Source organism: Aeromonas sp. MaB10011B, assembly GCF_017939325.1.
Classification (GTDB): domain Bacteria; phylum Pseudomonadota; class Gammaproteobacteria; order Enterobacterales; family Aeromonadaceae; genus Aeromonas; species Aeromonas caviae.
Map to the genome: position 1 here is coordinate 1 of NZ_JAGKRK010000020.1, position 87,121 is coordinate 87,121.

At 63.6% G+C, this 87,121-nt stretch carries 79 protein-coding genes; 43 read left to right on the forward strand and 36 right to left on the reverse strand.

Going from position 1 to position 87,121, the window contains the following annotated elements; all coding sequences use genetic code 11:
* On the reverse strand, nt 1-897 hold an 897-nt coding region (thiI, locus tag J9893_RS07655), incomplete at its 3' end, for a tRNA uracil 4-sulfurtransferase ThiI (protein ID WP_210621914.1).
* A 164-nt stretch (nt 898-1,061) separates the two neighbouring features.
* Here thiI and J9893_RS07660 point away from each other — a divergent pair.
* Nucleotides 1,062-2,021, forward strand: coding sequence for a hypothetical protein (locus J9893_RS07660; RefSeq protein ID WP_041212808.1), 960 nt, complete (start codon nt 1,062-1,064; stop codon nt 2,019-2,021).
* A gap of 88 nt (nt 2,022-2,109) precedes the next feature.
* Here J9893_RS07660 and pbpC read toward each other — a convergent pair whose 3' ends face one another.
* The 3 genes from pbpC to J9893_RS21940 form a co-directional block, all read right to left on the reverse strand.
* On the reverse strand, nt 2,110-4,518 hold the full coding sequence (gene pbpC, locus J9893_RS07665; protein ID WP_210599953.1) for a penicillin-binding protein 1C: 2,409 nt from the start codon (nt 4,516-4,518) through the stop codon (nt 2,110-2,112).
* A complete protein-coding gene (locus J9893_RS07670) occupies nt 4,484-9,328 on the reverse strand; it encodes an alpha-2-macroglobulin (RefSeq protein WP_246875530.1) in 4,845 nt (1,614 codons plus the stop codon). The genes pbpC and J9893_RS07670 overlap by 35 nt, the downstream gene beginning before the upstream one ends.
* A 330-nt stretch (nt 9,329-9,658) precedes the next feature.
* On the reverse strand, nt 9,659-9,793 hold the full coding sequence (locus J9893_RS21940; RefSeq protein ID WP_010674281.1) for a hypothetical protein: 135 nt from the start codon (nt 9,791-9,793) through the stop codon (nt 9,659-9,661).
* Nucleotides 9,794-9,884: 91 nt separating this feature from the next.
* Between J9893_RS21940 and J9893_RS21615 the strand changes: the two genes are divergently transcribed.
* Genes J9893_RS21615 through J9893_RS07695 form a run of 6 tightly spaced genes read left to right on the forward strand, consistent with a single transcriptional unit; the run spans nt 9,885 to nt 14,919 of the window.
* On the forward strand, nt 9,885-10,460 hold the full coding sequence (locus J9893_RS21615; protein ID WP_246875527.1) for a hypothetical protein: 576 nt from the start codon (nt 9,885-9,887) through the stop codon (nt 10,458-10,460).
* Nucleotides 10,424-10,921 carry an AI-2E family transporter gene (locus tag J9893_RS21620; RefSeq protein WP_246875528.1) on the forward strand — a complete coding sequence of 166 codons (498 nt, stop codon included), beginning with the start codon at nt 10,424-10,426 and terminating at the stop codon, nt 10,919-10,921. The genes J9893_RS21615 and J9893_RS21620 overlap by 37 nt, the downstream gene beginning before the upstream one ends.
* A 4-nt stretch (nt 10,922-10,925) precedes the next feature.
* The gene (locus J9893_RS07680; RefSeq protein ID WP_210599951.1) at nt 10,926-12,443 is read left to right on the forward strand and encodes a TolC family protein; all 1,518 of its coding nucleotides are present in this window, start codon (nt 10,926-10,928) and stop codon (nt 12,441-12,443) included.
* Nucleotides 12,436-13,452, forward strand: coding sequence for a biotin/lipoyl-binding protein (locus tag J9893_RS07685; RefSeq protein WP_210599950.1), 1,017 nt, complete (start codon nt 12,436-12,438; stop codon nt 13,450-13,452). The genes J9893_RS07680 and J9893_RS07685 overlap by 8 nt, the downstream gene beginning before the upstream one ends.
* 8 nt (nt 13,453-13,460) lie before the next feature.
* Nucleotides 13,461-14,489 (forward strand): DUF2955 domain-containing protein, encoded by a 1,029-nt coding sequence (locus J9893_RS07690; protein WP_124813577.1) that lies wholly within the window; start codon nt 13,461-13,463, stop codon nt 14,487-14,489.
* A 1-nt stretch (nt 14,490) separates the two neighbouring features.
* Entirely contained in the window at nt 14,491-14,919 is a 429-nt protein-coding gene (locus J9893_RS07695) for an ion channel (protein WP_029314329.1), read from the forward strand.
* A 108-nt stretch (nt 14,920-15,027) separates the two neighbouring features.
* On the opposite strand, the gene J9893_RS07700 is transcribed toward J9893_RS07695, so the two are convergent.
* On the reverse strand, nt 15,028-16,716 hold the full coding sequence (locus J9893_RS07700; protein WP_210599949.1) for an FAD-dependent oxidoreductase: 1,689 nt from the start codon (nt 16,714-16,716) through the stop codon (nt 15,028-15,030).
* A 133-nt stretch (nt 16,717-16,849) separates the two neighbouring features.
* On the opposite strand from J9893_RS07700, the gene J9893_RS07705 reads away from it, so the two are divergent.
* From J9893_RS07705 to J9893_RS07715, 3 genes are all read left to right on the forward strand, one after another.
* On the forward strand, nt 16,850-19,789 hold the full coding sequence (locus J9893_RS07705) for a GGDEF and EAL domain-containing protein (RefSeq protein WP_210599948.1): 2,940 nt from the start codon (nt 16,850-16,852) through the stop codon (nt 19,787-19,789).
* A gap of 75 nt (nt 19,790-19,864) precedes the next feature.
* Entirely contained in the window at nt 19,865-20,707 is an 843-nt protein-coding gene (gene pflA / locus J9893_RS07710) for a pyruvate formate lyase 1-activating protein (RefSeq protein ID WP_010674272.1), read from the forward strand.
* A 94-nt stretch (nt 20,708-20,801) separates the two neighbouring features.
* Nucleotides 20,802-21,443: an energy-coupling factor ABC transporter permease gene (locus J9893_RS07715; protein ID WP_041215455.1), complete on the forward strand. Its 642-nt coding sequence runs from the start codon at nt 20,802-20,804 to the stop codon at nt 21,441-21,443.
* 58 nt (nt 21,444-21,501) lie between these two features.
* On the opposite strand, the gene J9893_RS07720 is transcribed toward J9893_RS07715, so the two are convergent.
* From J9893_RS07720 to J9893_RS07735, 4 genes are all read right to left on the reverse strand, one after another.
* Nucleotides 21,502-22,194 (reverse strand): ABC transporter permease, encoded by a 693-nt coding sequence (locus tag J9893_RS07720; protein ID WP_043156313.1) that lies wholly within the window; start codon nt 22,192-22,194, stop codon nt 21,502-21,504.
* A gap of 3 nt (nt 22,195-22,197) precedes the next feature.
* Nucleotides 22,198-22,938, reverse strand: a complete 741-nt coding sequence (locus tag J9893_RS07725; protein ID WP_010674269.1) for an ABC transporter permease — start codon at nt 22,936-22,938, stop codon at nt 22,198-22,200.
* Nucleotides 22,939-23,043: 105 nt separating this feature from the next.
* Nucleotides 23,044-23,817, reverse strand: a complete 774-nt coding sequence (locus J9893_RS07730; protein ID WP_010674268.1) for an ABC transporter substrate-binding protein — start codon at nt 23,815-23,817, stop codon at nt 23,044-23,046.
* Between the two features lie 65 nt (nt 23,818-23,882).
* Nucleotides 23,883-24,653: an ABC transporter ATP-binding protein gene (locus J9893_RS07735; RefSeq protein WP_210599947.1), complete on the reverse strand. Its 771-nt coding sequence runs from the start codon at nt 24,651-24,653 to the stop codon at nt 23,883-23,885.
* Nucleotides 24,654-25,185: 532 nt separating this feature from the next.
* Between J9893_RS07735 and J9893_RS07740 the strand changes: the two genes are divergently transcribed.
* Nucleotides 25,186-26,088, forward strand: coding sequence for a lysine exporter LysO family protein (locus J9893_RS07740; protein ID WP_041215456.1), 903 nt, complete (start codon nt 25,186-25,188; stop codon nt 26,086-26,088).
* Between the two features lie 82 nt (nt 26,089-26,170).
* Here the strand turns inward: J9893_RS07740 and iadA are convergent, their stop codons facing one another.
* Together iadA and J9893_RS07750 are read right to left on the reverse strand one after the other, a co-directional pair.
* Entirely contained in the window at nt 26,171-27,301 is a 1,131-nt protein-coding gene (gene iadA / locus J9893_RS07745; RefSeq protein ID WP_210599946.1) for a beta-aspartyl-peptidase, read from the reverse strand.
* A 58-nt stretch (nt 27,302-27,359) separates the two neighbouring features.
* Entirely contained in the window at nt 27,360-28,139 is a 780-nt protein-coding gene (locus J9893_RS07750) for an ABC transporter substrate-binding protein (protein ID WP_210599945.1), read from the reverse strand.
* A 65-nt stretch (nt 28,140-28,204) separates the two neighbouring features.
* Between J9893_RS07750 and J9893_RS07755 the strand changes: the two genes are divergently transcribed.
* Together J9893_RS07755 and J9893_RS07760 are read left to right on the forward strand one after the other, a co-directional pair.
* Nucleotides 28,205-28,528 carry a hypothetical protein gene (locus J9893_RS07755; protein WP_042015941.1) on the forward strand — a complete coding sequence of 108 codons (324 nt, stop codon included), beginning with the start codon at nt 28,205-28,207 and terminating at the stop codon, nt 28,526-28,528.
* Nucleotides 28,525-29,136 (forward strand): ACP phosphodiesterase, encoded by a 612-nt coding sequence (locus J9893_RS07760; protein WP_119196757.1) that lies wholly within the window; start codon nt 28,525-28,527, stop codon nt 29,134-29,136. The genes J9893_RS07755 and J9893_RS07760 overlap by 4 nt, the downstream gene beginning before the upstream one ends.
* 37 nt (nt 29,137-29,173) lie before the next feature.
* Here the strand turns inward: J9893_RS07760 and J9893_RS07765 are convergent, their stop codons facing one another.
* From J9893_RS07765 to arsC, 3 genes are all read right to left on the reverse strand, one after another.
* A complete protein-coding gene (locus J9893_RS07765) occupies nt 29,174-30,244 on the reverse strand; it encodes a linear amide C-N hydrolase (RefSeq protein WP_053093358.1) in 1,071 nt (356 codons plus the stop codon).
* Nucleotides 30,245-30,492: 248 nt separating this feature from the next.
* Nucleotides 30,493-30,867 (reverse strand): DUF2069 domain-containing protein, encoded by a 375-nt coding sequence (locus tag J9893_RS07770; protein ID WP_049637104.1) that lies wholly within the window; start codon nt 30,865-30,867, stop codon nt 30,493-30,495.
* On the reverse strand, nt 30,864-31,214 hold the full coding sequence (gene arsC, locus J9893_RS07775) for an arsenate reductase (glutaredoxin) (RefSeq protein WP_049637103.1): 351 nt from the start codon (nt 31,212-31,214) through the stop codon (nt 30,864-30,866). Before arsC ends, J9893_RS07770 begins: the two co-directional genes overlap by 4 nt.
* A 60-nt stretch (nt 31,215-31,274) precedes the next feature.
* Here arsC and J9893_RS07780 point away from each other — a divergent pair, with 60 nt between their 5' ends.
* Complete coding sequence (locus J9893_RS07780; protein WP_210599944.1) at nt 31,275-31,754, forward strand: TlpA disulfide reductase family protein; 480 nt, start codon at nt 31,275-31,277, stop codon at nt 31,752-31,754.
* A gap of 133 nt (nt 31,755-31,887) precedes the next feature.
* Here the strand turns inward: J9893_RS07780 and J9893_RS07785 are convergent, their stop codons facing one another.
* A complete protein-coding gene (locus J9893_RS07785; protein WP_223918331.1) occupies nt 31,888-33,342 on the reverse strand; it encodes a M48 family metalloprotease in 1,455 nt (484 codons plus the stop codon).
* A 127-nt stretch (nt 33,343-33,469) separates the two neighbouring features.
* Here J9893_RS07785 and J9893_RS07790 point away from each other — a divergent pair, with 127 nt between their 5' ends.
* From J9893_RS07790 to J9893_RS07800, 3 genes are all read left to right on the forward strand, one after another.
* The gene (locus J9893_RS07790; RefSeq protein WP_141116471.1) at nt 33,470-33,730 is read left to right on the forward strand and encodes a sulfurtransferase TusA family protein; all 261 of its coding nucleotides are present in this window, start codon (nt 33,470-33,472) and stop codon (nt 33,728-33,730) included.
* Nucleotides 33,731-33,752: 22 nt separating this feature from the next.
* The gene (locus J9893_RS07795) at nt 33,753-34,823 is read left to right on the forward strand and encodes an AI-2E family transporter (protein WP_029314318.1); all 1,071 of its coding nucleotides are present in this window, start codon (nt 33,753-33,755) and stop codon (nt 34,821-34,823) included.
* Between the two features lie 174 nt (nt 34,824-34,997).
* Nucleotides 34,998-35,807: a MipA/OmpV family protein gene (locus tag J9893_RS07800; protein WP_234657437.1), complete on the forward strand. Its 810-nt coding sequence runs from the start codon at nt 34,998-35,000 to the stop codon at nt 35,805-35,807.
* 66 nt (nt 35,808-35,873) lie between these two features.
* Here J9893_RS07800 and J9893_RS07805 read toward each other — a convergent pair whose 3' ends face one another.
* On the reverse strand, nt 35,874-36,680 hold the full coding sequence (locus tag J9893_RS07805; protein WP_210599943.1) for an alpha/beta fold hydrolase: 807 nt from the start codon (nt 36,678-36,680) through the stop codon (nt 35,874-35,876).
* A gap of 118 nt (nt 36,681-36,798) precedes the next feature.
* On the opposite strand from J9893_RS07805, the gene ppk2 reads away from it, so the two are divergent.
* The gene (gene ppk2 / locus J9893_RS07810; RefSeq protein ID WP_010674253.1) at nt 36,799-37,629 is read left to right on the forward strand and encodes a polyphosphate kinase 2; all 831 of its coding nucleotides are present in this window, start codon (nt 36,799-36,801) and stop codon (nt 37,627-37,629) included.
* A gap of 127 nt (nt 37,630-37,756) precedes the next feature.
* Here ppk2 and ugpC read toward each other — a convergent pair whose 3' ends face one another.
* The 5 genes from ugpC to yejK form a co-directional block, all read right to left on the reverse strand.
* Nucleotides 37,757-38,893 carry a sn-glycerol-3-phosphate ABC transporter ATP-binding protein UgpC gene (gene ugpC / locus J9893_RS07815; RefSeq protein WP_041212788.1) on the reverse strand — a complete coding sequence of 379 codons (1,137 nt, stop codon included), beginning with the start codon at nt 38,891-38,893 and terminating at the stop codon, nt 37,757-37,759.
* A gap of 71 nt (nt 38,894-38,964) precedes the next feature.
* Nucleotides 38,965-39,855, reverse strand: coding sequence for a maltose ABC transporter permease MalG (gene malG, locus J9893_RS07820; RefSeq protein ID WP_010674251.1), 891 nt, complete (start codon nt 39,853-39,855; stop codon nt 38,965-38,967).
* A 12-nt stretch (nt 39,856-39,867) separates the two neighbouring features.
* A complete protein-coding gene (gene malF / locus J9893_RS07825; RefSeq protein ID WP_049637099.1) occupies nt 39,868-41,523 on the reverse strand; it encodes a maltose ABC transporter permease MalF in 1,656 nt (551 codons plus the stop codon).
* A gap of 73 nt (nt 41,524-41,596) precedes the next feature.
* Nucleotides 41,597-42,778 (reverse strand): maltose/maltodextrin ABC transporter substrate-binding protein MalE, encoded by a 1,182-nt coding sequence (gene malE / locus J9893_RS07830; RefSeq protein WP_041212786.1) that lies wholly within the window; start codon nt 42,776-42,778, stop codon nt 41,597-41,599.
* Nucleotides 42,779-43,173: 395 nt separating this feature from the next.
* Nucleotides 43,174-44,223, reverse strand: coding sequence for a nucleoid-associated protein YejK (gene yejK, locus J9893_RS07835; protein WP_182954235.1), 1,050 nt, complete (start codon nt 44,221-44,223; stop codon nt 43,174-43,176).
* Between the two features lie 73 nt (nt 44,224-44,296).
* Here yejK and J9893_RS07840 point away from each other — a divergent pair, with 73 nt between their 5' ends.
* The 10 genes from J9893_RS07840 to hdfR all read left to right on the forward strand — a co-directional run bounded on the left by J9893_RS07840 (nt 44,297) and on the right by hdfR (nt 57,488).
* On the forward strand, nt 44,297-44,524 hold the full coding sequence (locus tag J9893_RS07840) for a YejL family protein (RefSeq protein ID WP_039038627.1): 228 nt from the start codon (nt 44,297-44,299) through the stop codon (nt 44,522-44,524).
* A gap of 43 nt (nt 44,525-44,567) precedes the next feature.
* Nucleotides 44,568-46,415: a DUF3413 domain-containing protein gene (locus J9893_RS07845; protein ID WP_041212785.1), complete on the forward strand. Its 1,848-nt coding sequence runs from the start codon at nt 44,568-44,570 to the stop codon at nt 46,413-46,415.
* A gap of 249 nt (nt 46,416-46,664) precedes the next feature.
* On the forward strand, nt 46,665-48,833 hold the full coding sequence (locus tag J9893_RS07850; RefSeq protein WP_104452732.1) for a TonB-dependent hemoglobin/transferrin/lactoferrin family receptor: 2,169 nt from the start codon (nt 46,665-46,667) through the stop codon (nt 48,831-48,833).
* The gene (locus tag J9893_RS07855) at nt 48,833-50,875 is read left to right on the forward strand and encodes a prolyl oligopeptidase family serine peptidase (RefSeq protein WP_182954244.1); all 2,043 of its coding nucleotides are present in this window, start codon (nt 48,833-48,835) and stop codon (nt 50,873-50,875) included. The genes J9893_RS07850 and J9893_RS07855 overlap by 1 nt, the downstream gene beginning before the upstream one ends.
* 29 nt (nt 50,876-50,904) lie before the next feature.
* A complete protein-coding gene (locus J9893_RS07860; RefSeq protein ID WP_182954250.1) occupies nt 50,905-53,316 on the forward strand; it encodes a proprotein convertase P-domain-containing protein in 2,412 nt (803 codons plus the stop codon).
* A 50-nt stretch (nt 53,317-53,366) separates the two neighbouring features.
* On the forward strand, nt 53,367-54,734 hold the full coding sequence (locus J9893_RS07865) for a DUF1566 domain-containing protein (protein ID WP_103858821.1): 1,368 nt from the start codon (nt 53,367-53,369) through the stop codon (nt 54,732-54,734).
* Entirely contained in the window at nt 54,731-55,288 is a 558-nt protein-coding gene (locus tag J9893_RS07870; RefSeq protein WP_043155288.1) for a DUF1566 domain-containing protein, read from the forward strand. The genes J9893_RS07865 and J9893_RS07870 overlap by 4 nt, the downstream gene beginning before the upstream one ends.
* Before the next feature lie 194 nt (nt 55,289-55,482).
* Nucleotides 55,483-55,965: a serine protease inhibitor ecotin gene (eco, locus tag J9893_RS07875; protein WP_010674240.1), complete on the forward strand. Its 483-nt coding sequence runs from the start codon at nt 55,483-55,485 to the stop codon at nt 55,963-55,965.
* Nucleotides 55,966-56,256: 291 nt separating this feature from the next.
* Entirely contained in the window at nt 56,257-56,613 is a 357-nt protein-coding gene (locus J9893_RS07880) for a DUF413 domain-containing protein (RefSeq protein ID WP_010674239.1), read from the forward strand.
* Nucleotides 56,613-57,488, forward strand: coding sequence for an HTH-type transcriptional regulator HdfR (gene hdfR, locus J9893_RS07885; protein ID WP_039038620.1), 876 nt, complete (start codon nt 56,613-56,615; stop codon nt 57,486-57,488). The genes J9893_RS07880 and hdfR overlap by 1 nt, the downstream gene beginning before the upstream one ends.
* A gap of 114 nt (nt 57,489-57,602) precedes the next feature.
* Here the strand turns inward: hdfR and tyrA are convergent, their stop codons facing one another.
* The 6 genes from tyrA to glpT all read right to left on the reverse strand — a co-directional run bounded on the left by tyrA (nt 57,603) and on the right by glpT (nt 65,629).
* Nucleotides 57,603-58,742 (reverse strand): bifunctional chorismate mutase/prephenate dehydrogenase, encoded by a 1,140-nt coding sequence (gene tyrA / locus J9893_RS07890; RefSeq protein ID WP_048207358.1) that lies wholly within the window; start codon nt 58,740-58,742, stop codon nt 57,603-57,605.
* Nucleotides 58,743-58,860: 118 nt separating this feature from the next.
* Nucleotides 58,861-59,934: a 3-deoxy-7-phosphoheptulonate synthase gene (locus tag J9893_RS07895; RefSeq protein ID WP_010674236.1), complete on the reverse strand. Its 1,074-nt coding sequence runs from the start codon at nt 59,932-59,934 to the stop codon at nt 58,861-58,863.
* A 360-nt stretch (nt 59,935-60,294) separates the two neighbouring features.
* On the reverse strand, nt 60,295-61,374 hold the full coding sequence (gene glpQ / locus J9893_RS07900) for a glycerophosphodiester phosphodiesterase (protein WP_103243388.1): 1,080 nt from the start codon (nt 61,372-61,374) through the stop codon (nt 60,295-60,297).
* A gap of 102 nt (nt 61,375-61,476) precedes the next feature.
* Nucleotides 61,477-62,964: a glycerol-3-phosphate dehydrogenase gene (glpD, locus tag J9893_RS07905; protein WP_039038617.1), complete on the reverse strand. Its 1,488-nt coding sequence runs from the start codon at nt 62,962-62,964 to the stop codon at nt 61,477-61,479.
* A gap of 449 nt (nt 62,965-63,413) precedes the next feature.
* On the reverse strand, nt 63,414-64,172 hold the full coding sequence (locus J9893_RS07910; RefSeq protein ID WP_010674233.1) for a DeoR/GlpR family transcriptional regulator: 759 nt from the start codon (nt 64,170-64,172) through the stop codon (nt 63,414-63,416).
* Nucleotides 64,173-64,273: 101 nt separating this feature from the next.
* On the reverse strand, nt 64,274-65,629 hold the full coding sequence (gene glpT / locus J9893_RS07915; RefSeq protein WP_041212777.1) for a glycerol-3-phosphate transporter: 1,356 nt from the start codon (nt 65,627-65,629) through the stop codon (nt 64,274-64,276).
* A 490-nt stretch (nt 65,630-66,119) separates the two neighbouring features.
* On the opposite strand from glpT, the gene J9893_RS07920 reads away from it, so the two are divergent.
* Together J9893_RS07920 and glpK are read left to right on the forward strand one after the other, a co-directional pair.
* Nucleotides 66,120-66,968 carry an MIP/aquaporin family protein gene (locus J9893_RS07920; protein WP_039038615.1) on the forward strand — a complete coding sequence of 283 codons (849 nt, stop codon included), beginning with the start codon at nt 66,120-66,122 and terminating at the stop codon, nt 66,966-66,968.
* A 54-nt stretch (nt 66,969-67,022) separates the two neighbouring features.
* Nucleotides 67,023-68,525, forward strand: coding sequence for a glycerol kinase GlpK (gene glpK, locus J9893_RS07925; RefSeq protein WP_010674229.1), 1,503 nt, complete (start codon nt 67,023-67,025; stop codon nt 68,523-68,525).
* Between the two features lie 181 nt (nt 68,526-68,706).
* Here the strand turns inward: glpK and J9893_RS07930 are convergent, their stop codons facing one another.
* On the reverse strand, nt 68,707-69,609 hold the full coding sequence (locus J9893_RS07930) for a LysR family transcriptional regulator (RefSeq protein WP_041212776.1): 903 nt from the start codon (nt 69,607-69,609) through the stop codon (nt 68,707-68,709).
* 168 nt (nt 69,610-69,777) lie between these two features.
* On the opposite strand from J9893_RS07930, the gene J9893_RS07935 reads away from it, so the two are divergent.
* The 5 genes from J9893_RS07935 to J9893_RS07955 all read left to right on the forward strand — a co-directional run bounded on the left by J9893_RS07935 (nt 69,778) and on the right by J9893_RS07955 (nt 73,476).
* Nucleotides 69,778-70,164 (forward strand): DUF6404 family protein, encoded by a 387-nt coding sequence (locus tag J9893_RS07935; protein ID WP_010674227.1) that lies wholly within the window; start codon nt 69,778-69,780, stop codon nt 70,162-70,164.
* A gap of 26 nt (nt 70,165-70,190) precedes the next feature.
* Nucleotides 70,191-70,556: a VOC family protein gene (locus tag J9893_RS07940; protein WP_182954261.1), complete on the forward strand. Its 366-nt coding sequence runs from the start codon at nt 70,191-70,193 to the stop codon at nt 70,554-70,556.
* A 153-nt stretch (nt 70,557-70,709) separates the two neighbouring features.
* Nucleotides 70,710-71,000 (forward strand): putative quinol monooxygenase, encoded by a 291-nt coding sequence (locus J9893_RS07945; RefSeq protein ID WP_041212774.1) that lies wholly within the window; start codon nt 70,710-70,712, stop codon nt 70,998-71,000.
* A gap of 67 nt (nt 71,001-71,067) precedes the next feature.
* Nucleotides 71,068-71,871 (forward strand): 2,5-didehydrogluconate reductase DkgB, encoded by an 804-nt coding sequence (gene dkgB / locus J9893_RS07950; RefSeq protein WP_041212773.1) that lies wholly within the window; start codon nt 71,068-71,070, stop codon nt 71,869-71,871.
* Between the two features lie 435 nt (nt 71,872-72,306).
* Nucleotides 72,307-73,476, forward strand: coding sequence for an MFS transporter (locus J9893_RS07955; RefSeq protein ID WP_010674208.1), 1,170 nt, complete (start codon nt 72,307-72,309; stop codon nt 73,474-73,476).
* 63 nt (nt 73,477-73,539) lie between these two features.
* On the opposite strand, the gene J9893_RS07960 is transcribed toward J9893_RS07955, so the two are convergent.
* The 3 genes from J9893_RS07960 to J9893_RS07970 are packed head-to-tail and all read right to left on the reverse strand — an operon-like array spanning nt 73,540 to nt 76,380.
* Entirely contained in the window at nt 73,540-73,653 is a 114-nt protein-coding gene (locus J9893_RS07960; protein WP_010674207.1) for a CydX/CbdX family cytochrome bd oxidase small subunit, read from the reverse strand.
* A gap of 28 nt (nt 73,654-73,681) precedes the next feature.
* Complete coding sequence (gene cydB / locus J9893_RS07965) at nt 73,682-74,809, reverse strand: cytochrome d ubiquinol oxidase subunit II (RefSeq protein WP_041212772.1); 1,128 nt, start codon at nt 74,807-74,809, stop codon at nt 73,682-73,684.
* Entirely contained in the window at nt 74,809-76,380 is a 1,572-nt protein-coding gene (locus J9893_RS07970) for a cytochrome ubiquinol oxidase subunit I (protein WP_048207353.1), read from the reverse strand. The genes cydB and J9893_RS07970 overlap by 1 nt, the downstream gene beginning before the upstream one ends.
* Before the next feature lie 120 nt (nt 76,381-76,500).
* Here J9893_RS07970 and J9893_RS07975 point away from each other — a divergent pair, with 120 nt between their 5' ends.
* Nucleotides 76,501-77,949 (forward strand): PLP-dependent aminotransferase family protein, encoded by a 1,449-nt coding sequence (locus J9893_RS07975; RefSeq protein WP_182954283.1) that lies wholly within the window; start codon nt 76,501-76,503, stop codon nt 77,947-77,949.
* A 26-nt stretch (nt 77,950-77,975) separates the two neighbouring features.
* On the opposite strand, the gene J9893_RS07980 is transcribed toward J9893_RS07975, so the two are convergent.
* Both J9893_RS07980 and J9893_RS07985 read right to left on the reverse strand, forming a co-directional pair.
* A complete protein-coding gene (locus J9893_RS07980) occupies nt 77,976-78,434 on the reverse strand; it encodes a GNAT family N-acetyltransferase (RefSeq protein ID WP_010674203.1) in 459 nt (152 codons plus the stop codon).
* Between the two features lie 159 nt (nt 78,435-78,593).
* Nucleotides 78,594-79,244, reverse strand: a complete 651-nt coding sequence (locus J9893_RS07985) for a tellurite resistance TerB family protein (protein WP_042015902.1) — start codon at nt 79,242-79,244, stop codon at nt 78,594-78,596.
* Nucleotides 79,245-79,417: 173 nt separating this feature from the next.
* On the opposite strand from J9893_RS07985, the gene J9893_RS07990 reads away from it, so the two are divergent.
* The 3 genes from J9893_RS07990 to J9893_RS08000 all read left to right on the forward strand — a co-directional run bounded on the left by J9893_RS07990 (nt 79,418) and on the right by J9893_RS08000 (nt 80,613).
* A complete protein-coding gene (locus J9893_RS07990) occupies nt 79,418-79,885 on the forward strand; it encodes an acyl-CoA thioesterase (protein WP_010674201.1) in 468 nt (155 codons plus the stop codon).
* Nucleotides 79,886-79,969: 84 nt separating this feature from the next.
* Entirely contained in the window at nt 79,970-80,125 is a 156-nt protein-coding gene (gene rsmS / locus J9893_RS07995; RefSeq protein WP_010674200.1) for a pleiotropic regulatory protein RsmS, read from the forward strand.
* 20 nt (nt 80,126-80,145) lie between these two features.
* On the forward strand, nt 80,146-80,613 hold the full coding sequence (locus tag J9893_RS08000; RefSeq protein ID WP_102948229.1) for a GyrI-like domain-containing protein: 468 nt from the start codon (nt 80,146-80,148) through the stop codon (nt 80,611-80,613).
* A gap of 16 nt (nt 80,614-80,629) precedes the next feature.
* On the opposite strand, the gene J9893_RS08005 is transcribed toward J9893_RS08000, so the two are convergent.
* On the reverse strand, nt 80,630-81,472 hold the full coding sequence (locus tag J9893_RS08005; RefSeq protein WP_113070668.1) for a LysR substrate-binding domain-containing protein: 843 nt from the start codon (nt 81,470-81,472) through the stop codon (nt 80,630-80,632).
* Nucleotides 81,473-81,588: 116 nt separating this feature from the next.
* Here J9893_RS08005 and J9893_RS08010 point away from each other — a divergent pair, with 116 nt between their 5' ends.
* The gene (locus J9893_RS08010) at nt 81,589-82,098 is read left to right on the forward strand and encodes a nucleoside deaminase (RefSeq protein WP_041212766.1); all 510 of its coding nucleotides are present in this window, start codon (nt 81,589-81,591) and stop codon (nt 82,096-82,098) included.
* Nucleotides 82,091-83,323, forward strand: a complete 1,233-nt coding sequence (locus J9893_RS08015; protein ID WP_049636792.1) for an MFS transporter — start codon at nt 82,091-82,093, stop codon at nt 83,321-83,323. Before J9893_RS08010 ends, J9893_RS08015 begins: the two co-directional genes overlap by 8 nt.
* Before the next feature lie 86 nt (nt 83,324-83,409).
* On the opposite strand, the gene rluF is transcribed toward J9893_RS08015, so the two are convergent.
* Nucleotides 83,410-84,423, reverse strand: a complete 1,014-nt coding sequence (rluF, locus tag J9893_RS08020) for a 23S rRNA pseudouridine(2604) synthase RluF (protein ID WP_010674196.1) — start codon at nt 84,421-84,423, stop codon at nt 83,410-83,412.
* A 571-nt stretch (nt 84,424-84,994) separates the two neighbouring features.
* Between rluF and gdhA the strand changes: the two genes are divergently transcribed.
* Nucleotides 84,995-86,338 (forward strand): NADP-specific glutamate dehydrogenase, encoded by a 1,344-nt coding sequence (gdhA, locus tag J9893_RS08025; protein ID WP_041212764.1) that lies wholly within the window; start codon nt 84,995-84,997, stop codon nt 86,336-86,338.
* Nucleotides 86,339-86,481: 143 nt separating this feature from the next.
* On the forward strand, nt 86,482-86,685 hold the full coding sequence (locus J9893_RS08030) for a DUF3955 domain-containing protein (protein ID WP_049636791.1): 204 nt from the start codon (nt 86,482-86,484) through the stop codon (nt 86,683-86,685).
* A gap of 136 nt (nt 86,686-86,821) precedes the next feature.
* Here the strand turns inward: J9893_RS08030 and J9893_RS08035 are convergent.
* A partial coding sequence (locus tag J9893_RS08035; RefSeq protein WP_193550747.1) for a zinc ribbon domain-containing protein occupies nt 86,822-87,121 on the reverse strand: 300 nt, incomplete at its 5' end.

An 87,121-nucleotide genomic window follows, 5' to 3' on the forward strand; every position in this document is an offset into this window, starting at 1 on the left:
GGTGAGGGTCTGGCTGGAAACCTGGCCAACGCACTCGCCGGTCACCAGGGCCGGGATCTGGAACTCGTCGGCCACCTTGGCAGCGGCACGCATCATCATCCGCTTGAGCACCACCCCCATCTGGCCGTTGTCGATCTTCTCGAGGATCTCGGCCACCACGGGCTCGAAGTCCACCGCGGTGAAGCGCACCCGGTGGGAGGAGCCGAAACGGTTCCACAGGTGATAGGCCACCTGCTTGACGCCGATCTCGTGAGCCGCCCCACCCAGATTGAAGAAGCAGTAGTGCACCCGGCAGCCGCGCTTGATGAACTGGAAGGAGGCGACACCCGAGTCAAACCCGCCGGAGAGCAAGCTCAGCACATCTTCCTGGGTGGCGATGGGCATGCCGCTCAGCCCCTGGTGGATGGCGCTGACGATGAAAAGCTCCTCGCCATCGATCTCGAGGTTGATCTTCACATCCGGGTTCTTGAGGCGCACACCGTTGCTCACGCAGTGCTGGTTCAGACCGCCGCCCACGTAACGTTCAATCTCCAGCGAGGAGAATTCGTGCTTGCCGTGGCGCTTGGCACGCACGCAGAAGGTCTTGCCCTCGAGCTGATCACCCCAGACGGCTTTCACCTGCTCGAAGATGTCGTGCAGGTCGGTAAACTTGCTGGCCTGCACCTCGAGGAAGGCCTGAATGCCGGGGATGCAGGCCAGGGCTTCGATGGCCTGCTCGCGGAACTGGTCATTGCGGGAGCTCACGATCAGCTTGTCCCAATCCATCCGCACCCGGGCATCGTCGTCGAAGCGGCGCAGGACATTGCGGATATTGCCCTGCAGGATCTTGATAAAACGCTGGCGAACCGACTTGCTCTTGATGGTGATTTCAGGGAACAGCTTGATAATGAACTTCATGGTAATGACTCGGGTGGCCTTGATTTAAGGGCGCGAATTATATCAGAACTTTGTGACCAGCGCCTACTGCATGAGCGGCCGCTCACATTCCCCCACGCAAAGTTTGCCGCATCCGGGCAATCATGCGTATATTCCCACCCCTGCATCCTGGCAACACAGCATCCATGAAAACCCATATCTACTACCCCGGCATGGAGGTACGCGACGAGCTCTGGCTCAAGTTTGCCCTGCTCTATCTGGAGCGGCTCGCCTTCGTCTTCACCGTCAGTGAGAAGAGCGGTCTCACCGCCCTGCTGGAGACCCTGCGCCAGCAAACCGACCTGCTGGCCGAGCCGCCACGACCCGCCTTCTTCGCCCATATCACGCCCCAGGTCGAGAGCCAGATTGCCGGCCTGGTCGCCCCCGACTTCGTGCGTCACAAGGTGTTTGGCAACAGGGAGCTCATCGCCCGCTGGCGTTCAGCCCCCAACCACGACTGCTTCTGCCCGGCCCAGGCGGGACTGGAGCGGCTGCACGGGTTTTGTCTGACCCACGGCTTTGCGACGCAGGATGAAGGGGGGATCAGAATGGCGCGCCGCTTTGCCAACCTGCTCTCCATGCGCCTCGCCCGTGAGTGGGCACTCGCCAATGACGGGGCGCTTATTACCGATCACGACTATCTCGACCGCCTGCTTCACCTGCTCGAATCCCGCTACCACAATCGCGGCGGTCAGGATTGCTTCCACCTCGAGATCCCGCTGCAAGTGCCCACTCACCTGGCCGACATCCCGTTTGCAGAGCTCATTGCCCTGCGGGGGCGAAGCGGCTTTCGTCAGCAGCTCGCCGAGTTCCATCAGGCCCTCGATGCCCTGCTCGCCATGCTGGGCAGCGGCTACGCCGAACCCGCCGTGTTGACCCGCTTCGAGCAGGCCCAGCAGGGGTTCACACCCTTGCTGGGACCCGAGACCGTCACCCTGCCGCTCACCACGCTCGTCAGTACTGGCTTACCGGCCATGGCGATGATCCACCACCTCAAGGGGAGTCACCCACAGAGCGACCTGGTGTTTCATCCCATCAAGAAGAGCCACTTCCACCAGCGCAAGAGCCGGCATTTCTTCACCCGGCTGGGGCAGGTCAAGCCCTGACTCCCCGCCTCTGCCGGGGAATCGACAATCAACTGACGGCATCGGGACCATCACCGATGCCGTCAATATTCTGGCGCTCACCACGCCCTCAGGAGGGGTTTTCCAGCCGAAACTCGATGCGATCGCTGTTTCCCGCCTCATCCACCACCACCAGCTGATAGCGGCCCGCCTTGCTCACTACTTGATCCCCGTCCCAGCGCAGCCGCTGCCCGTTGAGAAACCAGGCCGGCTTGCCAACTCCTCCCAACACCCTGGGCTGCAGCCGATAGCGCTGGCTGCGAATAAGATTGCCCTCCCCCAGCGCCAGGATGCGAATGGGGGCCTGCAGCTCGGCGCTCTGTCCCTCCCCTGCACACCTACTTGCCAGCAGCGCCTGACGTCGCTCGCCGGGCGTGCGCCACGGCTCCAGCGACAGCGGCCACAGGGCCCGAAAACCGGATTGCGCCGCATCGGGGCAGCGTGTCAGCGTCGGCTTGCCCGCAACGGTCAGTGCGACCTGGCGCAGCGGCGAGGGCCAGTCCATGGGATCTGGCAAGGTGGGGGGATCGCGCCCTTCCAGCAGCCAGGCGCTCTGGCGCTGCAAACAGGTCTCAGGCAGGGTCGCGCTCACCCTGCGCCCCAGCGGCCAGCAGATCTCCGCTTCGCTGACCGTGTTGGGCTGCATCGGCAGAGGGCTGTTGTCAGCCAATCGCGAGTAAACCGAGAGCAGCAGCGGCACCGCCGCGCTCTGGCCGTAAAAACCGGGCATGGGGGTGCCGTCGGGGCGCCCAAGCCAGACGCCTATGGTCCAGCGACCGGAGACCCCCATCGCCCAGCTGTCGCGATAGCCGTAGCTGGTGCCGGTCTTCCAGGCCAGCCGGTTGACCCGGCCGGTCGCCTCGCTGGCAAAGGGCTGATCAGCCCGTCCCTGCGCGCTCAGGATCTGCCAGATGATCCAGGCTGCCCCCGGGCTCAGCAAGGGGCGCGACACCGCCTGCTGCCCCGCCAGCCAGACCGGCATTGCCACCTGCCCCTCCCGGGTCAGCGCACTGTAGAGCGCCACCAGCTGCTCGAGCCGAATGCCCGCCGCCCCCAGCGCTATGGCCGGATTGGGTTTGTCGGAGAGCGCCAGCCGCACCCCGGCGTTGTCGAGCCGGCTGACCAGCTTGTCGGGCCCGAGCGCCTCCAGCACCTGCACCGCCGGCACGTTGAGGGATTGCTGCAGCGCCTGAGCCAGCGTCACCGGCCCCTGAAAGGCGCCGGAAAAGTTGGCGGGGCGATAATCAGAGCCCAGCCTTGGCGCATCGGAGAGCAGGGAGGCCGAGTGCACCAGCCCCTCGTCCATGGCCAGACCGTAGATAAAGGGCTTGAGGGTGGAGCCGGGGGAGCGGATCGCCTGCACCATGTCGAGATAACCGTGGCGGCGCAGGTTGCCATATTCGGCGCTGCCCACATAGGCGCGCACCGCCATGGTTTTGTTATCCACCAGCAGCAACGCCGCTGAGGTCTGCTCCGGGAAGCGGCGGATATAGCTCGCCACCCGCCCCTCCAGCCAGCGCTGCAGATCGCCATCGATAGTAGTGTGCACCAGCGCCCCAGCCTGATTGTCGGCGGCGAGACGGGAAAAGAGCGGCGCCTCCATCGGCGTGAAGTGGCCGCGGGCCAGCACAGGCTCGATGCGTCCCTCCAGCCACGCCTGCTCGGGCCAGACACCCTGCGCCACCAGCCGATGCATCACCTTGTCACGGGCGGCGCGGGCCCGCTCGGGGTGGCGGTCCGGCCGGTTGCGGCTGGGGGCCTGCGGCAGCACCGCCAACAGCGCCGCCTCGGCATAGGTGAGCTTGGCCGCGCTCTTGCCGAGATAGGCAAAACTTGCTGCCTGCACCCCCTCCAGGTTGCCGCCAAACGGCGCCCGGTTCAGGTAGACGGTGAGCAGGGTGCGCTTGTCATGGTGCCACTCCAGCTGCAGCGCGCGCGCCATCTGGCGCAGCTTGCCGGGCACGCTCCTGTGGTAGGGCTCGATGAGGCGGGCCACCTGCATGGTGAGGGTCGAGCCGCCCGACACGGCACGCCCATAGCGCAGCCACTGCCAGACCCCGCGCACCATGGCCACCGGATTGACCCCGGGATGGCGCCAGAAGTAGCGATCCTCGTAGCCCAGCAGCGCCTCGGTATAGCGGGGGGAGACCTGCTCCAGGGTCACGGGGTAGCGCCACACGCCGCTGGTATCGGCAAAGGCGCGCAGCGGCCGCCCCTTCATGTCGAGCACCACCCGCGCATAGGCGGGGTCGAGTGGCGGCGGCGGGAAAATCCGATCCAGCACCAGCAGCGACAGAAACAGGGCGGCTGCCCCCAGCACCGAGAAGCGCAGCCAGCGTGGCAGACGGCTCAGTCGGTGGCGGCAAATGCGGCCACCGTGACACAGTCGCAGCCAGCCGCGCCGCCAGAAAGTGAGCGTGCGAACCCGCTCAAGGGAGGGTTTGTTACTCAGAGATACGCACCTCGTGGATATCCTCACCCACAGCCCGCAGCTCGGGGCGGTACATATCCTCCACCTGGGTTGGCGGCACCTGATAGCGACCCGGCGTCACCGCCCGCATCAGGTAGACCAGTTGCTGGTTGCTCCCGGCGCTCAGATCCAGCGCCGCCGTGTAGCGGTCGTCGCGAAACTCCTGATGCTTGAGGTAGTCGTTCCACTCGCTCTGCCACGCCGGTTTCCCCTCGATGGAGAGCTCTTCGAGCTTGATGCTGTTGCCAAGGGCCGGGTTCTCCAGCTCAAAGCCGGCGGGCACCATCTCCACCAGCAGGGCATCGGGCACTACCGATTCACTGCTGACGTTGAGCCGCACCACCACCAGATCGCCCACCTTCACCTTGATCGGGTCAAAACGCTGACCGTCGCTGTTGAACCAGCTGCGGGTCACGCTTATCCCCTGACTCAATCTGGTAGGAGCCTGTTCGGGGTAGCCGACCAGGGTGCGCTGCACATAGAGGGATCCCTTGCCCTCGTTGGTGACGGCGCTCGCCGCCAGTGCCTCGGGGGCACCCTGCTGCAGCGGAACCGAACCGCTCAGGGATCCACTGCCAAGAGAGGAAGCCACCTTGGCCTGCCAGTCGACGGCCGGATCGACGCGGGCGAGTCGCAGCAGGGCGAGCCGCTCCTGGGTGCTGAGCCACTGACGATGGGCCAGGGTATCGGCCACCTTGGCACTGAGGGCCGGCCAGCGCTCCGCAGCCAGCTTGTGCTGGCGCAGCAGAGCGAGCTCGAGTGCCTGATCGCGCAGGGGGGAGCCGTAATCCCCCAGATAGTCGTCACCGCGCTCGGTCGTCAATGCCCTGCTGAGGGCCTTGGCGGCGTTCTGTTCATCTCCCATGGCCGAGAGGGCCAGCGAGAGGTGCAAGAGCGGCAAGCCGGAGCGAGCGTGATCAGCCTGCTGCTCCCAGATAAGGCGCAGGGTAGCGAGCGGCGCCTTGCCCACCCGGGCCAGTACATAGGCGCTGTAGGCCTGATAGGCCAGCCGGCTGTGCTCGGGGGCACTGCTCCAGCGCTCGCCGTACTGACTGTCGGTGAGATAGCTTTGCAGCCGGTTCAGCGCCTGATTGAGCATCGCCTCCGGCACGGAGTCGCCCGCCTCCTTGCGCGCCAGCAGATAGTCAGCGGCATAGGCGGTGAGCCACTGCTCCTCGTCGGAGCGACCATCCCACAGGCCAAAACCACCGCTGGGCAGTTGCAACCGCTGCAGCCGTTGCAGCAGGGCGCGTTGCACATCCGCCTCGCTCGCCGCTTTCTTGCCCTCTGCGGGTTTGCGCCAGACGGCCCGCTCATCGGCTGTGGTCAGCAAGTAAGGCCAGGCACGGGACAAGGTCTGCTCCAGACAGGCATAGGGGTAGTCGGCCAGCGCCTGCCACTGGGCTGCCGGATCCCAGGGGGGAGTGCCGGAGAGGCTGAGCAGCCCCTGCAGGTTGGCGCGATCCAGCCCGGCCAGCTCAGCTGGCGCAAAAGCCATCTCTTGGCCGGGGGCCAGCATCTGGTAGCGCTGGCGAGTCTCGGCCGGCCAGGGGGAGCGCAGCGGCAAAGTCCAGTCGCGGCTGATGGCAAAACCCTTGCCGCTGGCCGCCAACTGCAGGCTTGCCACACCGCTCGCCCCGGTCACGGTGAGCGGCAGGGTCAGCCACTGCTCCTCACCATTTTTAAGGGCAAGGGTGCTAGGCAGCTCACCGTTTGCTTTCAGCCCGCCATTGAGGGTCCAGGCAAGGGAGAGGGTCTGATCCTCGCCGCTCATATTGCGCAGCTGTACCAGCGCCCGGGTCTCATCCCCTCTGGCGCCAAAGCGCGGCCAGCCGATCTCGGCCACCAAGGGCGCCACTACCTTGACGGCGCGCTCGGCCTCCCCGACTTGCTGTTCGTTCCAGGCCAGCGCCATCAGCGCCAGTTCGCCGTTGAAGTTGGGCAGCTCGAGCGGGATCACCGACTTGCCCTGCTCGTCAAAACTCACCTCGTCGCTCCACAGTGCGGCTATCTCGACCCGGCTCTCCAGCGCGCCGCCCTTTTTCAGCGGCGCCCGGTCACCCCCGTAGTTGAGGCGGGCCAGCTTGCCATCCTGTGGCGGGATCACTTGGCCGTAGTTGTCGAACAAATCCTGGGCGAAGCGCTTGCGACCAAAGAAGATCTCGAACGGGTCGAGGGGTTTATAATCGCTGATATTGAGCACACCCCGATCCACCGCCGCCAGCACCACCCGCCCCCGACTGTTGGGAGTAGAGGTGGCGATCACCTCCAGCCGGGTAAGCGGCACCGCTTTGTCCGGCGCGCTCAGGGTAAGCGGAAGACGGCGTGCTTCCCGATCCAGGGTGAGCGGCACCAGACCGACCGAGCGCAGGCTTTGCACACTCTTTTGGCTCACCGGCTTTGAGTCACTGTCTGGCGCGGCAATCTGGGCCGAGATATGCAGATCATGGCGCTGCCACTCGGGGCTGACCGGGATCTCGAACTCGCCGCGGGCATCCTTGGCATCGCCACCGGCCCCCTTGAGCTCGATGCGCTGCCACCAGCGCAGGCCGTCGCCATCTTCCACCAGCAGCAACCCCTTGCCGGGGCGCGGGGCAACCAAAGTCACTTTGGCCTTGTCACCCGCCTGATAGGCGCGCTTGTCGAGGGTGATGGCGATCTTGTCAGGCCGTGCCTGCTCCCCACCGCCGCCCCAGGCGTAGCTGCCGATCTCTACCCGCAGGCTGGATTGATGGCCCTGACTGTTCTCCACTTCCAATCGATACCAGCCCGCCGCCAGTTGCAGCGTGAGCGGGGTCGGCCCCTTGCCATCCAGCTGCAGGGTCTGCTCCTGCTCCAGATAGGGCTGGCTGTTGAACTCGTACTTCCACCCCTCCCCATCGGCGTAGTGCCAGTAGTAGTCGCGGTACTCGTTGATGAGGCGCACCTTCACCGCCCCCGCCACCGGCTGGCCTTGCTCATCGAGGTTGAGGATCTGGAAGGGGAGCGGCTTGCCCCCTTCCACCCGATCCGCCACAAAATCGGCCTTGAGCGCCGGCCACTGGCTGCCCGCGGGCCAGCCATACTGGGTGCGACTGCGATTGACGGCGCGACCGCCGGGCTCGGAGAGCGACACCCGATAGGCCGCCTCCAGCGGCCCGAGGGCGCGCACCCCGTCGAGCTCATCAGCTAACGAAAACGTCCCCTGCCCCTGCGCATCCAAGGTGAGATTCAGCGGCTCGAGATCCCTGGCCTGCTCGGCGAGCAGCACATCACCCAGCGTGAACTCCTGCCACTGGGTAAAGGGCATGGTGGCGCGGCTGATTTTCACCTCCACCTTCGCCTTGGTGGCACTCGCAGGTGCGCCGTAGAGATAGTCCCCTTGCAGCGGCAGGGTGAGGGCGGCGTCCAGACTCGTCACTTCCCCATCCGGCCCCTTGCCAAGCTGCAGTTTCAGCCGCTCCGGCAGAAACTCCTCCACCAGAAAAGGCCACTCGAAGCGGCTACCGGCGGCGGTCTTGAGGTTGATGGTCCAGCGCCCGAGCGGCGCATCCTCCGGCAGACGCAGGCCGTAGTGGGCCGCGCCCAAATTGTCCGGCAGCAGGCGCTTTTGTTCGAGCAGCTGGCCGTCCGGCTGTTTCACCTCCAGCTCCACCGCCATGCCCGGCAGCAGCTGACCATCCTGCCCTTTTAGCAGGATCTCGCTGTCGAGCCGCTCGCCGGGGCGATAGAGGTCGCGTCCGCTGAACAGATAGAGCTGCTGGGCCTGCCAGGGCTGGGTGCCGAGATCGAAGGTGGAGAGATCGAGGGCCGCGCCATCGAGGCGCAGCACCGCCAGATGGTTGCCCTGCTCGGCCAGCAGCAGGCGAGCCCCCTGCACCTGATCGAAACGGCGGTGACCTTGGGGGTCGGTGGTTTGCACCTGTAGCCGGTTGCCCTTCTGGTCGAGCAGGGAGAGCTGCACATCCTTGAGGGGGTCGGCGCTGGCCAGGGAGCTGACGAACACCTCCAGCTCATCGCGGTAACGGCGGGCACTGAGCCCCATGTCGCTCACCGCAAAGTAGGTGGTCTCCTTGCGCCAGTCGTAGTTGCCAAGGGGGGACATTACCGCAAAGTAGACGCCAGCCTCCGCCAGCTGCGGCTCCTTCACATTGATAAGGCGGGTCTCGCGCCGGTTGGCATCGAGCTCCAGGGCGTAGCGGCCGCTAAATACCCGCTTAGCCCGCTTGGTGATCTGTTCAAGCTCCCAGTTGCCCATGCCGGCACCGGGGCGATACTCGGCCAGGAAACGGGGCAGGTATTCGGCATCGACCCGAAAGAAGTCGATATTGACCTCGTCCACATTGACCGCGCTGATGGGCAGGCGCAGCTCGTCGCGCAGCGGCAATACCATGCCGCTCGCGGTAAACGACGCCCCCGCCTCCAGCGGTCGAGTCTTGAGGGTCCAGCGCTGGGGGGATGGGCCCAGCCCAGCCTTGAGGCTCACCTCGTAGCTCTTGTCGGGTTGCACGTTCGGGAAATAGAGGGTGCGGCCATCGTCGGCCAGAATCCACTCCCCCTGCACCTGCTTGCCCCCTTCACTGACAGAAAGCCAGCTCTGCCAGTTTGCCTTGGGCACCAAGGGGCCGGAGAAGACCAGCGCCAGCGCCGGGGCATCCCGATATTGGCGAGCATTGGCTTGCACCACGGAGGCGGGCGCTCCCGCCTCCTGCCGGGCCATCGGTTCTGTCGTCGGCAACTGGCTGGCAGGCTTGTCGGGGCCGCAACCAGCCAGCAGCAGCGCCGCCAGCCAGGCCACACGGGGAAGACGAGTCACGGGGCAGGAGAGAGAGAGGTGCATGGTGTTCATCCCGGGTTGGATCGCCGCAGCGCAGGAGCCAATAGAATAAAGCGTCACTCCCGGGAACACCAACTGCCATATCGGGCGGCATCGGCCAACAGAGATGGGCGCATCGCCTCGAACGGGAGCGCGTCGCCCCGTGAACCGCGAGGTTTATTCGAGACCCTGCATGCGATCTCCTGTTCCATGAAAGAGGATTGTCGTGATTTTCTGAACCCAGGCTAAACCGGGCACCACTGTTCACTTGTGCGTGATCGGGCCATTCATTATTCTCGGCCCTGCTCAACGCAGGCCTTCCAATCAACGACATATCAAGCAGATAAATTTTTTTTAAGCCTTGAACACCTGTGCCATACATAACGTGCAGGTGCGCTCGATGTATGCCTCAACCATTGAAAACAAACTTATTAATTGTCCATCGACCAGAATGCCGACCTTGAGTTCACACAGGGTCAGCGGGGTCATGCATGCATCCATCCCTCTCTGGAGTCATATCAGCATGGAAAATAACGATCTGTCCCTCGTCGAAAAAAGATTGGTTGCCCGATTCCTGGACATGTTCATCAAATTTGGTCTTATTCTGGCGCTAGGCTCGTTCTGCTTCACCGTGTTCTCCCCTTTCATGAACATGATGCTGTGGGCCCTGATCCTGGCGGTCACCCTTTACCCCCTCCATCAGCGCTTTGCCGCCAGACTCGGGGGAAAACAGGGTCAGTCGTCCACCCTGCTGGTCCTGCTGGGCATCCTGCTCATCGTGGCCCCCACCGTTGCCATGCTCGGCTCCCTGGGTGACAGCGTCAGCGCCCTGATGGACAAGGTGAACAACAACACTCTGGTGATTCCGGCGCCTTCCGCCGACATCGCCAGCATCCCGCTGATCGGTGCCAAGCTGCACGCCTTATGGACCAAGGCATCCGTGGATCTGCCGAGCCTCCTCATCAGCTACAAGCCGCAGCTCGGCGACATGGCCAAGCAGACTGTCGCCATGCTCGCCAGCATGGGGGCGGCCTGCTGGGCTTCGTCGCCTCTTTCATCGTGGCTGGCATCATCATGGCCTGGGGGGCACCGGGTGCCATCAGCGCCGAGCGCATCGCCATGCGCATCACCGATGAGCGCAAGGGCCTCGCCCTGACCAAGCTGTGCACCAGCACCATCCGGGCCGTGGCCATGGGGGTCATCGGGGTCGCCTTCATCCAGGCCCTGCTGGCTGGCGTCATCATGTCCCTCGCCGGGATCCCGGCGGTCGGGATCTTCTTCATCCTGGCGCTGATCCTGGGTATCGCCCAGGTCCCCGTCATCCTGATCACGGGACCGGCCATTGCCTTCATGTGGATGGCGGGGGATCACGGCACCCTGCTCAACGTCATCTACTCAGTGCTGCTGGTCGTGGCCGGCATGGCCGACAACGTGCTCAAGCCCCTGCTGCTGGGGCGTGGCGTCGATGCGCCCATGCCGGTAGTGCTGCTGGGGGCCCTCGGCGGCATGGCCACCAATGGCATCCTCGGCATGTTCATCGGTGCCACCCTGCTCTCCATCGGCTATCGCATCTTCATGGCCTGGGTCAACGACGGTCTGGCCAACGCGGAAAAATAACCCCATGGCCGACGCACTTTCTCTCCTTCGCCCCCTGTTTGCAGGGGGCACCTGCCTGCTGCTCGGTGCCTGTACTCTGCTCGGGCCCGATTATCAGGCCCCCGGTGTCGAGGAGATGGCCAACTGGCACAGCGCCAGCGAGGGTCAGCAGGCGGTGACGGTGACCGACTACCGACGATGGTGGGACAACTTGCACGATCCCGTGCTGAGCGCCCTGGTGGAGGAGGCCTTCCTCAAGAATCCGGACGTGCGGATCGCCGGCCTGCGGATCCTCGAGGCCCAGGCCCAGCTTGGCATCGCCGAGAGCCTACTCGGCCCCCAGGCGACGGTGGGAACGGCAGAATTCCTCCAGGCAGGTCAGACCCGGGGCGGCCACAGCAGCGCGGGCAACAGCTACGGCGCCGGCTTCAACCTCGGTTGGGAACTTGACTTCTGGGGCAAGTTCCAGCGCGGAGTCGAGGCGGCGGATGCCAGCTATTTCGCGACCCTGGCCCAATATGACGACATCCAGGTGTTGATGGCCGCCCAGGTGGCCCAGCTCTATGTGAGCATCCGTACCCTGGAGGCCAGGCTCCAGATTGCCCGGGAGAATGCCCGCATCCAGCGGCGCAGCCTGGAGATCACCGAGCGACTGTTCAAGAGCGGCAACAGCGCCGAGCTGGACGTGCAGCAGGCCAGGACCCAGTACCTGGGCACCCTGTCCGGCATTCCCCAGCTCGAGACCAGCCTGCGCCAAAGCCAGAACGCCCTCTCCACCCTGCTCGCCCGCGCCCCGGGTCCCCTGCCCGAGATGACCACCAACACCGGCAGGATCCCCCAGGGCGAGCTGGCCCTGGTCACCGAGATGCCCGCGGATCTGCTGCGCCGCCGTCCCGACGTGCGGGTGGCGGAGCGCCAGCTGGCCGCCCAGTCGGCCCTCATCGGGGTGGCCGAGAGCGAGCTCTACCCCTCCATCACCCTGCTCGGCACCCTGGGGGTCAACGCCACCAATGGCGAGAGCGGCACCTTCTCCTGGGCCGTCGGTCCTTCGCTGAGCTGGAACCTGCTGGATCAGGGACGGCTCGGCAACCAGATCCTGGTGCAGGACGCCCGCTTCCAGCAGCTGCACGAACGCTATCGCGACAGCGTGTTCAAGGCGGCCCGCGAGGTGGATGACGCGGCGGTGGCCTACGCCAACGGCCAGGAGGAGATCGCCCTGCTGACCCAGACCGGCGAGGCCGCCCGTCGCTCCCTCGAAATCGCCAACACCCAGTACCGCGAGGGGATGGCGGACTTCCAGCGGGTGCTCGACTCCCAGCGTGCTCTGTTCAACCAGCAGGAGCGCCTGGTCAACAGCCGCGGTGCCCGGATGCGCGACCTCATCACCCTCTACAAGGCACTGGGTGGCGGTTGGGAACAGGGGCGCGAACGTCCCCTGGTGACCCCCAAGGTGGAGGCTCAACTGCGCACGCGCGCCGACTGGGCCCCCCTGCTCGACGCAGCCCACTCCCCCATGACACAGAAGGCAAACTCCCATGACTGACACAGCCTCTCCCGGTCAGGCCAGCCGCGGCGCCACCCTCGGGCTGCTGGCCGCGATCCTCCTCCTGCTCATCTGGTATCTGCTGGCGGACAGGTTGACCCCCTACAGCTCCCAGGCCCGGGTGCAGGCCTTCGTGGTTCCCGTCGCCGCCGAGGTGGCAGGCCAGATCAAGCGGGTCTATGTCCACGACAATCAGGACGTGGAGGCTGGCGCCCCCCTGTTCGAGATCGATCCCGAGCCTTATGACATCGCCCTGGCCAAGGCCAGATCCGACTACCAGACGGTGCTGAGCGGCGTCAAGGCGAACACCGAAGGGGTCAAGGCGGCCGAGGCTTCCCTGATGGCCATGCGCGCTGCCTACGACAACGCGGCCAAGGATGCCGAGCGCCAGGAGCGGCTCTATCGGGAAGATCCGGGGGCCATCTCGGTGCGTCGCCTGGAGGTGGCCCAGGCCAGCCGCGAGACCGCCAAGAGTCAGGTGGCGGCGGCCGAAGCCGACGTTCGCCGCACCATCGAGGCCGCCGGGGCGAGCGGCGATGACAACTCCCAACTGCTCAGTGCCCGCTCGGCGGTGCACAAGGCCGAGCTGGATCGCCAGAACACCCGCGTGGTGGCGCCGGGTCGGGGGCTCATCACCGACTTGAGCACGGATGCGGGCCAGTTTATCGGGGCCGGCGCCCCGGCCATGACCCTGATCGCCATCCTGCTCGACAGCCTGCCTGGACAGCTGTTCGAGGGGAAAGTCCGCAGCGTCGGCTACGGGGTGGGCGATGGCAAGAACCAGCCCGCCGGTACCCTGCCCACGGTGGACAACAACCGCGACTGGCTGCGCCAGGCCCAGCGTTTCCCGGTCAAGGTCGCCTTCAAGGGCGACGACTTTCCACCGGTCGAGGCGCTGCGGATCGGTGGTCAGGCCGACGTACTGGTCTACACCGGCGAGAGCGGGGTGATGCACCTCCTGGGGACGCTCTATATCCGCCTGATGAGCCTCTTCTCCTTCCTCTATTGAGGTACCAGATGCATAACGCCGACAAGGCTGTACTGCGCATTGGCACGGGCATCGGGCTCGCGACGGGGATCTGTTACGGCCTGGCGCTGCCCATGCCCCACCTCGGGGTCATCATGGCCTGGGTGGTGCTGTGCCGACCCGGCGAGCCGCTCAGCCTTGGCAAAGGGTTGCTGGGTGGCGCTCTGCTGCTGGCCGTGATGGTCGGCGGCGTGCTGCTGGTGCCCCTACTGACCCACTATGCCCTGGCGGCCGTGCTGCTCGTCGCCCTGCTGCTCTACCTGCTGATGCAGCAGGCGATGGCCGGCAAGGGGGCCGCCGCCATGCTGCTCATCATGGCCATCACGGTGATCCCGGTGGCCGGTCTCATCGAGCAGTCCCTTGCCATCGCCCTTGCCCAGATGATGGGACTGGGGATCCTGATAGGCACCCTGGTCAACCGCCTGGCCCACGCACTCTTCCCTCCCCTGCCGGTGGCCGGAGCGGCGGCAAGACCGGTGCCATTGCCCCCCGAACATCCCGAGCGGCTGGCGCTGCGCGCCGTCGCCATGGTACTGCCGATGTGGCTGCTGGCCCTCGGCAATCCGGCGTTCTACATTCCGGCGGTGATGAAGACGGTGACCCTGGCCCAGCAGAGTACCTCCCTCAACGCCAGACAGGCGGGCCAGGAGCTGGTGCTCTCGACCCTGATGGGCGCCCTGCTGGCGTTCGCACTCTGGCTCGGGCTCAGCCTCTGGCCCTCGCTCCTGATGCTGGTGCTGATGCTGGCCCTGATGACCCTCTGGCTGGCGCGGCGCCTGGTGCGGCTGGTGGCGGGGCGTTTCCCGCCATCCTTCTGGAGCAACGCCTGGATCACGGCGCTCATCCTGTTTGGCCCGGCCATCGAGGACAGCGCCACCGGCAAGGATGTGTGGTTGGCGGCCGCCATGCGTTGCGGCCTCTATCTGGTGGTGGCCGGCTATGGCTGGCTCTGTATCTTGCTGCTCGAACAGTGGTGGCCAGTCGGCCGCCCACTGGCAGAAGCCAAGCTAGGAGATTGATATGTTAACGATTTTTTTGGTCGGCATCCCGGTGATCCTGGTCAACATGCTGCTGCAATCCCTGGTATCCGTCTGGTGCATCCGCTTCTACGTCAAGCGATTCAATCGACGCGAGGGGGCCCTGGCCGGCATGCTGGCTTTGTTTGGCATCATCACTCTGGTGATGCTGGGCAACCTGGCCCAGATCGGCGTCTGGGGCGGGCTCTTCCTGTGGCTAGGGGAGTTCGATACCCTGCAGGAGGCCGTCTATCACTCCGGGGTCAACTTCGCCACTCTGGGCTATGGCGACATCGTCATGAGCCCGCAGTGGAAGCTGCTCGGCCCCCTGGAGGCGGTCAACGGTGCCCTGATGATAGGCCTCTCCGGCGCCTCCATGCTCGCGGTCTTGCAGCACCACATTCGCAATCAGCTCGCTGACAGCCCCCCCTGAGAGCGAGGGGCCACCTGCGGCAACCCCGTGCGGCAACAAAACGGGCCACTCACTGGAGTGGCCCGTTTGCATACAGAGTGATCAATCGGGCCATTTCAGCCACAGGATCTACTCGGCGATCACCGTCTGCCAGGTCTTGAAGCCGCCGGAGAGGTTCTTCACCTTGAAGCCGTGCTGGCTCAGCAGGCGACAGGCCACGTGACCGCGCAAACCCACCTGGCAGCTGATGAGCAGCTCTTTATCCCTGGGCAGCTCATGGAGGCGGCCGCGCAGCTCATCGAGGGGGATGTGCAAGGCGCCCGGGATGCGACCAAGCTTGTCGAGTTCGGGGCCATTGCGCACGTCCAGCACCTGCTGATGGGGGTGGCGAGCCTGCACCTCGGCTGCGTGGCAGAGCAGGGTATCCCCCTTCAAGTGGTTGCTTGCCACAAAGCCCGCCATGTTGATCACATCCTTGGCCGAGCCGAAGGGCGGTGCATAGGTGAGCTCCAGATCCTGCAGATCAAACACGGTGAGACCGGCGCGCTGGGCCACCGCCAGCACGTCGATGCGCTTGTCTACCCCGTCCTTGCCGATGGCCTGGGCGCCGTAAATCTTGCCATCGGGGGCAAACAGCAGCTTGAGGCTGACCGGGTGGGCACCGGGGTAGTAACCGGCGTGGCTGCCCGGGTGGACATAGACCTTCTCGAACGGCAGCCCCAGCTGCACCAGCCGCCTCTCGTTCAGCCCCGTGCTCGCCACCGCCAGATCGAACAGCTTGCAGATGGCGGTCCCTTGCGTCTTCTTGTAGGTTTCACTTCGCCCCAGCATGTTGTCGGCGGCGATGCGCCCCTGGCGGTTGGCGGGGCCCGCCAGCGGGATCAGCACGGACTCGCCGGTGACAAAATCGATCTCCTCCACCGCATCCCCCACCGCGAAGATGCAGGGATCCGAGGTACGCATCCCGGCATCCACTTTGATGCCGCCCCGCGGTCCCAGCTCCAGCCCCGCCTTGGCGGCGAGCAGCGTCTCGGGCTTGACGCCGATGGCGAGGATCAGCAGCCCGGTATCGAGCCGGGTGCCATCACTCAAGGTCAGGCGTAATCCACCCCTTTGTTCTGTGGCCACGGCAGCGGTTTTTTCCGCCAGCACATCCAGGCTCTCGATGGCCGAGAGGCCGGTGCGCAGGCGCAGATCGATGCCCTCCTCCCGGATACGGGCATGGAGCAGGTTGGCCATCTCTTTATCCACCGGCGCCATCACCTGATCGGAGAGCTCAAGCAGGGTGACATCCAGCTTGCGCTGGTGCAACGCCTCCATCATCTCCAGCCCGATGAAACCGCCTCCCACCACGGTGACGTGGCGCGGCTGATCGTGCGCCAGCGCCGCCAGAATGCGGTCCATGTCGGGAATATTGCGCAAGGTGTGCACACCCGGGCTGTCGATGCCGGGGAACGGAGGCCGGATGGGGGCCGCACCCGGGCTCAGCAGCAGCACGTCGTAGGCTTCGCGCCGCTCTTCGCCGGTCAGCAGGTTGCGCACCAGCAGGCTCTTGCCGGCCCTGTCTATCTCGATGACGTCGTGAAACACCCGCACATCCACGTTGAACCGGCGCTTGAAGCTTTGCGGTGTTTGCAGCAGCAGGGCATCCCGATCCGGGATATCCCCCCCGATATGATAAGGCAGACCGCAGTTGGCGAAGCTCACGAACTCGCCCCGCTCGAACATCACAATCTCCGCCTCTTCGCTCAAACGGCGGGCACGGGCGGCGGCGGACGCCCCCCCGGCCACACCACCCACAATCAGGATCCGTTTCATCTGCAAGACTCCACTCAACAGGAAATGGCCAATAAATTAGACTTATCTAATTTAGAATTCAATGAATTTTGTTTGCCACGGATTTGCAGTATTCTTGCCCTCCGACAATTGCTCAACAGGATAGTGTCAGTTCATGTCGTCTACCGCGCTCAGCCATCTTCCGACCGCCAGCCAGGCGCCCCTGTTTTTCCGCCTGGATACCCGTAGTCAACGGCTGGTCGCCCTGACCGATGTGATGCAGACGCCGCTCCACTGGCTCGACGAGCCCCGCAGTGCCTGGCCGGCCCAATTGCCGGACGCCCTGCGCCAGCCCATCGAGCAGCGGCTGGCCAGCGGCAAGGGGGGCAAGCTGGTGCTGCGCTTTGACGCTCTCCTCTGGCACATTTCCCTCTCCCACGAGCAGGACGCCTTCTGGCTCATCTGCCTGCAGACCCAGTCCCAGGAGAGCGCCGCCAGCCTGTCCCTGCAACTGCCGCGCCTGAGCCAGATGGCCAGCCAGCAGCAGTATGACGCCATGCTGGAGAGCCTCAAGGAGTGCCTTGGGGCCGATCGCCTGATCCTCTGGCACTACCAGGCCCATGGCGCCCTGGGCGGCGAGCAGCTGACCCCGGTGTTCACCCTGGGGGTGGACGCGCTCGGTGCCATTCGCGGAGACAGCCGCTACATCCGGGCCCTGCGCGCCCGGGGCGCCCTGAGCTTCTCGGAGGCGGCCCACCAGCCCATGCTGAGCCAGCACTACTATCTTGCCGATGCCAATGTCTGCTCCCGCCTGGACGGCGCCTTGCTGGAACAGGAGAAGCTCATCGGCGTGCTCAGCCTGGAGTATGCCGAGAGCACCCTCATCAGCGATGACACCCTGCAACTGGTGCGTCATTGCGCCCGCTTGCTCGGCCACTGGCAGCCGGACCCCGTGACAACCGACGCCCCGGACCTCGCGCCTCCCCCGGGGCTTGCCAACCTGACCGGCAACGATTACTGCCGCGCCCTGCTGCGCTGGGCCATGGGCCTGAGCGGTGCCCACAGGGGCTGGATCGGCGAGTTTCAGCCTCGCGGTCAGGATCTCTGGCTCATTCCCCGCTGCGTGGTGGAGGGGGATGCCTTCGCCGTCGTCAAACCCATGCCCATGGACATCGGCCCGGGCCGGGAGATCTTCCAGCACGGGCAGAGTCTCTACGTGGAAGATCTGGCCCTGCGCTATCCCCAGTCCAGCCAGCTGCTGGCCCTCGACGCCAAGGCCTATGTCGGCATCCCCTTCCCGGGGCCAAACGGTCTCCCCCTGGGGCAGCTCACCCTGCTGCTCGCCACCCCTCTGGCCGATCCCGCGCCCCTGCTGGACGTCCTCTACGAACAGCGCGAGCGGGCCGCCAGCGAGTTGCAGCGCCTGGCCAATGACGATGCCCTGCGCCTGGCCGAAGTGGCCTTCAACACCCACGACGGCCTGCTGGTGATGGATCACGGGGGCATCATCCTCAAGGTCAATGCCTCCTTCAGCCGCATCACCGGCTTTGCCAGCGAGGAGATGCTGGGCCTGCACATCGACGCCCTGAGGCCCACCTACTATGGCGACACCCTCAAGGAGGATGTGATCGCGGCGGTCAACCGGCAGGGATACTGGCTCGGGGAGGAACAATGCCTGCACAGGGAGGGACACCTCTTCCCGGTGCGGCTCATGGTGAGCGGGGTCAAGGACGAGGAGGAGGAGATCAGTCACTTCGTCTGCAGCTTCCACGACATCACCCAGGAGAAAGAGACCGCCCGCCACATCGAGCGCCTCGCCTACTACGACGACCTGTGCGATCTCTACAACAGGCGCAGCCTGACCGACATCATGCAGCGCACCCTGCAGGCCCCGAGTGGTCAGTGGGGGGCCCTGCTGCTGCTGGATCTGGACAACTTCAAATCCATCAACGACTCCCTCGGTCACGCCTGCGGCGATCTGCTGCTCCAGGCCGTGGTGGTGCGACTCAAGTCCCTGCCCCAGGAGAACCTGGTGCTCGCCCGCACCTCGGGTGACGAATTTGCCCTGCTCTTCACGGCGCTGGGCCAGGGCTATATCACCGCCAAGATCCTGGCGGAGCACTTTGCCCGGGAGCTGATGGGGATCTTCCGTGCCCCCTTCGACATCGGCGATCACAAGCTGCACTGCAGCGCCTCCGTGGGGATCAGCCTGTTCAGCGATGACGACAAGGATCACCTTGTCCTGATGCAGCAGGCCGATACCGCCGTTCACATGGCCAAGCGTGCGGGCCAGGGCAACCATATCTTCTTCAGTGAAGCCATGGCGGAAAAAGAGAAGAGCAAGCTTTCTCTCAACAACCAGCTGCGCGATGCCCTGCGCAACAACGAGCTGGTGCTGCACTACCAGCCCCAATACCGGGTCGACAACGGCACGCTCTCGGGCATAGAGGCGCTGCTGCGCTGGCAGAAGGCCGACGGCACCATGGTGCCACCCGGGGAGTTCATCCCCATCGCCGAGGAGACCACCCTGATCCAGGAGATCGGCTACTGGGTGATGAAGACCGCCTGCGCCCAGTACAGCTTCTGGCTCAACAACGGCCTCGCCATCCCCCATCTGTCGGTCAACGTCAGCGCCCGCCAGTTCCACACCGCCGGTTTCGTGCAGCAGGTGGAGTACATTCTGCGGGACACCGGGGTGCCCCCGTCGCGCCTGTTGCTGGAGATCACCGAGTCCGTGGTGCTGGAAAACCGGCTGGAGAGTATCGCCAGGATCCGCCAGCTCAAGGCCCTCGGCCTGCTCATCTCCATCGACGACTTCGGCACGGGCTACTCGTCCCTGGCCTATCTGCGGGATCTGCCCGCCGACGAAGTGAAGCTCGACAGAAGCTTCATCCAGACCCTGGTCCACAGCGAACAGGACAAGGCCATCGTCAAGGCCATCCTGGATCTCGCCCGGGTGTTTCGTTTCACCGTCACCGCAGAAGGGGTGGAGGAAGAGGAGCAGCTCGCCGTGCTCAAGGCCCTGGGATGCCAGCATTATCAAGGCTTCCTCACCAGCCGGCCGCTCCCCGTCAAGGCACTGGAGAGCCTGCTGGGTGCCACCCCTGCGGGCTAAACTGGTAGGATTTATAGGGCTTTCTGTCATAAAATAACGACCGCTCGAACCTTGTCCGCACCATTGGAGTCGTCTATGTCAGTCATTAACCGGATCCCCGCCGTTGAATCCAAGGGACCTGCCACCCCCGGCACGCAGCGGATCCCGACCGTTGAAGCCAGCGACACCGGCACTACCGACATCATTGGCCGGATCCATTCCGTCGAGACCTGCGGGACCGTCGACGGCCCCGGCATCCGCTTCATCGTGTTCATGCAGGGCTGCCTGATGCGCTGCAAGTATTGTCACAACCGGGACACCTGGGACACCCAGGGCGGCCGCGAGGTCACCGTGCCCGAGCTGATGAAGGATCTCACCAGCTATCGCCACTTCATGAATGCCTCCGGCGGTGGCGTGACCGCCTCCGGCGGCGAGGCCATGCTGCAGCAGGAGTTCATCGCCGAACTGTTCACCGCCTGCAAGGCCCAGGGGATCCACACCTGCCTGGATACCAACGGTTTCGTGCGTCACTACGACGAGTTGCTCGACCGGGTGCTGGACAACACCGATCTGGTGCTGCTCGACATCAAGCAGATCAACGACGAGAAGCACATTCCCCTCACCCACGTCAGCAACAAGTACACCCTGGAGTTCGCCCGCTACCTGGCCTCCCGCGGTCAGACCATGTGGATCCGCTACGTGGTGGTGCCCACCTGGTCCGACGATGACGAGAGCGCAGAAGGACTCGGCCAGTTCATCGCCGAGCTGGGGGAGTGCGTCGAGAAGGTGGAGCTGCTGCCCTACCACGAACTTGGCAAGCACAAGTGGGACGTGCTGGGAGATACCTACGATCTGGTCGGCATCAAGCCCCCCAGCAAGGAGACCATGGACAGGGTCCAGGGCATCCTTGGCAAGTATCACCCCAACGTGAAGTATTGAGACAGGAGGCCGCCCGGCAGAGGGCGGCCTCTTTTCATTGCGCCGGCGTTCGCCACCGCGCCATCACCGACAGCCGCATCCGGGGGAACCGCTCATGAGTGAAGGACAAGTCGCCGCCCTCCTGCTCTGGCTGGTGCTGCTCGCCTTCAGTCTGAACGCCTCCCTGCTGCGCACCCTTGGCGCCCACCCGCTCTATCAGCATCTTTGCCTCGGCGGCGCCATCGTGCTGGTACCGCTGTGGACCTTGCGGGCCGGGTTGCACGAGGGGCTCGAGATCCACTTTCTCGGCCTCACCAGCCTGACCCTGTTGCTGGGCTGGCGCCTCGCCCTGCTCGCCCCCTGCCTCACCCTGCTGCTCCTCGCTTACTTCGGGGTCATCCCCCTGGCCGACATCGGCTGGCAGGCCCTCATCGGCGTTGCCCTGCCGGTGGCCACCAGCTGGCTGCTGTTTCTGGGGAGCTGGGCCTGGCTGCCTCGCCACCTCTTCGTCTACCTGTTCGTGGCGGCATTTCTCGGGGGGGCGCTGAGCATCTCGGCCAAGGTGATCGCCAGCGCCCTGCTGATGGGGGTGAGCGGCACCTACTCCTGGCACACCATCAGCGCCGACTACCTCTCCATCTGGCCGCTGCTGCTCTTCCCCGAGGCGCTCCTCAACGGCATGACCATGACCCTGCTCGCCGTCTATCGCCCCCACTGGGTCAACACCTTCTTCGACAGGGAGTACCTGGGGCGCTGAGCCTGCCCGTGATCCATAAAAAAAAGCCCGCAGTTGCGGGCTTTTTCTCTGCTGGCAGTCAGACGCTGCGCGGGCGCAGGTGGGCATGCCAGCGGGCTTCCCACTTCTTGAACAACCAGACGATGACGAAGGTGAGCAGCATGTAGAGCAGACCTGCGGTCAGGAACGCCTCGAACGGGCTGTAGTAGCGGGAGTTGATGATCCGCGCGGCCCCCGTCAGATCGACGATGGTGATGATGCCCGCCACCGCCGACCCCTGCAGCATGAAGATCACCTCGTTGCTGTAGGCCGGCAGCGCACGGCGAAACGAGTTGGGCAGGATGATGCGGGTGAGGGTCTGCCAGCGGGTCATGCCAAAGGCGCTTGCCGCTTCTATCTGCCCCTTGGGCATGTTCATCACGGCGCCGCGCACTATCTCGGCGGTGTAGGCGCCGGTGTTCAGAGTGAACGCCAGCAGGGCACAGAACCAGGCTTCCGAGAAGAGGGTCCAGGCCGCACTGTTCTTGAGCCACTCCCACTGGGCGGCACCGTAGTAGATGATGAAGAGCTGCACCAGGAGCGGAGTGCCGCGAAAGAAGTAGATATAGGCCCAGATTGGCCCCTTGATCAACCAGTTGCGGCTGTTGCGCAGTATGCCCATGGGCACCGCCAGCATGAGTCCCAGCATGAGCGAGGCGGCCACCAGCCAGATGGTGGTATAGAGACCCTCCCAGTAGGTGGGCCACTCCTTGAGAATGATCGAGAAATCCATGGCTTACCTCGTCTTGATGGCGTAGTGACGCTCGGCCCACTTGAGCGCCGAGGTAGAGACTGCGGTGAAGACCAGGAAGATCAGCGCCACCGCCATGTAGAAGGTGAAAGGCTGCTGGGTCGAGCCAGCCGCGAGCGACGCCTTTCGCACCATGTCATCGAGCCCGATGATGGAGACCAGGGCCGTGGTTTTCAGCAGCACCAGCCAGTTGTTGCCAAACCCGGGCAGGGCGTGGCGCATCATCTGGGGAAAGAGGATCCGCACAAAGACCTGGCTTGCCCGCATGCCGAAGGCACGGGCCGCCTCGAGCTCCCCCTTGTCCACCGCCAGGATGGCGCCGCGGAAGGTCTCGGTCATGTAGGCGCCGAAGATGAAGCCGATGGTGGCGACCCCGGCCGCAAACGGGCTGATGTCGATGTAATCGGGCAGCAGGGAGACCCACTCCTGGTTCGGGTTGCTCGCCAGCAGGTGGTTGTTGTAGGCCTCGTTGACCCAGGTGCAGATCCCGTTGATGAGCACCTGGCCACCGAAGAAGAGCAGCATCATCAGCACCAGATCCGGGATGCCGCGAATGACGGTGGTGTAGGCCGCCGCGATGCCGCGTGCCCACTTGTAGGGAGAGAGCTTGGCCAGGGCCCCCAGCATGCCGAGCACCAGGGCTAGCAGCAGGGAGGCGAGCGCCACCTCCAGGGTGATCCAGGCCCCCTCCAGCAGAGAGGTTTCGTATCCTTTCAAATCAAACATATGCAATGCAGCTCCATCGCAATCGGGCCCGTCACTCCCAGCGGAAGGCAACGGGCCCGATGACTACTGACGGGATCAACCTGTCGTTGTTCGCCTGACGTCGGCTTACTCGCCGTACACGTCGAAGTCGAAGTACTTGTCGTTGATTTCCTTGTACTTGCCATTGGCACGCAGGGCCAGGATGGCGGCATTGAATTTCTCTTTCAGATCCTTGTCAGCCTTGCGCACCGCGATGCCGGCACCCTCGCCAAACCACTTGGGATCGGTCAGTTTCGGGCCGATGAACTCGAAGGCATCGCCCCCTTCCTTCTTCAGCAGGCCGTCGCTGATGGCGGCGGAGTCGGCCATCACGTAATCGACACGGCCGGATTTCAGATCGAGGTAGGCTTCATCCGCAGTGCCGTAGCGCTTGATGGTGGCGTTGGGGAAGTTGTCGGTGATGTAGGTATCCATGGAGGTGGCACGCTGCACGGCGATGGTCTTGCCGTCCATGAAGGCCTTGTCGAGCTGGATCTCGGTCCCTTTCTTGGCGGCGAAGCGCGCCGGGATGTGCTGGTACTTCTGGGTGAAGTCCACTTTCTTCTTGCGCTCTTCGGTGATGTCCATGGTGGCGATGATGGCGTCATACTTGCGCGACAGCAGCGCCGGAATGATGCCGTCCCAGTCCTGCTTGATCAGGGTGCACTTCACCTTCATCTCTTCGCACAGGGCGTTGGCGATGTCGATGTCGAAGCCTTTCACCTCGCCGCTCGGCTCGGTCCAGGAGAAGGGGGGATAGGCCCCTTCCACCCCGATCCGCACCTCTTTCCACTCCTTGGCCATCAGGCTACCGGAACACAGGGCCGTCATCACGGCAGTCGCCAGCATCAGCTTGTTCATGTATCTCTCCTTGATAAACACGTCGATCGTTGAAAGTACGGATGGTTGAAATTGAATCCCGTCCATCAATAGATGGACGAGATGAATTGCTTGAATCGCTCCGACTTGGGATGAGCGAAGATCTCCTTGGGATTGCCCTCCTCCTCCACCCGCCCCTGATGCAGGAACATGACCTTGTTCGACACATCGCGGGCAAACGACATCTCGTGGGTCACCACCATCATGGTACGCCCCTCTTCCGCCAGCTCGCGCATCAGCCCAAGGACCTCCCCCACCAGTTCAGGGTCGAGGGCCGAGGTAGGCTCGTCAAACAGCATCACCTCGGGCTCCACCGCCAGCGCCCGGGCGATGGCGGCCCGCTGCTGCTGACCGCCGGAGAGGTGACCGGGATAATAGTCGCGACGCTCCCACAGCCCCACCCGGTTGAGCAGATGCTCCGCCTTGGCGATGGCCTCGGCACGGGGCACCTTGAGCACCTGGATGGGCACTTCGATGATGTTCTGCATGATGGTCATGTGGGACCAGAGATTGAAGCTTTGAAACACCATGGCCAACCGGCTGCGGATGCGCTCCACCTGGCGCATGTCTTCCGGCAGGCGTTCGCCGGAACGGCTGGTTTTCATCCGGATCAGCTCCCCATGGAGGGAGACGCTGCCCGATGAGGGGGTTTCAAGCAGATTGATACAGCGTAGAAAGGTCGACTTCCCCGAACCCGAGGAGCCGATGAGGGAGATCACATCCCCCTTGTGGGCCGTCATATCGATGCCCTTGAGCACTTCGTGGGTGCCAAAATACTTGTGCAGATCACGAACTTCCAGTGCGGCAACTTCGCTCATCCATTACAACCTTGTCTGTCCCTAGACGCCGCTTCGGCGTGACTCCACCATCGTCCATTTAACAAAACGTTAACCGATGGCAACCTTCAGCGAAAATATCATTGAGGTAGTGAAAAAACAATACAGAACCGAGGTATTTGGTGTTTTATCTGTATTTTTATTGGCCTATTGAGTATTTTTCAGCACTTTGTCTGCATAAAATCCATTTTTTGTCGCACCTTCCCTACCGCTCTTTTATACCCGCAGCGCACTGGTAGCAAGCATATTTCACCATATCCGCCAGATGTCACCCCAAAGGACTTTATTCACCCGGGCAGATTCCCCTTCTCTCGTCATTTCATGGGGATGAAATTGATTTCTCAGGTGATGTGGCCCTCTTTCCCCGTTTGCGTACAGAGCCGACTGTCATCAAAAAACACAACAATATGATAAAAAAGTCCCGTATGGGCCATGCTGATGCACAGATCCGTGACACAGGTGCAACAAGTCGTGATAAGGTGCCGTTTTTCCACGTTTTGTGATCGAGGCCCCGATGTTGCTCAATGTGTTGCTGATCCTGCTGCCGCTCGTGATCGGCTATCTGGTTCCCCTCTCTTCCGCCCGTCTGATCAAGCTGGTCAACCAGTCCCTGGGCAAGATGGTCTACCTCATCCTGTTCCTGATGGGTCTGGGGCTGGCCTATGTGGAGAACCTGGGCAGCAACCTGGCAGTGATCTTCAAGGTGGCAGGGGTGATGCTCGCAGCCATTACCCTCTGCAACCTGCTGGCCCTGTGGTGGCTGGACAAGCGCAGCCCCCCCACCCACGAGGCCAGTGACGGCAAGATGCCGAGCAAGCTGCACCTGTTATGGGAATCCCTCCAACTCTGTTTCGTGGTGCTGGGGGGCGTCTTGCTGGGGCTGGTAGTGGACTTGCGCGCCCTGCCCATCGACAAGTTGAGCGAGTGGGCCCTGATGCTGCTGCTCTTGCTCATCGGCATCCAGATGCGCAACTCCGGCATGCGCCTGCGCCAGATCCTGCTCAATCCCTGGGGCATGAAGATCGCGCTCACCGTCATCCTCAGCAGCTGGCTCGGCAGCCTGCTGGCCGCCCAGCTGCTCGGCATGCCCTTTGCCCATGGCCTCGCGATGAGCTCCAGTTTTGGCTGGTATTCGCTCTCCGGCATTCTGGTAGCGGACAAGCTGGGCCCGGTGCTGGGCTCCGCCGCCTTCATCAACGATCTGGGGCGCGAGCTTATCGCCATCCTCATCATCCCGGTGCTGATGCGCCGCCACCCCAGCGCCGCCATCGGCTACGGCGGCGCCACGGCGCTGGACTTCACCCTGCCTGTCATCCAGAAATCCGGCGGCATCCAGGTGGTGCCGGTGGCCATCGTCTCCGGCTTTATCCTGAGCCTGCTCGGCCCCATTCTGATCCTGGGGTTCCTGGCCATCTGAACCCCATGGCACGACAAAGCCCGGCACTGCTGCCGGGCTTTTTGTTGATGAACTGAGCGGGCTGGATGACAGGCGCCGGTATTCAGGTGCGCCACCGACCCCCACTCATCACCCGCTCGATGGCGAACGTATCAGGATCGATCAGCAGCAGATCCGCATCCTGCCCTACCCCCAGAGTACCCTTGCTCGCAAGCCCCAGCGCCCTGGCCGGATTGGCCGTCACTACCGCCAGTGCCGTCTCCAGCGCCACCCCCTTGCCGCAGGCCGCCACCACTTCCTGCCACAGGCTCCCTATCTGGCCGCAGCGCAGCTCGATGAGTCGCCCCTCGCCGTCAAAGCGCGGCAGACTGGCGTTGGCGTCCGAACTGAAGCTGATGCGATCCACGGGCACGCCGGCCGCCAGCAACGCCACCAGGGCGTCGGCCGCGAGCCGCTCCCCGTCATCCAGCAAGTCCGGGAAGCTCGACGTGGTGAGGTCGACCCAGCCGCCTGCCCGACCCCACTCGATGGCCTCGGCAAAGAGCCAGGTATTGCGGTTGCAGTGGGTGGGGTAGAGCTGGCGAAGCGGTATGTCGGTGTCATCCCGCAACGCCCGCAGGGGCGCCAGCGCCCCGCGGCCATCCCCCAGGTGAAAGAAGCTGACGCCACTTTTGCCCGACAACAGCCCGGCCACCCGCGCCTCGCTCGCCAGCCGCGCCAGCTCGTCGTGGGTGGGGGCGCTGGATCTGTGATCGCTGATGGCCACCTCCCCCACCCCCAGCACCTCGGGGATCAGCATGATGTCCGACTCCACCGTGCCGGTGAGGGTCTTGACCGGCAGGTGGTAGGAGCCGGTGTACATGAAGGCGCTCACCCCGGCTTCTCGAAACTCGCGCACCTTCCCCAGCACCTGGGCCGGGCTGCGGGTCAGGCTGTCGGTGCCGAGCGCCGCCACGAGCGTGGTGACCCCCGCCGCAAGGGCCTCCCTTGCCGAGAGCTCCGGCGTGCGAAAGCCGAAGCCTCCCTCGCCGCCGCCTCCCGTGATATGGGCGAGCGGGTCAACCAGTCCGGGCACCAGATAGCGGCCGCCAGCGTCCACCCGCGTCAGTGGCCAGTCGACCGGAACCGTCAGCCCCTTGCCCATCCAGGCGATGCGGCCATCCGCCACCAGCAGATCCTGCTGGCCGAGCGGGGCCGGACTATGGATCTGTGCACCCTCGATCAGGGTCAACATGGGGTCTCTCCTTGCTGCATGAAAAAGGAGGGAGCAGGCTCCCTCCGACTGTTACCCATCAACCGCCATAGATATCGTACTTGAAGTACTTCCGGTTGATCTCCTGATACTTGCCGTTGGCGCGCAGGGCCTTGATGGCGTCGTTCAGCCTGGCTCTGAGATCCTGATCCCCCTTGCGCACCGCGATCCCCATGCCGTCGCCAAACCATTGACGGTCGGTCAGGGCCGGCCCCACATAGTCGTACTTGTCGCCCCCTTCCTTGCCAAGCAACCCCTGTTCGATGGCCGAGGCGTCGGCCAGCAGGGCCAGCACCCGTCCCGCCTTCAGGTCGAGGTAGGCTTCATCGGCACTGCCGTAACGCACTATGGTGACGCTGGAGCCGAAGTTGTCGGTCAGGTACTTGTCGTGGGTGGTGGCCCGCTGCACGCCGATGCGCTTGCCCGCCATCCCTTCCGGCGTCAGCGTCAGTTCGGTGCCCCTGGCCGCCACGAAGCGGTTGGGAATGTGGGCATATTTCTCGGTGAAGTCGACCTTCTTGCGCCGCTCGTCGGTGATCGACATGGCGGCGATGATGGCGTCGTACTTGCGCGACAGCAGGGCCGGGATCATGCCGTCCCAATCCTGGGCCACCAGCTCGCACCTGACGGCCATCTGCTGGCACAGGGCGTTGGCAAGATCGATGTCAAATCCCTTGATCTCTCCGGACGCATCGGTCCATGAGAAGGGTGGATAGGCCCCCTCCACGCCAAAGCGTACCGTCTTCCACTCCTTGGCGGTGACGGGGGCGGCGAGCAGACAGGCAGCAACAAGGGCTGACAGGGTCAGTGTGGTCTTCATCGTGAGTACTCCATTACATAAAAAGCGCACAGGCGCGGTCAAGGCATCGCAGGCAGAGGCAAGCGATGGCCAACAAACGGCAAATTGCAGATGAGCGGGATTACGCCGCCATGGGCGTCAATGAACTGCTCCGGGGCCTCGACCTATTCGTCGAACCACTCGGAGAGATAGAAAGGCTTGAAATAGAAGGCCAGAAAAAAGCCTCTGGCTTTGCGCATCATGGTGATTTGTCGCGTCCTGTGACAAAGATGGCAAGCACCTTACCACGCCTCAAATTTGCCCGGCAAGGGGACTTGGGGATGAAACATCCTGCCCATGGTCAATCCGGCCACGATTCGTTAGGCTCGGATCACCCGTTCACGCCCAGGCACGCGAGCCCCATTCCATGAATTTTCTCGCCCACCTCCATCTGGCGGCCCATACCGGCAGCTCCCTCACCGGCAACCTGCTGGGGGACTTCATCAAGGGCCCGCTGCCGACGGGTCTGGCTGACCACTTCGACGAGGGGATCTGGCTGCACCGCAAGATAGACGCCTTCACCGATGCCCACCCGGCCCATCGGGCCGCCGTGGCGAGCTTCGAGGCCCCCTGGCGCCGCTTCGGCGGCATTGTGGTGGACATGCTCTACGATCACTGGCTCAGCCAGCACTGGCAGAGGTTCAGCGCAGCCCCCCTGCCCCACTTTCTGGCGCAGAGCTATGGTCAGCTTCTCCTGGATCATCACAGCCTGCCACAGGGCCTGCCGATGGCCCTGCGGCGCATGGCCGAGCAGGACTGGCTGGCCTCCTACCAGTACCGGGAAGGGGTGGGGGCGGCCCTCAACGGCATCGGTCGTCGGCTGCGCCGCCCCGTGCCGCTCGGGGAGGCGCTCCACGCCCTGGATCAGGCTCGCTGGACCGAGGCCGAGCACGCCTTCCTGCACTTCTACCCGGAGCTGATGCGCTTTTGCGAGGCGCAGATCGCCGCCCACCGCACTGCCACCTCATCCCCACCATAAAAAACGCCCCGAGCGGGGCGTTGTCATCGGGGGACGCTCAGGCCTTGGGGCTGGCCGGCAGGAAGCGAAACGCCTTGGCCGGGACGAATTTCTCCGCCGTCTCCCCCGCATAGAGCTGCTGCTCGGTCAGGGGCAACTTGCGCACCGGGGCCCCCGCGGTGAGATCCAGCTTGTCCATGCTCACCCAGAAGGTGTTGGGCAGATGGGTCAGCTCGAAGAAATAGCGGCGATGCTGCTGATCCGCCACGCTGCGCCACAGGGTGGTGGAGATGTTGGGCTGATCCGGGGTGCTGATCCCCATGGGTACCGAGACATTGCGCATCACGCTCATTACCCCGGCCACCGCCTCGTTGGCCTGGTCGGTCTTTGGCAGGGTCTTGATGTAGAAGGAGGCGCGGGCAAAACGGTCCGCCGAGCGGTTGGTGCCGGGCAGCATGGTGAGACCGCCAATCTCCTCCCAGTAGTCGTTGAGGGCCAGTTGCTTGTCAAAGGTCGGCGAGTTGGTCATCACCTGATAGCTGCGGTCGTGGTAGATCTGCAGCTTGCCCCCCACGTACTGGAAGATGGCGGAATCGCCGCTCGCATCGGAGAGGGAGAGGTGCAGCTGGCCCGGCTTGCCATCCGGGGTCAGGGTGGTCACCACATAGAACTCGTCCTTCGACAGGGCGGCGACTGCCTCGGCCACGGTGGCGAAGTTGTCCAGCGCGTACTGGGCCCAGAGCGAGATGGAGAGAGTCTTGCGCGGATCCTTGTCGCTCGGGGTCACATACTCGGACTCGGTCAGATAGAGGAGGTTGGCCACCAGCCCCTTCTCGTTCATGCCGTCGGCAGTGCCTGCATCGAAGCCTGCCGCCACCACGGAGCCGTAGCGCGACGTCCACGTCATGGAGTGCGCACCAGCCTCCCCTTCCCGCGCGATGCCACGGGGCAGCGCCCAGAGATTGGTCGGCATGGCGCTGCGCCAGTCCATGGTACGACCGGTCACCACCAGCGCCCCCTCCCCCTGATAGACGGCGCGGGTACAGGCATCGGCGAGGGAGCTGACGGAGAGGGAGAAGGTCAGGGCCAGCAGGGTCTTGTGCAACAGGGGGGAACGCAGGATTGTCATATGGATCACTCGAGTCTGGTGAAAACACAAGCATACCCCTTTTTGCATAACAGGGGCTGACTGAGACTGGCAAGCCAGGTGACAGATCTGCCAACAGAGGCACTTCCCTGCCAATCAGCGATCAATATCCATAAATTAATCAAAGAGATAAGCAAGCCACTTCGGGGCGATACCGCCAGATGCCATTCGCTGGCTTGCGTCGATTTCAGACACATTCCCTGCCCGCCAGCAGGCGGACAGGGAGGGGCTCAGCCTTCCTTCTTGCGGATACTCAGCCCCAGCTCGCGGCCGCGCAGGCGGGCATAATAGATGGTGCCCACAAACGCCAGGGTGGTGAGCACCAGCTCCACCACCGCCAACCACCGCTCCCCCTCATCCGTGGTGATCATGGTCAGGGCGTGCAGGAAGTAGGGCATCAGCACGAAGTTGCCCCAGGCGTGGGTGTAGGGATTGCCCTGCACTATGCCCTTGAGGGGGAAGAGCAGCGGCACCGTCCAGATCACCGGCAACAGCCAGGGGGCGAGATCCGGGTGGGGCGAAAGCCAGAGGTGCCAGAGCAGCACCCAGGCCAGCAGGCCGAAAAAACCGGCCAGGGTCAGCAGACGGGCGAAGCGGGTGCTCACTTGAGGATCTCCAGCACCTGCTCGGGCGGACGGCCGATGCGGGCCTGCCCGTTCTTGATGACGATGGGGCGCTCGATGAGCTTGGGGTGCTGGTGCATGGCACGAATGAGGTCATCGCCGCTCACCTCGCCGAGCCCCAGCTCCTTGTAGAGATCTTCCTTGGTGCGCATCAGCTGTCGGGGATCCGTGAAGCCAAGCTGATTCAGGAGGGTGCGGATCTGTGCCTCGCTCGGGGCCTGCTCCAGATAGAGCACCACCTCGGGGGCGACCCCGTGCTGTTCCAGCAAGGCCAGGGTTTCACGGCTCTTGGAGCAGCGCGGATTGTGGTAGATTTGGGTCTCGCTCATGATAACTCCCTGATTAATCGCAAGATGGGACAAGAAATGGCGCTATTGTAGGGGAAACGGATGGTCAGGGTAAGCGGGAAGGCTATGGAAATGAAACGGATCTGTTGGCTGATTGTGGCAACCCTGCTGGGGGCCTGCAGCCCGGCACCCGACTTCACCGACGGCGCGGGAAAGAAGGTCAGCCTCGCGGATCTCGGTGGCAAGCCGCTGCTGGTCAACTACTTCGCCCCCTGGTGCGCCCCCTGCCTGCGGGAGATGCCCCTGCTGGCAACATTGCACCAGGAAGGTCAGATCCGGGTGATCGCCATCAACTATGACCCCGCCTCCCCCGCCGAACTGACCGAGCTGGCACGGCGCCACGCCATCAGGGTTCCCCTGATGATCCCGGATGACGGCGCCCGCCTCCCGTTCCCAAGGCCCGGGGCGCTGCCCACCAGCTATCTGCTCGATGCCAGGGGCACGCTGCTGGAGACCCTGGTGGGGGAGCTGGACGAGCAGAAGCTCGCCGAGATAAAACGCCGCGTGGCGAGCGCCCCATAGCAGAGCGATCCATCACTCTCATTTCTTCATCATCAAGATGCGTTGAAACCGATGAAAGGCCCTATTTTAGCCTGCAAAACAAGGCGGGGTGCCCCCAAAGGAGCACCCCGCCTGCCATCAACCCGCTCCTGACTCAGCCCTTGAGGCTGTCCAGATCCTTCTTGGCCCGCTCCAGCTGGGTGATACGCGCCTCGATGCGGGCCAGGGTCAGCTTGTCACTGGTGGTGCCCCGCGCCACGATCAGTTCGTCGATGGCCGCCTGGTAGTCCCCGCGCAGGGAGAGGGTCTCCGCCCGTGCCATGTGCAGGTCCGTCATTCTGCCCGCCTTGCGGTAGGCGTCCGACAGCAGGCTCCAGGCCAGGCTGTTCTCGTCGTGTTCACGGGCATAAGGGTCCAGGATGGCGATGGACTTCTTGTAGTTGCCCCCCTCCAGATAGGCGTTGCCGAGGTTCACCACCACCACCTCGTTGTCCGGCATCCGGGTGCGGAAGCGCTCCAGTCTGGCGATGGCCTGGGCGCTGCGCCCCTTGGCGAGATCGATGTCGGTCAGGGCATCCACCACGAAGAGATCCTCCGGGTGACGGGTCGCCAGCTCCTGCATCAGGGTGTCGGCCTCGTCGGTGCGCTTGAGCTGCAACAGGGCCAGCGCCTTGCCATAGATGGCGGCATCCTTGAGGGGGTAATCCCCCTTCTGCAGGCGGCTGTCGAAGTAGGTGAGCAGCGCCTGGGGCGTCTCGGTGCCATAGCGCACCTGGATGCGCACCTTGGCCAGCCAGAAGTCCAGGCTCGGCGGCAGGGCGCGCGCGCCATAGCTCCCGGCCCGGGCACGGGCTTCGCTGATCCGGGTCTCCGGCAGGGGGTGAGTCAGCAGCATCTCCGGCGGCTTGCTGGCATAGCGGTACTCCGCCGCCAGCTTCTGGAAGAAGTTGGCCATGCCCATGGGATCGAACCCGGCGTCATACAGCGTCTTCATGCCGATGCGATCCGCCTCGTATTCGTTGTCCCGGGTGTAGTTGATGGCCGACTGCATCGACAAGCCAAGCGTGGTCTGCAAGGCCGCGATGCCGGCGGTGGGGTTGATCACCGCGAGTGCAATGGAGCCCACCAGGCCGGCCAGGGTCATGGCGGAGCTGCTCGCCTGTGCCTCCATGTAACGGGCGATGTGACGCTGGGTCACGTGGGTGATTTCGTGGGCCAGTACCGAGGCCAGCTCGCTCTCGCTCTCGGCGTAGAGGAAGAGGCCGGTGTGCACCTTGACCCGGCCACCGAGAAAGGCCGCCGCGTTGATGCTGGGATCATTGATGAGGAAGAAGGTGAACGGGAAGCGCACCCCGTCGGCATTGGTCAGCAGCCGCTGGCCCAGATCGTCGATGTATTCGTTGAGCACGGGGTCATCGATGATGGGCAGGCCCGCCCGGGCAAAACGCATGAAGGCGTTGCCGTAGCGCACCTCCTGCTCGATGGGCAGTGCGGCGACCCCGGCGGTACCGATGTCGGGCAACTGGTTGCTCCCCTGGGCGTGGAAGGTCGCCCCCATCAGGGTGACCAACAGGGGAAGCGATGCTATCAGGGGGGAAAAACGTGCCACGTTATCTCTATCTCCAATCAGACCCCAGCGGGCATCGGCAGAATACCCTTGCCATTCAAGGCCCACAAGCGTTGTTTCATCCTCTCATCACGGCCATAATGACCGCCACGCACGCGATGGAGTTCTCATGGAACAGCTCGACCTGACCCCCTGGCGTTGTCCCGAGCCCCTCATCCGGCTCAAGCTCTGGTTGCGCCAGGCCCGGCCCGGTCAATCCGTGTGCATCCAGCTCGGGGATGCAGGCTCCCGGCAGGACATTCCCGCCTATCTGCGCCGTCAGGGTCATCAAGTCCAGACCCGGGAAGAGTCAGCTGCCCGCCTCTCCCTGCTGCTCGTCGTCGCCCGTCCCCCCCGGGACGCCCCCGAGCCCATGCCACCCACCCCGTGAGCCGCCATTCAAGGAAGCCTCGATGTTAGATGTATTGAAGCGCTGGTATCAGACCCGTTTTTCCGACCCCGATGCCGTCACCCTCTTCCTGCTGCTGGTCTTCTGCTTTGCCGTGCTCTGGCTGTTTGGGGATCTGCTGGCACCGCTGCTGGTGGCCCTGGTGATGGCCTATCTGCTGGAGTGGCCGGTGAGTCGCCTGCAACGGGGCGGCCTTTCTCGCACCGTCGCCACCAGCCTGGTCCTGCTGCTGTTCATCACGGTGACGACACTGATGCTGCTGGGCCTCATCCCGACGCTGGTGAGCCAGGGGGTCAACCTGGCCAAGGAGGCCCCCGCCATGCTGGCCCATGCCCAGGACTATGTCCGCACCCTGCCGGAAAAATACCCCGAGATCATCGACGTCAGCCTGGTGGAGACCATCATCGACAACATTCGCCAGCGCATCCTGACCGGCGGTGAACAACTGGTGAGTGCCTCTTTGAGCTCCCTCATCAACGTGGTGGCCATCCTCATCTACGCCATCCTGGTGCCCCTGATGGTCTTCTTCATGCTCAAGGACAAACAGGTGCTGATGGGGGGCCTGCGCCGCTTCCTCCCCCGCAACCGCACCCTGGTGAACCGGGTCTGGGTGGAGATGAACGACCAGATCATCAACTACATCCGCGGCAAGGTGATCGAGATCGTCATCGTCGGCATCGCCACCTATGTGCCCTTCGCCCTGATGGGATTGCGCTACTCCGCCCTGCTGGCGGTCGCGGTGGGCTTCTCCGTGCTCATCCCCTATATTGGCGCCGCCGCGGTGACCGTGCCAGTGGCCATGGTGGCCCTGTTCCAGTGGGGGCTGACCCCCGACTTCGCCTGGCTGATGGTGGCCTATTTCGTGATCCAGGCCCTCGACGGCAACCTGCTGGTCCCCCTGCTCTTCTCCGAGGCGGTCAACCTGCACCCGGTAGCCATCATCATCGCCGTGCTGGTGTTTGGCGGTCTGTGGGGCTTTTGGGGCGTCTTCTTCGCCATTCCCCTCGCCACACTGGTCAAAGCGGTGCTCAACGCCTGGCCCAAGCGGGAAGATCTCCCCCGCCCCGCCCCCTGACCCTGGCAAGGGGCGAGGCCGGGTCTCGCCCCTTCCAGATACCGGCCACCAGCAGCACCTCCGTGACGCTGGCTCATGCTTGCCTTGTCGGGTTTAATTGAAAGCCGACATCCGTTTGACTTGCTACGCAGGTCTGATTCGTTACCACTGCCTACCCACCGACAAGGATCTGTCATGCCCCCACTCCCTGCCCTGCGCCATGCCTCTCTGGGTGCCTTTCTGGCACTGCTGTTCTGTTCTCCCGTCCGGGCAGACCTCGATATCGGGGCCCTCAGCGCCTTCTCCAGCGACAGCCCTGACAGCCCCATTCCCAAGGGGCTGGTGCTGGGCGGGGCCGTCATCGGCGGTCAGGCCCGTTACCAGCACCAGGACGACACCCTGATGCCCATCCCGGGGGCCCTCTATTTTGGTGACAACCTGATGTATCTGGGGGATCGGGCCCGCTACTACCTGAGCCGCAATGGCAACCTCTCGACCTATGCCTTCGGCCGGATGCGCTTTGGCAACCTGGACCCGGACGACGACCCCTTCCTCCATGGCATGGAGAAGCGCAAGGGGCAGTTCGAAGCGGGGTTCGGGGCCGATCTCATCACTCCCTACGCCCTCTGGAGCGTGCGGGCCACCACGGATGTGACCGGCACCAGCAACGGTCAGGAGCTGATGCTGTGGGCCAACTTCCCCATCATCCGCGGTCCCCTGCTGCTGATGCCGGGAGCCGGCGTGATGCTGCGCAGCCACAACCTCGCCAACTACTACTTCGGCGGTGTCTCGCAAGACGAAGCGAGGGCGGACAGGCCGGCGTGGAACACGGGCACCACCCTCTCCCCCATGGTCTCCCTCATCGGCAGCTATCGCTTCAGCGCCAACTGGATTGGCGGCTTTGGCATCAACTACGAGCGCTACGACGACGACATCGCGGACAGCCCCATCGTCCAGCATCAGGGAGAACCCTATGCAGGCTTCGGGGTGGGCTACATCTGGTAGCCCCATCCGGACTGGGCAACAAAAAAGGAGCCCATGGCTCCTTTTTTACGGCTATCCGGCGCAGCGTCACCCTGCCACTTCGGCGAGAAATTCGGCGAGCACCTGGTTGATGAACGCGGGATTCTCCAGGGTCGAGATGTGACCGGCCCCCGGGATCTCCCTGAACGGGCACCCCAGCACCTCGGCCATCAGATACCCCTCCAGCACAGGGCGAGCCTTGTCCTCGCACCCCGTCATCACCAGTGCGGGCAGCCTCATCTCTTCGAGCCAGTCGATGCGCTCCTCCCGGGTCACGAAGCTGCGCCCCACCGCCACCAGGCTCGCCACCTTGTCGGCGGGCCATTGGGCCAGCCGGGCCTTGAAACCGGCCATCAGGGCCGCGTCCGGTTGATGGGCGAAGAAGAGCGGCGCCACCTGATCGGCGATGGGCGCAGGCACGGCGCCGACCTGCTCGATCATCGCCAGCATGCCGAGATAGCGCTCGCAGGTGATCTGGGGTTCAAGGCCGACGAAGCAGTCCATCAGCACCAGGCCCTTGAGGCGAGCAGGCGCCATGCGCGCCAGCTCCACGCCCCACATGCCACCGATGGAGAGCCCCACCAGCACGCACTCGTCGATGCCGAGGGCATCGAGCAGCACCAGGTGATCCCGGGCCAGGGTCGCAAGGGTGCAGGGCCCCTCGGGCAGCACATCGGAATCCCCGTGACCCCAAAGCTCGGGCACGATGCAGCGATACTGCCCCTTGAGGGCCTCGATTTGCGGTGCCCACATGGCACTGTCCCACAGGTAACTGTGGCCAAAGAGCAGTGCCGGACCCTGCCCCTCGTCCCGATAGGCCATGCGGCGGCCCGCTATCTCCATAAACTGCTTCATGTTTTCTCCTGTTGCCAGCGGCTGATGAGGCGGCAGTGTAACACGCCACCCTTGGCAGGGGTGCCCGCCTGGTGCAAGCTGGAGAGACTCACATCGAGGAGTCACCAAGGAGAGGATGATGGCCAAGGAAAAGAGCAAGAAACGCCCCCGTCTGGACAAGAAGACCTACGAACATCACCTAGCCCACCTGCAGGAGGAGCTGGTCAAGTTGCAGGAGTGGGTCAAGCAGGAGGGGCTCAAAGTGGTGGTGCTGTTCGAGGGGCGCGACGCCGCGGGCAAGGGGGGCGTCATCAAGGCGATCACCGAACCCCTCAACCCCCGGGTCTGCCGGGTCACCGCCCTGCCCGCCCCCTCGGATCGGGAGCGTACCCAGTGGTACTTCCAGCGCTACGTTGCGCACCTGCCCTCGGCGGGCGAGATGGTGCTGTTTGATCGCTCCTGGTACAACCGGGCCGGGGTCGAACGGGTGATGGGCTTTTGCAGCGACGACGAGTATCGCGAATTCCTGCGTGCCTGCCCCGAATTCGAGCGGATGTTGATCCGCTCCGGCATCACCCTCATCAAATACTGGTTCTCGGTCAGCGACGAAGAGCAGGAGAAACGCTTCAAGGAGCGCATCAACACTCCCATCAAGCGCTGGAAATTCAGCCCCATGGATCTGCAATCCCGCTCCCGCTGGGTCGAGTATTCCCGCGCCAAGGATGACATGTTCACCTACACGGATACCGAGGATTGCCCCTGGTTCGTGGTGGACGCCGACGACAAGCGCCGCGCCCGCCTCAACTGCATCTCCCACCTCCTTGGCAAGGTGCCCTACGAGGCGATCCACTACGAGCCCATCACCCTGCCTCCCATCAAGACCGAAGGGTATGAGCGCCCTCCGCTCACCAGCCAGCACTTCGTGCCGGACGTCACCGCCGCCCTCGAGTCAGACAAGCACGGACAGTGACGGGCCCCGGCCAGCCGCACCCGCTGGCCGGAACCCGGGCCTCGGATGACGGGCAATAAAAAGCCGGTCTTGCGACCGGCAAAAGGCATTGAACGTATAGAAAGGAAAACCTGGCACTCTCGCCCTCTCAGGCGCGGATATATTTGGCCGTGCGCGGGAACGCCTGCTCTTTGGCATCGAACAGGTAGCAGGCTTCGGCCGGGATGCCGATGCTGTACTCCTGGCCGGTGGCCACGTCGATGTCGGAGCTCGCCTTGACGGTAAAGTCGTGACCATCCACGTCCATGTAGACGAAGGATTCTGCCCCCAGGTGTTCGGCTACCTGCACCACGCCGCTCACGCGGCTGTCGGCATGGGCATGACCCAGCGGCACCAGGTGCTCGGGGCGAATGCCCAGCTCCACCTTGTCACCCACCGCGCCGCGACGGGCATCCACCCGGGCACGCACGGTATCGCCGGAGGTGAGCTTGACCACGCACTCCTGCTCGCCGATCTCCACCAGCTCGCCCGCCAGGAAGTTCATCTTGGGGGAGCCGATGAAGCCCGCCACGAACTTGTTGTCCGGGTTGTGGTAGAGCTCGAGGGGGGTGCCGAACTGCTCCAGGTTGGTGGCCGCCTCGCCCTTGAGCGGGCTCAGCACCACGATGCGGTTGGCCAGCGTCATGGCCTCCACCTGGTCGTGGGTCACGTAGATGATGGTGGAGTTGAGCTCCTTGTGCAGCTTGGCGATCTCGATACGCATCTTGACCCGCAAGGCGGCGTCGAGGTTCGACAGCGGTTCGTCAAACAGGAACACCTGCGGCTGCTGCACGATGGAGCGGCCGATGGCCACCCGCTGACGCTGACCGCCAGAAAGGGCCTTGGGCTTTCTGTCCAGCAAAGGCTCGAGACCCAGGATCTCGGCGGCGCGCATCACCCGCTTGTGGATGTTCTCCTTGTCCATCTTCTTGAGCTTGAGGCCAAAAGCCATGTTCTCGTAGATGTTCATGTGCGGGTAGAGGGCGTAGGACTGGAACACCATGCCCACGTTGCGCTCCACCGGCGGCACGTCGTTCATGTAGCGCCCGCCGATGGTCAGCTCGCCGCTGGTGATGTCTTCCAGACCCGCGATCATCCGAAGCAGGGTGGACTTGCCGCAGCCGGACGGGCCGACGAAGACGATGAACTCCCCTTCCTTGATGTCGAGGTTGATGCTGCGCAGGGTGTCCTTGTGGACAGCCGGGTCGTAATTTTTGCGAACGTTGTTGAGTACTACTTCAGCCATGTCGAGCTCCGCTCTTGAATCTTTGCAAATCGTGATGACGGGGGGAGCCAGCTCCCCCCGGCCATGAACCGTTAACCTTTCACGCCGCCTGCGGTCAGACCGCCCACCAGCCAGCGCTGGGCGAGCAGGAAGACGACCGTGATGGGGAAGCCTGACAGCACGGCGGCTGCGGCGAAGTCACCCCACAGGTAGTTCTGCGGATAGAGGTACTGCTGGGCCCCGACCGCCAGGGTCAGATTGTTCACATCCTGCAACAGGATGGAGGCCATGGGCACCTCGGTGATGGAGCCGATGAAGGCCAGGATGAACACCACCGCCAGAATGGGCACCGACAGGGGCAGCAGGATCAGGCGGAACGCCTGCCACGGAGTAGCGCCATCGATGGCCGCCGCCTCCTCCAGGGAAGAGTCGATGGTCTCGAAGTAGCCCTTGATGGTCCAGACGTGCAGGGCAATGCCCCCCATGTAGGCCAGGATCAGGCCGCCGTGGGTGTTGAGACCCAGCCAGGGGATGTAGTCACCGATCTTGTTGAAGAGCGCGTAGATGGCCACCAGTGCCAGCACCGCCGGGAACATCTGGAAGATCAGCATGCCCTGCAGGATGGTGGACTTGCCACGGAACCGCAGACGGGCGAAGGCGTAGGCACAGGTGGTGGAGAGCACCACTATCATCAGGGCGGTGATGCCCGCCACCTTGATGGAGTTCCACAGCCAGGTCAGCACCGGGAACGGCGGCGGCGTGATGCTGCCATCGGCGTTGGTGATGGACATTCCGAGCGCCAGCTTCCAGTGATCCAGGGTCGGATTGGTGGGGATGATCTCCCCCACCGAGAAGTTGCCGTTACGGAACGAGATGGCGATGACCATGATCAGCGGGAAGATGATCAGTGCCAGGAAGCCCCACATCACCAGGTGGGTTGCCCACACCCGGTATTTGACTGATTTGGGTTGTACGATTGCCATGTTGAAGCCTCCTTACAGTTGCTTGTCGGCTTTGGACAATTTCAGGTTGAGCAAGGCCAGCGCACCCACGATGAGGAAGATGGCGGTGGCGATGGCACTGGCCAGACCGTAGTCCTGACCACCCGAGCCCTGGAACGCGATCCGGTAGGTGTAGCTCACCAGCAAGTCGGTGGTCCCGGCCGGCGTGGTGGCCCCGATGATGTCCGGCGCCCCGTTCGTCAACAACTGGATAAGTACGAAGTTGTTGAAGTTGAAGGCAAAGGATGCAATCAACAGCGGTGTCAGCGGCTTCATCAAGAGCGGTACGGTGATCTTGAAGAAGTTCTGTACCGGCCCCGCCCCGTCCATGGCAGACGCCTCGTAGAGATCTTCCGGAATCGCCTTGAGCAGGCCCATGCAGAGGATCATCATGTAGGGGTAACCGAGCCAGGTGTTGACGATGAGGATCATCACCTTGGCCAGGAAGGGATTGGTGTACCAGTCCGGCTTGATGCCGAAGGCCGCTTCCAGGAACAGGTTGATTTCACCGAAGTTCTGGTTGAACAAGCCCTTGAACACCAGGATGGAGATGAACGCCGGTATCGCATAGGGCAGGATCAGCATGACCCGGTAGAAACCACGCCCCCTGAGCTGCTCCCACTGCACCAGACACGCCAACACCATGCCAATCGCCAGGGTGAACGCCACCGAACAGGCGGAGAAGATCACGGTCCAGACGAAGATCTGCATGAAGGGACTCTGGATACCCGGGTCCGTCATGATGCGCATGAAGTTTTTCCAACCCACGCTCACCACGAAACCGGGGGCAATGCCCTTGCCGACGAAGTGACCTTCCGCATCGATGTACTGGTAGAAGCCGGTGTCACCGTTGGGCTGCATCAGCTCGCCGCTCTGGTTGTCACGCAGCAGGTTGCTGTCCTTGATCATGACGCCGGACTTGAGCACGGCGCCGTCGACCAGCTGGGTATAGAGCTGTTTCTGGGCGGCGAACTTGCGCAGGCTGCTCAGGGTCAGATGGATATTGCCTTCGGGCAGTACCACATCCAGGGCACTCAGGTGGGTGCGGTGATCGACGATGGCACGAATGGGTGCCGCCTTGTCGGTCGCCTCCCCGGCCAGGGGTTGCAACTGAACAACCTGGGGCTCGTCACGGACCCGTCCTTCACGGACGGCCAGGGTACGCGCCTTGTTGTTCAGCAAGGTAAGGGGTTGACTGATAAAGGATTGGTCGTCCTGTTTCAGCAGCAGCTGAAACTGATTGTTCTCACCACCCAGGAGGGTGAAATCGAATTCACCGCCGGTCACCTTGTAGGTTTTTTTCAGATGGTAATCCCGTGCCTGCTCAAGGGAGAGCAAGTTGGATCCCGAATAGTTGGTGAAGGCGATGCCGATCGTGTAGGCAAGAGGGAAGATGATAAAAACAACCATGCCTGCCACACCGGGGAAAATATAACGGTGGGCATAGGTCTTCTTGTTCATGAAGACATAGAGACCGACGGAGACGACCACCAGATCGAGCAGGGCAAATACCCACTCGCCGCTGGCATACATCATCACGGCCGCATAACCATTAAGCACTGCGATCAGTGCCGCCATGGTCCATTTCAGCCAGACGTACTTGTCTTTCTTCGGACCGGCATAGGATTCGATAGAAGGTACTACTTCCATGCCAATTAACCTTTATTGCGCCAAGAGAGATTGAGAGAGTGGGAGGCCCGAAGGCCTCCCGGGTAGTGCATGCTTACTGGACGATACGCTTGGCAGCGGTATCCAGGGCTTCGTCAACACCCTGACGGCCAGAGGTGATGTTCTTGAGGGCGGTTTCGAAGGAGGACCAGAAACGGCTCATCTCGGGCACGGACGGCATCGGTTCGCCGTTCTGGGCGTTCAGCATGGTGGCCTTGATGTTGGGGTCGGCTTCCAGGGTCTTCTGGAAGGACTTCAGGGCCACGGCACCCAGCGGCTTGTCGGCGTTCATCGGCGCCAGACCGGCATCGGTCAGCAGGTAGTTCTCGAGGAACTCGATGGCCAGATCCTTGTTCGGGCTGGCGGCGTTGATGGTGGCACCCAGTACGCCAACGAAGGCCTTGGCGGGCTTGCCTTTCAGGGTCGGCAGCTGGGCTACGCCATACTTGATGCCGCTCTTGTCCAGGTTGCTCCAAGCCCAGGGACCGTTGATCATCATGGCCACTTCGCCCTTGTTGAACTTGGCGTCCATCACACCGTAGTCAATGCCCTTCTCCAGGTGACCGGATTTGATCATCTCGGAGATGTAGCCGACGCCGGCCTTGGCACCTGCGTTGTTCACGCCGGTGTCTTTGACGTCATAGCCGGTGGCGGTCTTCTTGAAGGCGTAACCACCGTTGGCAGCCACCAGGGGGTAGCTGAAGTAGGGGGTGTCATAGGCCCACATGATGGCGCGCTTGCCATTTTTCTTCAGGTCTTCGTCGATCTTGGCGATCTCTTCGAAGGTCTTCGGCGGGTTGGGCAACAGATCCTTGTTGTAAATCAGGCTGACGGCTTCTACCGCGACCGGGTAGCCATAGGTCTTGCCATCGACGGTCATGGCATCCCAGGCGAATTGCTCGAACTTGGCCTTGGTGGCGGTATTCGGGGTCACGGGAACCAGCAGACCGGACTTGACCCACTCACCGTAACGGTCGTGAGCCCAGAAGAAGATGTCCGGGCCGTTGCCGGTGGCGGCGGCTTGCTGGAATTTGACTTCAACCTGATCCGGGTGGGCGACGGTGACCTTGATGCCGGTTTCGGCTTCAAACTTCTTGCCGACTTCGGCCAGGCCGTTGTAGCCCTTGTCACCGTTGATCCAGATGGTCAGCTGACCTTCATCAATGGCAGCAGTGGCAGAGCAGGCCACGCCCAGGGTAGCCAGACCGATCAGGGATGACAGCAATTTCTTTTTCATGAGCCTTTCCTTGTATTAGTTCCGCGCTGTAAGAGCATTGTGTGCAGATGCATATTATCCCAAGCAGTCAATGCCTCACATGACACGCCTCGCATTTTTGAAATGCAATTACGTATTTTCTTCCAGAAAGTTATGAAAACATTTTCTTATTTCAGCGACTTAGGAAGGGATATCCCCATATTTTTGCCAAGATATGGAAATTAAATTACAGAAAGGAAATCAATTTACGTCATTGAAAGGGATTTCACCCCACTGAAAACCCTTTCATTCCCGATATTTTGTTCAATGTGTTAACAAAAGTACTGAGGTGGTTTCCATCTACATCACCCCCTTAAATAAAAAGGCACCGGAGCGGACTCCGGTGCCTTTTTGCAAGAAATGACGACTGGATCACATTACGACTGGCGCAGCAATTGATCCTTGAGATTGGGCGGGACTCCCCTGATGGTCAGGGTGTCGGTCTGGGGATCGTAAAAGACCCGGCTGTTGAGCAACTTCTGCTCGAAGCTCAGAGTCAGGCCGCCACCGGAGCCCACAAACTTGGTCAAGCCCCGCAGGGTGGAACGGTCCGCCGGGAAGCGCTCCTCCAGCTCGTACTCCTGACCGATGAAGCTGTAAAAATCGAGGTCCCCATCACCGGGCAATTCCGCCGACAGCTCCTTGATCTCGATCTCCTCGCCGGCGCTGGCCTGCTCGGTGCAATATTTGAAGACCTGCTTCTTGTAGTCATTGCGCTCGGCCGGTTCGAGCTGGCGGCTGTCGCAGTAATCGTCCACCGCCTGCAGCAACCCCTTGTTCTGGATCTTGGCATCCATGCCCTCCCGGGCCCCCAGCAGATCCATGAAGAAATCCCCCAGCTTGCGACCGACCCGGCCCTTGCTGAAGGTGATATAACGACGCGAATCCCCTTGGGTTTTCCACTCGGTGAGATCGATGCGGGCCACCAGATTGAGTTTGCCGATATCCAGGTACTGGATGTGGCGCAGCTCCAGCGCCTCGCTCACGGTGACGCTCTCCTTGCCTTCCAGCAGGGCGATCATCAGGTAATCCACCCCCACATAGTTGTACTTGGCAATCAGCAACACCCCCTGCTCGTCCAGGGCATGCTCCACCAGCTGCTTGACCAGCATCTGGGTCAGGTTGACGGAAAAGGGGACGAACTCGGTCTGCTCCGCCAGCAGCTGCTCCAGGGCGATGCGAAAGGCGGGGGAAGGCTGCTTGGGGGCGTCTTCCCCCTCCGCCAGCCCGGCGACGGCGGCCTCGGGATCGGCGAAGAAGCCAAAGCCCTTCCCCCCCTTGCCGTTGTAGATGCGATGCAGCTCCGCCATCAGCCCTTGTACCGCCTCGTCGGCAGGCAGGGTCTGGCTGCGGGTATCGGCGTGGGGCTGGCCATCGTTGCCCGCCCGCAGGGAGTGAAGAATGATCTTGTCGATATCGAGACTCATGTCACAAAGCCATAGTGTTAGCCGAAAGGGTGAAGTATTATAAGGCGCTTTGAACCGAGGTGAACCCAAGATTATGCCCATCGTATCAAAGTACAATAACGAGCAGTTTGACGCCCTGATGAACGACCTGATCACCGCCCTGGAGAAACACAAGGCACCGGTGGATCTCAGTCTGATGGTCCTTGGCAACTTGACCACCAACATCATCAACGGCATGGCCCCGGCCCAGCGCCAGGCGATCACCGAGAAGTTCATCCAGGCACTCACCGCCTCGGTGGGCCATCGCCACGATGCGCACTGAGTTTCTTCGCATTCTTTGATGTTTTTCAAGCAGATGGATCATTATGGTCGAAACCGGCAACCCCTATCGCGATAATGTCTCTCGCCTGATCACCTGGGGGCATTGGTTCTCCTTCTTCAACATCATCCTGGCCATGCTGATCTCGACCCGTTACCTGGGCGCCATCAGCTGGCCATCGACCACACTCGGCGTGACCTATCTCGTCATCAGCTGGATAGGTCATTTCTCGTTCCTGAGCTTCGTCACCTATCTGCTGACCATCTTCCCCTTGAGCTTCATCCTGCCCAGGGAGAAGCCGCTGCGCTTCATTTCATCCATCATCGCCACCCTGGCGCTGGTGCTGCTGCTTATCGACACCCAGGTGTTCCAGCTGTTCAAGTTCCACTTGAATGGCCAGGTGTGGCAACTGCTGCTGGATCAGGCGCAGACCGAAGAGGGCTCTATCTGGAGCATCATCTTCGTGGCGGTGCCCGCCATCTTCCTGCTGCAACTGCTGCTGTCGGCCTATGTGTGGCGCAAGATCAACAAGCGCAAACGCCGCCAGTATGGTAATCAGGTGGGGCTGGCCCTGCTGGTCTGCTTCATCCTGACCCATCTGGTCAACAGCTGGGCGGATGCGACCCTGTATCAACCCATCACCATGCAGCGCGCCAACTTCCCCCTCTCCTACCCCATGACCGCCAGGAGCTTCCTGGCCAAGCATGGCTGGCTCGACCTCGAGCAGTATGAGAAGAAGGCCGAAGATCAGGGAAGCGCTGAGCACCGTCTGCTCTATCCCTTGCGCCCCCTCAGCGTGAGCGCACCCAGCGATCACAAGAACCTGCTGGTGGTGGTGGTCGACTCCCTGCGAGCCGACATGCTCAACAACATCAACATGCCCAATCTGCAACGCTACGCGGACAACCACTTCAATTTCCGCCAGCACATGAGTGGTGGCAATGATGAAGCCATGGGGATGTTCAGCCTCTTCTACGGGCTGCCCGGCCACTATTACGGGGACATCCGGGCCGACAAGCGCCCCCCTGTGCTGTTCGACGAGATGCTGCGTCAGGACTACCAGTTCGGCCTGTTCGGTGCACTGGAAGATGCCAAGCAGTATCGCCAAAGTCTGCTTGCGGGTCTGCGCAAACAGGTCTTCGTCTCCCGCCAGACCGATGACCGCAGGCTCATCGACGACTGGCAGCAGTGGCTTGGCACGCGCACCGCGGACAGACCCTGGTTCTCTCTGGTCTATCTCTCTAGCCCGGGGGATTATCAGGTGCCCGCCAGCATCAAGGGTCCCTTCCAGCCCGAGTTGACCCGCTTCAACCCGGCCACTGCCTATCGGCCCGAGAACCTGCAGAAGCTGGAGAACCGCTACAAGAACGCGGTCTTCTATACCGATCAACTGCTGGAGCAGATGCTGACCCAACTGCAATTGCAGGGGCTTGATGAGCAAACCATCGTCGTGGTCACCTCCAACCACGGTCAGGAGTTCAACGAGACCCAGAGCAACAGCTGGGGCTATGGCAGCAATTACTCGACCTATCAGGTGCAGGTCCCCCTGGTGCTGGCCTGGCCTGGTGCCGAACCTGCGCCCCAGGCGCAGGCGAGCAGCCACCTGGATCTGGTACCGACCCTGATGAAGAACATGCTGGGTGTACGCAACCCCTATCGTGACTACAGCACGGGGCGCAACCTGTTCGAAGCCAGTACACGCACCTGGCTGCTGGCGGGGGATCAGAATGACTTCGCCATCTATCAGGGCAACACCATCACCCAGTTCAACAAGCAGGGGGACTTCGAGCTGCTGGACCGCGACACCTATCGCCCCATCAAGCACGGCACCCCGGACATGGGCACCCTGATCCAGGTGATGAACGAGCTCAATCGCTTCTATCGCGCCCCCTGATCAGCGCCAGCACACCTCCTTGAGCCCGCCCCTATGGCGGGCTTTTTCTTGCCCGCACCACACCCATACTCCTGTTTCTCATGGCGTCATTCGCAAACGTATGCCACCACCTTACTGATTTATCTCTCAAAAAATTCAATTCGATCAATATCATAAAAACAAAATGATAATGATTGTCATTTATTGATCTGCTTGACTCCCTCTGCAATAATCCGCGCCCTCAGGCTTAAATAATAATTATTCTCAAATATGAAAATTCGACTTCTTCACTACTGGCCCATGCTGCTGTCCGGTACGGCGCTGGCTGCCAGCGATCCCGCCGGGGTCGACACAACGGACATGCACCCCGAACTCAAGGGGCGCGAAACCATCGTGGTCAAGGGACAGCGCATCGAGCAGAAGCTCTCCGACGTGTCCGGTTCCATCACCGTCATCACGGAGGAGGATCTGGATCGCCAGGTTGCCACCGAGCTCACCGATGTGTTCAAGAACGAACCCGGCGTCTCGGTGACCGGCTCCGCCGGCCGCCCCCAGAACATCATCATCCGCGGCATGGGCGGCAACCGGGTGCTCATCATCAAGGACGGGGTGCGGGTCAGCGACGGTTTTGGCGCCGACGACCTCAACGACAAGGTGGGCCGCTTCAGCTTCGATCTCGACGACGTCAAACAGATAGAGGTGGCCAAGGGAGCCGGTTCCTCCCTCCATGGCTCCGATGCCATCGGCGGCACCATCGTCATCAGCACCAAGCAGCCGGAAGATTACCTTCAGGGCCAGGATGCCTATCTCAGCAGCAAGGTGCTGCACGATGGCAGCAGTGACAAGCAGAAGCTGAGCGCCACCGGCGCCGCCCGGATACGGGATACCGAACACCTGCTGCGCCTCTCCGGCTGGCAGGGACATGAGACCGCCAACTACGACGAGAGCCGCATCCCGGCGGATCTGGATGGCCTCAGCGCCTCCACCAGCTCTCGCATCCAGCTGAACGAACATCATCTGCTGCGCCTCGAACTCGACTACTTCGAGGACAACGCCGAGCGGGATCAGGGGCCGCGCGAAGTGCCCCAGCCCGATGGCAAGTGGCAGGTGCGCCAGTACCACGAGCAGGGCAGCCAACGCACCCAGGGGGGAAAGCTGGCCTGGGAAGCGAGAAACCTCGACACAATACTGGCTGACAGCCTCACCTGGAGTGCCTACGGCAATCACTCGAAAAACACCGCCAACAAGCGCAGCCTGCTGCAAAACGATCTGCTGAGCGGTTATCCGCGCTATCGCAGCGAACGGGAACTCGCCACCTTCACCGAAGACAGGATCGGTACCGAGCTGGATGTGCGCCGGGATCTCGCCACCGGCCCTCTCGCCCATCAGCTCAGTTACGGCATCGAGCTCGAGCGCACCACCCACGAGCGGCCGGTGGAGAAGCTGAGTCTGGAGGCCGGCATTCCCCAACCCGGCCAGTCCGCCCCCTTCAGCCGCGCCCGTACCGACAGGGCCGGAGTCTGGCTCGGCGACGTGGCCAGCCTGGGCCAGTGGCAGTTCACCCCCACCCTGCGCATGGATCACCAGTGGCTCACGCCGCTGGACGGCAGCCACGACAGCAACCACAGCTGGCACCTCTCCCCGAGCCTGGCCACCAGCTACCGCTTCAACGACCAGTGGCGCAGCTGGCTCAGCTATGCCAACGGGTTCCGGGCGCCTTCCTACGACAAGGTGTACGGCAATATCCCCCACTACTTCGCCCTGCCGCCCTTCGAGATCATCGCCAATACCGGGCTCAAGGAGGAAACCAGCCACAGCATCGAGTGGGGGCTGAGTGGCGAGGGGGACAACTGGAGCATCAAGCCAGCGCTCTTCTACAACCGCTACTACAACTTCATCGACTGGCGCGAGGTGGGGCTGCGCCTGAGCGATGGCGTCATCCTGCGCCAATATCGCAACGTCGCCAAGGCCGAAACCTGGGGGGCCGAACTCGCCGCCAGCTACTGGCTGACCCAGGAGTGGGAGCTCGCCACCAAACTCGGCTGGGTCGATGGCGAGGACAACAAAGGTGAAGCGCTGCGCACCCTGACGCCCCTCGAGGGCAACACCCGTCTGAGCTATCAGGCCAATGAGTGGAGCCTGGGCATTCAGGCGGACTATGCCGCCGCCATGAGCCGGGTGCCCACCTGCGGCAACAGCCTGACCGGCCGCCAGGGGGACTGCCTCGAAAGTGCCGGCTGGCTCAGTTTCGCCCTGACGGCCGACTGGCTGGTCACCGACGCCCTCAAGGTCAACCTCAAGCTCGACAACCTGTTCGACACCCGCTACACCCGCTATCAGGATGTGGCCGGGCTGGAAGCCGGGACCGATGCTTCCCTCTTCACCCAGAGCGGCCGCACCCTGAGTGCCAGCCTGCGCTACACCTTCGTGGGGATCTGATGCACAGCCTATTGATCCTGGCCAGCCTGCTGGCCACGCCGGCACCCGCCTCCCCCCTGCCTGAGGCAACCCTGGAGGCCGCGCCCCTCATCCCCGAGCGCCCGCAACTGATGAAGGGGGAGATAGCCCGTCTCGATCCCTATGGTGGCTGGCGTGACGACAGCCGCCAGGATCCCGCCCTCCTGACGCTGCTGCGCGAGCAGAACCGCTGGACCGAGCGGCAGCTCGCCGACCAGGTGCCACTGGTGCAGCGCCTGCAGACGGAGTGGCAGGGCCGGGAGCGGGGCGCTCCCGTGCCGGACGACTGGTTGAGCCAGGCTGGCAGCCAGTGGCGCATGGAGGCGGACGGCAGCCTGTGGCAACGCAGCGACGCCAATGACGCTCCCCGAAAGCGGCTGGCTCCCCGCCAACCTGCCGAGGGGTATTACGAGCTCGCCGCCTGGGCCCTGCACCCGGACGGGCAACTGCTTGCCCTGGCCGAAGACCGCAGGGGAGATCGGGACTACCGCATCACCCTGCTGGATCTGGCGAGTGGCGAGACACTGGCCTCTTTGCCTCACCGCGCCGGCGATCTGCTCTGGAGTCTGGATGGCAAGACCCTCTACACCCTCGCCAACGAGCACCAGACCCTGCGCCCCTGGCAACTGCTGGCCTGGCAGGATGGCAAGGAGACCCTGGTGTATGAGGAGCGCGATCCCGCCTGGCTGCTCGGCCTCTATCGCACCACGGATCGCCGCCACCTGGTGCTGCAAAGCAACAACCACGACAGCTCCGAGCAATACCTGCTGGACGCGGGTCGGGCCGACCTGCTCAAGGGGCGCGAGCGCGGCCTCGAATACTACCTGGATACCCAGGGGGACAGGGTGCTGCTCAAGAGCAACCGGGACGGCGCCCTCGGCCTCTATCAGGTGGCCGACTTGAGCCAGGTTGCGAAGGGAGAGTGGCAACGGCTCTGGTCCGGCGAGGGCCGGGAACTCGAGAAGTGGCGCCTCTTTGCCCGGCACACCGTGCTGCAATACCGCAAGGAAGGGGATGACTGGCTCGATGTGCTGGACGCCAAAGGTGCGTTGACCCACAGCCTGCCGCTCACCGATGGCGCAGGCACGGCCTGGATCCAGGGCAGCCAGGAACCGGCCAGCGACAAGGTGCTCATTCGCCGCCAGGGGATGGCCGAGCCACCTCACCAGCGCTGGCTGGATCTCGCCTCCGGCGCCTGGGAGGGGACACCTGAGAGCAGGGGCACCTCCCCCTATCAGAGCGAGCGGCGCTGGATCGCGGGCAAGGACGGGGTCAAGGTGCCTGTCTCCCTGGTCTGGCGCAAGGGCATTACCCACCCCCGGGCACTGCTGCTCTACGGCTATGGGGCCTACGGCACCCCCATGCGCCCCTACTACCAGCCCCGGGTGCTGAGCCTGCTGGATCGCGGCTTCGTCTACGCCATCGCCCATGTGCGCGGGGGCGGTCTGCTCGGCGAATCCTGGTACCGGGAGGGTCGTGGCCGGGACAAACAGCACAGCGTGGATGATTTTCTCGCCGTAGCCGATGCCCTGGCACGGGATCCCGCCATCGATCCCGCCCGGCTGTTTGCCATGGGCGGCAGCGCCGGCGGCCTGCTGGTGGCTGCGGCACTCAACCAGGCGCCCACCCGTTTCGCCGGGGCCGTGCTGCAAGTTCCCTTCGTCGACCTGCTGGGCACCATGCAGGATCCCGAGCTGCCCCTCACCCGGCAGGAGTACGCCGAGTGGGGCAATCCGGCCATCCCGAGTGACTATGCCGCCATGCGCCGCCTGAGCCCCTACGACAACCTGCACAAGGCCCCTTATCCCCCCGTCTATGTGACGGGCGGCCTGCACGACAGTCAGGTGCCCTACTGGGAACCCCTCAAGTGGATAGCCCGCCTGCGATCCCATAGCACGGGAACAGGCCCCTATCTGCTGCGCACCGAACTCGACGGCGGCCACCTGGGCGCCCCCCGAACGGCGGCGCTGCGTGCGGCGCAGGAGTATGCCTTCCTGCTCACCCTGGCGGGCGTCAACCACTGACCCCTTGTCCTCTTTTTCTGGAGTGAACCATGAAACCCTCTTCCCTGGCCCTCTGGCTGGCGGCAACCCTGATCTCATCGCCGCTGCTGGCGGCCGATCTGCAGTTTGTCGATGAACAACCCTTGACCACGACGCCGAAGCGCTGGCTCGAGCAGCGCCTCGGTGTGCTCCTCGCCCCCGATTACGACAGGGCCAGCCTGCTCGGCCACCATTACAGCTTTCGCCAGCTGGTGAACGGCCTGCCGGTGGCCGCCACCCAGGCCGCCGTCAGTGTCGACGGGGACGGCCGCCCCTGGCGCCTCTATCACAACCTGCGCCCCTTGCAGAGCACAGCGCCCGGCTGCGATGCCAGCGGCACCCTGGATCCCCTGCTCGCCACCCTGCGCACCGACGACAACCAGATAGAGACGCTGGGGCCGGTCGAAGCCTGGTACTGGCGAGACGGCGATACCCTGGTGCCTGCCCTGCGCCAGCGGGTGCGCGAGCACAAGGCAGGCAATGCCAAGGCCAGCCAGGTGCAGCTGTTTGCCCGTTGCGACGGGGAGCAGGAGCTTGGCCGTCTCGGGGATCAGGCAACTACCCACCCTCTGCATGTCGCCGATGCAGGCGATATGAAGGTTCAGGCACGGGTGTTCGACCCCGATCCCCGCACCCGCCTGCAGGACGCCAGCCTGGTCTGGCACGATGAGCTGGTGCTGGCACAGGCCGCCTACCAGGATCCGGTTCCCCTGCCGGTGAGCCTGCAAGCCGGGCAGTATCGCCTGAGCGGCCCCCATGCCAGGGTGGTGGATGTCATGGCCCCCGAATCGGCCCCCTACAGCAGCAGTGACGTGCAGGGTTTTCGCCTGACCCGGGACGATCGCGGCTTTGCGGACATCAACGCCTACTACCATCTGGATCTCGCCCAGCGCCACCTCAAGGCGCTCGGCTTCACCGAGCTCATCCCCGGGGCGCTCGACATCGACACGGACGCGGGCTATCAGGACAACTCCCTCTACGATCCGTTCGAACGCAGGCTGGAGCTGGGTCGCAGCGGCGTGCCCGATGCCGAGGATCCCATGGTCATCTGGCACGAGTTCGGCCACGGGGTACAGCACCACATCCTGCCGGATCTCGGGGAAGAGGGTGACTGGGGAGCCATCGGCGAGGGCTTTGGCGACTACCTGGCCGCCAGTCAACGCCAGCGCAGCGAAGCCGGTCGCCAATTCGAACCCGCCATGGTGTTCAACTGGGATGCCCGCTTCACCGACCGCACCCCGCGCCAGCTCGACGATCTGCGCGCCCGCTACCATCCGGACTACCGCTACCCGGCCCACCGCACCATCAACGGCAGCAACGGGGATCAGCTCTGGGGCACCCCGCTGTTCCAGGCCCTGCTGACGGCGGTGGCCGAGCACGGTGAGGCGGCCAGGGACGAGTTTGATCGCGTCATCATCGAATCCCACTTCGGCCTGGGGCCGGCCATTCGCATGCCGCAACTGGCCCGGATCACCGTGGATACTGCAGCCCGTCTCTACCCGACGCGAGCCTATGCCCGTCTGCTGGAGCAGGCATTTCGCCAGCACGGGCTGCTGCAAGCTCCCGTCAATATTGCCCTCGCCGAGGGGAGCGCCATCCCGCTGGGGCAGCGCCAGTCGGTGCAGCTGACCCTCAGCAACCCGGGCAAAGGGGAAGTGACCCTCAATGAGCTGGCCCTCACCCTGCCAACCGGGTTGCAGGCCGATCCTGACAGCTGGCAACCAGCAACCCTGGCCGCCGGTGCCAGCATGACCACCACCCTGCGCCTGCTGGCCCAGAGCCCGCTCGCCTGCGGCGACGAGGCGAGCCTCTCGGTGAATCTCGCCATGAGCGGTACCAGCCCCACCGAGCGCCAGTGGCAGCAATCCCTGACCCTACCCATCGGCACCCCCGTCATCAGCCGGGCCAGTGGTCGGTCACAGCGACTGAACGATGCCCAGAGCGAGGAGGTGCGCGGCTTGAGCGAAACCAGCCTGCTGCTGGAGAAGAGCGATGCCCGTGTGAGCGACAGGCTGCAACTGAGCCTGGATCTGCAGCACGAGGTGCTGGATGAGCTGGAGATCTGGCTCAGCTCCCCCGCCGGCACCCGGGTCCAGATCTGGGACAAGGGTTACAGCCCCCTGCCGAGCCTGAAAGGGGTCTTCCCCACCGAGTTGCAGTCCCTGCAACCCTTCAGCGCCTTCGAAGGAGAACCCCTGGCCGGTCGCTGGACCCTGGAGGTGGTGGACAGCAAACCGGGCAATCAGGGTTTCCTGAACGGGTGGAGCATCAGTCAGCGTACCGGCGCCCAGTGCGGCAACACCGTGCCCGTGCCGGATGACGGCATCATCCGCTTCGATACCTCGGACAGCAGTGGCGGGGGAGCCTTCCCCCTGCTCTGGCTGCTGCCGCTGGCCCTGTGGCGCCGTCTGCGTCGCCTCTGACTCTCCCTATATAAAGAAGAGAGGGGCCAAGGCCCCTCCAAGGACACACCATGACCATGAGAATGACCCCGATCGTCTGCCTGCTGGCCCCCCTGCTCAGCGCCTGTGGCGGCGGTTCGGACGAGGCTCCCCTGACCGCGCCGGACTACCGCCTGACGGTCAGCCTGCCCGCTGCGGGCACCCTGTGCATCAACCTGAACCAGAACGACGGCTGCGAAGCCAATGAGCCCGCCGTCAGCGGCGAGGCCGGTGCCCACTCCCTGACCCGGCGCCACCCTGATCTGCTCACCACTCCTCTGCTGTTCATTCCGGCGGATCCCGCCGCCCTGCCCCTGGCCCACCCGGCGGCGCGCCAGGACAACCAGCACCTCACCCCCAGCCCCCTCAGCACCCTGCTGCAGACGCGTATCTCGGACGGGCTGCCACCGGCTCAGGCCCTGACGGACGTGCTGCTCGCCCTGGCCCCCCTTCACCCCGGCCCAGATCTGGCGGCACTGGCGCAGCTGGGCGACTTCAACCGCGCCCTCGCCGAGCTGGCCCTCGCCGCCTTCGATGACGAGGCCACCCTGCCCACCTTGGCCGCCAGCGAACGCCGCCTGCAGATCTGGCAGGGGCTGGTCACCCTGCTGCCCGAGCTCGCCCGGCACTTTGCCGCCAGCCCCGAGCTACTGAGCCAGCAGGCCAGACTCGCCGCCGTGCTGATGCAGCAGCAACCTAGGGCGTTGGTGACCGCCAGCGGCGTCACCACCTACACGGACGGGGTGGATTACCTGCTGACCCAGGAGCCTGCGGATCACCCGGGCCAGGAGGCGAGCCTGGGCCAGGCGCCCCTGCGCTATCGCAAGCTGGACGGCAAGGGGCAACCCCTGGCGGACAATGCCGACGAGTGGGAGTGCGTGGAGGATCTCAATACCGGCCTCGTCTGGGAGAAGAAGCTCGATGATCCGGACAGTCCGCGGGATCTGCACAAAGTCTTCGCCTGGGAGTTTGGCAACTATCACCCCAGTCAGGCGGAGCTGGATTATGCCTGCCCCGAGGGGGAAGCTATCTGCTCCACCGAGCAGTATCGCCAATGGCTAAATGGACAACGACTCTGCGGCATAGGGCACTGGCGCCTGCCCACGGCCCAGGAGCTAGGCAGCCTGCAACACTACGGCTCCCTCGCCCGCCAGGATGGCCAGCTCGTCACCCTGGATGTGCGCTACTTCCCCGACGTCGGTCCCTCGAGCGGCGACTTCGATGGCAGCTACTGGACCCAGACCCTGACCCCATCCCGGCGCCTCGAGAGCGTCCCCATCGCCGTCATCAGCCCTCAGTTCCTGGGGGAGGATGCGGGCACCGATTACCCCTATGGCGTCCAGAACGAAAATGAAATCAATGCCATACAACTGCGCCTTGTGGCCGAGGTAACCCGATGAACAAGTATCTTCTGACCCTGCTGCTCACCCTGTGCAGCCCCCTGGCACTGGCCATCGCCATCTGCGACGACGCCCTGCCCCGTACCAGCCCCACCGCCCGTTTCCAGGATCACGGCAACGGCACCGTCACCGACAGGGGCACCGGTCTGACCTGGATGCGCTGCCAGCTCGGCCAGACCTGGCGCAACCAGAGCTGCGAGGGGGAACCCACCCGCCTCTACTGGCAACAGGCACTGCAGACGGCGGAACGGATCCGCACCGAACCGAGCCATGCCCTGTATGGCTTTGGTGGTCATCACGACTGGCGCCTGCCCACCATCAAGGAGCTCGCCAGCATTCTGGAGTCCGCCTGTTACAAACCGGCATTGAACGAAACCATCTTCCCCCGCGCCATGGCCGGGGATGGCAAGGAGGTGAACGACGGCTATGTCTATCTCTGGTCCTCCACCCCGGTGCCGGCCCTTCAGGGCGTCGCCTACCTGGACATCACCAGCGGCTCCGTCGCCCAGCGCGCCCCCCGCGCCTGGGCGAAACAGGTCCTGCTGGTGAGGTGACAGCCTGGACATGGGGGCCACCCGGCCCCCTGTTTGACACGATGCAAGAAGCGCCAGGGTGACCCTGACCGTCAAAAAAGCATCAAATTGCGTCATGTGATGCCTGTTCAGGGCGGTTTTGCACGCCGCAGCGCTGGCATGAAACCGGCAGAGCGGTTAGTCTAGCGGCGTTGAACCAATCCCAAGAGGTACAGATGAAAACCGTGTTGCGTTTTAGCCTGCTGGGCGCCTTGTTATTGGGTGGCCATGCCTTCGCCGCCGAACCGAAAAAATTTGATATCAGCATGTTCCCCGCCGCCGAAGTGAACCAGGAACGTGTCGTGATCCGTCTGCCGGAAGTCGAGAACGAAGCCGACATGATGGTCGAGCTGCAAGTCGGCAAGAAGATGCTGGTCGACTGCAACCTGCCCCGCTTCGCGGGCAATCTGGAACAGCACAGCGTCAAGGGCTGGGGTTACAACTACCTGACCCTGGGCCAGGTCACCGGCCCCGTCAGCACCCTGATGGCCTGCCCAGACGGCCAGAAGAAGGAGAGTTTCGTCCAGATCTACGGTCAGGGCTTCTTCGTGAACTACAACTCCAAGCTGCCCTTCGTCATCTATGTGCCCCAGGAGTACGAGGTGCGCTATCGTCTGTGGCGTGCCGACAACCTGGCACAGCCAGCCATGATTGAGTGAGTGCCGCGCACTCGGGTTCAGCTCAGTCATGATGATAAAAAGGCGCCATACGGCGCCTTATTTTTAGCTTCCGAGCCCGTTCTTGAGCGGTTTTTCCTGTACAAAATCTGACATAACTCCACTATTTTTCAGGCTTTTTTGTGCAGCGCACCGCAAAATGCCCCCTCGGGATGCGACAAACCCTGTTCGATAAAAGATATTTATTAACATAGTAAGAAAATTGATTTTGCACTCTGCGACGGCCTGATGATACTTGCCCGCAAAGGTCAAACTAACCAGAACAAGAGCACTATGAGCTTCGAATCAGACAAGCGTTTCAACGACTTCAAACATTTTCCCCGTGGCCTGCGTCGCAGTGGCGAATTCACCGTGGCCGAAGCGGACAGTCTGGAAAAATATGGCACCGTGATGCTGGCGCTCTATCAGGGCAACCTGGCCCCGCGCGATGACGTAGAAAGTGCCTTTATCGAACAGGTCAAATCCGGCGCAGCCGGCAACAACCCCCACGCCAAGGTGTGGTTCAAATACCTGAAGGTGATTGGTCCCAAGCGCGTGCACCGTCTGTGCACCGTCGCAGGCGGCGCCAATGAAGATGCGGGTGGCAGCTTTGAAGGCGGCGGTGGCGGCAGCGACGAGTCCCTCGATTAATGGATACCGAGCTGCTTCGGACCTTCATCGAGGTCAGCAAGACCCGGCACTTTGGCCGGGCGGCTGAAAATCTCTACCTGACCCAGTCGGCGGTGAGCTTCCGGATCCGCCAGCTCGAGCAGCAACTCGGGGTCAGCCTGTTTGCCCGTCATCGCAACAACATCCGCCTGACTGCCTCCGGTGAGCGTCTGCTGCCCTACGCAGACGCCATTCTGCATACTTTGGGGCGCGCCAAGCAGGACGTGGCCCTCTCCCCCGGTTTCAGCCAGCAGCTTGCCATCGGCGCCCCCGCCGTCTTCTGGGAGCTCGACTTCAACGACTGGCTCAACCATGTCTATGCCCTGGCCCCCGGCCTCGCGGTGCGCCTCGAAACCGCCTCCCGCGAGCACCTCTGTCGCCAGTTGCTGGAGCGCTCCCTCGATCTCGCCCTGCTCTCCGAGCCGACCAAGATCGACGAGATTGCCCTGCACCCCATCGGCGAGCTGGTGTTCGAACTGGTGAGCCGGGAGCCGGCCGCAAACGCCGACAGCCTGATGCAGATGCCCCACATTCATCTCGACTGGGGCACCAGCTTCGAACCGCCATCGAGCCGATTGCAGAGCCTGCAGAAGACCCCGGTGCTGCATTCAAGCTCCGCCAGCATGGCCCTGCAATTCGTGCTGGCCAACGGTGGCGCCGCCTACCTGCCAAGGCGCATGGTGAGCCCCTTCCTGGAGCAGGGGCAGCTTCATCTGGTGGAAGGGGGCCAATCCCTGAGCCGCCCGCTCTACCTCGCCTATCTGGAGAAATCCGACCGCCGGGAGCTGATCGATCAGCTGCTCACCCTGCCGCTGGGCTGGCATGACGCCGACTTGCGTCAACCGCCTGCCGAATGAAAGAGGGCGATTTCACGCCCAGACCTGTGTTTTCATCTACCTTGGTTATCGGTGCAGCACAAACAACATTAAAAAGGGGCCATCAGGCCCCTTTTGTATGGATGTCTTTGTGCATCAGCCGTGATGACGACGGTCGTTGGCCTGGGCCAGCAGGGTGCGACTCTCGCGCAGGAACTCCTCCGCCCGCTCGCCGAAGAAGCCGGAGACCTGGCTGAAGGCCTCGATGAAGCCCTCCCTGTCGCCCCGCTCCAGCAGGCCCAGCGCCTCGCCGAAGTTCTGGTAGTAACGACGGATCATCGCGAGGTTCTGCGGCGACGACAGTATGATGTCGGCGTAGAGGTGGGGATCCTGGGCAAACAGCCGTCCCACCATGGCCAGCTCCAGCCGGTAGATGGGAGAGCTTAAGGCAAGCAGGCGGTCGATGTTGGCCTGCTCCCGGGAGAGGTGCCAGCCGTAGGCGAAGGTAGCAAAGTGGCGCAGCGCCTGAATGAAGGTCATCGCCTCGTCGTGGGCCTTGGCCTCCACCTGCTGCAAACGCGCCCCCCAGATGGTCATCTGCTCCAACAGCCACTGGCTGGCGGCGGGCTCGCGCCCCTGACAGCAGACGATCACCTGCTTGGCGAGGCTCGCCACGTCCGGCCCGAACATGGGGTGCAGCCCCAGCACCGGCCCCTGGTGTACCGCCAACATATGGGCAAGCGGTTCACTCTTGACGCTGGTCACGTCCACCAGCAGGCAGTCCGCCGGCAGGTTGCCGAGCCGGTCGATCACCTGGCAGGTGACGTCGATGGGCACCGCCACCATCACCAGCCCGGCGCCGTGCAGGATCTCGTCGGCGCGTGGCCAATCGGCCTGACCCAGGGTTTCGACCCGGTAGCCCGAGAGGCTGAACAGGTTGCCGAACAGGCGGCCAAGCTGCCCCTGGCCACCGATGATCACCACCTTGCCGAGCTCAGGCTTCATGCACTTGAAGTGGTGCTCCTTGTCGCTGGCGGACTCCAGAATATAGGACTCGCGCATCACCCGGCGCAGCACATCCTCGATAAGGTCCCCCGGCACCCCCAGTGCCTCGGCCTCGGCGCGGCGGCGGGCCAGCATGCTCGCCTCCCGATCCGGCGCGTAGATGGGCAGGCCGTGCCGGCTCTTCACTTCCCCCACTTCCCCCACCAGGGCGAGACGGGCAGCCAGCAGATCAATCAGCTGCTTGTCCACCGCATCTATCTTGTCCCTGAGGGCATTCAACTCTTCCGCCATGTCCAGTCCCTGCTGGCGCCGCCCGCAGCGACGCCCTGTCATTCAAGAGGCAACAAGGTATCACTGCGTGGGCCGTGATACCTCGATGGTTCAATCAGTTACAACAAGATACCACGGCTTATGCCGATGTTCTGGCCAAAAGTGGTGCCGCCAGCTGGCTGTGGCAGCGGGCCAGCAGCGCATCCGTGGTCTCCCAGTCGATGCAGGCATCGGTGATGGAGACGCCGTAGCGCATCTCGCACTTGGGCTGCTCGCTGGACTGGTTGCCTTCGAACAGGTTGGATTCGAGCATCACCCCGATGATGGAGCGGTTGCCCTCCTGGATCTGGTGAATGACGTTGTCGGCCACCTTGGGCTGCAGCCGGTGATCCTTGCTGGAGTTGCCGTGGCTGCAATCCACCACCAGACCGGGCAGCAAACCCGCCTTCTCCAGCGCCTCTTCCGCCAGCGACACATTGACCGAGTCGTAGTTCGGGTGCTTGCCGCCGCGCAGGATCACATGACCATCCGGGTTACCCTGGGTCTGCAGCAGCGCGACCTGACCCTGCTGGTTGATCCCCATGAAAGCGTGGGGGCTGGAGGCCGCCTGCAGCGCATTGATGGCGGTGCCGAGGTTGCCGTCGGTGCCGTTCTTGAAGCCGACCGGCATGGAGAGGCCGGACGCCATCTCCCTGTGGGTCTGGGATTCGGTGGTGCGGGCACCGATGGCCGACCAAGAGAAGAGCTCCGCCAGGTATTGCGGGCTGATGGGGTCGAGCGCCTCGGTGGCCAGCGGCAACTCCAGCTCGGCCAGCCAGCAGAGCAGCTCGCGGGCGCGGTGCAGACCCAGCTCCACGTCAAAGGTGCCATCCAGGTTCGGATCGTTGATAAAGCCCTTCCAGCCGACCGTGGTGCGCGGCTTCTCAAAGTAGACCCGCATGACAATGTAGAGAGAGTCCTGATAGGCGTCATGCAGCGCTTTGAGTCTGGTTGCGTACTCTTTGGCGGCGTCCATGTCGTGGATGGAGCAGGGACCACAGATCACCAGCAGGCGGTGATCGCGACGGTGGATAATGTCGGCGATGGTATTGCGGGCCCCTTGCACGAATGCCAACGCGCGATCGGAGATGGGCAGTTTCTCCTTGAGCTGGGCAGGCGTGATCATCACTTGTTCGGACTGGATATGGATGTTGTTCAGGGGATCTCTTTGCATCTTCTCATTCTCTCTACTGTTTCAAGCCAAGGGCGCTGACCGTATATTTTTATTTACACAAGTCAGCGCTTTGTTACGCAACCGCCCCCACCTTACCAAGGAAAAACAAACAATCAAGTGAAACCAGCGTCTTTGCACGCTGATAGATGGATAAATGACCAAGAATGCAGAGTGAAACAACTCAAAAGTAGCGACTCGCGAGGCCAAATTAGCCCCTAATCGTAAACATTAGATTACATCCATCCATTTCAATATCATCTCTCTGTCCCCCTCTCATGGCCCCTCATCCCGGCGATGACGCCGGGCACAAAAAAGCGGGGCACCTGGCCCCGCTTGCATTCCCGTGTTGCTCTTCTTTTATTATTTGCCGTGGGCCTTGATAGCCTCGACCGCCTTGTCGGGGAAGTCGCTGAATACCCCATCCACATCGGCCTGGTAGAGGAAGATGTTGAGCAGGTCGGTGAAGTCTTTCGCATAGGCCGGGATCTGCCCCTCATCCTGACGGAAGGTATAAGGATGCACCTTGAGACCGGCCGCGTGGGCCTCTTTCACCATGCCGGTGAAGACCGGCTTGCCGGGAGTGCCCGGCTCGGTTACCACCATGGGTTTCCAGGGACCTATCCCCTCGGCATAGGTGGCGATGGTCTTCATGGCCCCCGGCTTGAACATCCAGTCGTAGTCATAGGGGGTTGCCTTGCCCTTGGCATCGTAGACCATGGTCTCGTTCCAGTCGGTCTCGGCCATCAGCTGCACCAACTTCAAGTCCATACCCATGGCGGGCATCAGCTCGCTGTTGATGCGCTTGAGCTCGTTGGCATCGAAACACTGCAGATAGACCTTGTCGCTCTTGCTGGTGTAGCCGTACTCCTTCAGTACCTTGAGCACAGCCCTGGAGATGTCCTTGCCTTCGTGGCGGAACAGCCAGGGAGCCTTGATCTCCGGGTAGATGCCGATGTGCTTGCCGGTGCTCTTGTTGAGCCCCTGGATCATCTCGATCTCTTCCTGGAAGGTGTGGATCCTGAAGCTCGACTTCCACAACGGGAAGCGCGCCGGATAGACCGGCACCTGCTTGCCGTCCACCAGTTGGAACGGCTCGGTCATGCGCAGGGAACGCACCTCGTCCAGGGTGAAATCCACCACATAGTAGCGACCGTCCGGGCGGGCCCGGCCGGGGAAGCGCTCGGCCACGTCCGTGATGCCATCGAGGAAGTGATCGTGCATCACCACCAGCTGGTCATCCTTGGTCATCACCAGGTCCTGCTCCAGATAGTCGGCGCCCATGCCATAGGCCAGGGCCTTGGATTCCAGGGTGTGTTCCGGCAGGTAACCGGAGGCACCACGGTGGGCGATCACGATTTTGCCTTCGTCAGCGGCCAGTGCGGGCAGCGCCAGGGCAGCCCCAAGGCCAAGGGCTATCAGGGTACGGTGAGGTTGCTTCATCAAGAGGTCTCGTTGTTATGGTGTGTAGGATGCAGGTAATTGTTATAGCAGGGGTTTATTGCAGTTTGACGGCGGGCGGCAAAGGCCGCCCGCCATGGGTCATCAGCAGGCTTCGGGCAGGGCGTGGTGGTGCTCGAGCAGCCAGGCACCGAGCTGCTGCTGTTCGGATTCCGACAGGCGCAGCCCCAGCTTGCTGCGGCGCCACAGGATGTCCTCCAGGGAGTGGGCCCATTCGCGCGCGATGAGATAGCGCACTTCGGATTCATACAGTCCGGCGCCAAAGTGCTGGCCGCGCTCCTCCTTCAGCCAGAGGCGGGCATGAGCGCCATAGGCTTCGGCGATGCGCAGGGCGCTGCGATCGTCGAGCCAGTCGAATTCCAGCGCAAAGGCACGCGCCAGTTCACGCACCGAGCAGTCGAACTCGCCACCGGGCAGCCGGCAGGAGGCGGTCCAGTCCTCTCCCATCTGGCTGAACCAGGGCTTGAGCTTGTTGCAGGCGGCCTGGGCCAGCTTGCGGTAGGTGGTGAGCTTGCCGCCAAACACCGACAACAGCGGCGCGCCGTCGGATTCACCACTGAGCTCGAGCGTGTAGTCCCGGGTCACCGCCTGGGGTGAATCGGACTCGTCGTCACACAGGGGGCGCACCCCGGCATAGGTCCACACCACGTCTGCCGGGCTTATCTGCCTGGTGAAGTGGGCATTGACCACCTTGCACAGATAGTTGATCTCGGCATCGCTGATCTTGGCCTCCCGCGGGCTGCCCTTGTGCTCCACGTCCGTGGTGCCGATGAGGGAATAGTCCTGCTGGTAGGGGATGACGAAGACGATGCGGTTGTCCTCGTTTTGCAGGATGTAGGCCTCTTCGCGCTCATGGATGCGCGGCACTATCATGTGGCTCCCCTTGATGAGGCGAATGCCGCGGGGGGATTTCTCGCTCAGGCTCTCGTCATAGAAGGTCTTGACCCAGGGGCCCGCCGCATTGACCAGACCACGGCAGCTGACGGTGAACTGCTCGCCCCCTTCCCGCTCCAGCGTCAGGGTCCAGTGCTTGGATCCGCGCACCGCCTTGACGCAGCGGGTACGGGTCTGCACATCGGCGCCCTTGTCCCGCGCCAGCATGGCATTGAGCACCACCAGCCGGGCGTCGTCGACCCAGGCATCCGAGTATTCAAAGCCCTTGTTGATGCCGCTCTTGAGACCGTCCTGTGGCAGGAAGCGCAGGCCGCAGCTCCCCTTGAGCTTGTCCCGCTTGGCCAGGTTGTCATAAAGGAAGAGACCGGCTCGGATCATCCAGGCCGGACGCAGGTGCGGGCGATGAGGCAGACGAAAACGCATGGGACGGGCGATGTGGGGAGCCATGCCGAGCAGGACCTCCCGTTCCGCCAGCGCCTCTTTCACCAGCCGGAATTCGTAATGTTCGAGATAGCGCAGGCCGCCGTGGATCAGCTTGCTGGAGTTGGACGAGGTGGCAGAGGCGAGATCGCTCGCCTCGAACAGCGCCACCTTCAGCCCCCGCCCCGCCGCATCTGCCGCGATGCCGACCCCGTTGATGCCGCCGCCGACGACGACCAGATCATAATGTTCGCTCATGTTCACCTACTTTCTTATTTTGTGTTTGCCATGACAGCAATGTTTGATTTCGCTCATATTAGAACATGAAAAACCAATAAACGAACATTTCGTGAGAGAAATGTGATCGCGATTGTTTTCACAATGCTAAAAATGCTGCCAGTCGGTGACGGCCTGGCAAGGCTAAGGTCTGCCGGAAACAGCCATTTCGGGCAGGGAGGAGAACAAAGAGTGTCGGATGGGGGTGCCCATGGGGCAAGGTGATGAAGGCGATGACGTGAATTCCTCGCAGGCGCCTAGCGTCGGTGCAAACCGGGTGCCCGAGTGCGGGGGCAACATCAGGGGGTCAAAGAAGGAGTATCAGCGCCAGGAACTGGCCGCTTAGGCGCCGCAAGGGAGACGCCGCAGGCCGGGAGGGCCAGGAAAAAAAGCGGCCGCCCCGAGGCGGCCTGATGCCTGTGCGGGGAAGCTCAGCAGATATGGCAGGCGATCTGATGCTGGGACATCAGTCGCATCAGCTTCTCCGGCGGCTCCTGATCCGTGAACAGGGCGTGGATCTGGTTGAGGTTGCCGAGGTTGACCATGGCGTTGCGGCCAAACTTGGTGTGGTCGGCGGCCAGGAACACCTGGCGGGAGTGGGCGATGATGGCCTGGGCGATCTTCACCTCGTGATAGTCGAAATCGAGCAGGGAGCCGTCGCTGTCGATGCCCGAGATGCCGATGACGCCGTAGTCCATGCGAAACTGGCCGATGAAGTCGCGGGTCGCCTCCCCGACGATGCCGCCATCCCGGTTGCGAATTTCACCGCCGGCGATGATGACGGTGAAGTCATCCTTGGCGGTCAGGATGCTGGCGACGTTCAGGTTGTTGGTGACCACGCGCAGCTCCCGGTGGTCGAGCAGGGCCCGGGCGATGGCCTCGGTGGTGGTGCCGATGTCGATAAAGAGCGACGAGCCGTCGGGGATGTTGGCGGCCACTTCCCGGGCGATGCGCTCCTTCTCCTTGAGCTGCATCACCTTGCGGGCACTGTAGGCGGTGTTGACGGTGCTCGAATGCAGTGAGGCCCCGCCGTGATGGCGCCGGATCTTGTTCTGTTCGGCGAGATCGTTGAGATCCCGGCGAATGGTCTGGGGGCTGACGTCAAAATGGGTCACCAGATCGTCGGTCGAGACGAAACCCTGCCGGGTCAGGACGTCCAGGATCTCCAGATGTCGTTGGGTTTGCTTCACGCTTGCACTCCGCAGATGAGACGAAAAAAGGCCCCGGCAGGTGCGGGGCCTTTGGCAGTGTACCTGATCCCTTTTCCAATCGATAAGGGCAGGATCACGTTTTATGCCTTATGGGCAGCCGCCTTGGCGGCAATCGACTCGTTCTCGTGCTTGAGGGTCATGGCCAGCAGGATGATGGAGAGCACGCAGGAGACGGTGAGCACCATGAAGCCGCCGTCCCAGCCGAAGTGGTCAACGGTGTAGCCCAGCATGGCGTTGGCCGCGACCGCGCCACCCAGATAACCGAACAGGCCGGTGAAGCCCGCCGCGGTACCGGCCGCCTTCTTGGGCGCCAACTCCAGGGCGTAGAGGCCGATCAGCATGACGGGGCCATAGATGAGGAAGCCGATGGCGACCAGGGCCATCATGTCGATGGTCGGGTTGCCCGCCGGGTTGAACCAGTAGACCAGCACGGAAAGGGTCACCAGCACCATGAACAGGATGCCTGCCGGGGCGCGGCGGCCCTTGAACATCTTGTCGGAGATCCAGCCGCACAGCAGGGTGCCCGGGATCCCCGCCCACTCATAGAGGAAGTAGGCCCAGGAGGAGTGATCCACGCTGAAGTCCTTGGCCTCTTTCAGATAGGTGGGCGCCCAGTCCAGCACGCCGTAACGGATGAGGTAGACGAAGGCGTTGGCGATGGCGATGTACCAGAGCAGCTTGTTGTGCAGCACGTACTTCATGAAGATCTCCTTGGCGGAGAACTCCTGCTCGTGGCTTTCGTTGTAATCCTTCGGGTAGTCGTTCTTGTACTCCTCGATGGGGGGCAGACCGACCGATTGCGGGGTATCGCGCATCACGAAGAAGGCGATCACCGCGATGGCCGCCGCCGCCGCCGCAGGCACATAGAAGGCGCTGCGCCAGTCGTTGAACCAGCCCATGCCGAGGATGAACAGGGGGCCTATCATGCCGCCGCCCACGTTGTGGGCCACGTTCCAGACCGAGACGATCTCACCCCGCTCCTTCTGTGACCACCAGTGCACCATGGTACGGCCGCAGGGGGGCCAGCCCATGCCCTGTGCCCAGCCGTTCAGGAACAGGAGCACGAACATGATGCCAATGCTGGAGGTAGCCCAGTGCATGGTCCCCATCATGAACATGATGCCTGCCGAGAGCAGCAGACCGGCGGAGAGGAAGTAGCGCGCGTTGGATCTGTCCGACACGTTCCCCATCAGGAATTTGGAGAGACCGTAGGCGATGGAAACGCCGGAGAGGGCCAGACCCAGATCCCCGCGGGAGAAGCCCTGCTCGATGAGGTAGGGCATCGCCAGACTGAAGTTTTTCCGTACCAGGTAGTAACCTGCATACCCGAAGAAGATCCCGAAGAACACCTGCCAACGCATGCGCTTGTAGAAGGGATCCACCTTGTCGGCCGGCAGCCGGTCGATATGGGGTGCAGGCCTGAAGAGACTAAGCATGTTCTGCTTCCTTTTATTGTTGTTCTGGGCGGTTGAGGACGCCCCGCTCATGCCGGCGATCAGACGCGTCTTGATTCGCAAGCGAGCCTACTGTGCTCATTTGTGAACATTTAATCTGTGATGAGCGCTAAATTATTGCAGTTTTATTACAAAAATTGTGACGTAGTGAGTGAACGCGCATCCAGGGTCAGCCCACGCATGGCGTGGCTTTTAGCTACTCACTAAGGAGTAATATGGCCGACAACTGTTGCTTTTCGTCACATTTTCTTAGCAATGAATGGGATCTTGCCCACATTTCCGGTGGCGAGGGTATGGTGAATTGACGCAGAAGGTTTATTTTCTCTCTCGTCCAAGAACGAGCGCAAACGAGCATAACGTTTGCGCAAGCTCAAAAAACAAGAAGAAACGTTTTCGGGCGCAATGAATGGGAATGAAAGATAACAAAACGGAACATCAAACCTACTGTGGGTGGATATAAGGAATAACAACTATGAGCATACAAAGACCCAATACCCTGCTTGGCGAGTGCCTCGCCGAGTTTATCGGCACCGGCCTGCTGATCTTCTTCGGCGTCGGCTGCGTGGCCGCCCTGGTGCTGGCTGGCGCCAACTTCGGGCAATGGGAAATCTCCATTACCTGGGGCCTGGGTGTCGCCATCGCCATCTATGTCACCGGTGGCATCTCCGGTGCCCACCTCAACCCTGCCGTGACCCTGGCGCTGATGACCTTCTGCGGCTTTGACAAGCGCAAGGTGGTGCCCTTCATCATCGCCCAGATAGCCGGGGCATTCGCCTCCGCCGCCCTGGTCTACGCCCTCTACAGCAACCTGTTCACCCAGTGGGAGCTGACCCACAACGTGGTGCGCGGCAGCGTCGAGAGCCTCGGCACCGCAGGCATCTTCTCCACCTACCCCAATGCCCTGCTCTCCAACATGCAGGCTTTCGCGGTCGAGATGGTGATCACCGCCGTCCTGATGCTGGGCATCATGGCACTGGGTGACAACAACAACGGCGCCCCCAAAGGCTTCGCCGCCGCCCTGCTCATCGGTATCCTGATCGCGGTGATCGGCGCCTCCCTCGGCCCCTTGACCGGCTTTGCCATGAACCCGGCCCGTGATTTCGGCCCCAAACTGTTCGCCTTCGTGGCTGGCTGGGGTGACGTGGCCCTGACCGGTGGTCGTGACAACCCCTACTTCTGGGTCCCCATCCTTGGCCCCATCGTCGGCGCCCAGATCGGTACCGCCCTGTATGTGAAAGTGCTGGCTCCCTGCGTCCCGGGCAACCGCGTCGCCACCGAAGAAGCCGCCAAGCTGTCTAACAAAGAAGAGGCCGCCGCCTGAGAGCGGCCCTCCCCAACGTGTAACAACGTGGAAAATAAAAACGTGGAGAACATCATGTCTGCTGAAAAGAAATTTGTCGTTGCGCTGGACCAGGGCACCACCTCCTCCCGTGCCATTGTCTTCGATCAGGACGCCAACATCGTCGCGACCTCCCAGCGCGAATTCACCCAGCACTACCCGAAAGCGGGCTGGGTCGAGCACGACCCCATGGAGATCTGGGCGACCCAGTCCTCCGTCTTCACCGAAGTGCTGGCCAAGAGCGGCCTGCACAGCGAGCAGATCGCCGCCATCGGCATCACCAACCAGCGTGAAACCACCGTCGTCTGGGAAAAGGCCACCGGCAAGCCCATCTACAACGCCATCGTCTGGCAGTGTCGCCGTACCGCTGCCATCTGCGAAGAGCTCAAGGCCCGGGGCCTGGAAGAGTACGTTCGCGAAAACACCGGCCTGGTGCTGGATGCCTACTTCTCCGGTACCAAGGTGAAGTGGATCCTGGACAACGTGGAAGGGGCCCGCGAGAAGGCAATGAACGGCGAGCTGCTGTTCGGCACCATCGACACCTGGCTGGTGTGGAAGATGACCAACGGCGAGGTGCACGTCACCGACCCGACCAACGCCTCGCGCACCATGCTCTACAACATCCGCGACCTGAAGTGGGATGAGCGCATGCTGGACGAGCTGGGCATCCCCGCCTCCATGCTGCCGCAAGTCAAACCCTCCTCCGAGGTCTATGGCTACACCACCCGTGGCGGCGGCGCCCGCATCCCCATCGCCGGTATCGCCGGTGACCAGCAGTCCGCCCTGTTCGGCCAGCTCTGCTTCGAAAAAGGGATGGCCAAGAACACCTACGGTACCGGCTGCTTCATGCTGATGAACACCGGCACCGAGCCGGTTCGCTCCAGCAACGGCCTGCTGACCACGGTCGCCATCGGCCCGAAAGGGGAAGTGAATTATGCCCTCGAGGGTGCGGTATTTATGGGTGGCGCCACCATCCAGTGGCTGCGTGACGAGCTGAAGATCATTCACGATGCCCGCGACACCGACTACTTCGCCTCCAAGGTTGGCGACACCAACGGCGTCTACCTGGTACCGGCCTTCGTCGGTCTGGGCGCCCCCTACTGGGATCCGTATGCTCGCGGCACCATGGTCGGCCTGACCCGTGGCGCCAACCGCAACCACATCATCCGTGCGGCGCTCGAATCCATCGCCTACCAGAGCCGCGACGTGCTGGATGCCATGCAGCAGGACTCCGGCATCAAGCTGGCAGCCTTGAAGGTGGATGGCGGCGCCGTGGCCAACGACTTCCTGATGCAGTTCCAGGCTGACATGATGCACACCCCTGTGGTGCGTCCGACCCGCATCGAGACCACCGCCATGGGCGCCGCCTTCCTGGCCGGCCTCGCCGTGGGCTTCTGGAAGAGCTCCGAAGAGCTGGAAGACAAGTTCAGCGTGGACCGCGAGTTCATCCCGCAGATGGACCGCGACGATCGCGCCAAGCGCTACAGCGGCTGGAAGAAGGCGGTGGAACGTTCACGCCGCTGGGCCGAAGAGGAGTGATGGGGTAACCGACGCGTCCTTGAGATGAAAAAAGCAAAGAGGCCGACAGCGATGTCGGCCTCTTTTTATTGGCGAGCACGACTGTTCTGACCGCCCCCGACCCCAACCCTTCCCTTGCCAAGGGGTGGGAGAAAATGACCCCTCCCCCTCGTGGAGGGGGTTGGAGCTGTCGACATGCCCTCTACAACGCCTCAGCACCGAGCTGCTCTTTCAGGAAATCGAGCCAGACCCGCAGCCGGATGTCCCGCTGGGCATCGGAGTAGAAGACCGCATGGATGGGGCGCGAGGCGCCGCTGTTGCTGCGGGCCAGCACCTCCACCAGCGCCCCGCTCGCCCTGTCATCCCCCGTCATGAAGTCCGACAGGCAGACGATCCCCTGCCCCGCCAGCGCCAGCTGACGCAAGGTTTCCCCGCTGCTGGCCCGCAGGGTCGGGGTGATGGCGAATCGGTCCCCCTGCTCCTCGCTCAATAGGGGCCAATGATTGAGGTGATCGGGGTGCAAAAAACCGAGCAGCTCGTGGCCCGCCAGCAAGTCAGCCGGCTGGCGCGGGGTACCGCGTGCCTTCAGATAGTCGGGGGAGGCCAGCAGCCGCAGCCGCGAGCGGCCCAGCGGCAGGGCCCGCAGGGAGGAGTCCGTCAGCTCGCCGATGCGAATGGCCATGTCCACCCGCCGCTCCATCAGGTTGATGAAGCCCTCGGAGCTGTGCAGTTGCAGCTCGATGGCGGGGTAGCGGCGGCGAAACTCGCCGATGATGGGCACCAATCTATGCAGGATGAAGGGGGTGGCGGCGTCCACCCGCAATATGCCCTCCGGCTGCTCCCGGCGCATCAGCAGCAACCCTTCCGCCTCGCTCATCTCGGTCAGGATCTTCACCGCCCGCTGATAGAACCAGCTCCCCTCCTCGGTCAGGCTGACCCGGCGGGTGGTGCGGTTGAGGAGCACGGTGGCGAGCTTCTCTTCGAGACGCTTGATGCCGCGGCTCACCACGGAATTATCCATGCCGAGATTCTCCGCCGCCTGGCGAAAGCTGCCCGCCTCCACCACCGCCACAAACAGGGTCAATTCATCGGAATGGGTCTTCATTGTTGTCATCCTGGCAAGAGTAATGGGTCTTTATAGGTGCAATGACCGGGAGTTGGCAAGACAGGCGTCGCTTCGTATCGTGACGCACCACCTGTTTTATCTGCGCCATTGCCAGTACAATGCCGCCAACCGGCACCGTATGGCGCCACACTATGACAGGGACGATCCATGACATTCGACAACAGGCTGGCCGCCGCCCATCGGGAGCTGGCCGAGAAGGGCGTGCAAACGCTCAACTACAACCCGCCGATCATCTGGCTGCTGCGAAAGGCGGGGTTCACCATCAGGCCGCCCCACTACGAACGCTTTCTGATCAACGTTCTTGCCCTGGGACTCCCCATCGGCGCTATCTGGGGGGTGTTGATGTGGTGCCTTGGCTGGCAGGATGAGGTGAGCCCGGGGTTTGCCCTGCGCCAGAGCCTGCTGTTTGGCATCGGGCTCGGTCTGCTGATGGGGACCTGGTTCTGGTTTAGGCGCAAGCAGCTCAAGCTGACCCCCTGGGACGCCTTGCCCCACTCCACAAGCCCCACGCAAAAGCGCTGGCAACCGAAATAACCACCGATATCGACAAGGAAACCCTTATGACCAGGGCCCATGAAAAACTGAACTATGTGGAGTTTGCGGCCAGGGATATTGCCGCCACCAAAGCCTTCTTTCAGGCCGCTTTCGGCTGGCAGTTCGCCGACTACGGCCCCGATTATTGCGCCTTCGAGGGAGAAGGGCTGGATGGCGGCTTCTACCGCGCAGATATGTGCAGCCAGAGTGCTCGGGGCGGGGCGCTCCTGGTGTTCTACAGCGCCGATATCGAGGCGACCCAGGGCAAGGTGAGCCAGCATGGCGGCACCATAGTGCGCCCCCTGTTCGATTTTCCCAGTGGCCGCCGCTTTCACTTTGTCGAGCCCAGCGGCAATGAATTTGCGGTCTGGTCCGAACCGGCCAGCGCTTGATAATATTCCGCCCTCCCCTGGCCCACCTGCACCACGACCAGCCATGGGGAGGCCACATTGCTGCACTCACCTCAATAGTGTTTTGCGACTGCTGCCCTGTATCCCCCAGTCTGGGGCGGGCATACTGACTCCCGTCTTAACGAGGAGGTTCAGATGCCATCCCCCCTGATTGTGATTGCCCAGCTTGACGCCAAACCCGAATTCGCCGCCCAGTTTCGCGCTGCCCTCGAGCCGCTGATCGCCGCGACCCTGCAAGAGCCGGGGTGCCTTCGCTACCAGTTGCATCAGAGCCTGGAGAGCCCCCATAGCTGGATGCTGTACGAGGAGTGGGAGAGTGAAGCCGCCCTGCTCGCCCACCAGCAGCAGCCCCACTACATCGCCTTTGCCAGCCTCGCCTCCCCCTGGTTTGCCAACCGGGTCGTGAGCCGCTACCGGCGCGCCTGACTGCCTCCGCCCTCGGCGCAGGCAAAGCCCATCATTTGAGCGTAGAAACAATAACTTGAGGAATTTGATGATGAAGATGCCCAACCTGGGTCTTGGAACCTTCCGCCTGAAAGATCAGCCCCTTCGCGACTCCCTGCTCCAGGGGCTGGAACTTGGCTACCGTCATATCGATACCGCCCAGATCTATGACAACGAGGCCGAAGTCGGCCAGTTGATGAGCGAGAGTGGCGTGCCCCGCCAGGATATTTACCTGACCACCAAGGTGTGGACCAGCGAGTTCGGTCCGGGCAAGGTGATCCCGAGCCTGGAAGTGAGCCTGGAAAAACTCGGCACCGACTATCTGGATCTGGCGCTCATTCACTGGCCCTCCCCCCAGGATGAGGTGCCGATGGCGGTCTATCTGGAGCAACTCGCCGAGGCCAAAGCCCGGGGCCTGACCCGGGAGATCGGGGTCTCCAACTTCACCGTGGCCCAGCTTAAACAGGCGGTCGAGATCCTGGGGCCGGGCGCCATCGCCCACCAGCAGGTGGAGATCCACCCCCTGCTGCAAAACCGCAAGGTGGTCGAGTTCTGCCAGGAGCAGGGTATCGCCATCACCGCCTATATGCCGCTCGCCTATGGCAAGGTGCTCGCCGAGCCGCTGCTGATGGAGATCGGCAAGCGCCGCGGCGTCTCGGCGGCCCAGGTGTCGCTGGCCTGGCTGCTGGCCCAGGGTATGACGGTGATCCCGAGCTCTACCAAACGGGAGAATCTGGCCGCCAACCTGGCCGCACTCAAGGTACGGCTCAGCAGCGACGAGATGGCGCAGATTGCCACCCTGGATCGGGGTGAGCGCTGCGCCAACCCGGACTTTGCGCCGGATTGGGATTGATCCCCCTCATCCCCAGCCCTTCTCCCGCCAGGGGAGAAGGGAGCAAATAAGGCTCAATGACATTCTTCAGCACCAGCGGGAGGCACAATGCCTCCCGCTTTTTTTGTCCCCAATACCGCGCGTCACCGCCGCCCGAGTCCTCCTCCAACACCTTCCCTCAATCCTTTACCTCTTACCTCATTTCTATTTCCTCTTTTCTCTCTGTCCCGGCTCGCTCTGCACGGGTTGCCGCCGTGCGCGTTGTCTCTGCACCCACCTCGCGCGCTACGGCCGCTCTTGCCGCAGTTGCCTCGACCACTCCCAATACCCCATTTCACGGCCCCATTGCTGCTGATTTGGCAAAAGTAATTTGACGTTGCCGTCATTTTTACCAACAAACACCCTCGGCATACTGGCGCCATTCTCCCGTCGGGAGTCCCAATCCAAGGAGTTGTTATGCCACTGGCGTTATTTGCCCTCACTTTAAGTGCCTTTGCCATAGGCACCACCGAATTCGTGATCGTGGGGCTCATCCCCACCATCGCCGAGCAGCTCAATGTCTCGCTCCCCTCGGCGGGCCTCCTGGTCAGCCTCTATGCCCTTGGGGTGGCCATCGGCGCCCCCGTGCTCACGGCACTCACCGGCAAGCTGCCGCGCAAGTGGCTGCTGGTGGGGCTGATGGCCCTCTTCACCGTCGGCAACCTGCTGGCCTGGCAGGCCCCCGGGTACGAGAGCCTGATTGTCGCCCGCATCCTCACCGGGCTGGCCCACGGGGTCTTCTTCTCGGTGGGCAGCACCATCGCCACGGGTCTCGTGGCCAAAGAGAAGGCGGCCAGCGCCATCGCCATCATGTTCAGCGGCCTCACGGTCGCCCTGGTGACCGGCGTCCCGCTTGGCACCTGGATTGGTCAGGTCTTTGGCTGGCGCGAAACCTTCCTGGTGGTGAGCCTGCTCGGCCTCGTCGCCATGGTGGGCAGCCTGCTGCTGGTACCGGGGAACCTGCCGAAGGGGGCCGCCTCCAGCGTTCGCGAGCAGCTCTCGGTGCTTACCAGGAAACCCTTGCTGCTGGTCTACGCCAAGACGGCGCTCGGTTACGGCGGTGCCTTCACGGCGTTTACCTTCCTCGCCCCCATCCTGCAACAGGTGAGCGGCTTTAGCGCCGGCGCGGTCAGCCTCATTCTGCTGGTGTACGGGGTATCGGTCGCCGTCGGCAATATCTGGGGCGGCAAGCTCGCCGACCGGATGGGCCCATTGCCCGCTCTCAAGCTGCTGTTCGCCGGGCTCGCCGTGGTGCTGCTTGTGCTCACCTTCACCGCACCGCACCCGGTGCTGGCGGTACTGACCGTGCTGGTGTGGGGCGCCTTCGCCTTTGGCAACGTGCCGGGTCTGCAGGTACTGGTGGTGAAACAGGCCGAGCGCCACACCCCCAATGCCGTGGATGTGGCCTCCGGCCTCAACATCGCCGCCTTCAACGTCGGCATTGCGCTGGGCTCCGTGGTCGGCGGTTTCGTGGTGGAGCACCTCGGCCTGATGCACACCCCCTGGATTGGCGCCCTCATCGTGCTGCTGGCCTACGGCCTCACCCATGTCAGCGAAGCGGGCGAGCGCCGCGCCGCCCTTGCCTGACCCCCGGGCAAGCAAAAGGCCGACACCCTGTGTCGGCCTTTTTTCATGGGCAAGATGCGAGACTCAGGGCTCCTTGAGATCCTCATCGGCGGCCCAGCGCGCCTCCAGCCAGAGCAGGTTGACCAGCCCACAGAGCAAGGCGAACCCCAGCCCCAGCAACCAGGTGAAATACCACATATCGCATTGATCCTTGTGTTGAAGCGGATTAGTAGAGGCTGTGGCCGTGCTGGCGCACCTGCTCGGCGCTGACCCTGCCGCGCACCACCCGGTAGACCCAGAGGGTGTAGCCGATGTTGACCGGCATCAGTACCCCGACGATCCCCAGCATGATAAGCAGGGTGCGCTCGCTGGAGGTGCTGTCCCACAGGGTCAGGCTGCTGGCCGGATCCAGGGACGAGGGCAGCACGAAGGGGAAGAGCGCGATGGCCACGGTCAGCATCATGGCGGCGCAGGCACCGCCGCTGGCCACGAGCGCCAGCCCGGACTTGCCGAGGCGGCTTGCCAGCGCGCACACCAGGGGCAGCAGGAGCCCGAACACAGGCACGGCCCAGAGCACCGGATGGGCGACAAAGTTGCCAAGCCAGCCTGCCGGCACCGCCACCACCTCTTTCATCAGCGGAGTGAGGGCGCCGTTGAGATCGCCGATGGCCGTGATGCGATACCCCGCCATCTCCCCAAGCCAGACGCCGCCAAGGGCAAAGAGGGCGCTCGCCAGGGGGCCGAGCCAGAGGGCGAGGCGGGCGCTGCGCGCTGCTATGGCCCCCTGGGTCTTGCACTGCAGGAAGCTGGCACCGTGCAGCAAGAGCAGCGTCAGCGCCGTCCCCATGGCGGTCAACAGCAGCGGCCAGTGGAACGCAAAGGCGCCATAGTGGATGCGAAGGGCCGCATCGAAGCGAAACGGCAGCCCTTGCAGCACCAGGCCAAGGGTGCCACCAAACACCAGGGTCGGCAGCAGACCACCCACCACCAGGGCGCGGTCCCACCAGCGGCGCCAGACCGGGTCCGGCAGCTTGCTGCGATAGTCAAAGCCCACCGGGCGCAAAAAGAGACCGAACAGCAGGAACATGAAGGGCACGTAAAGCGCCGAGAAGGCGGCGGCATAGACCAGGGGCCAGGCGGCAAACAGGGTGCCGGCACCGGCGATGAGCCACACCTGGTTGCCCTCCCACACCGGCCCCACGCTGTTGAGCAGCACCCGCCGCTCGTCATCCGTCTTGCCGACCACGGGCAGCAGCATGCCGACCCCGAGATCGAAGCCATCCATCACCACGAAGCCGACCAGCAGGAAGAGCACCAGCCCCCACCAGATCACTTTCAGGGTTTCGTAATCCATCAGGCAGGACTCCCGTTTTGCAACACTTCACCTTGATAACGACCCGTCTGCAGGCTGGCAGGCCCTTTGCGGATCACATGACGCAACAAGAACAACTCCACCACCAGCAGACTGCTGTAGATGAGGAAGATGGCGATGAGGCTGAACCAGAGCTGCCCCGGTTGCAGCAGGGAGACGGAGGCCGACACCGGCAGCACGTCGCTGATGGTCCAGGGCTGGCGACCGAACTCCGCCACGAACCAGCCCGCCTCGATGGCAATCCAGGGCAGCGGAATAGACCAGAGCAGGGCCCTGAGCAGCCGCGGGGATTGCACCAGCCTGCCCCGGCACAGCTGCAGGAAGGCGGCGGCAAAGAGCGCCAGCAGCGCCACGCCGATGCCCACCATCAGGCGAAAGCTCCAGAACAGCGGCGCCACCTGGGGGATGGAGTCCTCCACCGCCTTGGCGATGGCCCCCTCGTCCGCCTTGCCAATCTCCTTGGCATAGGGGGTGAGCAAGAGGCCGTAGCCCAGATCGCTGCGGTGGCGCTCGAAGGTGGCTCGCGCCGCCTGGTTGCTGCCGTCTGCCCGCATCGCTTCGAGCGCCTCGTGGGCCAGCATGCCGCTGCGAATGCGCGCCTCGTGCTGCGCTTTCAGATCTTTGAGGCCCGTCACCTGCTCATCCAGGGAGCGGGTGGCGATGATGCCCATCAGATAGGGTATCTTGATGGCCGCGTGGGTGGTCTCGGCACGCTGATCCGGCAGGCCGAACAGGGTGAAAGAAGCCGGGGCGGGCTCCGTCTCCCACTCCGCCTCGATGGCGGCGAGCTTGACCTTCTGCACCTCCCCCGAGCGATAGCCCGACTCGTCCCCGAGCACGATGACCGAGAGGATGGCCGCGAGGCCAAAGCCCGAGGCGATGGCAAAGGATCGCAGGGCGAAGCGCACCTCCATGCCGCGCAGCAGATACCAGCTGCTCACCCCCATCACGAACAGGGAGGCCGCCACATAGCCCGCCGCCACCGTGTGGACGAACTTGACCTGGGCCACCGGGTTGAAGATGACCGCGGCCACATCCACCAGCTCCATGCGCATGGTCATGGGGTTGAACTCGGCGCCGACCGGGTTTTGCATCCAGCCGTTGGCGATGAGGATCCAGAGGGCGGAGAGGTTGGAGCCGAGCGCCACCAGCATGGTCACCAGCAGGTGCTGACCGCGGGAGAGCTTGTCCCAGCCGAAGAAGAAAAGGCCCACCAATGTAGACTCGAGGAAGAAGGCCATCAGCCCCTCCACCGCCAGCGGCGTGCCGAAGATATCGCCGACATAGTGGGAGTAATAGGCCCAGTTGGTCCCGAACTGGAACTCCAGGGTGATCCCGGTGGTCACCCCCATCACGAAGTTGATGCCAAACAGCTTGCCCCAGAAACGGGTGATGTCCTTGTAGATCACCTTGCCGGTCATCACGTAGGCCGACTCGGCGATCACCAGGATCCAGGACAGCCCCAGGGTGAGGGGCACAAACAGAAAGTGGAACATCGCCGTCGCGCCGAACTGTATTCGGGAGAGGCTGACCACATCATCCAGGCTTATCATGCATGACTCTCTATGTTGCATTTAACGGACAGGTTTTCGCCCGCCAAGTACACCATGGTCCATGACACCTATAACAGATGCAGTTATAGTGAAAAACACCTATAACAGTTTGGGCCCACCATGTCCCGCTACGGCCAGTTGGCAGACCAGCTGCAACAGCAGATCACGAGCGGCCTCTGGCAGCCGGGGGAGCGCATCCCCTCCATCCGCCAGAGCTGCAAGACCCATGGCCTCAGCCCCATGACGGTGCTCCAGGCCTATCAGTTGCTCGAAAGCCGGGGCCTCATCCTGGCGCGGCCCCAGTCCGGCTACTACGTCAAGGCCGCGAGCACGGCCCAGCGGGAGAGCCAGCCCCAGCAGGCCCGCTACAGCGGCTCGGTGGACATCAACGATCTGGTGTTCGAGGTGCTGCAGGCGAGCAAGTCACGGGAGCTGGTGCCCCTTGGCATGGCGGTGGCGGACCCGACACTCTTCCCCCACCCCCAGCTCGGCCGGGCCCTCGGCAGTTGCATGCGCCGCCTCGATCCCTTCAGCACGGTGGCAGATCTGCCCCCCGGCAACGAGGCACTTCGCCGCGCCATCGCCCGGCGCTACGCCGGCGAGGGGATGGCGGTGGATCCCCAGCAGATCATCATCACCACGGGGGCCATGGAGGCGCTCTCCCTCAGTCTTCAGGTGCTGACCGAGCCCGGCGACTGGGTGGTGGTGGAGTCCCCCACCTTCTACGGCGCCCTGCAGGCCATCGAGCGGCTCAAGCTCAAGGTGGTGGAGATCCCGGTGATCCCCGGGGTGGGGATCGATCTCGCCCTGCTGGAGGAGGCCCTCGCCCAGCGCCCCGTCAAGGCGTGCTGGCTGATGGGCAATGTGCAGCACCCCCTCGGCCACACCATGCCGGATGAGCACAAGCAGGCGCTGATGGGTCTGCTCAACCGCCATCAGGTTCCCCTGGTGGAGGATGACGTCTATGCGGAGCTTTATGTCGGGCGCGAGCGGCCAAGGCCCATCACCCATTGGGATGCGCGGGGAGAGAGCCTGCTGTGCGGCTCCTGGACCAAGTGTCTGGCACCGGGCTTTCGGGTCGGCTGGGTGGTGGCCAAGCGCCACGCAGAGCGCATCCAGCGGCTGCAACTGATGTCGACCCTGTCGACCAATGTGCCCAGTCAGCTGGCGCTGGCCGACATGCTGCGCCAGGGCGGGGTGGACGCCCACTTTCGCCGCCTGCGCCACACCCTAGCCCAGCGTCAGCAGCAGATGCGGGCGGCCCTGATGCGCCTCTTCCCCGAGGCGCGTATCTCCTCCCCCGACGGGGGCTACTTTCTCTGGCTCGAATTTGACGCCCGCCTCGATGGCCGGGCGCTCTATGCCAGCGCCATCGCGCAGGGCGTCTCCATCGCCCCCGGGGCCCTCTTCTCCAGCCAGGGCCAGCACAACCACTGCCTGCGCCTCAACAGCTCCTATCCCTGGAGCCCGCAGCTGGACGCGGCGCTCAACCGGCTTGCGGACCTCATCGCCCGGCAACGGGAAACCTGGCAGAGCCCCCCTGACGCCTCACACGACAAGGGCCCGTAACGGGCCCTTTTGCAAGCGAGTGTGCCTTACCTGGCCATGGTCTGTGACTGGGCCTTGAAGCCCAATCGCTCGTAGAGGGCCCTGGCCCGCTCGTTGAAAGCCATCACCTCCAGGCGCAGCTGGCTTGCGCCCCGTGCCTTGCCCCACTGGTCCCCGTGGGCGATCAGCGCCCGGCCGATGCCCCGGGAGCGCAGCCCCTCATCCACCACCACGGTCGTGATGCGGCAGACGGGCAGCTTGCTGAGAAAAGGGACGCTCTCGTTGAGGTCGATGCGGGCGGTGAGAAAACCCGCCACCTCCCCCGCCACCACCGCCACGCAGAAAAGACGCGCCTCGTCGGCTATGGCGCCGAGCAAGAAGGCCCGGTCCTCCGGGGACGGGGGGCAGAACACCTCGGGCACCTGCTCGAAGTGGAGCTGACCTATCTGCCGGTTCAGGGCCAGAATGGCGTCGATATCCTGTTCAGTTGCCTTGCGAATGTCCACCTGATGCTCCTTGCAGTGAGGGTCGCCAGCGAGGAAAGAGGCTCGGCGGTCACCCTTTGGAACCCGCATCTTATCGGCTCGTCACGGCAATCAACAGCCCCCGGCAACGACAAGGCCCCATGACGGGGCCTTGTGGACAATCCTGATGGCAATGCGGAATCAACCCGGCGCCCCCAGCTGGGCCACCTGGCGCTCTATGCTCCCCTTGAGGTTGTCATCCAGCTTCAAGGCACGCGCCAGCTCGTCCAGATAGCCGCGCTCCATGAAGTGATCCACCTCGATGGTGAGCAGGGAGGCGAGGTAGACCTCGGTCGCCAGCTCCATGTCGGTCACTTCTCGCGCCAGGACATGGGGGTCGAGGGGGCGGGAGAGCTCGGCGTCAATCCAGCGGGCCGCATCCCGCTCCCCCTGTTCGGTCAGGTACTCCTGGATCTTCTGGCGCTCGGCGGCATCGATGTGGCCGTCGGCCCGGGCCGCCGCCACCATGGCACGCACCAGCAGATTGGCGCGGGCATCCAGGGCCTTGCCCTCCAGGGTGTCGAGGGGCTGGGTCGGCTGGGCCGGGGTGGACTGCTGGGTCTGCCAGTCCTGATAGAGTTTGTAGGCCAGCCCCCCGAGAGCTGCCGCCCCCCCCACCGCCGCCACCTTGGTGCCATATTTGCGCATCTTTTTGTTGCCAAGCAGCAGCGCCATGGCCCCGGCGGCCAATCCCCCCTGCGCCATGCCCTTCATCTGGGCCTTGCGCGTGTCACCACCGTCGTTGAGCCAGCCCTTGCCAGCTCCCATCAATTGCTCCAGCATCTGTTTCATGGGGCCTCCTCGCTCGCGTGATGAGTCATGCTGGGCCGCCTGCGCTGAACTCAAGGTGAATGACGACGCAGACAAGAAGAGGCGCTGGTTGGATCAGTGCCGGCCCCGACCGCTGCTATTGTCCCCGGGGGACAGCCAAGGAGTCCCCCCTTGCCTCGACATAAGGAAGTACCATGAGCGCCCGTGAACTGACCCTGCAATTTCTCGCCGAACCCGCCGATGTCAACTTTGGCGGCAAAGTCCATGGCGGCATGGTGATGAAGTGGATTGACCAGGCCGGCTACGCCTGCGCCGCCGGCTGGTGTGGCGGCTATGCCGTCACCGTCTATGTGGGGGGCATCCGCTTCTTGCGCCCCATCCAGATAGGCCAACTGGTGGAGGTGCACGCCAAGGTGATCCACACCGGCACCACCAGCATGCACCTGGCGGTGGATGTCTACAGCCGCCACCCCACCGACCCGGAGCGGCGCAAGACCACCCACTGCATCATCATCTTCGTGGCCATGGACGAGCATGGCAAACCCACTCCGGTGCCCCAGTGGCAGCCGGTGAGCGAGAGCGATCTGCAGTTGCAGCAGTACGCCAAAAAGCTGATGGCCCTGCGCGAGGAGCTGGACAAGGAGATGCGCCAGCACATGTGACCCGTCCCGCCCCGGGCAGCCGGGGCGTGTCTTCGCGCCGCCGGGCGCTATAATGGCGACCACCCTTGCCCTTGAGAACCCAAGATGTCCCTGGAAAATGCCCCCCCCGAGGTCCAGCTCGCGGTGGATCTGATTGAACTGCTGGAAACTAACCACATCGCCCCCGCGCTGGCCCTGGCGGCACTCGCCATCGTTCGCCGGGATTATGAGCGCAAGCTCGAGGAAGGTCGGGAGGCCTGAGCGCCCCCGCAGGAGGCACCATGTCAGCACCCATTCGCATCGAACAAGGCCGCGCCATGCTCCTCGGGGGGTTGCGCCGTCACCACCCCTTCGAGCAGGGGGACTTCGCCGGCCAGTGGCGCGACCTCAGCGCCCTGCTTCCCCTGCCGGGGCAGCTCGGGGAGCACGCCTATGGCGCCATCTGCGCCGCCACCGACACCCACTGCGAATACCTCTGCGGGGTGGAGGTCGCCGCCCTGGAGGTGCTGCCTCCCGGGCTTGGCCGCATGCGCATCGCCCCCCAGACCTACGCCATTTTCTTGCATCAGGGGCATGTCGCGACCCTGCCACATACCTGGAGGCAGGCCCTGGCGTGGCTCGCGCAGTCGGACTATCAATCTGCCCAGCAGCCGGATTTCGAGCGCTACGGTGCCCGCTTTGACGCCGCCACCGGCAGCGGCGAAGTGGAAATCTGGCTCGCCGTGGTGCCAAAACAGGCCCTGGCCTGACCCCTGGCCGCCCGGGCTACCTCGGCCCCATCACCTCGTCACAGAGCGCGATCAGCGCCTCCCCCAGGCGGGCGAGGGGCTCGCTCGTGCCCGGCCCCTGGTGCAGGGCCAGCTCCACCGAGCGCACCGCAGGCCAGTGAGCCAGCACCACCTGATCCGGTTGCAGCAGGCGCGCCGGCAGCAGGCTGACCCCGATCCCCGCGCTCACCGCCCCTTGCAGGCTGGCGAGACTGCCGCTCACGTAGGCGATGCGCCAGGGGATCCCCTCGGCATCCAGGGCGTCGGTCATCTGGCGCCGGTAGAGCCCCTCGCTTGGAAACACCACCAGAGGCAGGGGGTCGCGCCCGGCGGCGGGCCACTCCCGGCTGTCAACCCAGGCCAGGGGCTCGCGCCAGCGGGCGATGGGCTCCCCCTGGCCGCGCCCCTGCTTGATGAGGGCCAGATCCAGCTCTCCCCCTTCGAATGCCTGCCACAGGGCATGGCTGAGATCGCTTTGTACCTCCAGCCGCACTTGAGGGTGCGCGCGGGCGAAGGCGGCCAGCACCGGGATCATGGCCCCCGCGGCAAAATCCTCCGGCACCCCGAGGCGCAGGGGGTGGCTCGCCTCGCTCACCCGCTCCCCCGCCCGGGCCAGCAGCCCCAGGATGCGGCGCGCCAGCCCGAGCAGGGTCTCCCCCTGGGCCGTGGTCACCACCTGGCGGCCGGATCGGTCGAGCAGGGTGCAGCCCAGCTGCTGTTCCAGGCGGCGCATCTGCTGGCTCAGGGTGGACTGGGTGAGGTGGATACGCTCGGCGGCGCGGGTAAAGCTGCCGGTTTCGACGATGGCGACGAAGCTCTGCAGCAATTGGGGGTCCAGCAGGGGGCGCTCCATGGGCAATCTCCATTTATAAAACCACTGGAAGTCATTTTATCATTTAATTTCCAAATGATGCGGCGACCCTCTAGGCTGCTGTCCTCCCCCTTTTTTGCCAGGATATGACCATGCCACCCCCTTCCCAGTCCGGTGCCCGCCTCCTCAACTCCCTCACCGCCGCCTCGGCCCCCAGCCATCAGGAGTGGCTGGAGCAGGCCCTGCACCTGGCCCTGACCCATCGCCAGCAAGGGGGACGCCCCTTCGCCGCCCTGCTGGTGAGGGAGAACCGGCTGGTGGCGAGCGCCGTCAACCGCATGCTGGAGGCGGGGGACCCCACCCGTCACGCGGAGCTGGAAGCGCTGCGGGAAGGGAGTCGCCAGGGGCCGCTGGCAGGGGCCATCGTCTATGCCAGCGGGCACCCCTGCCCCATGTGCCTGTCGGCCCTGGTGATGAACGGCATCCAGGCGGTCTACTACGCCTTTGACAACGACGATGCCGCCCCCTTCGGCTATGACAGCCGCGCGGCCTACGCGGCCCTGCGACTGCCCCTGTGCCCGCCGCCCCTGCCCCTCATCAAGCTGGCGAGCCCCATCGCGGCCGAAACCCTCTACGGTCCCCTGCCCCATGCATAAGCGCCGCCTCCCCCCGGGCAGCGGCGCCTTGCTGGTGCTGGTGATCCTCATCGCCCTCAACCTGCGCCCCTTCCTCACCGCCATCGGCCCCCTGGCCCCTCGCATCGACGCGAGGCTGGCCCTCGGGGTAGATACCCTGGCCTGGGTCACCCTGCTGCCCCTCTGGCTTATCGGGGTCGGCGTGCTGCTCACCCCGGCGCTCCTGGGTCGCACGGGCCCGCGCCCCCTGCTCGGGACGGCCCTGCTGTTGCTCGCCCTTGGCAGCGCCCTGCGCGTCGATCTGGCGAGCGGCGCCCTGCTCATCGCCAGCGCCGCCCTGTGCGGGCTGGGCTCGGCCCTAGTGCAGGGGGTACTGCCCGGCCTCATCAAGGAGGGGTTCGCCCAAAAGGTGCCCCTGGTGATGGGGATCTTCTCCGCCTGCATGATGGGGGGCGGGGCGCTCGGGGCCGTGCTCACCCCGCGCCTTGCCGAGTATCTGGACTGGTCTCGGGCGCTGGCGCTCTGGGGCCTGCCGGTGCTGCTGGCCCTCGGCTGGCTGGCCTGGCGGGTGCCCCTGCCTGCCCCGGCCAGCACGCCCGCCCCCACCGGGGAGCAGCGGCTGCTCCCCCTGCCCCGCACCTGGCTGCTCATCGCCTGCTTTGGCATCATCAACAGCGGCTACGGCATCGTCGTAGCCTGGCTGGCCCCGGCCTACATGGCGGCGGGCTGGAGCGCCCAGCAAGGGGGCGAGCTGGTGGCCTGGCTCGCCCTGGCCCAGACCGCGAGCGGCCTTGGCCTGCCCCTGCTGGCAGCCGGTCGGCTGGACCGCCGCCCCTGGATGGCGCTGGCCATCGCCATGCAGCTGGCGGGCTTTGGCGGCCTCTGGCTCGCTCCTCAGACCGCCCCCCTGCTCTGGTGTTTGCTGTGCGGCGCCGGGCTTGGGGGGAGCTTCTCCCTCATCATGGTGATTGCGCTGGATCACCTGCCCGACCCGCGCCGGGCGGGCGCCCTCTGCGCCCTGATGCAGGGCGTCGGCTTCATGGTGGCGGCTACCGGCCCCTGGGTGGCGGCCCGCCTGCACCATGCAAGCGGTGACTTCGCCGCCGCCTGGCAGTGGCAGCTCGGCGCCCTGGTCCTGATGAGCCTGCTGGTGGTGCGTCTCAACCCGCGCCACTACCCAAGGGCCATGGGCCTGCCCCCGGAGCAGGCCATGGCTGTGCAGACGGCAGGCCACAAACCTGCCTGATCCGGCGAGCACCGGCCTTGGGGGCCAGAAAGCACAACACCGGCCAAGGCCGGTGTTGTGCATCAGGGTGCGGGAAGGCCTGGCGCTCAGCGCCCCTTCTTCTGGCGCCCGCCCTGCCCTGGCCGCGGTTTGCCCGGGGCGGGTTTGCCCCCCTTGCCGGGCGCGCTTTTACCTGCTGCCCCTTTGCTGGCAGCCCCTTTGCCCGCCCCGCCCTTGCCTGCGGGGCTCTTCTTCTCGAAGGCCTCGGGACCCGGCACATTGGGCCGCCCGCCAATCTCGTGATCGTCGCTGCGCCGCGGCTTCTTGCCCTGGGCCGGGGTGCCGGCCGCAGCCGCCTTGGGCTTGGCAACCTGAGCCCCCTTGGCCGGTTTCGCCTCGGAGGAGGAGTCCTCAATGAGCTTGAACAGCTCGATCAGCTCGTCGTCGGTGAGGTCGCGCCACTCCCCCACCGGCAGCCCCTTGAGGCTGACGTTCATGATGCGGATGCGCTCGAGCTTGGTCACCTCGAAGCCGAAGTGCTCGCACATGCGGCGGATCTGGCGGTTGAGCCCCTGCACCAGGGTGATGCGAAACACGAAGGGCGCCTCTCGTTTCACCTTGCACTTCTTGGTGACGGTGCCGAGGATGGGCACCCCGGCCGCCATGCCCCGGACGAACTCGTCGGTCACCGGCTTGTCCACGGTCACCAGGTACTCTTTCTCGTGATCGTTGCCCGCCCGCAGGATCTTGTTCACCAGATCCCCGTGGTTGGTGAGGAAGATGAGCCCCTGGGAGTCCTTGTCGAGGCGACCGATGGGGAAGATGCGGGTGCTGTGGTTGACGAAGTCGACGATGTTGTCCTTCTCCCCCGCCTCCGTGGTGCTGACGATGCCCACCGGCTTGTTGAGGGCGATGAAGACCAGGCTGTCGGCTTCGCGCGGCTCGATCACCTGACCGTTGACCTTGACCAGATCCCCGGCAAACACCTGATCTCCCACCCCGGCCCGCTTGCCGTTGATGAAGACGTTGCCCTGCTCGATGAAACGATCGGCCTCACGACGGGAGCAGATGCCGCTCTCGCTGATGTATTTGTTCAGGCGCATGGATTCATCGGCCAGCATGGGTCACCTCCCGGGTCGGATGGGCCTTGAGAATGGCTGGCTGGATCAGCCGCGCTGTGGTCGGGTTCGTCTGCATACAACTCCATGAAATAAGGGCCTGCGCCCTGCATGTTCGGCAAAAAACGCCGCTACAGTAGCACATTGCACGCGCACGCGCCCGGCCCCGTCGCCCCCTGCCCGCTGGCTCACAGGGGGTGCTGCCCCTGATGCAGCAGCAGGCCCCCCATTATCCAGCGTGCGGTGACGCCGCGGCCCTGATTGGGCTGCACCGCGCACTCCCCGCCTCTTTTCACTTCATGGTGCTCACTTCATGGGCCGGGCCCCCGCCGCCGAAGATAGGGTGCGGCCTTCGGCAGATAGCCAGATGATCTAACGCTTGATATTTATCCAGAAAAAATGCATAAAAAGATTTTGGTCATCGCGAATTATCTGCTCTGACCCGCCGACGACGGGAAATGACACCCCCATCGGGGCGCAACAACGGGCCCCTTGAGCCCCGCGAACCCTGAAGACGGGCATGGTCCCCTCTCTGGCAGGACGCCACTTTCATCATTCACGACAGGAGTTAAAGATGAGTCATTCCCTCTCCCAGGAGGCCTTCCTGGCCCAGGTCGCCAGCCGCAACCCTCACCAGCCCGAGTTCATCCAGGCCGTGAGCGAGGTGATCGCCTCCATCTGGCCCTATGTGGAGCGCCACCCCCGCTACCTGCAACACGGCCTGCTGGAGCGATTGGTGGAACCCGAGCGCCTGGTGCAGTTTCGGGTGAGCTGGGTGGATGACCAGGGCCAGGTGCAGGTGAATCGCGGCTACCGGGTGCAGCACAGCTCCGCCATCGGCCCCTTCAAGGGCGGCATGCGCTTCCACCCCTCGGTGGATCTCTCGGTGCTGAAATTCCTCGCCTTCGAGCAGACCTTCAAGAACGCCCTCACCACCCTGCCCATGGGGGGCGGCAAGGGGGGCAGCGACTTCGATCCCAAGGGCAAGAGCGAAGGAGAAGTGATGCGCTTCTGCCAGGCCCTCATGCTGGAGCTCTATCGCCACCTGGGGGCCAACACCGACGTGCCGGCGGGCGACATCGGGGTGGGCGGGCGCGAGGTGAGCTACATGGCGGGCATGATGAAGAAGCTCACCAACAGCGCCGAGTGCGTCTTCACCGGCAAGGGACTCTCCTTTGGCGGCAGCCTCATTCGTCCGGAAGCCACCGGCTACGGCCTGCTCTACTTTGTCGACGCCATGCTGGCCCATCGCGGCCAGTCCCTCGATGGCCTGCGGGTCTCGGTGTCGGGCTCGGGCAACGTGGCCCAATACGCCATCGAGAAGGCGATGGCCCTCGGCGCCCGCGTCATCACCGCCTCCGACTCCGGCGGCACCGTCTATGATCCGGACGGCTTCACCCCCGAGAAGCTGGCCCGTCTGATGGCGCTTAAAAACGAGCAGCGCAAGCGGGTGGCGGATTACGCCCACGAGCTCGGGCTCGAGTTCTTCAGCGGCCGCACCCCCTGGCACCTGGCGACCGACGTCGCCCTCCCCTGCGCCACCCAGAACGAGCTAGATGCCGAAGATGCGGCGCAGCTTATTGCCAACGGCGTGCAGCTGGTGGCCGAGGGGGCCAACATGCCCTCCAGCGCCGCCGCCATCCGCCTCTTCCACGAAGCAAAGGTGCTGTTCGCCCCGGGCAAGGCGGCCAACGCCGGCGGGGTTGCCACCTCGGGCCTCGAGATGAGCCAGAATGCCCAGCGCCTCTCCTGGACCCGGGAGGAGGTGGACGCCCGCCTCAAGGGGATCATGACCAGTATCCATGCCACCTGTGTCCGTTACGGTCAGGATGATGACCATGTGAACTACGAAAGCGGCGCCAATATTGCCGGCTTCGTCAAGGTCGCCGACGCCATGCTGGCGCAAGGGGTCTGCTGAGCGCCCTGGCCCGGGGCTTCACCCTCAACACAACGGCAGCCCTTGGGCTGCCGTTGTGTTTTGTGCCTGGCGCGACTTCACACTCTCTTCACCCAGGCATGAAAGTCTCCCATCCGCTCCATCTCGCTGACGAGGATGACAAGATGACGATGAAAACAGGTGCCCTGCTGATCCTGGCCGGGCTCGGCTGCTTTGTGGCCTTCAACCTGCTGGGCTCCACCCTCGATGCCCAGGGCTTCCTGCACGAGCCCTTTGCCCTGCTGCCCCTGGGCTATCTGCTGCTCTTCACCGGCATGGTGCTCACCGTGATCCCTCTGCTGCGCAAGGGGCGCACCAGGGAGCAATGACACAAATCGCAAGGTGCCAAGAGCTCAGCAATAGCGGCTGATCTCGATGAGGTTCTAATCCGGGTCCAGGCAATAGACCGATTCGTTGACATCCTCCCCCACCTTAGCGCTTCGCGTCACAGGAGGGGGATTCCCATTACTGGGTGATAGCTGCTCGCGCAGTACCGGGTTCCTGCTTCATCGGGCGGCCTGATTGCACCACGCCTCCACAGGCTAAAACGGCGTGTCCCGCCGCTAAAATATTGCGAGCGCCGTTCACATCGGCGTTCGCCTCATAACCACACGCAGCACATTTAAACTGGCTTTGCGTCTGGCGGTTATCCTTCGCAGTATGCCCACAACAGGCGCACTGCTGGCTCGTGTAGGCCGGGTTTATCGCCAACACCTGACCGCCTCGCCATGCCTGCTTATATTCGAGCTGGCGGCGCAGCTCAAA

What these genes read in the sequence shown, in the direction of transcription:
- J9893_RS07660 (WP_041212808.1), top strand. Translation starts at nt 1,062, where the DNA reads ATGAAAACCCATATCTACTACCCCGGCATGGAGGTACGCGACGAGCTC.
- J9893_RS07670 (WP_246875530.1), bottom strand. Translation starts at nt 9,328, where the DNA reads ATGCACCTCTCTCTCTCCTGCCCCGTGACTCGTCTTCCCCGTGTGGCC.
- J9893_RS21940 (WP_010674281.1), bottom strand. Translation starts at nt 9,793, where the DNA reads ATGACCCCGCTGACCCTGTGTGAACTCAAGGTCGGCATTCTGGTCGAT.
- J9893_RS21615 (WP_246875527.1), top strand. Translation starts at nt 9,885, where the DNA reads ATGTTCATCAAATTTGGTCTTATTCTGGCGCTAGGCTCGTTCTGCTTC.
- J9893_RS21620 (WP_246875528.1), top strand. Translation starts at nt 10,424, where the DNA reads ATGCGCATCACCGATGAGCGCAAGGGCCTCGCCCTGACCAAGCTGTGC.
- J9893_RS07680 (WP_210599951.1), top strand. Translation starts at nt 10,926, where the DNA reads ATGGCCGACGCACTTTCTCTCCTTCGCCCCCTGTTTGCAGGGGGCACC.
- J9893_RS07685 (WP_210599950.1), top strand. Translation starts at nt 12,436, where the DNA reads ATGACTGACACAGCCTCTCCCGGTCAGGCCAGCCGCGGCGCCACCCTC.
- J9893_RS07690 (WP_124813577.1), top strand. Translation starts at nt 13,461, where the DNA reads ATGCATAACGCCGACAAGGCTGTACTGCGCATTGGCACGGGCATCGGG.
- J9893_RS07695 (WP_029314329.1), top strand. Translation starts at nt 14,491, where the DNA reads ATGTTAACGATTTTTTTGGTCGGCATCCCGGTGATCCTGGTCAACATG.
- J9893_RS07700 (WP_210599949.1), bottom strand. Translation starts at nt 16,716, where the DNA reads ATGAAACGGATCCTGATTGTGGGTGGTGTGGCCGGGGGGGCGTCCGCC.
- J9893_RS07705 (WP_210599948.1), top strand. Translation starts at nt 16,850, where the DNA reads ATGTCGTCTACCGCGCTCAGCCATCTTCCGACCGCCAGCCAGGCGCCC.
- pflA (WP_010674272.1), top strand. Translation starts at nt 19,865, where the DNA reads ATGTCAGTCATTAACCGGATCCCCGCCGTTGAATCCAAGGGACCTGCC.
- J9893_RS07715 (WP_041215455.1), top strand. Translation starts at nt 20,802, where the DNA reads ATGAGTGAAGGACAAGTCGCCGCCCTCCTGCTCTGGCTGGTGCTGCTC.
- J9893_RS07720 (WP_043156313.1), bottom strand. Translation starts at nt 22,194, where the DNA reads ATGGATTTCTCGATCATTCTCAAGGAGTGGCCCACCTACTGGGAGGGT.
- J9893_RS07725 (WP_010674269.1), bottom strand. Translation starts at nt 22,938, where the DNA reads ATGTTTGATTTGAAAGGATACGAAACCTCTCTGCTGGAGGGGGCCTGG.
- J9893_RS07730 (WP_010674268.1), bottom strand. Translation starts at nt 23,817, where the DNA reads ATGAACAAGCTGATGCTGGCGACTGCCGTGATGACGGCCCTGTGTTCC.
- J9893_RS07735 (WP_210599947.1), bottom strand. Translation starts at nt 24,653, where the DNA reads ATGAGCGAAGTTGCCGCACTGGAAGTTCGTGATCTGCACAAGTATTTT.
- J9893_RS07740 (WP_041215456.1), top strand. Translation starts at nt 25,186, where the DNA reads ATGTTGCTCAATGTGTTGCTGATCCTGCTGCCGCTCGTGATCGGCTAT.
- iadA (WP_210599946.1), bottom strand. Translation starts at nt 27,301, where the DNA reads ATGTTGACCCTGATCGAGGGTGCACAGATCCATAGTCCGGCCCCGCTC.
- J9893_RS07750 (WP_210599945.1), bottom strand. Translation starts at nt 28,139, where the DNA reads ATGAAGACCACACTGACCCTGTCAGCCCTTGTTGCTGCCTGTCTGCTC.
- J9893_RS07755 (WP_042015941.1), top strand. Translation starts at nt 28,205, where the DNA reads ATGGCCAACAAACGGCAAATTGCAGATGAGCGGGATTACGCCGCCATG.
- J9893_RS07760 (WP_119196757.1), top strand. Translation starts at nt 28,525, where the DNA reads ATGAATTTTCTCGCCCACCTCCATCTGGCGGCCCATACCGGCAGCTCC.
- J9893_RS07765 (WP_053093358.1), bottom strand. Translation starts at nt 30,244, where the DNA reads ATGACAATCCTGCGTTCCCCCCTGTTGCACAAGACCCTGCTGGCCCTG.
- arsC (WP_049637103.1), bottom strand. Translation starts at nt 31,214, where the DNA reads ATGAGCGAGACCCAAATCTACCACAATCCGCGCTGCTCCAAGAGCCGT.
- J9893_RS07780 (WP_210599944.1), top strand. Translation starts at nt 31,275, where the DNA reads ATGGTCAGGGTAAGCGGGAAGGCTATGGAAATGAAACGGATCTGTTGG.
- J9893_RS07790 (WP_141116471.1), top strand. Translation starts at nt 33,470, where the DNA reads ATGGAACAGCTCGACCTGACCCCCTGGCGTTGTCCCGAGCCCCTCATC.
- J9893_RS07795 (WP_029314318.1), top strand. Translation starts at nt 33,753, where the DNA reads ATGTTAGATGTATTGAAGCGCTGGTATCAGACCCGTTTTTCCGACCCC.
- J9893_RS07800 (WP_234657437.1), top strand. Translation starts at nt 34,998, where the DNA reads ATGCCCCCACTCCCTGCCCTGCGCCATGCCTCTCTGGGTGCCTTTCTG.
- J9893_RS07805 (WP_210599943.1), bottom strand. Translation starts at nt 36,680, where the DNA reads ATGAAGCAGTTTATGGAGATAGCGGGCCGCCGCATGGCCTATCGGGAC.
- ppk2 (WP_010674253.1), top strand. Translation starts at nt 36,799, where the DNA reads ATGGCCAAGGAAAAGAGCAAGAAACGCCCCCGTCTGGACAAGAAGACC.
- ugpC (WP_041212788.1), bottom strand. Translation starts at nt 38,893, where the DNA reads ATGGCTGAAGTAGTACTCAACAACGTTCGCAAAAATTACGACCCGGCT.
- malG (WP_010674251.1), bottom strand. Translation starts at nt 39,855, where the DNA reads ATGGCAATCGTACAACCCAAATCAGTCAAATACCGGGTGTGGGCAACC.
- malF (WP_049637099.1), bottom strand. Translation starts at nt 41,523, where the DNA reads ATGGAAGTAGTACCTTCTATCGAATCCTATGCCGGTCCGAAGAAAGAC.
- malE (WP_041212786.1), bottom strand. Translation starts at nt 42,778, where the DNA reads ATGAAAAAGAAATTGCTGTCATCCCTGATCGGTCTGGCTACCCTGGGC.
- yejK (WP_182954235.1), bottom strand. Translation starts at nt 44,223, where the DNA reads ATGAGTCTCGATATCGACAAGATCATTCTTCACTCCCTGCGGGCGGGC.
- J9893_RS07840 (WP_039038627.1), top strand. Translation starts at nt 44,297, where the DNA reads ATGCCCATCGTATCAAAGTACAATAACGAGCAGTTTGACGCCCTGATG.
- J9893_RS07845 (WP_041212785.1), top strand. Translation starts at nt 44,568, where the DNA reads ATGGTCGAAACCGGCAACCCCTATCGCGATAATGTCTCTCGCCTGATC.
- J9893_RS07850 (WP_104452732.1), top strand. Translation starts at nt 46,665, where the DNA reads ATGAAAATTCGACTTCTTCACTACTGGCCCATGCTGCTGTCCGGTACG.
- J9893_RS07855 (WP_182954244.1), top strand. Translation starts at nt 48,833, where the DNA reads ATGCACAGCCTATTGATCCTGGCCAGCCTGCTGGCCACGCCGGCACCC.
- J9893_RS07860 (WP_182954250.1), top strand. Translation starts at nt 50,905, where the DNA reads ATGAAACCCTCTTCCCTGGCCCTCTGGCTGGCGGCAACCCTGATCTCA.
- J9893_RS07865 (WP_103858821.1), top strand. Translation starts at nt 53,367, where the DNA reads ATGACCATGAGAATGACCCCGATCGTCTGCCTGCTGGCCCCCCTGCTC.
- J9893_RS07870 (WP_043155288.1), top strand. Translation starts at nt 54,731, where the DNA reads ATGAACAAGTATCTTCTGACCCTGCTGCTCACCCTGTGCAGCCCCCTG.
- eco (WP_010674240.1), top strand. Translation starts at nt 55,483, where the DNA reads ATGAAAACCGTGTTGCGTTTTAGCCTGCTGGGCGCCTTGTTATTGGGT.
- J9893_RS07880 (WP_010674239.1), top strand. Translation starts at nt 56,257, where the DNA reads ATGAGCTTCGAATCAGACAAGCGTTTCAACGACTTCAAACATTTTCCC.
- hdfR (WP_039038620.1), top strand. Translation starts at nt 56,613, where the DNA reads ATGGATACCGAGCTGCTTCGGACCTTCATCGAGGTCAGCAAGACCCGG.
- tyrA (WP_048207358.1), bottom strand. Translation starts at nt 58,742, where the DNA reads ATGGCGGAAGAGTTGAATGCCCTCAGGGACAAGATAGATGCGGTGGAC.
- J9893_RS07895 (WP_010674236.1), bottom strand. Translation starts at nt 59,934, where the DNA reads ATGCAAAGAGATCCCCTGAACAACATCCATATCCAGTCCGAACAAGTG.
- glpQ (WP_103243388.1), bottom strand. Translation starts at nt 61,374, where the DNA reads ATGAAGCAACCTCACCGTACCCTGATAGCCCTTGGCCTTGGGGCTGCC.
- glpD (WP_039038617.1), bottom strand. Translation starts at nt 62,964, where the DNA reads ATGAGCGAACATTATGATCTGGTCGTCGTCGGCGGCGGCATCAACGGG.
- glpT (WP_041212777.1), bottom strand. Translation starts at nt 65,629, where the DNA reads ATGCTTAGTCTCTTCAGGCCTGCACCCCATATCGACCGGCTGCCGGCC.
- J9893_RS07920 (WP_039038615.1), top strand. Translation starts at nt 66,120, where the DNA reads ATGAGCATACAAAGACCCAATACCCTGCTTGGCGAGTGCCTCGCCGAG.
- glpK (WP_010674229.1), top strand. Translation starts at nt 67,023, where the DNA reads ATGTCTGCTGAAAAGAAATTTGTCGTTGCGCTGGACCAGGGCACCACC.
- J9893_RS07930 (WP_041212776.1), bottom strand. Translation starts at nt 69,609, where the DNA reads ATGAAGACCCATTCCGATGAATTGACCCTGTTTGTGGCGGTGGTGGAG.
- J9893_RS07935 (WP_010674227.1), top strand. Translation starts at nt 69,778, where the DNA reads ATGACATTCGACAACAGGCTGGCCGCCGCCCATCGGGAGCTGGCCGAG.
- J9893_RS07940 (WP_182954261.1), top strand. Translation starts at nt 70,191, where the DNA reads ATGACCAGGGCCCATGAAAAACTGAACTATGTGGAGTTTGCGGCCAGG.
- J9893_RS07945 (WP_041212774.1), top strand. Translation starts at nt 70,710, where the DNA reads ATGCCATCCCCCCTGATTGTGATTGCCCAGCTTGACGCCAAACCCGAA.
- dkgB (WP_041212773.1), top strand. Translation starts at nt 71,068, where the DNA reads ATGATGAAGATGCCCAACCTGGGTCTTGGAACCTTCCGCCTGAAAGAT.
- J9893_RS07955 (WP_010674208.1), top strand. Translation starts at nt 72,307, where the DNA reads ATGCCACTGGCGTTATTTGCCCTCACTTTAAGTGCCTTTGCCATAGGC.
- J9893_RS07960 (WP_010674207.1), bottom strand. Translation starts at nt 73,653, where the DNA reads ATGTGGTATTTCACCTGGTTGCTGGGGCTGGGGTTCGCCTTGCTCTGT.
- cydB (WP_041212772.1), bottom strand. Translation starts at nt 74,809, where the DNA reads ATGGATTACGAAACCCTGAAAGTGATCTGGTGGGGGCTGGTGCTCTTC.
- J9893_RS07970 (WP_048207353.1), bottom strand. Translation starts at nt 76,380, where the DNA reads ATGATAAGCCTGGATGATGTGGTCAGCCTCTCCCGAATACAGTTCGGC.
- J9893_RS07975 (WP_182954283.1), top strand. Translation starts at nt 76,501, where the DNA reads ATGTCCCGCTACGGCCAGTTGGCAGACCAGCTGCAACAGCAGATCACG.
- J9893_RS07985 (WP_042015902.1), bottom strand. Translation starts at nt 79,244, where the DNA reads ATGAAACAGATGCTGGAGCAATTGATGGGAGCTGGCAAGGGCTGGCTC.
- J9893_RS07990 (WP_010674201.1), top strand. Translation starts at nt 79,418, where the DNA reads ATGAGCGCCCGTGAACTGACCCTGCAATTTCTCGCCGAACCCGCCGAT.
- rsmS (WP_010674200.1), top strand. Translation starts at nt 79,970, where the DNA reads ATGTCCCTGGAAAATGCCCCCCCCGAGGTCCAGCTCGCGGTGGATCTG.
- J9893_RS08000 (WP_102948229.1), top strand. Translation starts at nt 80,146, where the DNA reads ATGTCAGCACCCATTCGCATCGAACAAGGCCGCGCCATGCTCCTCGGG.
- J9893_RS08010 (WP_041212766.1), top strand. Translation starts at nt 81,589, where the DNA reads ATGACCATGCCACCCCCTTCCCAGTCCGGTGCCCGCCTCCTCAACTCC.
- J9893_RS08015 (WP_049636792.1), top strand. Translation starts at nt 82,091, where the DNA reads ATGCATAAGCGCCGCCTCCCCCCGGGCAGCGGCGCCTTGCTGGTGCTG.
- rluF (WP_010674196.1), bottom strand. Translation starts at nt 84,423, where the DNA reads ATGCTGGCCGATGAATCCATGCGCCTGAACAAATACATCAGCGAGAGC.
- gdhA (WP_041212764.1), top strand. Translation starts at nt 84,995, where the DNA reads ATGAGTCATTCCCTCTCCCAGGAGGCCTTCCTGGCCCAGGTCGCCAGC.
- J9893_RS08030 (WP_049636791.1), top strand. Translation starts at nt 86,482, where the DNA reads ATGACGATGAAAACAGGTGCCCTGCTGATCCTGGCCGGGCTCGGCTGC.